The 115343-nt window shown below is 38.1% G+C and carries 88 protein-coding genes, 2 tRNA genes, 3 rRNA genes and 2 riboswitches (2 of these 95 only partly in view); of the genes, 32 read left to right on the forward strand and 61 right to left on the reverse strand.

Translation table 11 applies throughout. From position 1 onward, the window contains the following. The 3 genes from zwf to alaS form a co-directional block, all read right to left on the reverse strand. Positions 1–911 carry the 5' portion of a glucose-6-phosphate dehydrogenase gene (gene zwf / locus NYP54_RS04140; protein ID WP_283157287.1) on the reverse strand. Its footprint begins 601 nt before the window's first position, so only the first 911 of its 1512 coding nucleotides appear in the window; the start codon lies at positions 909–911; its stop codon lies beyond the left edge, outside the window. 91 nt (positions 912–1002) lie between these two features. Beyond that, positions 1003–2346: a TolC family outer membrane protein gene (locus NYP54_RS04145; protein ID WP_283157288.1), complete on the reverse strand. Its 1344-nt coding sequence runs from the start codon at positions 2344–2346 to the stop codon at positions 1003–1005. A gap of 42 nt (positions 2347–2388) precedes the next feature. Then, a complete protein-coding gene (gene alaS, locus NYP54_RS04150; RefSeq protein WP_283157289.1) occupies positions 2389–4977 on the reverse strand; it encodes an alanine--tRNA ligase in 2589 nt (862 codons plus the stop codon). A gap of 170 nt (positions 4978–5147) precedes the next feature. Between alaS and NYP54_RS04155 the strand changes: the two genes are divergently transcribed. The 5 genes from NYP54_RS04155 (at position 5148) to NYP54_RS04175 (ending at position 10060) form a co-directional block, all read left to right on the forward strand. After that, positions 5148–5822, forward strand: coding sequence for a hypothetical protein (locus NYP54_RS04155; protein ID WP_283157290.1), 675 nt, complete (start codon positions 5148–5150; stop codon positions 5820–5822). Further along, positions 5776–8286, forward strand: coding sequence for a TcfC E-set like domain-containing protein (locus NYP54_RS04160; RefSeq protein WP_283157291.1), 2511 nt, complete (start codon positions 5776–5778; stop codon positions 8284–8286). The genes NYP54_RS04155 and NYP54_RS04160 overlap by 47 nt, the downstream gene beginning before the upstream one ends. Positions 8287–8548: 262 nt before the next feature. Then, positions 8549–9115: a hypothetical protein gene (locus NYP54_RS04165; RefSeq protein WP_117001947.1), complete on the forward strand. Its 567-nt coding sequence runs from the start codon at positions 8549–8551 to the stop codon at positions 9113–9115. A 2-nt stretch (positions 9116–9117) separates the two neighbouring features. After that, entirely contained in the window at positions 9118–9594 is a 477-nt protein-coding gene (locus tag NYP54_RS04170) for a hypothetical protein (RefSeq protein WP_117001948.1), read from the forward strand. Between the two features lie 13 nt (positions 9595–9607). Continuing rightward, positions 9608–10060 carry a hypothetical protein gene (locus tag NYP54_RS04175; RefSeq protein WP_283157292.1) on the forward strand — a complete coding sequence of 151 codons (453 nt, stop codon included), beginning with the start codon at positions 9608–9610 and terminating at the stop codon, positions 10058–10060. Here NYP54_RS04175 and mutL read toward each other — a convergent pair whose 3' ends face one another. The 10 genes from mutL to NYP54_RS04225 all read right to left on the reverse strand — a co-directional run bounded on the left by mutL (position 10061) and on the right by NYP54_RS04225 (position 21964). Continuing rightward, positions 10061–12022: a DNA mismatch repair endonuclease MutL gene (gene mutL, locus NYP54_RS04180; protein ID WP_283157293.1), complete on the reverse strand. Its 1962-nt coding sequence runs from the start codon at positions 12020–12022 to the stop codon at positions 10061–10063. Next, positions 12015–13232 carry a bifunctional phosphopantothenoylcysteine decarboxylase/phosphopantothenate--cysteine ligase CoaBC gene (coaBC, locus tag NYP54_RS04185; protein ID WP_283157294.1) on the reverse strand — a complete coding sequence of 406 codons (1218 nt, stop codon included), beginning with the start codon at positions 13230–13232 and terminating at the stop codon, positions 12015–12017. Before coaBC ends, mutL begins: the two co-directional genes overlap by 8 nt. A gap of 70 nt (positions 13233–13302) precedes the next feature. Further along, positions 13303–14097, reverse strand: a complete 795-nt coding sequence (locus tag NYP54_RS04190) for a hypothetical protein (RefSeq protein ID WP_283157295.1) — start codon at positions 14095–14097, stop codon at positions 13303–13305. Between the two features lie 65 nt (positions 14098–14162). Then, the gene (locus tag NYP54_RS04195; RefSeq protein ID WP_283157296.1) at positions 14163–14462 is read right to left on the reverse strand and encodes a hypothetical protein; all 300 of its coding nucleotides are present in this window, start codon (positions 14460–14462) and stop codon (positions 14163–14165) included. Between the two features lie 135 nt (positions 14463–14597). Further along, positions 14598–15749, reverse strand: a complete 1152-nt coding sequence (locus tag NYP54_RS04200) for a hypothetical protein (RefSeq protein ID WP_283157297.1) — start codon at positions 15747–15749, stop codon at positions 14598–14600. A gap of 491 nt (positions 15750–16240) precedes the next feature. Beyond that, a 5S ribosomal RNA gene (gene rrf, locus NYP54_RS04205) occupies positions 16241–16355 on the reverse strand. Positions 16356–16396: 41 nt separating this feature from the next. Beyond that, a 23S ribosomal RNA gene (locus tag NYP54_RS04210) occupies positions 16397–19713 on the reverse strand. 224 nt (positions 19714–19937) lie between these two features. Then, a tRNA-Ala gene (locus NYP54_RS04215) sits at positions 19938–20013 on the reverse strand. A gap of 140 nt (positions 20014–20153) precedes the next feature. Then, positions 20154–20230 (reverse strand) — tRNA-Ile (locus NYP54_RS04220). A 79-nt stretch (positions 20231–20309) separates the two neighbouring features. Continuing rightward, positions 20310–21964 (reverse strand): 16S ribosomal RNA (locus NYP54_RS04225). The 16S, 23S and 5S rRNA genes sit together here with 2 tRNA genes alongside, the layout of an rRNA operon. 374 nt (positions 21965–22338) lie before the next feature. Between NYP54_RS04225 and NYP54_RS04230 the strand changes: the two genes are divergently transcribed. Further along, complete coding sequence (locus NYP54_RS04230; RefSeq protein ID WP_283157298.1) at positions 22339–22497, forward strand: DUF5993 family protein; 159 nt, start codon at positions 22339–22341, stop codon at positions 22495–22497. Positions 22498–22516: 19 nt separating this feature from the next. Continuing rightward, on the forward strand, positions 22517–23086 hold the full coding sequence (locus NYP54_RS04235; protein WP_283157299.1) for a disulfide bond formation protein B: 570 nt from the start codon (positions 22517–22519) through the stop codon (positions 23084–23086). An 18-nt stretch (positions 23087–23104) separates the two neighbouring features. Here NYP54_RS04235 and NYP54_RS04240 read toward each other — a convergent pair whose 3' ends face one another. Beyond that, entirely contained in the window at positions 23105–25195 is a 2091-nt protein-coding gene (locus tag NYP54_RS04240; protein ID WP_283157300.1) for an ATP-dependent helicase, read from the reverse strand. Between the two features lie 653 nt (positions 25196–25848). Here NYP54_RS04240 and NYP54_RS04245 point away from each other — a divergent pair. From NYP54_RS04245 to NYP54_RS04260, 4 genes are all read left to right on the forward strand, one after another. Continuing rightward, on the forward strand, positions 25849–27258 hold the full coding sequence (locus NYP54_RS04245) for an IS66 family transposase (RefSeq protein WP_283155714.1): 1410 nt from the start codon (positions 25849–25851) through the stop codon (positions 27256–27258). A 51-nt stretch (positions 27259–27309) separates the two neighbouring features. Next, positions 27310–28593: a transposase gene (locus NYP54_RS04250; RefSeq protein WP_283156274.1), complete on the forward strand. Its 1284-nt coding sequence runs from the start codon at positions 27310–27312 to the stop codon at positions 28591–28593. A gap of 167 nt (positions 28594–28760) precedes the next feature. Beyond that, positions 28761–31394, forward strand: a complete 2634-nt coding sequence (ppc, locus tag NYP54_RS04255) for a phosphoenolpyruvate carboxylase (protein WP_283157301.1) — start codon at positions 28761–28763, stop codon at positions 31392–31394. A gap of 99 nt (positions 31395–31493) precedes the next feature. After that, positions 31494–32579: a carbohydrate kinase family protein gene (locus tag NYP54_RS04260; protein ID WP_283157302.1), complete on the forward strand. Its 1086-nt coding sequence runs from the start codon at positions 31494–31496 to the stop codon at positions 32577–32579. Positions 32580–32589: 10 nt separating this feature from the next. On the opposite strand, the gene NYP54_RS04265 is transcribed toward NYP54_RS04260, so the two are convergent. From NYP54_RS04265 to hypA, 16 genes are all read right to left on the reverse strand, one after another. After that, positions 32590–33768 carry a type VI secretion system protein IglI family protein gene (locus NYP54_RS04265; RefSeq protein WP_283157303.1) on the reverse strand — a complete coding sequence of 393 codons (1179 nt, stop codon included), beginning with the start codon at positions 33766–33768 and terminating at the stop codon, positions 32590–32592. A 23-nt stretch (positions 33769–33791) separates the two neighbouring features. Next, positions 33792–34436 (reverse strand): DotU family type IV/VI secretion system protein, encoded by a 645-nt coding sequence (locus NYP54_RS04270; RefSeq protein WP_283157304.1) that lies wholly within the window; start codon positions 34434–34436, stop codon positions 33792–33794. Positions 34437–34656: 220 nt separating this feature from the next. Further along, a complete protein-coding gene (locus NYP54_RS04275) occupies positions 34657–35370 on the reverse strand; it encodes a TSUP family transporter (RefSeq protein ID WP_283157305.1) in 714 nt (237 codons plus the stop codon). A 105-nt stretch (positions 35371–35475) separates the two neighbouring features. Further along, the gene (locus NYP54_RS04280) at positions 35476–35964 is read right to left on the reverse strand and encodes a hypothetical protein (RefSeq protein WP_283157306.1); all 489 of its coding nucleotides are present in this window, start codon (positions 35962–35964) and stop codon (positions 35476–35478) included. A 201-nt stretch (positions 35965–36165) separates the two neighbouring features. After that, the gene (locus tag NYP54_RS04285) at positions 36166–37542 is read right to left on the reverse strand and encodes a leucyl aminopeptidase family protein (RefSeq protein ID WP_283157307.1); all 1377 of its coding nucleotides are present in this window, start codon (positions 37540–37542) and stop codon (positions 36166–36168) included. Positions 37543–37668: 126 nt separating this feature from the next. Continuing rightward, positions 37669–38592 (reverse strand): metal transporter, encoded by a 924-nt coding sequence (locus tag NYP54_RS04290; protein WP_283157308.1) that lies wholly within the window; start codon positions 38590–38592, stop codon positions 37669–37671. A 7-nt stretch (positions 38593–38599) separates the two neighbouring features. Next, positions 38600–39925 carry a nickel-dependent hydrogenase large subunit gene (locus NYP54_RS04295; protein ID WP_283157309.1) on the reverse strand — a complete coding sequence of 442 codons (1326 nt, stop codon included), beginning with the start codon at positions 39923–39925 and terminating at the stop codon, positions 38600–38602. After that, complete coding sequence (locus NYP54_RS04300; RefSeq protein ID WP_283157310.1) at positions 39922–40734, reverse strand: sulfhydrogenase subunit delta; 813 nt, start codon at positions 40732–40734, stop codon at positions 39922–39924. The genes NYP54_RS04295 and NYP54_RS04300 overlap by 4 nt, the downstream gene beginning before the upstream one ends. Before the next feature lies 1 nt (position 40735). Then, a complete protein-coding gene (locus tag NYP54_RS04305; RefSeq protein WP_283157311.1) occupies positions 40736–41587 on the reverse strand; it encodes an FAD/NAD(P)-binding protein in 852 nt (283 codons plus the stop codon). Then, on the reverse strand, positions 41584–42717 hold the full coding sequence (locus tag NYP54_RS04310) for a 4Fe-4S dicluster domain-containing protein (protein ID WP_283157312.1): 1134 nt from the start codon (positions 42715–42717) through the stop codon (positions 41584–41586). Before NYP54_RS04310 ends, NYP54_RS04305 begins: the two co-directional genes overlap by 4 nt. 15 nt (positions 42718–42732) lie before the next feature. Next, positions 42733–43758 (reverse strand): hydrogenase expression/formation protein HypE, encoded by a 1026-nt coding sequence (hypE, locus tag NYP54_RS04315; protein ID WP_283157313.1) that lies wholly within the window; start codon positions 43756–43758, stop codon positions 42733–42735. After that, positions 43755–44855 (reverse strand): hydrogenase formation protein HypD, encoded by a 1101-nt coding sequence (gene hypD, locus NYP54_RS04320; RefSeq protein WP_283157314.1) that lies wholly within the window; start codon positions 44853–44855, stop codon positions 43755–43757. The genes hypE and hypD overlap by 4 nt, the downstream gene beginning before the upstream one ends. After that, complete coding sequence (locus NYP54_RS04325) at positions 44852–45088, reverse strand: HypC/HybG/HupF family hydrogenase formation chaperone (RefSeq protein WP_283157315.1); 237 nt, start codon at positions 45086–45088, stop codon at positions 44852–44854. Before NYP54_RS04325 ends, hypD begins: the two co-directional genes overlap by 4 nt. Continuing rightward, on the reverse strand, positions 45051–47336 hold the full coding sequence (gene hypF, locus NYP54_RS04330; RefSeq protein ID WP_283157316.1) for a carbamoyltransferase HypF: 2286 nt from the start codon (positions 47334–47336) through the stop codon (positions 45051–45053). Before hypF ends, NYP54_RS04325 begins: the two co-directional genes overlap by 38 nt. Positions 47337–47543: 207 nt before the next feature. Continuing rightward, positions 47544–48299 carry a hydrogenase nickel incorporation protein HypB gene (gene hypB / locus NYP54_RS04335; RefSeq protein ID WP_283157317.1) on the reverse strand — a complete coding sequence of 252 codons (756 nt, stop codon included), beginning with the start codon at positions 48297–48299 and terminating at the stop codon, positions 47544–47546. Positions 48300–48375: 76 nt separating this feature from the next. Continuing rightward, complete coding sequence (hypA, locus tag NYP54_RS04340; protein WP_283157318.1) at positions 48376–48732, reverse strand: hydrogenase maturation nickel metallochaperone HypA; 357 nt, start codon at positions 48730–48732, stop codon at positions 48376–48378. A 213-nt stretch (positions 48733–48945) separates the two neighbouring features. On the opposite strand from hypA, the gene NYP54_RS04345 reads away from it, so the two are divergent. Together NYP54_RS04345 and pta are read left to right on the forward strand one after the other, a co-directional pair. Continuing rightward, positions 48946–50133 carry an acetate kinase gene (locus NYP54_RS04345; RefSeq protein WP_283157319.1) on the forward strand — a complete coding sequence of 396 codons (1188 nt, stop codon included), beginning with the start codon at positions 48946–48948 and terminating at the stop codon, positions 50131–50133. Between the two features lie 9 nt (positions 50134–50142). Then, positions 50143–52239: a phosphate acetyltransferase gene (gene pta, locus NYP54_RS04350; RefSeq protein WP_283157320.1), complete on the forward strand. Its 2097-nt coding sequence runs from the start codon at positions 50143–50145 to the stop codon at positions 52237–52239. A gap of 340 nt (positions 52240–52579) precedes the next feature. Here the strand turns inward: pta and NYP54_RS04355 are convergent, their stop codons facing one another. From NYP54_RS04355 to msbA, 5 genes are all read right to left on the reverse strand, one after another. Next, the gene (locus NYP54_RS04355; RefSeq protein WP_283157321.1) at positions 52580–53050 is read right to left on the reverse strand and encodes a hydrogenase maturation protease; all 471 of its coding nucleotides are present in this window, start codon (positions 53048–53050) and stop codon (positions 52580–52582) included. 21 nt (positions 53051–53071) lie between these two features. Then, a complete protein-coding gene (locus NYP54_RS04360) occupies positions 53072–53275 on the reverse strand; it encodes a DUF2281 domain-containing protein (RefSeq protein WP_117003475.1) in 204 nt (67 codons plus the stop codon). Between the two features lie 119 nt (positions 53276–53394). Then, a complete protein-coding gene (locus NYP54_RS04365) occupies positions 53395–54240 on the reverse strand; it encodes an amidohydrolase family protein (protein ID WP_283157322.1) in 846 nt (281 codons plus the stop codon). A 316-nt stretch (positions 54241–54556) separates the two neighbouring features. Then, on the reverse strand, positions 54557–55534 hold the full coding sequence (gene lpxK, locus NYP54_RS04370) for a tetraacyldisaccharide 4'-kinase (RefSeq protein WP_283157517.1): 978 nt from the start codon (positions 55532–55534) through the stop codon (positions 54557–54559). A gap of 54 nt (positions 55535–55588) precedes the next feature. After that, on the reverse strand, positions 55589–57349 hold the full coding sequence (msbA, locus tag NYP54_RS04375; protein ID WP_283157323.1) for a lipid A export permease/ATP-binding protein MsbA: 1761 nt from the start codon (positions 57347–57349) through the stop codon (positions 55589–55591). A 98-nt stretch (positions 57350–57447) separates the two neighbouring features. On the opposite strand from msbA, the gene NYP54_RS04380 reads away from it, so the two are divergent. The 7 genes from NYP54_RS04380 to NYP54_RS04410 all read left to right on the forward strand — a co-directional run bounded on the left by NYP54_RS04380 (position 57448) and on the right by NYP54_RS04410 (position 65885). Then, the gene (locus NYP54_RS04380) at positions 57448–58572 is read left to right on the forward strand and encodes a multifunctional CCA tRNA nucleotidyl transferase/2'3'-cyclic phosphodiesterase/2'nucleotidase/phosphatase (protein WP_283157324.1); all 1125 of its coding nucleotides are present in this window, start codon (positions 57448–57450) and stop codon (positions 58570–58572) included. Between the two features lie 287 nt (positions 58573–58859). Further along, positions 58860–59702 (forward strand): hypothetical protein, encoded by an 843-nt coding sequence (locus tag NYP54_RS04385; protein ID WP_283157325.1) that lies wholly within the window; start codon positions 58860–58862, stop codon positions 59700–59702. Positions 59703–59788: 86 nt separating this feature from the next. Continuing rightward, complete coding sequence (locus NYP54_RS04390) at positions 59789–62290, forward strand: TcfC E-set like domain-containing protein (RefSeq protein ID WP_283157326.1); 2502 nt, start codon at positions 59789–59791, stop codon at positions 62288–62290. A 28-nt stretch (positions 62291–62318) separates the two neighbouring features. Further along, positions 62319–63521, forward strand: a complete 1203-nt coding sequence (locus NYP54_RS04395) for a hypothetical protein (RefSeq protein WP_283157327.1) — start codon at positions 62319–62321, stop codon at positions 63519–63521. 20 nt (positions 63522–63541) lie between these two features. Next, positions 63542–64312, forward strand: a complete 771-nt coding sequence (locus NYP54_RS04400; protein ID WP_283157328.1) for a hypothetical protein — start codon at positions 63542–63544, stop codon at positions 64310–64312. A 45-nt stretch (positions 64313–64357) separates the two neighbouring features. Further along, complete coding sequence (locus NYP54_RS04405) at positions 64358–65062, forward strand: hypothetical protein (RefSeq protein ID WP_283157329.1); 705 nt, start codon at positions 64358–64360, stop codon at positions 65060–65062. Positions 65063–65117: 55 nt separating this feature from the next. Beyond that, entirely contained in the window at positions 65118–65885 is a 768-nt protein-coding gene (locus NYP54_RS04410) for a hypothetical protein (protein WP_283157330.1), read from the forward strand. Positions 65886–65926: 41 nt separating this feature from the next. On the opposite strand, the gene NYP54_RS04415 is transcribed toward NYP54_RS04410, so the two are convergent. Both NYP54_RS04415 and NYP54_RS04420 read right to left on the reverse strand, forming a co-directional pair. Then, complete coding sequence (locus NYP54_RS04415) at positions 65927–66400, reverse strand: IS1595 family transposase (protein WP_283156281.1); 474 nt, start codon at positions 66398–66400, stop codon at positions 65927–65929. Further along, positions 66397–66885 (reverse strand): transposase, encoded by a 489-nt coding sequence (locus NYP54_RS04420; RefSeq protein WP_224728298.1) that lies wholly within the window; start codon positions 66883–66885, stop codon positions 66397–66399. The genes NYP54_RS04415 and NYP54_RS04420 overlap by 4 nt, the downstream gene beginning before the upstream one ends. Positions 66886–67097: 212 nt before the next feature. After that, positions 67098–67323, forward strand: a riboswitch (cobalamin riboswitch). Between the two features lie 147 nt (positions 67324–67470). Here NYP54_RS04420 and nrdA point away from each other — a divergent pair. The 4 genes from nrdA (at position 67471) to NYP54_RS04440 (ending at position 71743) form a co-directional block, all read left to right on the forward strand. Further along, positions 67471–69759 (forward strand): class 1a ribonucleoside-diphosphate reductase subunit alpha, encoded by a 2289-nt coding sequence (nrdA, locus tag NYP54_RS04425; RefSeq protein ID WP_283157331.1) that lies wholly within the window; start codon positions 67471–67473, stop codon positions 69757–69759. After that, positions 69756–70907: a class Ia ribonucleoside-diphosphate reductase subunit beta gene (nrdB, locus tag NYP54_RS04430; RefSeq protein ID WP_283157332.1), complete on the forward strand. Its 1152-nt coding sequence runs from the start codon at positions 69756–69758 to the stop codon at positions 70905–70907. The genes nrdA and nrdB overlap by 4 nt, the downstream gene beginning before the upstream one ends. A gap of 2 nt (positions 70908–70909) precedes the next feature. Continuing rightward, a complete protein-coding gene (gene yfaE / locus NYP54_RS04435; RefSeq protein ID WP_283157333.1) occupies positions 70910–71140 on the forward strand; it encodes a class I ribonucleotide reductase maintenance protein YfaE in 231 nt (76 codons plus the stop codon). A 285-nt stretch (positions 71141–71425) separates the two neighbouring features. Continuing rightward, positions 71426–71743, forward strand: a complete 318-nt coding sequence (locus tag NYP54_RS04440) for a hypothetical protein (protein WP_283157334.1) — start codon at positions 71426–71428, stop codon at positions 71741–71743. Positions 71744–71872: 129 nt separating this feature from the next. Here NYP54_RS04440 and NYP54_RS04445 read toward each other — a convergent pair whose 3' ends face one another. From NYP54_RS04445 to NYP54_RS04470, 6 genes are all read right to left on the reverse strand, one after another. Continuing rightward, positions 71873–72604 (reverse strand): class I SAM-dependent methyltransferase, encoded by a 732-nt coding sequence (locus tag NYP54_RS04445; RefSeq protein WP_117003460.1) that lies wholly within the window; start codon positions 72602–72604, stop codon positions 71873–71875. Positions 72605–72696: 92 nt separating this feature from the next. Continuing rightward, positions 72697–73551 (reverse strand): serine protease, encoded by an 855-nt coding sequence (locus tag NYP54_RS04450; protein ID WP_283157335.1) that lies wholly within the window; start codon positions 73549–73551, stop codon positions 72697–72699. Between the two features lie 100 nt (positions 73552–73651). Then, positions 73652–76336, reverse strand: a complete 2685-nt coding sequence (locus tag NYP54_RS04455) for a hypothetical protein (RefSeq protein WP_283157336.1) — start codon at positions 76334–76336, stop codon at positions 73652–73654. A 17-nt stretch (positions 76337–76353) separates the two neighbouring features. After that, positions 76354–79326 (reverse strand): hypothetical protein, encoded by a 2973-nt coding sequence (locus NYP54_RS04460; RefSeq protein ID WP_283157337.1) that lies wholly within the window; start codon positions 79324–79326, stop codon positions 76354–76356. 125 nt (positions 79327–79451) lie between these two features. Further along, a complete protein-coding gene (locus NYP54_RS04465; protein ID WP_283157338.1) occupies positions 79452–80309 on the reverse strand; it encodes a hypothetical protein in 858 nt (285 codons plus the stop codon). Positions 80310–80471: 162 nt separating this feature from the next. Next, positions 80472–80765, reverse strand: a complete 294-nt coding sequence (locus NYP54_RS04470) for a hypothetical protein (RefSeq protein ID WP_283157339.1) — start codon at positions 80763–80765, stop codon at positions 80472–80474. A 171-nt stretch (positions 80766–80936) separates the two neighbouring features. Between NYP54_RS04470 and NYP54_RS04475 the strand changes: the two genes are divergently transcribed. Beyond that, a complete protein-coding gene (locus tag NYP54_RS04475; protein ID WP_283157340.1) occupies positions 80937–81698 on the forward strand; it encodes a glucosaminidase domain-containing protein in 762 nt (253 codons plus the stop codon). A gap of 25 nt (positions 81699–81723) precedes the next feature. Here the strand turns inward: NYP54_RS04475 and NYP54_RS04480 are convergent, their stop codons facing one another. From NYP54_RS04480 to NYP54_RS04500, 5 genes are all read right to left on the reverse strand, one after another. Then, positions 81724–82374, reverse strand: a complete 651-nt coding sequence (locus tag NYP54_RS04480) for an outer membrane beta-barrel protein (protein ID WP_283157341.1) — start codon at positions 82372–82374, stop codon at positions 81724–81726. 221 nt (positions 82375–82595) lie between these two features. Next, entirely contained in the window at positions 82596–83627 is a 1032-nt protein-coding gene (locus NYP54_RS04485; protein ID WP_283157342.1) for a YeiH family protein, read from the reverse strand. A 102-nt stretch (positions 83628–83729) separates the two neighbouring features. Continuing rightward, entirely contained in the window at positions 83730–89345 is a 5616-nt protein-coding gene (locus NYP54_RS04490) for an RHS repeat-associated core domain-containing protein (protein WP_283157343.1), read from the reverse strand. Between the two features lie 44 nt (positions 89346–89389). Next, entirely contained in the window at positions 89390–91480 is a 2091-nt protein-coding gene (locus tag NYP54_RS04495; RefSeq protein WP_283157344.1) for a hypothetical protein, read from the reverse strand. 227 nt (positions 91481–91707) lie between these two features. Then, complete coding sequence (locus NYP54_RS04500; protein WP_283157345.1) at positions 91708–92112, reverse strand: hypothetical protein; 405 nt, start codon at positions 92110–92112, stop codon at positions 91708–91710. Positions 92113–92432: 320 nt separating this feature from the next. On the opposite strand from NYP54_RS04500, the gene NYP54_RS04505 reads away from it, so the two are divergent. Then, complete coding sequence (locus NYP54_RS04505; protein ID WP_283157346.1) at positions 92433–93281, forward strand: alpha/beta hydrolase; 849 nt, start codon at positions 92433–92435, stop codon at positions 93279–93281. Positions 93282–93467: 186 nt separating this feature from the next. Beyond that, entirely contained in the window at positions 93468–94751 is a 1284-nt protein-coding gene (locus NYP54_RS04510; protein WP_283155944.1) for a transposase, read from the forward strand. Positions 94752–94765: 14 nt separating this feature from the next. Here NYP54_RS04510 and NYP54_RS04515 read toward each other — a convergent pair whose 3' ends face one another. Beyond that, a complete protein-coding gene (locus NYP54_RS04515) occupies positions 94766–95986 on the reverse strand; it encodes a HAMP domain-containing sensor histidine kinase (RefSeq protein ID WP_283157347.1) in 1221 nt (406 codons plus the stop codon). A 100-nt stretch (positions 95987–96086) separates the two neighbouring features. Continuing rightward, positions 96087–96788: a response regulator transcription factor gene (locus tag NYP54_RS04520; protein WP_283157348.1), complete on the reverse strand. Its 702-nt coding sequence runs from the start codon at positions 96786–96788 to the stop codon at positions 96087–96089. Positions 96789–97028: 240 nt separating this feature from the next. Here NYP54_RS04520 and ribF point away from each other — a divergent pair, with 240 nt between their 5' ends. From ribF to NYP54_RS04540, 4 genes are all read left to right on the forward strand, one after another. Further along, complete coding sequence (ribF, locus tag NYP54_RS04525; protein ID WP_283157349.1) at positions 97029–97967, forward strand: bifunctional riboflavin kinase/FAD synthetase; 939 nt, start codon at positions 97029–97031, stop codon at positions 97965–97967. A 202-nt stretch (positions 97968–98169) separates the two neighbouring features. Beyond that, entirely contained in the window at positions 98170–100977 is a 2808-nt protein-coding gene (gene ileS, locus NYP54_RS04530; protein WP_283157350.1) for an isoleucine--tRNA ligase, read from the forward strand. Further along, positions 100964–101443, forward strand: coding sequence for a signal peptidase II (gene lspA / locus NYP54_RS04535; RefSeq protein WP_283157351.1), 480 nt, complete (start codon positions 100964–100966; stop codon positions 101441–101443). Before ileS ends, lspA begins: the two co-directional genes overlap by 14 nt. Positions 101444–101745: 302 nt before the next feature. After that, entirely contained in the window at positions 101746–102897 is a 1152-nt protein-coding gene (locus tag NYP54_RS04540) for an ATP-binding protein (protein WP_283157352.1), read from the forward strand. A gap of 7 nt (positions 102898–102904) precedes the next feature. Here NYP54_RS04540 and NYP54_RS04545 read toward each other — a convergent pair whose 3' ends face one another. After that, on the reverse strand, positions 102905–104167 hold the full coding sequence (locus NYP54_RS04545) for a hypothetical protein (protein WP_283157353.1): 1263 nt from the start codon (positions 104165–104167) through the stop codon (positions 102905–102907). A gap of 275 nt (positions 104168–104442) precedes the next feature. Here NYP54_RS04545 and NYP54_RS04550 point away from each other — a divergent pair, with 275 nt between their 5' ends. Further along, complete coding sequence (locus NYP54_RS04550) at positions 104443–104628, forward strand: hypothetical protein (protein ID WP_283157354.1); 186 nt, start codon at positions 104443–104445, stop codon at positions 104626–104628. Positions 104629–104632: 4 nt separating this feature from the next. Here the strand turns inward: NYP54_RS04550 and ribH are convergent, their stop codons facing one another. The 10 genes from ribH to NYP54_RS04600 form a co-directional block, all read right to left on the reverse strand. Further along, positions 104633–105061, reverse strand: a complete 429-nt coding sequence (gene ribH / locus NYP54_RS04555) for a 6,7-dimethyl-8-ribityllumazine synthase (protein ID WP_117002169.1) — start codon at positions 105059–105061, stop codon at positions 104633–104635. A gap of 2 nt (positions 105062–105063) precedes the next feature. Beyond that, the gene (gene ribB, locus NYP54_RS04560) at positions 105064–106272 is read right to left on the reverse strand and encodes a 3,4-dihydroxy-2-butanone-4-phosphate synthase (protein ID WP_283157355.1); all 1209 of its coding nucleotides are present in this window, start codon (positions 106270–106272) and stop codon (positions 105064–105066) included. Next, positions 106256–106864 (reverse strand): riboflavin synthase, encoded by a 609-nt coding sequence (locus NYP54_RS04565; RefSeq protein ID WP_283157356.1) that lies wholly within the window; start codon positions 106862–106864, stop codon positions 106256–106258. The genes ribB and NYP54_RS04565 overlap by 17 nt, the downstream gene beginning before the upstream one ends. A 9-nt stretch (positions 106865–106873) precedes the next feature. Beyond that, complete coding sequence (gene ribD / locus NYP54_RS04570) at positions 106874–107935, reverse strand: bifunctional diaminohydroxyphosphoribosylaminopyrimidine deaminase/5-amino-6-(5-phosphoribosylamino)uracil reductase RibD (protein ID WP_283157357.1); 1062 nt, start codon at positions 107933–107935, stop codon at positions 106874–106876. A 207-nt stretch (positions 107936–108142) separates the two neighbouring features. Further along, positions 108143–108295: riboswitch (FMN riboswitch) on the reverse strand. Positions 108296–108366: 71 nt separating this feature from the next. Further along, a complete protein-coding gene (locus tag NYP54_RS04575) occupies positions 108367–110007 on the reverse strand; it encodes a CTP synthase (RefSeq protein WP_283157358.1) in 1641 nt (546 codons plus the stop codon). A gap of 260 nt (positions 110008–110267) precedes the next feature. Then, positions 110268–111689 carry an argininosuccinate lyase gene (gene argH / locus NYP54_RS04580; protein WP_283157359.1) on the reverse strand — a complete coding sequence of 474 codons (1422 nt, stop codon included), beginning with the start codon at positions 111687–111689 and terminating at the stop codon, positions 110268–110270. Further along, positions 111677–112795 carry a M20/M25/M40 family metallo-hydrolase gene (locus NYP54_RS04585; RefSeq protein ID WP_283157360.1) on the reverse strand — a complete coding sequence of 373 codons (1119 nt, stop codon included), beginning with the start codon at positions 112793–112795 and terminating at the stop codon, positions 111677–111679. The genes argH and NYP54_RS04585 overlap by 13 nt, the downstream gene beginning before the upstream one ends. 155 nt (positions 112796–112950) lie before the next feature. Continuing rightward, positions 112951–113823 carry an acetylglutamate kinase gene (gene argB / locus NYP54_RS04590; protein WP_283157361.1) on the reverse strand — a complete coding sequence of 291 codons (873 nt, stop codon included), beginning with the start codon at positions 113821–113823 and terminating at the stop codon, positions 112951–112953. After that, positions 113810–114823, reverse strand: coding sequence for an acetylornithine carbamoyltransferase (locus NYP54_RS04595; RefSeq protein WP_283157362.1), 1014 nt, complete (start codon positions 114821–114823; stop codon positions 113810–113812). The genes argB and NYP54_RS04595 overlap by 14 nt, the downstream gene beginning before the upstream one ends. A gap of 266 nt (positions 114824–115089) precedes the next feature. Continuing rightward, positions 115090–115343, reverse strand: partial view of a transposase gene (locus tag NYP54_RS04600; protein ID WP_283155944.1) — the end only. Its footprint extends 1030 nt past the window's final position; 254 of the gene's 1284 nt are visible here — the last part of the coding sequence; its start codon lies beyond the right edge, outside the window; its stop codon occupies positions 115090–115092.

Genomic DNA, 115343 nt, shown 5'->3' on the forward strand with positions numbered 1-115343 from the left:
TTACAAACACCTTGCACACAGCCTTCTTGATATTGCCCTGTGACGACATTCTCTTTAATATCTTCAGCTGACTTAAAGCGACGAATCGATTGAAATACCTTTAAGGTTTCATTGCGAATCGAATAGGCATCCATCTTTGCCGGTGGCTCCATAGCGACAATTCCTAAGAGCTGTAACAAGTGATTTTGAATCATGTCACGAATCGCACCATTTTGATCATAATAGCCGGCACGCGAGCCAAGACCAATTGCCTCATTGGCATAGATCTGAACATTTTCAATATGTGAAGCATTCCATAGTGGTTCAAAAATCGCATTAGCAAAGCGAAATACCAATAGGTTTTGAACGGTTTCTTTCCCTAGATAATGATCAATGCGAAATAACTGTGACTCTTGATAATGCTGCAATAAATGCGCATTCAAAGCTTGAGCACTTTGCTCATCTGTGCCAAAGGGCTTCTCAATAATAATGCGCTTATAGCCATCATGCTCATCATTAAGTCCAAGTTTGGCAATATGCTGTGGGATCTCATAGTATAAGCTCGGTGGCGTTGATAAATAAAACAAGAAATTATGTTCAAGCTTATGTGTTTTGCACAGTGCCTTTAAGCGCTTTTGTAAACAGACATAACCCTCATCTTTATAGACATCTATCTGCTGATAAAACACTTGCGCCAAGAACTTATCGATCGCTTTTTTTTCTTTTGGATGCTCCTCCAGCAATGCTTCTTGCATTTTTTGACGAAAACGCTCGTCATCAAACTCACTACGCGACACACCCAATACAATATTGCTTTTACTTAAGTCTTTTTGCTGATAAAGACTAAATATTGCCGGCATTAATTTGCGTGCGGTTAAATCCCCAGAGGCACCAAAAATGACGATAACTCCGTTTGCTAGCTTCTTTTGCATCAAGCTTCTCTAGTTAGTGATCAAACGCCGTTATTTATATCATTTTTTACTGATAAGTTCATCTGCTAATTGCTTTGAAGCTGAGAATAAATTAGGACTTAAGCCATGAATTAAAGATCTGAACATCGCGCTCTGATAACGTGCCTGCGTCAAGCTTAAGTTGCAAAACATCGGTCACATATTTGTATTTAGACGCTGCTAACAATGACATGCTTTCATATAATTTTTGCAACTGATCTAACACTTCAGTAATGGTTGAACTACCCACCTTATAACGTGCTTGATATTGTTTATACGCTGCATCACCTGCGATAACGGATTGTTTATAGGCTTCAATCTGCTTGACATCAGAGACCACATTATAGAAATCGACTTCGATATTCTGCGTAATCGTGCGTTGCTGATCGAGTGTGGTAAATTCCGCTGCCTGATAATTAAATGCTGCTTGCTTTCTAGCAGCATAATCACTACCACCATTTAGAATATTCCAGCTAAAGGTTACACCAACATAGCCATTGCTATAATTGCCTAAAGGCAAAAGTGCCTTATCTGTCGCAAAATTACTACCTGAATTATCATTGACACTATAATTCGCCATTAAGCTAACATTCGGCAGGAAATTACCTGTTGATGCAGACCAGGTTTTTGCTGCTGCATTTTGGGTATAAAGCTGCGCTTTGAGATTTGGATTACTGGCATGTGCACGCTTAACCCACTCACCAATACTATCTGGTGATGGATTGGTGAAATTCACATTATCCTTTAAATCAGCTAATGATTTGTTATCGACACCCGTGTATTGATACAAAGCATAATAAGCCGATGCAACATTATTCTCTGCTGCTTTCAAATCTGCTAACGCACTATAGTAGTTTGATTCAGCGACTTTAACATCGACACTGGTGGACATCCCAACCTTAAGCTTAAGCTTTGACTGATCAAGTGTACTTTGTACTGCTTTGAGTTTCGCCTTTAAAAAGACAACTTGCTCTTTAGCATTGAGCACATTAAAGTACGCCGTTGCCACATCCAAAATAAACTGCTGCTTTTGCGCATTATAGGTTTCTTCAGCACTTAAGGCACTTTGTTTTGACGCTTGATAAGTTTGATAGCTTCCGTAATTAAAAAGCGTTTGCGTGAGACTAATACCCGCTGTGTAGTTACGATAACTACCACTTTCTGGTGTTGTCTGAATCTGATTAAGTGTGGCTCCAGCGTTTAAACCGATATTTGGTAGCAAAGCGCCCAAAGCAATAGGCTCAGCCATCTTGCTTGATTGCATCGTATAAAAATCCGCTTTATATTGCGGAGAGTTCTCAAGTGCTTGTTGGTAAATTTGCACCAAATTTTCAACTGGCGTCTCCGTAGTTGCCATAGCAACACCTGCACTTATTGCAAGTGATAGCCCCAGAAGTGTTTTTATTTTAAAGGTCATACCTTTTCTTCCTAATTTTAATGTTCAATAAACACCTTGCTATTATAGTCGCTCTTTCACCCATTCGTGCACCGAAGTCATCGCTTTTGGCAAGTTTTGTGGATCATTACCACCTGCTTGCGCCATATCAGGACGCCCACCACCTTTACCACCAACTTGATTTGCAATGAAATTAATTAATTCACCGGCTTTAATCTTATCAGTGATTGCTTTACTCACACCTACGGCAATTTGTGCTTTACCTTCATTTTCAGTAGAAAGTGCAATAACCACTTTGGTTTTTTGTGCTTTGTATTGATCAATTTTTTCGCGTAGCACACCCATATCAACATTTGGTAATAGTGCTGAAATCAGTGTGACATCATCAATTTGCGCTTCGTCAATGGCAATGGCATCACCTGATGAAATTTGCTGCTTTAAACCTTTAATCACCTTATCTTGTGCTTTGATTTGCTGCTGCAATTTCAATAATTTATCCAAGACATTATCATCATTAGACTTTAATAGCTCATGAATCGTTGTTAATGTCTCTTCTTTTTCCTCTATATAGTTTTCAGCATAAAGACCTGTGACTGCTTCAATACGACGCACGCCAGAAGCAATACCACTTTCAGAGGTTATTTTAAATAAACCAATATCACCCGTTTGGGCGACATGCGTACCTCCGCAAAGCTCAATAGAGAAGTCTCCAACGCGCAAGACACGCACGATATCGCCATATTTTTCACCAAAAAGCGCCATCGCACCCATATCTTTAGCCACTTCAGGCGAGGTTTCTATCGTTTCTACAGAAAGGTTTTGACGAATAATCGCATTAACCAAACGCTCTACTTCTTTTATCTGCTTTGTCGTGACTGCTGATGGGTTTGAAAAATCAAAACGTAATTTATTACACTCAACCAATGAGCCTTTTTGCTCAACATGACAACCAACAATTTCGCGTAATGCTGCATGCAATAAATGTGTTGCGGTGTGATGCGCTGCCGTTGTTGCACGTTTATTAGAGATTTGTGCGGTCACTTCATCATCAATAGCAAAGCTTCCCTTTGTTACCTTACCAATGTGTAAAAATGCAGATCCTGATTTTTGCACATCTTCAACAGTAAACTCACTACCTAATGTCTCGATCACACCTTTATCGGCAACCTGTCCACCAGACTCTGCATAAAAAGGTGTTTGATTCAAAATAATAACACCTTCTTGCCCTATCATAAGTTTATCTGTTTTTTTACCTTCACTAAAAAGTGCTAACACATGCGCATCGGATACCGGCACTGAGTAACCAACAAAAGTTGTCTGTAAATCCGTCTTGATCATTTGATTATAATCAACACCGAATTTACTGGCGGACTTTGCCCGCGCTTTTTGCGCTTCCATAGCATTTGTGAAGCCTGCTTCATCAACCGTTAAATTGCGCTCTCTGGCAATATCCGCTGTTAAATCCAATGGAAAACCATAGGTATCATATAGCTTAAATGCCGTCCGCCCTGAAATCACATTACTATCAAGTGTGGCAATTTCCTCTTCAAGGATTTTCATGCCATGACTTAGCGTTTTTTCAAATTGCTCTTCTTCTTTTCTTAAGACATCCTCAATCAACGCTTGTTTTTCTTTCAAAACGGGATAGGCCTCAGCCATCACAGCAACCAATGTCGCCACTAGTCGATAAAAGAAAATTTCCATTGCACCTAGCTTATCACCATGGCGCACGGCTCTACGAATAATGCGACGCAATACATAACCTCGCCCTTCATTTGAAGGTAAAACACCATCGACAATTAAGAAACTGCATGCGCGAATATGATCTGCTAAAACTTTAAGCGATGGATTATCGATATCTTCTGTTGCCACAATCTTTGCTGCCGCATCAATAAGTTTCTGAAATATATCAATCTCATAATTGCTATGCACATGCTGCAATACTGCTGCAATGCGCTCAAGCCCCATCCCCGTGTCAACCGACGGATTAGGTAATTTCTCTAAAGTACCATCGATCAAGCGATTGTATTGCATAAACACCAGATTCCAGATCTCGATATAGCGATCTCCATCTTCCTCAGGCGTCCCTGGAGGACCTCCGGCAACTTCCTCCCCATGATCATAAAAGATCTCAGTGCATGGTCCACAAGGACCTGTGTCACCCATTGCCCAGAAATTATCTTTAGCACCTATGCGTGATAGACGCTTAGGATCAACACCGACTTCTTTGATCCAGATATCCTCAGCTTCTTTATCTTCTTCAAAGACAGTCACCCAAAGCTTCTCCTTAGGAAGCTTCAGTACTTCGATCAGATACTCCCAAGCATAGAAAATAGCATCACGTTTAAAATAATCACCAAAGCTAAAGTTTCCTAACATTTCAAAAAAAGTATGATGACGCGCCGTATAGCCAACATTCTCTAAATCATTATGTTTGCCACCTGCACGCACACATTTTTGTGAGCTGACAGCACGCGTATACGATCTTTTATCCGCACCCAAAAAAACATCTTTGAATTGCACCATCCCAGCATTTGTGAATAATAAGGTTTCATCATTCACTGGCACCAACGATGAGCTTGCTACCTCTTGGTGCCCTTTGGATTTAAAAAAGTCAATAAAAGACCGTCTAATTTCATTAGTTGTAATCATGCTTGCTCTACTGGTGTCAATTTAAAATTCAAAATCGATGCCTAGTTTACTATAGAATCGCAGCTTGGCAAAAGTAGTTAGCGCAAAATTTCTGTCATTGACTATACTTTTGTGTGCACGACAAAATAACTTTACAGGAGTTTACCATGAGCCAAAAATCTCATTTCTGGGTGTTTTTAATTTTCTTTATATCATGCATTGCATCACAATTTGCTCATGCAGCCATTTCCGTTTCACCGCTTAGACTGGAGTTTGGTGATGGCAGTAATATGAGTAAGCCACAAAATATTCTTATCAAAAACATTGGAACTAAAGTGGCATTTGTCAAACTTAAAATTTTAAGCATTCACAATTTAAACACCAAAGATCGTCAAGAAATCCAATTAGAAAATAAAAGTAGCAATGGCGTTTTTTTCTTACCTGATAAATTAATTTTAAAACCTCAACAATCAAAATTAGTACGTGTCATGATGACGGAACCCGCTACTGACAAAGATAAGATCTTTCTGATAGAGTCAACTGAAGTTGAAAGTTTAGACAGTGAGAAAAAAACAAAAGCCCAAATTATTTATGCAACTTCAGTGATTGTTCATGCAAAAAATGCAACTCCTGATGTGAAGGCATCGCGCAGTGATCGCAATATAACATTAAGTAATAGCGGCAATACCTCAGCTAAAATCACTTCTCATATGCAATGTGATGATAAAGATGAGAACTGTCAAGATCCGCGCATTGTTATGCAGCTACTTGCTGGTCAAACTGTTACAGTTACAGCCCCTTATGCAAGGCCTTTGACTTATGATGTTCGCTACCTTGATCAAAAACTTACACAAAGCTCTAATTAGGGCTATTTTCACTTATTTACTACTATGTCAAAATATTGGATTGGCAACCAATCAGAATGTGTTAAATACTCAACTTAGCACCACAAGCATTCCTTTAGAGTTTCAAGATATGGCACAAGATTTTTTAAATGAAGTGAGTGTTTACTACAATGGTGACCTGTTAGGTGACTTTAAAATTGAAATCATTGATGGCAAACTGCAATTTACAGAACCCCAAAAGCTTATTGACAAAATCAAAGGTTTAGCTAACCCATCAGAGATAATTACACGCCTTTCATTACCATTTGATACAAATACAACTTACGCCTGCCCAGATAAAAAATCTGGCATTCCAGTTTGCTCTAGCTTTAAAGCAAATAAACTTTCCATTGTTTTCAACCCCGATTGGTTTCGTGTGGATTTATTTATTCCTGCAAAGTATCTTAGAACCTTATCACACAACAATTATTTAATTAAAACACCAGGACTTACATCTCCTTCTTGGCTTAATAATTTTCTCCTCACTGCAGCAGGAAAATTTAAGGATATTCAAACAGGCTCTGGCACTCAAACACTCTTTAATACGGGCTCTATTTCAAGTGGTAATCTAGCGTTAAATTACCAACTAGCAACAACCAGGGTATCAAACAATGGCACATCAACGATTAATAATAACTTCAATGAACTTGCAGCAACCTACTACCTTGATCGTTATCAATATCAAACAGGCTATTTACAAACCCCAGGGAATTACTTTGTCAGCAATCAACGTATTTTGGGTGTCGGAATAAGTAGCAATAAAAATTTACTCAATCAAAGTTATTTGTATAAATATGCTCAAAACCTAAGCTTATACTTAGATAATCCAAGTCAAGTGAGCATTTATAAAGACGATAATCTTATGAGCTCCGCTGACTATCCTGCTGGCTTGCAACAAATAGACACATCAAACCTGCCTTATGGTTCCTATCAAATAAAAATTGTCATTACAGACTTCTTAGGTGCAACAAAGGAAATCACTCAATTTTTCTTTAAGAATACTTCTCTGCCACCAGCTCAGTTTCCAGACTTATTTATCTATACTGGATATTTATCTAATACAACCACGGATAACAACTATTTTCCCGATTATCAAAATGATAGCTATGTCGTTAATTTTGGTTCAAACCTAAAGATTGGTCGACACTGGGGTGCTAAAGCTGCATGGCTTCAAGTCAAAGATGATATATATCTTGATTTTGGGCTCTATGCAGTCTATGAAAAAACTTATTTTGAGCCATCTTTTCTGGTCAGTGCACAAAATGATTATGGTGCTGCCTTAAATATTACGTACCAACATAATGATTTTCTTAGCAGTAATTTTTTTATTCGTTCGCTTTGGGCAGAAGAAACCACAGATCAACAGACACAAATACCGGACCTATTTACAACAACAAATACACAGCTCAATTACTCCTTATCAATCAACTATAATCAACATAATGCCGTCTTAAGTAGTACACTGGATAAGACTCAAGGAACTCCTGTTGATTATACATTATCTACTTCTTATAACTATCCCATCTACTCAACAAAAGCACTAAAGGCTTCACTTGGTTTTAGTACCAATTACGCTAAAAACGACTTTAGTATTGCCACAAATATTACGATCACCTTTGGCTCAACTCACTGGGCAACGACCGCATCCAATCGCTATAATTCAGCCAACAGTACATTGAGCAATGAATTAGCTGTTGCTTATACTACACAAGAAAGCAACAACATTACCAATGCCTCCTTAAATTATATTAATGAAGACAGTAACAATGCTCTATCCACATACTTATATCAACAGTCTGAAAACATCTTATTACGTAGCAATTTAAATTACAGCAATACGAATGAGGCTATTTACAACTTAACCTTAAGCTCAGCTATTGCTTGGAGTTATCCATTTAGCTTTGGTTTGGGTTACATTGCAAATACGCAACCATTACCCGCAGGTGCACTTATTTCAGTTACTAGCACCAGTGGCGAAGATGGCGAATTTGAGGTGTATGACTATACTCGCAACATCGGCAAACTTAATCTCAATCAGACAAAATTATTTCCATTGGAAGCATTTCGCGAGCATCAAATATCTATTCGATCTATCTCAAATAACGCATATGAATTTGATGCTGATACCAAAAACAATACGGTAATGCCGGGTAATATCTTGAATAATCACTGGCAGGTCATTCAATATATTACTGCATCTGCTATCTTAGTTAACCCAGATAAAGAGCCAATTACAGATGCTTACTTAATAATAAATGACAATATTTACTCATCAGATAGTAATGGCTTAATCTACTTTGAATATCCTAACAGTAGTGATCAACTAATATTTACCTTATCATCTGGAGGTAAATGTTCTATTACGAACATTCCTAAAGCACCAAGTAAGACAAGCTACATTCTCAACATTGGCACCATCATTTGCTATTCATCTAACAGCAAATAACCATAGATCAATGTACAAAGTATTAATGTTAAATATTAAATGCATCTTTTTTAATCAAAAGTTTGATTTTATAACATATGCTGCTATATTCACAGTGAAGCAAACTTTAATTAAGTTTGTTCTAATGTAACTATGACAACCAATATAACAAGAACAAAACAACGTAAGTATTTGCGGCGCTACTGCCACCCCCATATGTGATATAGTCTATAGATTTTTTCGTTGCTTTGTTTTATCAACAGAAAAACAAAGGAGAAACACGATGAATATTCGCAAAATAACCTCACTAATCTGCTGTTTTGCCCTCACTGGTTTTACAGCCCAATCTTTTGCATTTTCTAATCAAGATGCGGCAATTACTGCTACTGAAACGATAGCTGAATCATGCTCTCTAAGCGCGGGAACGGAAGGCTTGACCCAAACCATCTTAGAAACTGGAGGTTCTGACCAAACGACTGTTTTTGGCACATTTACCACCTCATGTAATTCTGCTTCAGGCTTTACCTATGCAATCAAAAATGATGATGATACTTGTGCTTTTGTTAATGGATCTAGCACTGTGTACTGGAGCTTTAGTACAGGAACAGGCACCGTAGCCACTTTCTCAGGCACGCCTTCTGGCACAATATCAAATAGCTCAAACCTTGCAGTATCAGACCAGTGTCCTGATGATACAGGTGGATTTATTTCAATCCATAGTGTCTCTGCAGGAACCGTCTATAACGCTGTTTCAGTTGATTTAAAACCAGATGTATCTGGCGCTGGCGCCGCTAATCTATTAGAAGGGACTTACTCGGATGCTGTAACACTTAGACTAGCTGATGTTTAATTATGTCTATACATAAACAATTACTTTTTCAGTTCATCTTATTACTAGGGGGTAACTCTTTTCAGGTAGCATATGCCTCTTTTAGCAATCAAGATGCAACAGCAACTGCCTATGCCTACATAATGGAGCAATGCTCTATTTGGCATCAGGATCTTGAACAAAATAATCTAGCATCCTCTTGTAATTCTAACTCAGGATTCATCTATCAAATTAAAGACTTTGATGATATATGTCGGTTAATATTGAATGAAGCTAATACACAAAAAGCTAATGCTTCCTTTGATGAGAATAAAGATGAAGTTTATGCTAATGATGAAACCTTACTTGATTTACAATATTTGTGCTCACAAGATCATACTATATTTAGTGATTTACAAAAGGTCTCTGCAAGCCGAGTATATAATGAAGTTCCCATTAATCTAAATACCCCGAAAGACACATCATATAAACCACTTATTATTCGTTTAACTGATATTTAGAGCCTATTAACCTATGAAAAAAGCTTACTTCTTTTCCTTATTAGCAACATTTTATCTATCTGCTGTAAGCTGCAGCTTATCTCTTTATGGTGGTGGCATACTCACCGCTAATGATTTAAGCTTTGGCGTCACTGAAAATACTTCTATTTTTGGCTATGCACAGATCAACTGCCCTGAAGGAGAAGGATATTATCTTGAGGTTAAAACAATCAATGGTTATAAGTTTATCAATTCATTAAATGAAAATATTTATATTAATTACAGTGTTAAAGTCAATGGTGTATCCATCGCTGACTTAACGCCAAATCAATATTTTCTTGTACATACCGAACCTGCTGATCCGATGGGTGAGCCAACGCAAAAAAACTATACGGCTACAGTAAGCTTTACAGGTCTAGGCTTAAATAATATTCCAGAAGGTGGTTATAGCGATACATTGTACTTCAGAATTAGTCCTTTAAATTAATCACTTCCCTCGCATAAAAAGCTTATCCAAATCATTCACCGTCATTTTCACCCAGGTTGGGCGTCCATGATTGCACTGATCTGCTCTTGCCGTGTGCTCCATATCGCGTAGCAATTGATTCATTTCCTCAATGGTAATTTGATCATGCGCGCGCACCGCTTTGTGACATGATATAGTTGCTAGGATTGCATGTATATAATCATCCATTGGTTTGGCTTTACCACTGACCTTAAGGCTATTAGCGATTTCCATGACTAGACTTTCAATATGATTATTCTTTAAATAAACTGGGATTGCACGAATCACTAAGGTTTTCTCACCCAGTGCCGAGTATTCAAACCCCAGTTTATTAAGAAGCTCCTCATGCGCATCTAACACATCAAGCAATACCGGACTTATCTCAAAAGTTAAAGGCAATAACAGCACTTGCGATACAGACTCATGCCTTGCCCATAGTGCTTTTACCTTTTCATACAACACCCGCTCATGTGCAGCATGCATATCAACAATAATTAGACCATCTTCCGTTTGTGACAAAATAAAAATGCCATGCACTTGTGCCAAGGCAAAACCCAATGGATACTTTTTAGCCTCTTTTACAGGTGTTGCCTTTGGTGTTATTTCTGTCATTGTGACATTTTGATCTACCGTTGCTTCTAATACCTCATCTATTACTAAAGGCATCGCTAACTGTGTGGCATCCTGCCATTTATCTTGTGGCGTTTGTAACTCTATTTTATGAAGAGCTTCTATATCATTGGTATTTTCAAAAGATTGAATTTCCTCTTTTTGATTAATCAACTGCTCATATAACGCCATATTATTGCGATGATTAGACCTTAAGTGATCAGCATATTGCGTTTTATCACGCCAATTTTGATTTGGCGAGGCTGAAGGCTTATCTGCTATACTAAATGTCAATGAATCAACGTCATTTTCAGTTTCAGATAACTCAGGTAATTGTGGCTTAGTATCTGCCAAGGCATGATGAATTTTAGCAAAAAGAAAATCATGCACTAAACGTGATTCGCGAAAACGTACTTCATGTTTAGTTGGGTGCACATTGACATCCACCGCATGTGGATCGATATTAAAAAACAAGATAAACGCCGGATATCTTTGGTGATGCAATACATCTTTATAGGCTTGCTTTATCGCATGCGCGATAAGCTTATCTTTTATAATTCGCCCATTGACATAAAAATACTGTAAATCAGCACGTGACTTTGAAAACTGCGGTTTAGCAACCCAACCATATAATTGAAAATCCATTGCTTCAGCTTGAATCAATAAGGCATTATCAATAAACTCATCGCCACAGATATCGGCAATACGCTGTTGTTGTTTTTGTGGTGTATCTGCCATGGGATATGATTTTACCTCTTTACCATTATGCCAAACGGTCAACGCCACATTAAAATGACAAAGCATAAACTTTTTCAATAGCTCATCAATATGCACATACTCTGTGCGCTCGGCCTTTAGAAATTTGCGTCTAGCAGGGGTGTTATAAAAAACTTCTGCCACTTCAATCGTCGTTCCAATCGGATGAGATGCGGGAATCAGTTCATTATCTAGTTGATTATCCACACACCATGCATGCTCATCTTGCGCTGTCTTTGAGGTGATCTTCACTTTAGCAATCGAGCCAATACTTGCTAGCGCCTCACCTCTAAAGCCCATGCTGTTAATCGCTTCAAGCTCTGCAAGTGAATATATTTTGCTTGTTGCATGCGGCATTAAGGTTAATGGCAAGTCATCTTTTTCAATACCCGAGCCATTATCACGTATCAAAATTTTTTCTTTACCACCATGCTCAAGCTCAAGAATAATCTCTGTTGCGCCAGCATCTAGTGCATTTTCAAATAATTCTTTGACAATCGAAGAAGGTCTTTCAACCACTTCGCCTGCTGCAATCTGATTAGCTAGCTCAGTGGATAAGACTTTAATTCGCCTACTCATAATTTAATTCCGTTTGAATTTCTTTCTTTATGACGTTTTCATTTAGATAATTAGCAATCTGATCAGCAATATCACGCTTTGATGCTAACGGTAATGTTAATACTTGCTCATGCCGCTTATTAAAGAGTTGCACTTCATTGTGATCACTATAAAAAGGAAAACCATTATCCGTATTGACTTGATTTAATATTAAAAAATCAAGATTCTTGCGTTCAATTTTAGCTAGCGCATATTCTCGTGCATTATGCGTCTCTGCGGCAAAGCCAACACAACACGGTCTGTTTTTTGTTAAGCTTGCAACGCTTGCCAAAATATCTTTATTCTTAATCAACTTCAAAGTTAATGCATCACTTTCATCGGTCTTTTTAATTTTCTCAACAGCACAAACTTGTGGACGATAATCAGCAACTGCAGCTGCGGCGATAAATAGATCTGTTGTTTTCACCTTCTCAAGCACCGCATCATGCATCTCATTGGCACTTCTTACCTGTACAACATCACAATCTTGAGAGGCTATTAATTGCGTAGGACCTGATATTAAAGTCACATCCCAACCAATATTGATAAAAGCTTCAGCTAATGCATAACCCATTTTGCCTGAGCTGTGATTTGATAAATAACGCACAGGATCCAACGCCTCAACAGTGGGTCCGGCAGTTATTACCACATGTTTATCCGTTTTTGCTTTGGGCTTTACTATATGCTTTACAATCGCCTGAGGTTCCATTAAACGCCCATCACCAATATCACCACACGCTTGCTCACCAGCATCCGGTGGCAAAATGATAAATTCACGACTCTTCAATTGATTTACATTCGCTTGCACCGCAGTATTCTGCCACATAACAACATTCATTGCCGGTGCTATAAATATCGGTTTATCCGTTGCAAGAATCACATTGCCCAGTAAGTCATCCGCTAAACCTAATGCTAACTTGGCAATGGTGTTAGCCGATGCAGGAGCAATGACAATTTGATCTGCCCAACGCGCAAGTTCGATATGCTCAATCGGATGATCAGTGTATGCAAATAAATCATCATAGACTTTACGCTGTGATAATGCTTCAAAACTTAAACTTGTAACAAAGGCTTTGGCTGATTCAGTTAATAAAATCTTAACCTCACAATTTGCTTTGACTAAAAGCCTTGTTAATTCCAGCGCTTTATATGCAGCAATACTGCCTGTGACACACAATAAAATTTTTTTCATTATTTATAATTAAAAATCCCTAACATATTGCCATCCATACTATACCCATCACAAACCATTTTACAGAATTTTATTGTATTGATTGCATTCCAATTACACCATATGGCATAGGCGCATTTTGAACTTCAATCCCAATAGGGTCACTCGCGGTTTTCAAAAGCGTTTTTTGAGTGGTAGGATTATAGGTTAAATAGACACCATCTGTAGATGTTAAATTTATCGTTGCAAACTCCTTATTTAGTGCTAGCACAATAAAATGCGCATAACCATTAGGTGGGCTCGCATTATTCTCTGTAATAACGATGACAAACTTGTCACAAGGTAATACCTGCTTAATCGTTTCACCTGAAAAGTTAACCGTTCTATTTAAGGTTATGGAGGGTATTGCCGGAAAGGGAGGATTATATGTATAACTGTAAATATCCATTGAATTTTGATAGGGCAATATAAGGAAATAACTACTTTGATTTTTATATAAAACTTGAGGAGCAGAAACAAGCAATTTATTAGGACTTGGATTAGTATAAACGCTGGTTGTTGCCGTAATTATAGGAGCACTGCTTAAGCTGATATCGACAATACGCCCAAGCCCAGAGGCTGTCGACAAAAACAATAGCATCTTTGTCACATTCTGGTTAGCGCTTGCATCAATTGGTAGAACATATGCACTATTAATATTTGCAATCACCCCAAAATTATATTCATAAGTTGCCTGATTACCAGCATTATCAATGATCCATCCCTTGATTTGATCTGAGGTATTTTTAGTAATGATAAAACTATACAGATCATTATATACATTAATAAACCTTGAACTGACAATGATTGTGCCAACAGGTAGCGAGACTCCATAACAAAATGCCATACTCAATATGAAGAAAATATATATTAAGATAACTCTCCAAGACAATCGCATATTTATTAACTCCTTTAAGGTGGCAATAGATCCCATTCGGATCCAGGTGGTGGATTACCAGGCGCTACTGAGCTATTATAACTAACATTGGTAATATATTTATCTCCAGTCCCAGGGTCTGTAACCGCATCGCCTTTGTAGTAACGTACATTAGCATTATAGTCCGGAGCTTGAAATTCAGGGATAACAATTCTCCAGCGATTTTGCTGGTTTTGATAGGGGTCACTGCTAGTACTGACAATATTAACAAAAGTTTGATTATCATAGCTAATTTGCAACCCCTCCGTATAAACAATATTTGCATCATATATCAAAGGCAAGTTATCCTGAGGAACTACGCGCCAATTATTACTTTGATCATATGGATCCTTGTTATCGTTACTTTTTTTAACATTGACAAAAGTGAAACCATTAAACGTTACAAAATCACCAGGATTATATACTTGAGCCTACCATGGTACAGCATTAAACTGCGCCACATCCCATTTATTACTTGGTGGTGGTGATTGATTAGTATTATTATCGGCCGTGGCAACATACTGTACACTATTATAGGTAATAATATCTCCTGCATAATACTTAACGTTTGTGTTCCATTGTGGATATGTCCCAGCGGGAATAATTAAACGCCAATCATTAGGGTTATTGTAAGGATCTTCATTAATACCCACATTGATCGGCTTCAGTGATAGAAATACTTGATTATCATAAGTAATATAACTGCCCTTAGGATATTGTAATGCTGGATCATAGTCATCAGGAATCGGTGGCGAAGGACCAATAATCTCAGTCCATACTAGGGTTGAAAATGTATTCACTTGCGCTAGATTTTTTAAATCTGCTAACGTTATCTCCGTTTGATATGCTTTAGTATTGGTAATATCATAAATGTATAAATCAAGATACCATGCGCCATTACTAATGTCCCAACCCTGTATTAATTGGTAAGTATTAGTATCTGGGAATGCTAAATCATAATTATTAGCCTGAAGATCAGTATGTGTCAGCTTACTAGCCCCGTTATTGACTGTTATTTTCCCTAAATAACCTGTCGTTCCCTCATTAATTTGACTAGAACCATTAAGTTGTGCTGCAATTAAATTAGTTGAAATAAGCACAGGAACATTAACGTTTTGTGTCGTTTGTGGTGTTAAATCATCCTGTTGACGGTACTGGCTTGGCGCATTGACAATCGCCACGTAATCAGCTTGATGCTGTGTTTGAGCCGTTACCTCCATCTTGGATGTATACTGTAATACAGCTGATGCATTATTTAACGCCAGATTATCTAGAAAAATCGCTTTGTTTAAGTTTGATTCAACTGTGCTTGTCAATGTAATAGTCGTACTTCCTGAACTATAGCTATTCACAACGGGACTAATTGGCTTATTAGTATATAAATAGTTATTAGATTCCAAAGTATTTTTTAACGCTAAGAACGCACCATTACGTGAATTATTATAGTTTTCAATCGCTTTATTTTGTATAACACTCGTTTTTAGCATATATAAAATTGAGCCAGATAGGATTGAGACAACTGCAATAATAATTAACGCAATAAGTAATACACCACCGTGCTCCTTATATTTTGTTTTATACATAACCAACTTACCAAGGTAATCCATAGCACATAGAGTATAGATCAGTTATCATTGGTTTTCCTTGTCATTTTAGAAAAAACATCAGAAGTTTTTATGAAAAGTTCTATTCTAGAAACAAAAAAGGCTCCCTAAGGAGCCTTTTGAATTGGTATTGTATTGCGATGTCCCATCGTCTTTCAATGTCGAATAATTTGGCGGTGTCCTACTTAACTTCAGGCGTCCTGCCTTACGCCATTACATGGTCAATGTCATGCTTCCATTGATCAAATTTGTTCCCAACAAATTTGTCACATGGCGAATGGTGAGACGGAAAAATCAAATAGTGCCAACTATTTGCCGTCGAACGCCACTTGTAACGGATTAGCAAGTGGCCGATTTGAAAAAATACAGGATGTATTTTTGATAAATACACTATCATCGACGTTATTCGGTTTTACTTCGTCAGTTCGGAAAAGCAAAAAGGCACCGATAGGTGCCTTTCTAAATAAAAAACCTGATGATGTTCTACTTTCACATGGCGAATGCCACACTATCATCGACGCTAACTGTTTTCACTTCTGAGTTCGGAATGGAATCAGGTGGTTCACAGTCGCTATCTTCATCAGGTAACTGTCAAGCTGAAAGCTCTAACAATCTATCATAGAGTAATAACCAAGTCTCTCGGGCAATTAGTACTGGTTAGCTTCATACATTACTGCACTTCTACAGCCAGCCTATCAACGTCGTAGTCTTCAACAACCCTTCTAGGGGATTTAATCCCGGGAGATCTCATCTTGAGGCTGGCTTCCCGCTTAGATGCTTTCAGCGGTTATCCATTCCGAACGTAGCTACTGGGCAATGCCTCTGGCGAGACAACCCAAACACCAGCGGTTCGTTCATTCCGGTCCTCTCGTACTAGGAACAAACCCTCTCAAATCTCCTACGCCCACGGCAGATAGGGACCGAACTGTCTCACGACGTTCTAAACCCAGCTCGCGTACCACTTTAAATGGCGAACAGCCATACCCTTGGGACCTGCTTCAGCCCCAGGATGTGATGAGCCGACATCGAGGTGCCAAACTCCTCCGTCGATATGAACTCTTGGGAGGAATCAGCCTGTTATCCCCGGAGTACCTTTTATCCGTTGAGCGATGGCCCTTCCATTCAGAACCACCGGATCACTAAGACCTACTTTCGTACCTGATCGAGCCGTCACTCTCTCAGTCAAGCGCACTTTTGCCTTTATACTCTTGGTGCGATTTCCGACCGCACCGAGTGCACCTTCGTACTCCTCCGTTACTCTTTGGGAGGAGACCGCCCCAGTCAAACTACCCACCATACACTGTCCTCGGCTTAAGCCTGAGTTAGAACTCCAAAAATATCAGGGTGGTATTTCAACGGCGACTCCTTCAGAACTAGCGCCCTGATCTCACAGTCTCCCACCTATCCTACACAAATATTTTCAAAGTCCAGTGCAAAGCTATAGTAAAGGTTCACGGGGTCTTTCCGTCTAACCGCGGGTACGCAGCATCTTCACTGCGATTTCAATTTCACTGAGTCCCAGATGGAGACAGTGTGGCCATCGTTACGCCATTCGTGCAGGTCGGAACTTACCCGACAAGGAATTTCGCTACCTTAGGACCGTTATAGTTACGGCCGCCGTTTACCGGGGCTTCGATCCAGAGCTTCGCTTGCGCTAACCCCTTCAATTAACCTTCCGGCACCGGGCAGGCGTCACACCCTATACTTCCTCTTTCGAGTTCGCAGAGTGCTGTGTTTTTAGTAAACAGTCGCAGCCACCTGGTATCTGCAACCCCTTCAAGCTCCAGACGTGCGTCCTTCACCCTAATGGGGCACACCTTCTCCCGAAGTTACGGTGTCATTTTGCCTAGTTCCTTCACCTGGGTTCTCTCATCGCCTTGGTATTCTCTACCCACCCACCAGTGTCGGTTTACAGTACGGTCAATCATAATCTATGCTTAGAAGGTTTTCCTGGAAGCAGAGCATCAATCTCTTCGTCAAGCAAGCTCGACTTCGTCTCACGCCTCAGATCAACATATGTCCGGATTTACCTAAACATACTACCTACACGCTTTCACCCGGACAACCATCCGCCGGGCAGACCTAGCTTTCTCCGTCTCTCCATCGCAATTACAATCGGTACAGGAATATTAACCTGTTTCCCATCGACTACTCCCTTCGGATTCGCCTTAGGGGCCGACTTACCCTACGTTGATTAACATTGCGTAGGAAACCTTGGGTTTTCGGCCAATAAGAATCTCACTTATTTATCGTTACTCATGTCAGCATTCGCACTTCTGATATCTCCAGCAAACTTCTCAATTCACCTTCTTCAACTTACAGAACGCTCCCCTACCACTCAGAGGACAGATGACAGATGACTGAAAACAGATAAATCAAAACTACATCCACTTCTTATGAAGACCACTTAACATCTTTGCTATATCTCGATACTCATCGCTAAATCTTTCCCAATCAGACTTAGTAATATAATCCAGATCGTAACAATATCTTATCCATACTCGCATCTCTTCAGCCGATCCAATCGCTATTGCCAAATAGCGTTTAAAATCAACCTTGGATATACTTTGCTTACCAAATCCTTCCGCAATATTTGCGCAAATTGACTTGCTCGCTCGCCTTACTTGATCCGCCAGAGCATATTGCTCAACTTTCGGCATCTCCAAGCTTAACTTATGTATTTCCAATGAAACTTTATATGCTTTCTGAAAAACCATTAAGTCTTCAAACTTTTCTATAGATTTCATTATTCTGTCCTCTGTCTTCTGTTTTCTGTCCTCTGAATCCGCAGCTTCGGTGTATCGCTTAGCCCCGTTAAATCTTTCGCGCAAGCCGACTCGACCAGTGAGCTATTACGCTTTCTTTAAAGGGTGGCTGCTTCTAAGCCAACCTCCTGGCTGTCTATGCCTTCTCACATCGTTTACCACTTAGCGATAACTTGGGGACCTTAGCTGGCGGTCTGGGCTCTTTCCCTCTCCACGACGGACCTTAGCACCCGCCGTGTGTCTCCTGTGATTAAACTTCGTCGTATTCTAAGTTTGCATCGAGTCGGTAAGGTCGCAAAACCCCCCTAGTCGAAACAGTGCTTTACCCCAACGAGTTATTCACAAGGCACTACCTAAATAGTTTTCGGGGAGAACCAGCTATCTCCGCGCTTGATTAGCCTTTCACTCCGATCCACAACTCATCCCATAATTTTGCAACATTACCGGGTTCGGTCCTCCAGTTGGTGTTACCCAACCTTCAACCTGGTCATGGATAGATCGCGTCGGTTTCGGGTCTACTCCTAGCGACTAATCGCTCTATTAAAACTCGCTTTCGCTACGGATCCCTTATTCAGTTATCCTCGCCACTAAAAGTAACTCGCTGACCCATTATACAAAAGGTACGCAGTCACATGTCTATACATGCTCCCACTGCTTGTACGCAAACGGTTTCAGGTTCTATTTCACTCCCCTTATCGGGGTTCTTTTCGCCTTTCCCTCACGGTACTGGTTCACTATCGGTCAGTCAGTAGTATTTAGCCTTGGAGGATGGTCCCCCCATCTTCAAACAGGATTTCACGTGTCCCGCCCTACTTATTCGCATACCTAGTTCCACTCATAAATTTTCGTCTACAGGGCTATCACCTGCTATGGCCATCCTTCCCAGAATGTTCAACTAATCTATGTGCTAAAATATGCCAGGCTCTTCCCCGTTCGCTCGCCGCTACTGAGGGAATCTCGGTTGATTTCTTTTCCTGTGGGTACTTAGATGTTTCAGTTCCCCACGTTCGCCTCTTAACCTAAGTTAAGATAGTTATCAAAGATAACTGGGTTTCCCCATTCAGACATCTCCGGATCAATGTTTATTTGCCAACTCCCCGAAGCTTTTCGCAGGCTATCACGTCTTTCATCGCCTCTGACTGCCAAGGCATCCGCCGTTTGCGCTTATTCTCTTGGTCATTACTCTATAATAAATTGTTAAAGATCTCTTCTTGTGCTCAAGACATTCACCTGACCTGCGTTGCTTCAAATCATTCAAGCAATCATTTATTTTTATAAACTCTTGCTTTCATTCTTCTCGCGCCTTGATCAGATAAATCTCTTTAGCACAATATAATAATTAAAATTAAGTTAAATCAAATCAAAGCATTCTTTGAACCTTAATTAAATATCGATGCGTAGATGGTGGAGCCAAGGAGGATCGAACTCCTGACCTCCTGCGTGCAAAGCAGGCGCTCTCCCAGCTGAGCTATGGCCCCTTTTCTGAAAACTGAAGACTGATGACTGAGGACAGATAATCGTATCGCTTCGCGATGATCTATTTAAAATAAATCCATCAAGTTTGCTTGATCCAAATTCTGTCTTCTGTCTTCTGCCTTCTGTTCTCTGTCTTCTGAATTGGTGGGTCTGAGTAGACTTGAACTACCGACCTCACCCTTATCAGGGGTGCGCTCTAACCAGCTGAGCTACAGACCCAATCTACTGAAAAAACATCAATTGTAAACACTTAAACACTTCTTGCTATTCTCTTAATATCTTTGTACCTAAGTACCTTTAAGGAGGTGATCCAGCCGCAGGTTCCCCTACGGCTACCTTGTTACGACTTCACCCCAGTCATGAATCACAAAGTGGTAAACGTCCTCCTTACGGTTAGACTATCTACTTCTTTTGCAACCCACTCCCATGGTGTGACGGGCGGTGTGTACAAGACCCGGGAACGTATTCACCGCGGCATTCTGATCCGCGATTACTAGCGATTCCGACTTCATGCTCTCGAGTTGCAGAGAGCAATCCGGACTACGAACACCTTTCTGAGTTTCGCTCCACCTCGCAGCTTCGCTTCCCTCTGTAATGCCCATTGTAGCACGTGTGTAGCCCTGCCCGTAAGGGCCATGATGACTTGACGTCGTCCCCACCTTCCTCCGCCTTATCAGCGGCAGTCTCTCTAGAGTGCCCAACTTAATGATGGCAACTAAAAATAAGGGTTGCGCTCGTTGCGGGACTTAACCCAACATTTCACAACACGAGCTGACGACAGCCATGCAGCACCTGTCTCATAGTTCCCGAAGGCACAATCCAATCTCTCAGATCTTCTATGGATGTCAAGGGCAGGTAAGGTTCTTCGCGTTGCATCGAATTAAACCACATGCTCCACCGCTTGTGCGGGTCCCCGTCAATTCCTTTGAGTTTTAACCTTGCGGCCGTAGTCCCCAGGCGGAGTACTTATCGCGTTAGCTGCGCCACTAAGTCTTTTACACCAGACCCAACAGCTAGTACTCATCGTTTACAGCGTGGACTACCAGGGTATCTAATCCTGTTTGCTACCCACGCTTTCGTCCCTCAGTGTCAGTTTAACCCCAGATTGTTGCCTTCGCCATTGATGTTCCTTCCGATCTCTACGCATTTCACCGCTACACCGGAAATTCCCCAATCCTCTAGTAAACTCTAGTTAAACAGTATCAAATGCAGTTCCCAGGTTGAGCCCAGGGCTTTCACATCTGACTTATCTAACCACCTACGAACCCTTTACGCCCAGTAATTCCGATTAACGCTCGCACCCTCCGTATTACCGCGGCTGCTGGCACGGAGTTAGCCGGTGCTTATTCTTTAGGTAACGTCAAATTATCTAGCTCTTAACCTGATAACCTTCCTCCCTAACTAAAGTGCTTTACAACCCTAAGGCCTTCTTCACACACGTGGTATTGCTGGATCAGGGTTGCCCCCATTGTCCAATATTCCCCACTGCTGCCTCCCGTAGGAGTCTGGGCCGTGTCTCAGTCCCAGTGTGGCTGATCTTCCTCTCAGAACAGCTATGGATCATCGCCTTGGTGAGCCTTTACCTCACCAACTAGCTAATCCAACGCAGGCTCATCGTACAGCGACTGCCTAAGCAACCTTTGACCCGAAGGTATCATGCGGTATTAGCAGTCGTTTCCAACTGTTGTCCCCCACTGTACGGCAGATTCCTACGCGTTACTCACCCGTCCGCCACTAGCCAGAAGACAGATAACAGAAGACTGAAGACAGTAGTCGAATCTCACTCCGCGATAGATTATTTTAAATATCTAAATTTAAAATAATCTATGCAGCTTGCTGCATTCAACCATCTGTACTCTGTCATCTGTATTCTGCCTTCCGAACCCGTTCGACTTGCATGTGTTAAGCATACCACCAGCGTTCAATCTGAGCCAGGATCAAACTCTTCAGTTTAAATCCTTAGATCATCAATTCCTGCAAAAAAACAAGAACTAACAACCCGCAAAAATTTTTGCTCAAAGTATTTAAGTATCTACATTTTATATCTCTTTAAACATCTCTCAAACCTTGCTACCAAGGCGTTTCTCGTGAACATTCTCGCTGAGAACAGGAGTCAATTCTACAGATTTTTTTTTGGTTGGCAAGCTGTTTTTTACAGTTTTTTAAAGTTTATTTTGATTCGATACAAAGTTGATTTTTTTGTGATCAAAATAGCCGTTTCAATACATAAATTATGAATTCAAATTTGCACCCAGCCTTCATTCACACAATATATGATTTTGCACTATACTGGCTTTGGATATCACAAAAATGAATGGAGTAATCATATGCCTGGAATATTAATCGTTTTTTTCTTACTACTAATAAGTGTTATTAGCGCATGGATGCATCGCACAATGGGGTTTATATTCTTTTGCGTTTTCCTTATTGCGATGGGACTTGTATTTTTACATCACGCCACAGATCATCTTGGTTTATATTTTTAATGGGAACAGGAGCTTAAACATGCAACGATCAAAAATAAACAACTTCGTAAAGTGCCTCAATGCCATCGAAATACTTGCCATTGTCCTTGTTATCGTGATGGCTTTTTCTTTTCAATTTATATTAGGTGAACTTCCTTGCCCTTTATGTTTACTTCAACGCCTAGGACTACTGGGTATTGCTTTCGGTTTTTTACTTAATATAAGGTATCACGTGCGCCCTGCTCACTATAGCTTATCATTACTCTCAGCCGTACTAACTTCATTTGTTGCTATGCGCCAAATCGCACTTCACATCAATGACCCACATGGTTATGGCTCAGCCGTTCTAGGTCTACATATGTATACGTGGGTATTTGTGCTTTGCATTATAGCTATTATTTATATTGCTATTGCATTAGGGTTATCATCACAATATGAAATCAAAGCCAATAAAGATGAAATCGCAGAAGCGAAAGGTAAGAAAATAAAAATATTTACTCACATTGTCTTTGCGCTATTTGTATTTATTATAGCTGCCAATTTAATTTCTACTTTTGCCGAATGCGGATTAAGTGAATGTCCTGACAACCCAGTGGCTTATATGCTCTAACAAATACACATCAGCGCTTTATGCTGTTGTTAATTTCTTAAGGTAATTCGCCATTGGGGCACTGTGTTTTGATTTTTGTTTTAACATAATCTCATCTTGATCCAAGTGCGCTTTTAGCAACATCTCACATTGATGCAGATGACTCTCATATAAAAAGCGTACTGAATTGGTTTTACGCAAACCCTGTGGCGCGCCACTGATACCTTCAAAAAACCATTTATTAAGCTTCGCAACATCATTGCCCGCGACAATACTAAGCTTTGAAATCGCGCGCGTGATCGCTACATAAAACAAACGACGTTCACTTTCTATTTCATCATTGGTAGGCGGTTTGTCTTTGCTATTACTAAAAAAGCTTTGCTCTGTCATATCACATAGAATGACATGCTGCCACTGCAAACCTTTTGCTTTATGAATTGAGCTAATAAGCAACCCATTTTTATCATGCTTTGATAGATTTGCCTGCACCTGCAAAGCATTAAAATGATCTAAAAATTCAGTGATTGTCTGCTTTGTTTCCAAGCTAAAATTAAGCCACGCATCAGCGACATCACTATCAGTGTAGACAGGACTGACTGCCGCCTTTTTTGCCAAGTAGCTCGAGAGATCCAGTAGTGTATATAGCATCTTAACCACCGTTGACGCTGGTGTTTTTGGCTTAACATCAAGCATGCTTTGCCAAAGTTCAAGACGCTCTTTAATGCGTGATACTTGATAAAATGGCAGATCATATTGCTGCTTGAAGCTTTGCAAGGCAATCATTGGTTTTAATGCATTTACACTGAGTAACTCGCTTAAACACTCCAGTTGCGAGATATTTAGATATAAGCCAGGAAGCGATAGCATTTGCATGATTTTTTCTTTGCGTACCTGCTCTGGGAATTGCTGAAAATATTTCCCCTTATCCACTAAAGATAAATAACCAAAAATCGATTGTGTTAATGGCAGTTTAAATACGCTTTGACCACCGGCAATATGGTAATCTAGACCTTCTTGCAAACAAGATAGCTCTAGCAGCACGCCTGAGCTGTATTTTCTGACTAAAACCGTAATATCTTGAAGCTTATATTCGCCATCACGAATGCTTTTCGCAACCTCTTGAATCAATAGCTTCAATTTATTTTTACTGATGATATTCACATCGGTTTTTTTTGCCGCTTCAGGTGCTGAGAAGCATAATGTTTTTAACCGTTGCTTATTATGTTGAATCACTTCATTTGCCATCACTGATAGCAAATGCCCATAACGAAAGGTTAGTGATAAAGTGTAGGTTTTAGCATTTTTGAAATCTTGCGCAAAACCCTTAAGCATATAAAAGGGTCGTGAACCACGCCATTCATAAATTGTTTGATCGATATCGCCAACTGCCATTACCGACTGAGCATTACTTGAAATCAATTTAAGCAATGATTGCTGTACATCATTGATATCTTGATACTCGTCAACTATGACATAACGGTAGCGATTACCAAAGCGCGCTGCTAGCGTTTTGTTAGCACTCAATACTTTCATGGGCTCATACAACAAGTCATCAAATGTCCGCCAGCGATAATGTACTCTTAGCTGCTCATAGAAACGAAAAAAGCTTTCCACTTTACCTTGCTCAGACAGCTCTATCTGCTTAAGCATCTTTTTAAGATCCAAGCTTGATTTCAAAAGCCCGATATATTGTTGATAACGATCAATAATCTCCGGTGTTATTGGCTCCTTTTCATTAAGGAGCTGATTAGTTTTCTGCAGTGCTTCTCGCACTAACTTCTCAAGTGTACTTTTTTTATCGATTAATTGCGCAGCTGGCAATAGTCCTTCTTTCTCTAAAAAACCAACTGTTTTAAGTCCTAATGCATGAAAGGTCTTGATATCTATCACGGCATTCATGTTGAGCGCGTTTAATCTTCGCGTGAAGTCATTCGTTGCAGATTTATTAAACATAAGCACCAAAATCTCACTGGGATTCACCGCATTTTTTAGTAAAAACTCAATGCGAGCAATTAAGGTTTGTGTTTTACCACTACCAGCAACGGCAGAGACTAATGCATGCTGAGATAGGTTATGCTCAATAATCGCCTGTTGTTCAGGGGTATAGCAAATGGTTGTCATCTTATTCATTAGTTAATACTTTTTCGCTTCTTATCTTTCACGCTATTTTTGCTAACGCTAACAAGCTTACCAATTATTAAAAAAGTGAATGATTTGAATGATATTAACAAGAATGCAGCAATATGTTTTATTGCCATAGAGATGTCGCTAAATAAGCAATGCAAGTAACTTGCTAACGTTAAGGTTTTTTCCTCTTTCACAAAAGAGCGCATCGCATACAGCATGAGACAAAAAACAAAGATAGCTAAAACCCAACTAACAAAATAAGCAAACGCAATACGATACGCTCCCAAGTAGATATAACTTAAATAGGTGGTCAATAGCAATATCAGCAAAACAGCTGCACTCTTAGCAATAGTCACGAATAAGGCTCCTGTTAACAATAGACTCGCATTGTAACTAAGTTTTTGGTAATGAAACAGTAATTCCCATTACACTGAAAACTCCCCAAAAATTTAAACGCGTGTACAATACGTCCGAAGCAATGATATAAGAAGAGGAATCACAAGGATGTCGCACACTACTTTTGGTGATCACATGAGTAAATTATTAAACAAAATGAGTAACTACCCAGCAGGTTAGATTTTGATAAACAGTAATTTTTGGCAATTTTTCCAGATTTGATGTTTTCATTTGCAAATAAATATGGCGTAATTTGATCGATGGATATGAAACTAGAAAAAATGATTCAAGAGCTATTGGCTAGAATCGACACGCTTGAGCGTGAAAATGCTCGATTAAAAGAGGAGATTGAGCAACTTAAGAAGCGGCTTTCCAAGAATAGTCGTAACAGCTCAAAACCGCCTTCAAGCGATGGTTTGTCACGTCCTAACAAAAATAACAGTGTCAGCGAAAAAGGTAAACTTAAATCCAAGGCTACCAAGAAGAAATCAGGTGGTCAAAAAGATCATAATGGTAGCAATCTTTGGCAAGCTAAACCAGATGAAGTCGTGACTAAATCTGTAACGAGTTGCGATCATTGCCAGAGCGATTTAAGTGACACAAAAGCACAAGGCTATGTAAGACGCCAGTTACATGATCTACCTGAAATGCCAAAGCTTAAGGTGATTGAATATTGTCATGAGAAAAAGTGTTGTCCGAACTGTCAGAAATATACGACGGCAAGTTTTCCAGAAGGTATTAATGCGCCAGTGCAGTATGGCAATAACCTAAAAAGCTATACGACGTATTTGCAAAATCAACACTTTATTCCTGAGCAACGCGTTCAGCAGTTGTTAGAGGATTTATTTGGTGTCAGTGTAGCAAAAGCCAGTATTGCAGAGTTTAGTCAAACATGTGCTGATCAATTGATTGAGTTCGAGCAAATGGTGTTTGATAAGCTAAAAAGTGCTCCAGTTAAACATCTAGATGAAACTGGTTATCGCATATGCTCAAAAACCCAATGGTTACATGTTTGTTCAAATGCGGACTATACTTTTTATCACGTGAGTCCTAAGCGTAAATCTCTACTGACTGGTCTAACAGGTGTGGTGGTTCATGATCATTGGAGATCCTATTTTACACTTGAAGGTGTAAGTCATGCATTATGCAATGCTCATCACTTGCGTGAGTTACGATCTTTAGCTGAAGATGGCGAGATTTGGGCAAAACGTATGATGAGATTATTGAGGAAGAGCTGTCACTTGGTGAATATATCTGATCAATCAGTGTTATTGCCTGATAAACAGGCTTTAATCAGCAAAATTTATGATCGGATTGTAGCTGATGGTCTTAAATACCATGAGATTTTGATGCCTTTAGCAAGCACTGGTAAACGAGGTAAGAAAAAACGACGAACGGGGCACAACTTATTATTACGATTGCGTGATTACAAGAATGACGTGCTTAGATTTATCTATGATTCAGAAGTTCCTTTTACTAATAATCAGGCTGAAAATGACTTGCGCATGATGAAGGTAAAACAAAAGGTATCAGGCTGTTTTCGTAGTGAAACTGGCGCTCAAAAGTTTGTGCGTATTCGCACATTATTATCGACTGCTCGCAAACAGGGTTGGAAGATTATTGATACCATTGCGGATGTCTTTAATGGCAAAGTTCCACAGTTCAATTAACAAGCTGCTGGGTAGTTACCAAAATGACATCAAAGGTGTCTTTTAAAAAATGTGAAGACCATACTGGAAAAGGTTTTAGAGCATGGCAGTTTAAACCTTTATTCAATCAGTAGCAGCCAAAAGGAGTACGAAAAATTGAGACGGACAATTACAGGTGACAATAAGCTAAATGACTTTGATCCCGAGCAAATTAGTGAAGTACTATGTACTGAAGCAGCCAAGAAATATGAAGCTTCCGATAATGTTATTTTGATTCATGATCCCAGTGAGATACGCAAAAAATATACCAAGCAGGCAGAGCATATAGGAAAAGTAAAGGATCTGAATAAGAAAACCATCAATGGCTACAGCAGCTTCAATACAATTGCCGTTAATTTAGATAATAAACAGATTGATTTATTGGGTCATGAGCTATACAGCAACAAGCAGCCAGAGTTTTTATCAAAAGAAACGATTGAACAGTTGAATTCTGGTGCGGATATCGTGATTTCACAGGAGTCTAAAGAAGCCTATGATGACGATAGTTATTTGACTTCAAAGCGCGTAGCATTAAAGCATATTAAATCCTGCTCTAACGCCTTAAAAGAAAAGAATTCAACATTGAATATTACGCATGTATTAGATCGTGAGTTTGATGATAGCGAGTACTTTGATTTTATACAGGAAATGAAAGATGAGTTTGTCATACGATTGAAGAAAAGCAGGACGGTTTCAGGCTTAAGCGGTGATAAGGAGCAAAAAGGGAAATTGATAGATCACGCCTTTGAACATTCATATACTTTCTGTATTCAAAAGCTGTATATCAGTGGACGCTGTTTTCAGGATTGCGTGATCAAGGCCAAATGGCAGAAGATTGGGCAGTATCATGTTGTTTTAATGACGCTGCTTGATCGCAAGGGCAAAGAAGCTTTTGACGAACCGATGCTTTTAATCACAAATAAGGAGCTTATGAATCAATATGACGTTTACAACGTTTATGATTGCTATTTAAAGCGCTCTCGTATTGAGGGTGTGTTTAAATTTATCAAAGGTGAGTTAGGCTGGGAAGAGTTTAGGATAAAAGACTTTGAAGGGATTAAAGCCATTACTGCTATTGGTTTCTTTGTTGCATCTTATTTATATGAGATTGGTCAAGGTGAAGTTTATGATGACTTTGTTGTATTGATTGCACAGCTTGGCGGCTCTAAATCAGGTGAAGTAACAAGGCATTACATCTTGGAAGGAATGAAAACATATCTTGCAAAACTACGCGTAGATCAGTTTATTGAAGAGCATCAGATAAGCCAAGCAGACTTAAAAGCCATATTGAATTTTATTGGGCGAGGAGAAATTTAAAAAATGGGGAGTTTTCAGTATTTAGAGTTTTTATGTAAGTTATTGTAAATTAGCTACCCCCATGAAATATGCAAAATCGTTAACAAAAATTGCTAGAGTTTACGTTTTACTTCAATAATTTATTGAGGAATAATGAGGATGCAAATTTTGCAACACAAGGAGGATATATGCCAACAACAAGCGTAAAAGAAGCACCCTATGCAAAAACGGTCAAAGATGATATTGAGCTACTAGGCAATATTTTAGGAAAAGTCATCGAATGCCAAACTGGCGAAGCTGGCTTAGCTATTGTTGAGAAGATCCGCCAAAGTGCGATTCATATTCAAACTGGTCAAGATAGCTCTTTTAAGGATCTATATCACTATATCCAAAGTCTTGATGCCAAACAAAGTATTATTGTTGCACGTGCCTTTGGTCATTTTCTTAACCTGGTTAATATTGTTGAAAACGTCCATCGCATTGATATTGAAACACCGACAAATAGCTTAAATGAAATTATTGCTAATGCCTCTCATGCTGGTGTAAAGTCCGCTGAGATTGAAGACATTATCCAACAGTTATCAATCACCTTGGTATTAACAGCCCATCCAACGGAAGTCAAACGCCGCACCAATGTCCAAAAATACAACCAAATCAGTGAGTTGATCAAATGGCGTAAAGAAGCCAAAACAACGTATGACAAAGTAGATATTGATCGTAAATTACATGTTATTATCAGCAATTTATGGCTTACGGATGAGATTCGTCGCAAGCGCCCAACACCGATTGAGGAAGCCAAATGGGGTTGTGCGGTGGTGGAGGAGGCTTTTTGGCACAGTGTTCCTCAGTATTTTCGCCGGATTAATTGCGCACTGTTGGATAGTGGTCTCACACCTCTTACCCTTAATCAAACACCGCTTAAGTTTGGCAGCTGGATGGGTGGTGATCGCGATGGCAACCCGTATGTCACCGCCAATATCACCGAACAAGTGGTTATGCTCTATCGCTGGCGAGCAATGACCTTGATTTTAAATGACGTCACCGAACTGATTCAAGAGCTGTCGATTAATGCCTGTAATCACGAAATTAGCACATTGACAAGCAACGAGCATGAACCCTATCGTGTGCTATTAAGGCAATTACGAGATCGTCTTATCTACACCATTGACTGGTATCAACAACGTATTATCAAAAAGCGCTTTCGTTTAGAAAGTGCGTGTATCCAAAGTGTTGAAGAGGTGCTCGATCCACTTTATCTTATTTATAACAGCTTAATTCAAAACAATGCCACGGCAATTGCACAAGACACCCTTGAAGATTTAATACGCAAGATTCACACCTTTGGTTTACATCTTGTGAAACTGGATATCCGGCAGGAATCCTCACGCCATAGTGAGGTGATCGCACGCATTTATCAATATCTTGAGCTAGGCGATTACTGGCAATTAAATGAGTCACAAAAAATCACATGGTTAATCAAAGAGCTGCAAAGTAAGCGCCCATTGTTTGATGATGACTGCCCTTTTAATGACGATGAACAAGAATTAATTGACACCTTCCAAACTATTGCCAAATTGCCACGTGATCAATTTGGTTCCTATGTTATCTCGATGGCATCGCAACCTTCTGATGTTTTAAGCGTTCTTTTGTTGCAAAAATCCTGCCACATTAAAGGCTACTTACCAGTTGTGCCATTATTTGAGACATTAAATGACTTAAAAGGAAGTGCTGAAACCCTATCACAGTTATTTCAACTTAACTGGTACAAAGAACACACTAAAGGCAATCAAGAAGTGATGATTGGCTATTCAGATTCTGCCAAAGATGCCGGTAAGCTTGCCGCAAGCTGGCAGCTTTATAAAGCCCAACAACAAATGCTTGAGGTAGGTAAAGCGCATGATATCAAACTGTGTTTCTTCCATGGTCGCGGTGGCTCGGTTGGTCGCGGTGGCGGACCTATTCAATCAGCATTATTATCGTTACCACCCCATACGGTTAATGGCTGGATCAAAGTCACCGAGCAAGGTGAGGTCATTCATAAAAAATTTGGCTCCAAAGAAAATGCCTTAGAGAACTTCATTCTATATACCAACTCTGTTTTAGCAGCCACGTTGACACCTCCGATAGAAGCACATGACAATTGGCAGACATTAATGGATCAAATGAGCGACCAATCAGCCTCAGACTATCGCCATGTTGTGCATGATGAGGCATTTATGGCATATTTCACACAGGCAACACCTGCTAGCGCGCTTGGTAAACTATGTATTGGCAGCCGCCCTGCTAAGCGCAAACCCTCAGCGCGTTTAGAAAGCTTAAGAGCGATCCCTTATATCTTTGCTTGGACGCAAACTCGCTTGATTTTGCCTAGCTGGCTTGGGATGGAATCAGCCTTACAATCCGCATTAGCTACAGATAAATCTTTGATCAAAGAGATGTTAAAAAACTGGCCATTTTTCAAAAACTTGATTGATCTTTTAGATATGACACTATTAAAAACATCTCCCGAAATTGCTCAGTTTTATGATGATGGGCTCTCTTTAAATTTACAGAATTATGGTCAGGATCTGCGTTTGCGACTCAACAGCATGATCAAGGTTAATAGCTTGTTAAATACACTAACCGATGATGGTCATGCCGCATCCAAATACTCAGCCATCCACTATCGTACACCGTATATTGATCCCTTGAATTTGTTACAAGCATCGACTTTACACAAACTAGCAAAAGGTAATCTAAGCACTGAAGAAGAAACCATCTATGAAGATGTACTAATGCTATCGATTTCCGGCATTGCTGCTGGCATGAAAAACACCGGCTAATTTAAATCATAGCAACTTCTACATCATTACATTCATGACACCTGCTAAAAATTAAGGCACAATATCTATCATTAATGTTTTACTGGAGTAAGCCCACATATGAAAGCTTTGACCATCGGTGGTGCAACATTAGACACAATTATCGAATACGAACAAATGGAAACCATGGAAATCCAAAAGCCATTCGCCAAGCAATCCTATTTATTACTTGAGGAAGGCGCCAAAATCGAGGTTACTGATCAGAAATGCTTTAGTGGCGGTGGTGCGACTAATGCAGCTGTTTCCTTGCAAAAGCTTGGATTTAACGTGCGTTTTTTTGGCAAAGTCGGCAAAGACAATATTGGTAAGTCACTTCTGGAAGAGCTGAAATCGCAAGGGGTTGATACCTCAATTGTGCGCTACTCTAATCACTATGGCACGGCGACTTCTTATGTTGTACCATCACTTAAGGGTGATCGTACGATCTTTGCTTATCGCGGAGCTAATCGCGACTTATTAACCGAAGATCTACCAGTTGCGGCAATTGAAGAAGCTGATTTTGTCTATGTCACATCCCTTAGCAAAGCCTCTGCCGCACAGCTGCCACAAATTGTCAAATTCGCCAAAGTATGTAATACCAAAGTTGCCATTAATCCTGGTTATAGCCAACTTGAAGTTGGTAGTAGCTTTATTTTGGAGGCTTTAAGCGGTATTGATATCTTGATTATGAATTATCAAGAAGCGCAGAAGCTCATGAGCTCTTTATTAAGTTGCGAAGATAACCCAACGGATGAAACAGCAATGGATCATCACCAAAACCTACTGCAAGCTCAACCTGTTTATCAAGATAATTTTTTCTCATTAAAAGCTTTCTTTCAAAAAGCATTGAGCTTAGGACCTCGCATCGTTGTCGTTACCGATGGCAGCGAAGGAGTTTATGTCGCGACCGAGAAGAAAATGTACTTTCATCCGGCACTTAAGATTGATAACGTTGTCAACACACTAGGTGCAGGAGACGCTTTTGGTTCAAGCTTTTGTGGTGCGATATATGCTGGTGAGAATGTACGCACTGCGATTTGCTATGGTCTGATTAATAGCGCTTCGGTGATTCAATACCACGATGCTAAAACAGGACTTTTAGATAAAGAGACCATTGCAGCTAAAATTGCCGATGTCCCTAACACCTTAAGTATTGTTGAGTGGTAAGTTTTCTGCTTTATTCTTTCGATAAACCTGCTTGATCCCAAACACCTTCAATTTCCTCCAATAAATGATCGATTTCATTATCGTCAATGAGCGACTCTTCTTGATCATCGACAATGTCTTCTTTAAAACGAATATCTTCACTTTCTGATAACAGACTGACATCTTCCATCAACTTACGCCCTTCATTTTGCATAGGTTCGGCATAATCACCTTGATGAAATTGCTCATCATGATAATTATTCTCTGCCATATTGGGTAAATCACGTAAAAAACGCATTGGATCACTTTGATAGAGCTTCTTGGCAATATGCCATTCCAATGAATTAGAGTTCTGCTCAATATGCTTGTAAATCGTTCGTGCATTGGGTGCTAGATTTTTATATAGCGGGAAAAAGAGTCCTGGAAAATAATCTTTTGGGTCAAAATGTGTCAGCTCTTTTTGCATATCCTCATAAACGATTGCTGCCTCAAAAAAACGTTTTGCATTGATCATGCTTTGTAAAATCAGTACTTTTTTGACGAACTTATACCATTTGACTGAAGCAAACTCATCAATATAACGATTTTTAGTTTCCTTTTGTGGGACTTGTTTTGTCACAGATTCACTTGCCTCATCAACACCAGTCGTTGAAGTTTCATTTTGCTGCTCTTTATCAAGTAGCCGCTTAATCGCAAACTTAAGCTCTTTGATCGTTTTGTTCGTTGTTAATACCGACTTACGTGAGTCTAACTCCAGTTGTATTGAGGTTAGGCTTTGCACGGTATCTAATAATAATTCATAGGACTCAACCAACGCATCGACATCAAAGACCTTAACCTGCTTAATTTCAGCGGTTATTTTCATATCCAACATTTGCACAAAGATATCAATGCCACTGAGTAACGTGGTATCAAAACGCTCTAAAGGAGATAAACGTCCCGATAGTAAATTTAACTGCTGATCATAAGCCTTAATACTTGTGTTAATATCTTCCAAAGATTTTGCGCTCAAAAACAAATCCGCGGCATACCCCATAAAAAGAATATAGACATCTATGCTTTTGGTTTCCTCAACATATTGGCTAATTGCCTCGATAACTGCTTCATACTTTCCTTCTTGATATTGATGCACAATGCCACTCATCAACATCGGATTTAAGCGCTTAAGCTGCACAATATCTTCAATCTCGCTTAAGAATGCTAACTGCATATCTATCCTCCTTGTTTTCCTTGTTACGCAAAAAAGTAAATGCCAAGCGGCACCAAAATACATATTGCAATAACACCCCAGACGATATTCTGCGCTTTACGACTATTGGGCATCTGCTGACGTGACGTTGTTGTGGCAACAACCTCTTCGTTTATATTAGTATTTTGATTAAAGTCCTTTAATATCGATTTGACGCGTGAAATATACTGGTGGCGCTCGGCATGATTTGGGTTGTGGTAATATTTCCCTAAAAAGTCATCTTGCAATACCATAAGAAGCACTTCATAGCTGATTTTAGGATATATTTTATTTGATATCACTTCATCTAATACATCAAAAACAAACTCACCACCATCAGTGCGCCCATAAAACTCAGCTTGTAAGGTATCCCAATGACAGGGCAACTCACGCTCAGTAATCAATAACATAAACTTCTCATCGATATTAGCAATAATCGGAAAAAGGATAAACTCAGCAATTTTACTACTATAGTCGGTATTAAGCTGATTTTGCATCGCTAATAGTTGTGCCCGAATTTTCTCACGAAATTTGAGAACCTCTTGATCACTTGTTTTACCCGCATTATTAAGCATGAGCGTTTTTTTAAAATCACTTGCTGAATAGACTAAATCGCTTAACTGCGATAATAATTGAAGTTCACTTTGCATTGTTTCAACCTTCCTTTATCTTGTTATTAGCACGTTTATCTCACCGATTAAATCAGATGAAACGATTGTGCTGATTCCTTTTCACAGTTTAGCCTTCGCTGCTTTGTAACAAAATCATGCGATCAATTATCGCTATGTATACAGCAAGATACTACCACAGCAAACAAATATGTCTAGTCACTAAGAAGCAAAACATTTGGATTTATACTGATTAAAAAAATTAAAAAAATAACAACTTAATCATCAGTCCCAAAAGCACTAGCATAACAATCTTCTTAAGCCATTTAACATTCGCCTTAAGCACAAATTGCGCGCCCAACAAATAGCCCATCATCGCCGCAGGCAAAGCGATCATCACGATGTACCAATCAATATTGCCCGTCCATAAAAAGTAAATCAAAGCACCAAAGTTCGCCGATAAATTAACAATTTTGGCATTCGTCACGGACTCTTTGGCTGACATCGACAAAATATACATAAAGCCTAAGAACAAAAAGGTTCCAGTACCCGGACCAAAAAAGCCATCATAGGCGCCAACAATAAAACACACCAAACCCAAATGCAGATAAAATTTCGGTGTCAACGTGTAGTTACTTTCCGAACGGTAGTTTTTAAATGCACCAATAATTAAAATCGTCGGAATAATAATAAGCAACAAGATCGTCATCAGCTGATAACTCACCAGATGACTAATCAGCTTCGCACCCAATAAAGAGCCGATAAATGCTAATACAACACCTAAGATAATCGTACGCCAATAAACCTTTACCGAACACAGCAAACGGATGACGGCAGAAAGTGTACCCATCGACATGACCATTTTATTGGTACCCAATACCAAATGCGGTGGCACACCAACGCTTAAATACGTTGGGATAGTGATCATGCCACCACCACCGGCAATACAATCAACAAAACCCGCGAAAAAAATCATTACAAAAACAAAAGCACCAGATAAAAACGAGATGTGCTCCATACTAATCACTTCATACCAACCATTCGTTAGAAGCTATAATGTACTGGTTATTTGAAAGAGTTCCTAACTATTTTTGTGATTAACTGGGAAAAATCCTTGTGTATAAATTTTTTGAACTTCTTGCGCGCTTAAAAATGACTGCAACAACATCACAAGTTTGTCAAATTCCTCGGAGATTTTAGCATAGGTTTTCTGATAAGAAGATTTCAGTATTCGATAATAATAAGCAAGCTCTAGACTCGCTGTTTTACCAATATCACTAAAATAAGATGGTGATAAACCTAATTTTTGTGCGCGTTTTGGATACCATCCAGCGTAGATTAAAGAGCAATCCAGCACTTTTTCAAGCTCATCAGTATTTTTATGCGCGATGCCAGTTAATAGGCTTTGCGCAAAGGTCATATCTTTAAGCTCAGTATATTTGACATTTCTTAATAAAGCATAAACAACGAATGCCTCAATCTCGACATCAAGTTCAATGCCAACAACTTTTTGCGCCTCACCGATCAGATCATAAAAGGATTCAATCATTGTGTTTGCAATTACTACCATAAGCTTTCCTCATTGCATCATCCTGCAACAAGTATAGTTGACTTTTTAGGCTAAGATAGAACAAATGAAGAATAAGTCTAATTAACCCTCACCCACGCAGCTTATGCTGCGCGAGCAATCCCACAGGGGAAGAGGTAACAAATAGCATAATTTATTTCTTCCTTATTGCTATGGTATTTTGTCAATGTTATTTGGTGGTCGTCAGACACCTAGGTGTGTTTTAAGCATCTCATATGCTGCGCGAATGCCCATTGCCTCGCCGCCAATCATTCTTCCTGGCATATTTGAGATATTCCATGCCATTAAATCAAAATGAAGCCATGGGGTATTATGCTCAATAAAGCTTTGTAAAAATAATGCTGCACTAATACTGCCAGCGTATGGCACAGAAGCACAGTTTTTAATATCTGCTACCTGACTATCTAATAGTTTGCGATAAGAGGTATATAGCGGCATACGCCAAACTGGGTCTTGCACTTTCTCTGCTGCTAGGCTTAGCTTATGCGCCCACTCCTCATCATTGGCAAAAAATGCTGACATCTCAGTACCAACGGCAATGCGCGCTGCTCCCGTTAATGTCGCAAAATCCATCACAAGATTTGGTTTCTCACGGGTTGCTTCAGTTAAAATATCAGCTAATACAATCCGCCCTTCAGCATCGGTATTGGTCACCTCAACCGTTGTACCATTATACATTTTAATCACATCACTTGGGCGATAGGCATTGCCTGAAATCGCATTTTCAACCGCTGAAATAAGGACAGTTAAACGCACTGGCAATTGTGTATCCATAATCAAGCGCGCTAATCCTAAAACTTGTGCTGATCCACCCATATCTTTATGCATCAAGAGCATGCCACTGGCCGGTTTAATATCCAAACCACCGGTATCAAAAACCACACCCTTACCAACAAGCACAATATGCGGATGTGCTTCATTACCCCAATCTAGGCGAATGCGTCTTGGCGCTCTGACACTCGCACGTCCCACCGCATGAATACCGCGATAGCCTTTTGCTAGTAGATCATCACCCACGATTTCTGAAAAAGTAGCCGAGAAGGTTTGCGCTAATTTCTGAGTTTGTCGTGCAATCTCTTCAGGACCCATATCTTCAGCTGGGGTATTGATCATATCGCGCACTAAATAAATCGCGCGCAAAGTTTTTTCAACCTCTGCAAACTTCTTAGGTAAATATAATTTAATGGTATTAGTCTTTTTGTCTGACTTATACGTTAGAAACTGATAACAGCCTAAACCAAATGCCAAATAGAAAAGCTCGGAATCCACAACATCAAAAGGATCTACAATCTGATAATCACCATGCGGCAATGACTGGCATAAGCTTGCCATTGACCACATGTCTTTAACATCAACAACGACTAATGCTGCAGATAACTCGCCATCACTATTAAAAAATAAAGCACTCTTACCCGAGATTGCTTTAAAATTTTGCGCTTTAAGCGTATTTTGCTTTGATTGTGCTTGCTGTACCAACCAATCTTGATATTGCCCAACAGGGACAACAATTAATTCAACTGCTTCTTTTTTGATTGTTTTGTAAAAACATGAAAATGCCATAATAACCTCGCAACAACTTAATTGATGGAAGTATATTAAAGGATTACCAAGGATTTGAAAGCCTCACCTGCAAAATATACTGCTGACTAATCATTTTGGTGTTCTTGGTTTAAGTAACTCGGATAATCAACTTAATCGTAACACTGATCGTTTTTTTAATGCCACCACGAAAAACACACCCAGTAGCAACAACACTAAACCGCCACCAAACCACGGTGAGTGATCACTGACAAAAGCAATTGCGCCATAGACATCAAGGTCAAACAATCCAAATAACTGAATAAATCCGACAATAAACGACGCACTGATCACGATCAATAGTATCGCAATATTATAGCGACGAAAGACCTGCTCATTTATTTTTTGAGCATTGATGAGCTTTGTCATTAATAATGCATCTAATGAATCAACCCAAGTCATACCAAGCGCAAAGGCAATTGGTAATGCCAAAATAAGCCAGATCGATTCACCACTTAGTGATGCTGTTGCTGCTAATCCTAAAAGTGCAATTTCAGTGGCTGTATCAAAGCCAAGACCAAATAAAAAACCAACTGGATACATTTTATAAGGCTTATCAACCATTTTAAATAAAGGCTTAAACCAACGTGTTAAGGGCGAATGTGTATGTGTGTTTTGTTGATGTTTAATGAGCTTATACAGTGATAATACATTCATGCCTCCTGTAAGCCACAAAAAAGCAATTGATACAACCGATCCAATCACAGCGCCAATACCAATGATACCAAGACTCTCCGCCTTACTTAGGCTTACCCCTAAAATAACGAGCAATGTCAGCAAAAACACAACACTAGAATGCCCTAACGCAAAGAATAAGCCAGTTGTCACACTGGATTTGCCTTTTTGTGCTAATTGGCGTGTCACATTATCAATGGCGACGATATGATCGACATCAAAGCCATGCCTAAGTCCCAACATAAAAGCAACAAACACGATACCTAAAAGACTTAAATGCTGATAAAAGGCAACGCTAAAAATAAGCCATATCAGCAAGCTAATAAAAATAAATCCACGAAAGAACCTTCTATGCATAACAACCTCATGCGCGCTTAATATTCAATGTCAGAAAATGTGCCGAACATGAAATACATGGATCGTAATTACGAATCACCATTTCAGCATGCTGCCTTAATTCATCGTCTGATTTATCCAGCCCAAACTTGGTTAATGATTGCTTAAGATCCGCCTCCATACAAGCTAAGTTTTGCGCAGTTGGCGGTGTAATACGGATTTTTGTCGCATATCCTTTGTCATCAAACTCAAAGTAGTCAATCTGAATTCCACGAGGTGCCTCTGTCGCACCCCACGCCTTGCCTGCCTTAAAGCTCACATCAACATAAGGTTTATCAGGATATTCATACGCTTCAAATATACGCAGTATCTCACCAATCGCGTAATAGCATTCAATCGATCGCGCCAAAATACTATGAAAAATATTATTACTTGGAAACGAAATGCCCGTACTATTAGCAAGCGCTTGAACCTCTTTGGGTAGTTTATCAAAATTCAAATTCAAACGTGTTAATGGTGTTGTTAAATAGGGTTGTCCATCGCGTGTTGAATGAAGTGCTGTTGATTGTGGCGCATGAAATTCATAGAAATGCTCATCCCATTCTTCAATTGGAAAACACTCACCTCTGTTGGTTACGACATGTTCAGCAATTACTGGATACTGTCCACTGACATCGGTTAATGCCACTTGTAATACTTCATCAAAGCAGACATCAGGATAAGGTAATTGGGCAAACCACATCACAACATCTTTGGCATCTTTTAGCGCTTCTTGTAGTCGTGGGATGAGTGCTTTGATCTCTTTAGGCTTAGGCGCTCGATAGAATCCACCGACTTTAATCGCCCCTGGATGCACCGATCTGCCACCAAATAATGACAAAATATCATTGCCTAAATGCTGTAATCTCACTCCACGCTTGACTTCATTAGGAAAATCTTTTGCCATCTCAATCGCTGAGTGATACTTCAAAAAATCAGGAGCAGCTAAAATATGCGTATGCAAATAATGCGACTCCATCCATTCACCAAGATACATCACGCGTCGCATCTCATGCACCCAAGGGGTCACTTCTACCTCAAAGGCTTTCTCCATCAAGGTCACGACACTCATTTGGTACGCCATCGGGCAAATACCACAAATGCGTGCTACCGCATCAATGATTTCATTCGGCTGACGTCCTTCTAAGAACTTCTCAAAATAGCGTGGTGGCTCATAAATACGCACATGACATTTGGTGATTTCATTGTTATTAATCTCTAAATCAAGCGCACCTTCACCTTCGACACGTGCCAAAATAGGCACTTCTATTTTCGTTGTTTTGGTGTTATTTGTCGTATTCATTTGATTACTCATGTGTTATCTCCAGCCTGCTTGAAACCTTGTTGCTGATTATTGATAAAATGATATTTATGCGCAATCTGTTCATCGGTTAGCCCCATTGATTTTAGCTTTGCCGTCATCGCATCAAAATTGGCATATTTTGCCGCACCATAACAGCCATAACATCCGCGATTAATATGCGGACAAAGTGCATCACAACCATTAGCCGTCACAGGACCCAAGCACGGTTCATTACGTGCAACCATCACACAGGTGATTCCACGATGTTTACACGATGTGCAGACAGGCTCGACCACCTTTTCTGGCTCTACTTTAAATAACAATTGACGCACCGTGTGATACATCTGCTCTGAGCTTACCGGACATCCTCTGATTTCAAAATCAACGCTGACATAATCCTCAATCGGTTTTGCGGTATCTAATTCCATTTTGTCAATCACATCGGTGTGTTGCGGGTAAACATCTTTCATCCAACCTTCAAACTGTTGGCGATTAATATTATTTCTTAAGGCTTGAATGCCACCTGTTGTCGCACATGCGCCCATCGCAATAAGATATTTGCTGTTTTCACGAATCTTTTGAATGCGCTGTACATCATGCTTGGTATTAATACTGCCTTCAATAATCGCAATATCGACCTTGGCATTTTCGTCAACAGGACCTGCTTCAGCAAAGTGTTTAATCTCAACCAATTGTGATAATTTCAGCAGACGAATTCCATCATTAATAAATGCCAATTGACAACCATCACATGAGCTAAACTTATGCACAGCAAGTGTGGGTTTGTTACTTAGATCTTTTAATTTACTCTCATGCGACATCTTACACCCCCTTGATTGACAACAGTTTTTCAACTTGCGGATAGGCATAAACGGCACCATCTTTGCAGATGAATTCTTTGCCCATCTGGCAATGCCCACAATGCCCGATCGCACACTTCATACTGCGCTCTAATGAGACAAACACTTGATGCTCTGGCACCCCAATATCAATAAAGCTACGTGCAACATTTTTCATCATAATCTCAGGACCAACACTCATCACATAAGTGTTTTGATAATCTAGCTTAAGATCTTTAACCGCTTCGGTAACAAAACCTTTATACCATTGCCATGGACCAAATGGCTCACCCTCAGTTGCTGTTACAATCACTTGTGTATTTGGGATAGCATTCCAACGCGTGTATTTATCCTGATAAATGAGTCCTTCACTGTGACGCACACCTTGCACCACATAAATCCGTCCATATGCTTCGCGATTTTTTAGCATCATTTCAGTTGCCGCTACCAATGGCGCGTTACCCAACCCGCCGGTCATAATCACAACATCTTTGCCTTGCGCCTCATCCACTGGCCAGCTACTGCCAAAAGGTCCACGAATACCAACCTTTTGACCTTTCTTTAATTGATGCATGCCTTGTGTTATACGCCCAACGACTTGAATAGTATGTTCAAAAACATCATGGTTAAACTCACGATCATTAACAATCGAGATGGCCACTTCACCCACACCATAAAGATAAATCATATTAAACTGTCCAGGTTTAAAGCTATATTTCTGGCGTAAATCCGCATCGCATAAACGTAAACGCAGAGTGAAAATATCTGGTGCATCATCAATAAAGTCAATAATTTCAGCCTCATGTGGCAAATAAGCATCTTGTGGGTAAATCATGCTTTTTTCTCCTGCTTTTCCTGCTTATTCTGCTTCTCCTGACAGAGAATGTTTATTTCATCCGTAACATCAATGCTCACCGGACACCACGTAATACAGCGCCCGCAACCAACACAGCCCTTGGTTCTAAACTGCTCGCGCCAAGTGGAGAATTTATGTGTTAGCCACTGACGATATCGATGTTTAGGTTCTTCACGATATAACTCACCATGCGTGTAACTATGATCTAAACCAAAGCATGAATCCCATTCGCGCAAATGCGTACTTACTTGTCCTTCCAAATCAGGCGCTTCTTTCTCGGTATGACAAAAGCACGTCGGACAGGATTGTGTGCAGCTACCACACGATAAACAGCGTTTAGCAACATCATCCCATTGTGGATGATCTAAGTTAGCAAATAGCGCCTTTTCAACCTTTTCCAAGGGCGGGATACTTTTCTCTTGCATTGCATATACCGCTTTGACTCTTTGTTCCGCTTCATAGGTTTGCGCACCAGTAGCTGGGTTTAATTGCAACTGCTCAATAAGCGATCTACCTTTGTCGCTACCTGATTCAATAACAAAACCACCATTGATTTCCGTCATTGCCCATTCAAAGCCTTTATCAGCATATGGGCTATCACCTAAGCTCACGCAAAAACAATTACTATGACAACTGGTACAATTAGCCGCAATGATAAACATCGCTTCACGTCGCGCCTTATAACGCACATCTTGATAGGCATTTTCGATAAATACGCGATCTTGAATTTCAATCGCGCGCAAATCACAAGGTCTGACACCTAAAACAGCATATTTCTGTTTATTGAGCGCCTGCTCAAATATCAACTTGCCACTGTCATCACGCTTGACTTGCCATAATGCTTCTTTCTCTTTAAACAACATGGGCTTTACCGATTGCACCGGCAGACTCCACGCAAAAGCTTTGTTTTCATTGGTTTTTTTGACGTGATAATGCGCAGGTTTCTGCTCATCAACATAACCCCATGGTAACTCTGCTGCTTTTTCAATATCATCATACACAATCGCATGATCATCAACGATCGGTGCTTTTACCTTAAAGCCCTGTGTCTTTAAGGTAATAATTAAATCATCTAGACGCTTATGCGCTAAAAAATAAAACTGACTCATTATTCCTCCTTATACTTAGCAAATTCTTGGTAGTTGTTCGCCACTTAGCCAATCAACTCGTCTAAGCCCACCAAAGCTTGTTTGCATATTGACCGATGCATTGCCGACTTTATCAACCTTAGCAATCACACTGGCATTTTTACCCAACTCATCTTGCTGTAAACAGGCTAATACCTTCTGAACTTCGCTTTCATTACAAACAATTAAAAACTTGCCTTCATTTGCAATAAAAAGCGGATCCAAGCCCAATAACTCGCAAGCAGAGCGTACCTCTTCACTAACGACAAGTGCAGACTCATTAATGCTAATACTTACTTGATGTTGGTTCGCCCATTCATTTAAGGTTGCAGCAACACCACCTCGCGTTGGGTCACGCATTGTTTTGATTTGACAACCTGATTGATGTAGCTTTTCAAGCAAATGATTTAGATTAATAGCATCACTTTGGACATTGCAATCAAAGCTTAAGCCCTCGCGCTTTGACATCACAGCAACACCATGCTCGGCAATCGCCCCATTGATAATAATGCAATCACCTTTCACTAATGGCTCATGTGTCACAAAGTCATCCATAACAACGCCTATCCCTGTTGTGTTGATAAAAATACCATCGCCTTTGCCTTTCTCAACCACCTTGGTATCACCTGTTACTAATTGAACATGAGATGCTTTGGCTGCTTCTGCCATTGACTCAACAATCGCTTTTAAATCACTCAGTGGTAACCCTTCTTCTAAAATAAAGCCAACCGAAAGAAAAAGAGGCTTCACACCTCCAACAGCCAGATCATTCACCGTACCATAAACAGCTAAACTGCCAATATTGCCACCTGGGAAAAAATATGGCGTAATCACATAACTATCAGTTGTCATCGCAATTTTACCATTGAGATTTGGTAACGTTGCTTGATCCTCGCCTTGAGATAAATACTCATTATCAAAGGTTTTCTTCATCAGCTGATCAATCAAACGATTCATCGCTTTGCCACCGGCACCCATCGCAAGATCCACCACACCTGATTTGAAGTTTAGTTTAATGCTCATGCCGACACTCCTTGGTATTGATAATATGCCGCACATGCCCCTTCAGAGGAAACCATACATGCTCCCATCGGTTGCTCAGGTGTGCAGGCAATACCAAAGAGCTTACAGTCTTTAGGTTCTTTGACCCCTCGCAAGATATCAGGGCATGCACACGCCTTATGCTCTTGCCCTTTAATGATTGGTATATCAAAGACCACCTCAGCATCAAACTGTGCATATTTATCTTTAATCTTTAGCGCACTATTTGGGATAAATCCTAACCCACGCCATTCAAAGGTCTCTCGCAACGCTAAATACTCAGCGATTAATTGCTGTGCAAAGGTGTTGCCTTGAGGTGTTACCGCACGTGTGTATTGGTTTTTGACACCCACCTCATTACGATTAATCATCTGAATCAACATCACAATAGATTGCAATACATCCAAAGGTTCAAATCCCGCGATCACCACAGGTTTGGCAAAGCGCGTTGCCACATCATGATACGCATCACTGCCAATAACAATACTGACATGTGAAGGGCCGACAAAGCCATCAATTTTGACCTCATCGGATAAGATGGCTTCCATCGCAATCGGTGTTAGCACATGATTACAAAATACAAAGAAGTTATTCAAGCCTAACTTTAATGCTTTATCTAATGCAACGGCTGTCGGCGGTGTTGTTGTCTCAAAGCCAATGGCAAAAAAGATCACTTTCTTATCTGGATTCTCTTTAGCCAACCTTAGCGCATCTTCACTTGAGTAGATCATGCGCACATCCGCACCGCGCGCTTTGGCTTTGAGTAGACTATCTTGGTTTGTGCCGGGTACTCGCAACATATCAGCATAACTGCAAAAAATCACATTCGGCTGCAGAGAAAGAAAAATCGCCTGATCAACGCGTGCAACCGGTAGCACACATACAGGGCACCCTGGACCGTGAATCATCTTAATCTCAGCTGGCAACAGTCCGGTGATGCCATAACGATGAATCGCATGCGTGTGACCGCCGCAAAACTCCATCAGATGATATTTTCGCCCACTTTGCACGCTATTGTTAATCTCAGTAATAAGTCCTTTGGCAACTTTTGGATCGCGAAAAACCTCAATATAGTTCATAGATCACCTCGATCTTGTTGTAACATGTCAGCGAAATCTTTTAACGTTTGTTTGGCTTGTGATTCATCTAGTTTACTAAGCGCAAAGCCAACATGAACGATCACATAGTCATTGATATCAACCTGATCTTTTAGTAATGCCAAGGAAATCTCTTTGCGCACACCACCAATATTAACCAGCGCTTGGTCGTCGCCATTAAGCGCTATAATCTGTGCAGGAATTGCTAAGCACATGCTTTTTCTCCTTGTTTAATTTATTCGCAGCAAGCCATGCTTGCCCTAAACTGATTCCGCCATCATTGACTGGGATTTTTTGTGGCACAATCGCTTCTAAGCCAAATGTTTCTAAGTATTGCACAACTTGAGTTAACAGTACCTTGTTTTGAAAACAACCACCGGTTAATATCACTTGAGTAATACCTTTGTTGACTGCATACTCATGCGCCCATAAGGCTAAAGCATAAGCCAAAGTCCCATGAAATAGCTCACTGCCTTTATCTTTTGGCATACCCATTATTCTCGTGATTAATTGTGATATATCCAGCTGATTATTGTTTATATCAATCAAGCTTTTATCAACTCTAGACGCGTTAACCAATGCTTCAAGTTTCATTGCAGCTTCTGCTTCAAAGCTATTGTAATGACAGACATCTAACAAACTTGCCACACCATCAAATAAGCGTCCCATACTTGTCGTATATGCTAGGTTTTCTTTGTTTTTCTCAAGTAATTGTAAAAAACTTGGCGCTTTTTCATTTGCTAATAGATGCTTTGGCACTTTTAACCCCAAGTCAACACACAAACTAAGCGCCATACGCCATGGTTCTTTCTGTACACTATCACCACCTAAATAAGGCATCGATTGAAGTGCTGATATTCGTGTAAATTTAAGTGCTTCAATATCACAATGATAAAGCTCACCACCTCGCGCTATACCATCATCTCCCAAACCAAAACCATCAAGCACAATCGCTAATACTTGACCTTGTAACGCATACTCCGCTACGGCTGCAGCAATATGCGCCTCATGATGTTGCACACGAATAAGTGGTAAATTTAAGCGCTCAGCAAACTCAGTCGTATAGAAGTCCGGATGCAAGTCACACGCCAGCGCACTGAAACTCACACCAAATAAATGTTGATAGTGACGAAACGCTTTTTCAAAGTATTCAATACTATCGACACTATCCATATCACCAATATATTGTGAAAGATAGGCTTCATTGTGGTTGATAAAACAAAAGGTGTTTTTCAACAAAGCACCCGTTGCAAAGACACAAGGTAATTCACGATTGAGCTTAAGCGTTAATGGCACAAACCCACGCGCGCGACGGATCATCATTGATTTATCTAAAACCACGCGCATTACGCTATCGTCACTTTGCATCGCAATTTGTCTATCATCACTCACGATCATATCAGCAATGGGTGCAAGCAACTGATAAGCTTGATCATTGTCCGCAATAATACTGCCACCAGATAAGTTAGCACTTGTTACCACCAGTAATAGATCATTTGCTTGGTACAACCAATCACGATCTTTAGGTTGACCTAAGAGATAATAAAAAAGCAAATAATCAACGGCTGAACTCGGTAACATCACACCTAGCTCATTAAGATCAGGTGCAAGCATTTCAGGCAAATGAGTCGTTGTTTTCTTTTCTAACAATACAATTGGGCGAGCCGACGAGTTTAATAGCATACTTTCTTCTTGATTACACTGCACATATTGTTCAATACTGGCTTGATTTAATACCATTAATGCAAAAGGTTTAGATGGTCTTTTTTTACGTTGTCTTAAGTGCGTAATCGCTACTTCATCTTTAGCATCCACAACCAGTTTAAAACCGCTATGTGTTTTCAACGCTAAAATGTCACCTTGTTTCAATATTTGCACCATATCAGAAAAGGCATGAGATAATTTGGGACCACACGCACAACAAACCGTTGTTTGTGCGTGATAACGTCGATCTAAAGGATTGCGATAAACACTCAAGCAATCATCACATAATGGAAACTTAGAAAACGTCGTTGTTCCTCGATCATAAGGCAAAGACTTAGTAACACTAAAGCGCGGACCACAATAAGTACAACTCGTGAAAGGATAAAGATAATAGCGACTACTTGGATCAAATAGCTCACTCAGACAGTCATCACAAATAACGCTATCAGCTGGGATTTTAGTCTCAGACCTGCCTTCACTACTGGCTAGAATACTAAAGTAATCAAATGCTTTATCCATGATTACTTCAGTTATTTTGATATGATCAATTTGTGCAAGCTTAGGTAATTGCTGCCTCATCAATGTGCAAAAATTCTCAGCCTCTTGACATGTCGTTTGTAGAATAACTTCAACACCGTGAAGCGTATTTTGCACACTACCAAATAAGCCACTTTTCACAGCCAACGTATAAACAAATGGTCTAAAGCCCACACCTTGAACAATGCCATTAACTGTGATTTTGACTGCTGTTATACCCATTTTTCACCTAATGAATTGAATCAATTCAAAATTTGCCACACCTAGCTAAAGTTATTAACTCTAGTTGCGGACTTTTTCTATTTCAACACCCCGCCTCGCAAGCTCGGCACCCCTCTTGCAAAGAGGGGAACATAAAATCACAGCTGCCTAATTCCCCTCTCTTTTCAAGAGGGGTGGCAGCCGCAGGCTGACGGGGTGTTTATAAAATCATAGTTTTTTTCTAAAGTGCGTAACTTCAGTTATTAAAGAAGTTAGCCAGTTCAACCAGTTATCAAATCCTGCTTCCGTTTTAACCGAAAGCTCAAAAAACCGAATATCACGACGAATTTTACGAATATTTTCAATGCAACGCTCAACACTGAAATCGACATACGGCAATAGATCCGTTTTATTAATAATCACTGTATCCGCATGATAAAACATATCAGGATATTTCAGCGGCTTATCATCACCTTCTGTCACTGAAATCACAGCAATGCGATGCTTTTCACCTAAATCAAACATTGCCGGACAAATCAAATTACCGACATTCTCAATAAAGACAAAACTGTTTTCTTGAATGTCTAAATGCTCATACGCATGCCCAACCATATGTGCATCCAAATGACATGCTTTACCAGTATTGATCTGATAGGCTTTCGCACCTGCCTTACGGATTCGATTGGCATCGATCTCAGTTTGTTGATCACCTTCAACAACAACGATTGGGTGCTCAGCATGAAGCTTAGCAATCGTCTTCTCAAGTAACGAGGTTTTGCCCGAACCTGGACTGGATACAAAATTAAATGCTAGCGCATTTTTAGCATCTAAAACCTTACGATTGGCATGCGCATATTGATCATTTGCTGCCAAAATTGCCTGTTCTAGTTTGATACTATCAACCCCATGATCATGATGGTGATGATGGTCGTGTGCATGTTGGTGCGTATGCTCAGAACCGCTGCAGCCACAAGTTGTACACATAACTTACTCCTTAACTCTTAACTCTTAACTCTTAACTCTTAACTCTTAACTCTTAACTCTTAACTCTTAACTCTTATTATTCTGAAGTTACAAACTCAATTTTCTCCACCAACATATCTTGACCTGTTAGTATTTCTTTATCATGACTTTGGCACTTAGGGCATGAATCATAAAACCTTGATAATTGATAATCATGCCTACATGTTAAGCAATGTGCCCATGCTGATTTGACTGTAGTATTTAAGGTACTTTGCGCTAATGGCGTATCTTTAGCAGCAACAGGAAACCAAAAGCGCATGGACTCAGTATCAACGCCGGCTAATTGCCCAACACCTAGTTCAATTTGTCGCACGGCTTGCGCCTCATACCCCATGCTTTTTGCTTTATCAAGCACAATAGTAATCACACTTTGGCACAATGAAAATTCATGCATAACTTATCAACCGATATATCACTGCAAATTAGACTAGCACATGACAAACAAGCGAGAATAGTATAACTGTGCTATTTAATGCCTTAAATGCGCAAATAATGACATAGCGCAAGTTTTGTTTACTTTTGTACGCTTAGTGTATGTTTGGGTTTCCAATAAAGCACTGTCTTAGGCTATAGTGAGTAGCACTTAAGTCTTAATAGTTTTTAACCTATGCCACAGTACTTTCTTGTTTTTAATTGCGGTAGCTCCTCAATTAAATTCTCACTTTATGATCACAATACCTTGCTACAGAGGCTTATTGGGCTGGTTGATAAAATCAATACCAAAGAAACAACACTAAGCATTTCTGCTAATGGGCAAACTAAAGCAGAGACTTCACCACTTAATTATCATCAAGCATTTGCCAAAATTATTGGTTTTTTAAAACAGCAAGACTATTTCAATCAAATCATTGCTATTGGTCATCGCGTGGTGCATGGTGGACATCATTTCGATCGTGCCGTTATTGTAACGGCTGATGTTATTGCTAAAATTCGCGCCCTTACCCCTTTAGCACCCTTGCATAACCCTGCCAATCTTGAAGGCATTGAGTTTTGTCAGCAGCATTTTGTATCGACACCTCAGATTGCTGTCTTTGATACGGCTTTCCATCAGAGTATACCTGAGGAAATCTATCGCTATGGCATCCCCAATACGCTTTATGAAGATTTACATATTAGAAAATATGGCTTTCATGGAATAAGTCACCAGTATATTGCTCAAGCGGCAGCTCAACATCTATCTCTTACACAAGGCAATTTCATCTGCGCGCATCTAGGCAATGGCTGCAGTGTTACCGCAATCAAAAATGGTAAAAGCATCAATACCAGCATGGGATTTACACCACTGGATGGACTGGTAATGGGCACGCGCTCAGGCACTATTGACCCTGGTATTTTTAGCTATCTTCAACAGATGCTTAATATGGATATCAATGAGATTAATCAGCTATTAAATAAACAAAGTGGTTTGTTTGGCTTATGCGGCTTAAGTGATATGCGTGAAATTGAATATCTTATTGCCAATCCTGATATCGAATTAAAGGAAGTAAAAAAAGCGAAATTAGCACTGGATATATTTAGTCACCGCGCTGCAAGCTTCATTGCGAGCTATCTTATGTATTTTAAACAACTTGATGGACTTATTTTTACCGCAGGCATTGGTCAAAACAGTGCCTTAGTACGTCAAGAAATCATCAATCGACTTAAATTCAACGGCTTTGCCATTGATGCTGTGCGCAATGAAAATGCCGCACAAGCAATTGAAATTCACGCTAAAGGCAGCAAACGCATTATGGTACTCAAAACCGATGAAGAACGAATGATTGCGCAAAGTTGTCAAATGTTATTAGCTAATTAAGGATCAAACATGAGTCTACCAATCATACTACTACCTACCGGTCAAGGTGTTGGCTTGTTCTCGTTAAAGCAAGGCTTAAGATATGCCCTTGAACAGCGTGGCTATCGCGTTAAGCTGTTTAATCCATTATTTGATGCAGAAATCTCGTCTTCTGAAATTGAGCATTATTTTCAACAAAACAAAATGAAAGACTTCTTTGAATACTTGCTTAATATTTATGATAAAGTTAGCCAAAACAGTGATATTACCTTAATTGATGGCGTGTTTATCAAAGAACACAATCATAATCAGTTTGAATGGCTAAACGCTTACATCAATCTCTTTAATAAAACACTTATTCGCGCATTTAACGCTAATGTTATCCTCATTGCACGCCAAGGATATAAAACGCTAAAAGACCTTGAGATTCAACTAAAGCTATATCAACAGCAAATTCCCCAAGACGCACTTTTAGGCGCCATTGTTACTAAACTTAACGCGCCAGTTGATAGTGATGGCAAAAATCGTTTTAGTTTATTAGATGAAGATATTAACAGTAGCGTACCAAGCCTTACGAAATCAGACATTGAAGCATTAACTATCTTTAGCAGTAATCATCTGAATTTACTCGGGGTGACACATTGGCAAAATAATCTCACCTATCCTCGTGTTATTGATATCGCCAATCGTTTAAATTTAACTGCGCTCTTTGAGGGCTTTGATCTTGAGCGCCGTGTGCATATCGTCACCATGTGCTCGCGTACCGTCGATCACGCTTTAGATGAGATAAACCCAGGCACATTAATCATCACTGCTGCTGATCGCAGTGATATTATTCTCGCAGTGACAGTTGCCGCACAAAAAGGCATTAAAATCGCGGGATTAATATTAACTGCCTTCTCACTTGCCAATCGTGCCGTGCTGGATTTCTGTCTTGATGCGGCTAAAGGCATGTCTTTACCTATCTTTGTGACCGACAATAAGAGCATTAGCACCATTTTGAAATTAGCTGATATTGATTACAGCAGCATTCCTAAAGATGATATAACGCGTTTAAATCTCTTGCGATCATCCATTGCTGAATGCATTGATGTCGATATGATTACACGCAAGCTTACCGCAACACCCGTACCAACCAAACTATCGCCGCCAGCGTTTCGTCATTATCTAATCAAGCGCGCAACTGAAGTCACCAAACGTATCATTCTACCCGAGGGTTTAGAGCCGCGCACGATTGAAGCTGCTATTTTCTGTAGTGAACGCAAGATTGCTACTTGTATCTTATTAGCGAAACGTGATGATGTGATCGAAGTTGCCAAAAAGCAAGGCTTACACTTATCGGATAAACTCATCACAATTGACCCAGATAGCATTAAAGCTCAGTATCTCAAGCCACTTATCGATGCGCGAAAACACAAAGGCATGACCGAAATTATGGCGCGTGATGCACTTGAAAATAATGTAACCCTGGCAACCATGATGTTATATATGTCAGATGTTGATGGCTTAGTTGCAGGTGCTTTAAACACCACTGCACATACGATTTCCCCCGCACTTAAAATCATTAAAACAAAGCCTGACTGCTCGATTGTCTCGTCGGTATTTTTCATGTGTCTTGAAGATCAAGTACTTGTTTATGGTGATTGCGCGGTTAATCCTGATCCGACAACCGAGCAATTGGCTGAAATTGCTATTCAAAGCGCTGAGTCTGCCACAGCATTTGGCATTGATCCTAAAATTGCCATGATCAGTTATAGCACGGGAGATTCAGGTCATGGTGCCGATGTTGATAAAGTCAAATCTGCAACTGAATTGGTTAAGGCAAAACGTCCTGATCTGATCGTTGATGGCCCCTTACAATATGATGCTGCCACAACGCTCTCGGTTGCTCAAAAAAAGGCACCTAATAGTGCCGTTGCCGGATATGCCAATGTATTGATTTTTCCAGATTTAAATACAGGTAATACAACCTATAAAGCCGTGCAGCGAAGTGCTGACGTCTTAAGCATAGGTCCCGTATTGCAAGGCTTAAACAAGCCGGTTAATGATCTCTCGCGCGGCGCAACCGTCGATGATATTATTTACACCATTGCAATTACTGCGATTCAATCACACGCCACTGAGTAGATGTTGGCTGAGCGCAAGTCGAAGCCTCTATAAGGCTATCACTCTCAAGCGCACCCCTTCGACTGACGCTCAGGGTGCGATGGGCATTTCAACCATATTTCATTGAATAAACGTTGGCTGAGCGCAAGTCGAAGCCTTTATATACCGCTCGTAAATCATTTTGCGGTGTTCGATGTCAAAGAAGTTTGTGATGATTTTGAGTGATTGTATTGCAGGTAATAGCTAGGACTATTGGTAAAACACAATCACTCAAAAGTGCAGGAAATTCGACGGCAGAAATATTGTAACATGGCTTGTGAGCGGTATAAGCATACCATTCTCGGGCGTATGCAATACGCCCCTACGATTTAATCAACTGGAGAGTTATCATCTGCGCCATATTACCCACTGACTTTTTCACAGCAACTGACATTACATCATCCTTCACAAATAAATGCTCTCCTTGCACACCGTAAAACAGCACATGATCTATCGGCATATTAAGCGCATTTGCCAATGCCAAAGAGGGTGCAACACCAATATTATGTGAAGATAAAAATCCACTAAACTCAAGAATCTCATGCGACTGTAGAGTGAATGGCATACTGGGTTCAACGCCCGCATTAACTGCATCGATTAGAATGATTTGAGCATAGTCCTTTTCTAAGAAACGCAATAAATTCAAACCTGGTCGATCGGCAATTTCAATATCGATATGTGAACGTTGGCTACTCTTGAGCATCTCTTTGATTTCTCTTGCTACTAACCAACCGAATTGATCATCACCAAAAGGCGAGCCAATACCAAGAACAAGTGTTTTTTGTTTTCTCATCCTTACTTGTCATCACCAACATCATAAGTCATTATAGATTTCGTCCTCATCATTATCCCACACTGCTTGAAAGCTTGACTGTGACATCATTGTGAAATCTTGACGCACTTTTTGCAAACTATCTTTTTGATGCAAAAAATCAATAAAATCCTCCACCTCTGCAAAATACTTCGCGGGTAAATGGTTTAGCTTCTGAGTGATTAAATCAATATGTTTTGACTGCATAAAAACTCCATATACTCATTGATGTCTGAAATTATGGACTACATTTTGACAAACATCAAATAAAGAGTTTAATCGCAATGACCAGAGCAATATGCTAAGCATTAGTTTTCTGCAAGGAATTAAAATTGATAGAAAATTAATGCATTATCATAAAAAACCTCACCTTTACCTGCGCATGCTTGATCCAGTGTTTCAAACCACTCAAGTGGATTATCACGAAAACACACGGGATTATTTGAGGCATACATGAGTCTTTGGTAACTAAAGCAGTCAATAGCATAGTCAATAATCGCTTTACTATGCGCAAGCTGCCCTAACATTTGCAGTCCTGAAAGTTTCAGTGCAACCTGCTCAATCTCGGATAAGACTCGCATACTTTGTTGCCATAGCTGACGCTGCTCGTCATTCTCCCATAGTGGCAAACCACAATGTTCAATCGCTGTTTTAACACGTGATGCTTTAAGGTGTGGCGCAAGATTTAACAACTGTCGCGGGTAGGCTTGGCAGTCAAAAATAAGATTATAATCTGCTAATATTTGCAAATTAGCGATTACATTGGCATGCGTTGATAGTTCCTGAGACTCAGGGCAGTAATCAACACCTTGTTCATAGGCTAGAATATGACGGATACCAACGACTTGAGGATACTGCTTAAGCTTGTCGAGCTTGGCAATAAACCGTGCTTTTGGCAATGTCATATCGACATATGCAATATGTTTGATTTGAATCTCAGGGCATTTTTGCGCCGCTGCCATCAACCATTTGATTTCAACCTCTGTGTCAATACGACTATCATGCGCTTCAATATGCACCGCACCATAGAGTTTATCCTGCATTTTCTGCTGTAGTGTCTGAGGCAAGAAATCCTGCTTCAGCGCTTCATTTGATTGATTTAACACCCAACTATTTATCCTTTGATTTAAGTCCCAAAAGTGAATATGTGTATCGATAACCTGCAAAACCATACTCCATCAATTCAAGTTTTTTGTATTCTATACTCCCCATGATCCATTTTACAGCGTTTACTGCCTCAACGCTGTAACAGTTTTGATACACGACAATACTCCATTGAAACAGCAAATTGTTTTATTTCTGCTATTCTTATCTGCAGAAGCCCCCAGTAAAACCACAACCCAAGAGGTGAATATTATGAAATTATTTGACTTATATATCGACTACGTTCGTCAAAGCAAGATTAACAACGACACAGATCAACCACAAATCTTCATGATCAAATAGGCAAAAGAAAACCCAAAATAACTGATCAAACAAGTTTCTCTGTTAGAGTTTTCCTCCCTTCTTTCCCCTCTCTAGCAGAGAGAGTTTCTCATCTAATATCTCAAAGAACTCTTTTTCAATTTGAGGTGATATCGCTAGGTAATACCAATTATCTTTGGCAAAGCCTTGGCATTTTACCGCATCTTTGTACGTCATAATGACAGGTGTGTTTTCATCCATCGCTTTAAAATCATCAAGTGTAAAGCTGTGATGATCTTTAAAAGGATACTCCTCAACCATAAAGCCTAGATTATTTAAGGTATTAAAAAAGCGCTTAGGGTTACCAATGCCTGCCACAGCATAGCATGTACTCCCCTCGGACCTCATTAATTGATCAATAGCAAACTGTTGACCTGTCGCTAAACTCACTAAGCTTTGTGGCAATAATTGCATATTATACTGTGCTTGATTGCTTACGCTCGCCCTACCACCACCATTGATAATCATCATATCAACTTCTTTTAAGCGCGTAATAGGTTCACGCAAAGGACCTGCTGGCAAACACAGACCATTACCAAATTGGCGCTGACCATCAACCACCGCAATTTCTATGTCTCGATGCATTGCATAATGCTGCAAACCATCGTCACTAATAATGACATCAATTGTTTTAAGTTTCTCTTCGATATATTGAATCGCTTCAACACGCTTAGGCGAAATAACAATCGGAATATCTGGTAGTAATTGATGCAGCATAAAAGGCTCATCACCACAGATACTTGCTGGCGTCCTCTCATCTATCATAAAAGGATAGTGTGTTGCTTTACCACCATAACCACGAGTAATAATTGCTGGATGATAACCTTGCTCTTTTAAATGTTGGCAAATGGCCTGCACCACAGGGGTTTTGCCAGTGCCACCAACAGCAATATTGCCAACGACAATCAACGGCAATTTACTTTGATAAGCCTTTTTTTGTAGCTTAACTTTGCGTTTCTTAGCAATGTATGAAAAAAGCCATGACAAAGGTGTCAAGATCATTGCGCGCCAAGTCTTATGCACTGTGTACCAATCCTTTTGCATCACTTAGGACTCTTAATGCAGCGATTGATGATAAAGCTGATAATATAAGCCGTTTTCATTTTGCAATAGGTCTTTGTGCCTTCCCATTTCAACAATCTCACCGCCATCCATCACCACTATCTGATCAGCGTGTTCGACCGTTGATAGCCTATGGGCAACAACAAAGGTCGTGCGATCTTTCATTAAGCGCTCTAATGCCTGCTGCACAATGCGTTCAGACTCGTTATCCAGTGCACTGGTTGCTTCATCTAGGATTAATACCGGCGCATTTTTCAAAAGCGCTCGAGCAATCGCAACACGTTGGCGCTGACCGCCAGATAGACTTAGACCATTTTGTCCAACTTCGGTATATAAGCCTTTAGGCAACTTCTCAATAAAATCCCAAGCATTGGCTGCTTTTGCCGCTTCAATCACTTCTTCCTCACTAACCTCGCCATCACGACCGTAGGCGATATTATGAAAGAGTGTATCATCAAAGAGATTAACATGCTGCGACACTAGTGAAATGTGACTGCGCAAGTTTGCTAAAGTCAGTGATTGCATATCCTCATTATCTAGTAGGATCTGCCCCTTTGTCGGTTGATAGAAGCGCGCTAATAAATTCACCATCGTGGTTTTACCACCACCTGATCGCCCAACTAAAGCAATGGTTTGCCCAGGTTTTGCGATTAAATTAATATGTTTTAATACTACTTGCTGAGACTCCGGATAAGAGAAGCTTAAATCTTTAAATTCAACTTGCCCTTTGACATATGATAATTGCTTAGTACCCTTGTCTTCCTCAGATTTTGCATCCAAGATCTCAAAGATATCCTCGGTTGCCGCAATCGCTTTTTGAATAGTTGAGTTAACATTGGTTAAATTTTTAATCGGTTTTAAAATCGCCATCATTGATGCAAAAAAAGCAACGAAACCGCCGGCATCAAGCCAGCCACCTTCTTTTAAGCCATAGGTTGCCACGATAAACAAAATCACCGCGATAACAATCGCACCAATAAACTGAATAATCGGTGAAGATAAACCATCAAGCATCAAGGTTTTGATTTGCTGGCGATAAGTGTATGTTAGGTTGTGATCAAACTTTTGTAATTGATATTTTTGTCCACCAAAGACACGGATTTCTTTGTAATTAATCAAAGCTTCTTCGGCAAAGTGTGTGACTGAGCCCATTGCTGATTGGGTATTACGGCTATAATGACGAAACTTCTTACTGATCCAAGTAATAAAAATTGCAAGAAAAGGGGCAACAACAATCACCGTGATTGATAACTGCCAACTTGTCACTACCATTACAATAATAAGACCAATGACAAAGGTGCCATCTTGCACGACGGTAATAATCGCTGAACCTGTGGCACTGGTTACTTGATCGACGTTATACAAAAGTTTAGAGAGTAATTTACCTGATGAGGTTTTGTCATAGTAATGTGCTGGCAAATCTAAGAATTTTCCAAACATACGTTTGCGAAAGCGATAAACAACTTGCGCACCGAGCTTCCCCATAAAAAACGATGATAAGAAAGAACCAATACCGCGTAAAGTAAATAACAACAAAAACAACAAGGCAATACCTTTTAAAAATTCACCTCCTGTGGGGGTAAATCCTTTATTTAATAAAGGTTTAATCAAATACATCGCATAGGCATCACACGCCGAATAGATAATACTACCAATGACAGAGATTAATAAAAGTGGCCATAGCGATCTGACTTCCCATAGTAATCTTTTGTACAGACTATAGGTTTTCTTATTCGCATTTTCAGAAACGTGCATATTTTTATCTTTATTTTATTTAAGAAGCCAAATTGTCACAGAGTTTACCTAAATTTACTGATAACATAAAGAATAAGCTCGCTTAAGCTACAATAAACATGCAAACGTATTTAGTCGGCGGCGCTGTCCGCGATCAATTATTAGACCTGCCAGTTAAGGATCATGACTGGCTTGTAGTTAATGCCAAGCCATTAGACATGCTAAAGCATGGATTTATCCAAGTTGGCAAAAATTTTCCTGTATTTCTACATCCTGAAACGCATGAGGAATACGCACTAGCGCGCACGGAAATAAAAACAGGTCGTGGTTATCAAGCCTTTGTATTTAATACTGATGAAGTGTCATTGATTGAAGATTTGAAGCGACGTGATCTCACGATTAACGCCATGGCAATTGATGAAGATGGGCAATTACATGATCCTTTTAATGGTCAAGAAGATATCAAAAACAAAAAACTTCGCCATGTTAGTGACGCCTTTTGTGAAGATCCTTTGCGCGTACTGCGTGTTGCGCGCTTTGCTGCCAAGCTTCATTACCTTGGATTTACCATTGCTGATGAAACGTTGAAACTTATGCAAACCATTATTGCCAATAACGAGCTTGAAGCATTATCTCACGAGCGCATTTTGCAAGAGTTTATACGTGCATTAAACACGCCAAACTTCGAGGTTTTCTTATCGACATTGCAACAGTTAGGTGCCTTTGAACATATTCTTAAACCCTTACAAATATTAACTATCACTAGACTTAAACCATTATTAGGTGCAATTGAATTACAATGTAAAAATCATGACATTTTGTTTGCCCTATTGTTGGTGCATTTAGACAACGAACAGGCACTTATAGACGTATTAAATGAACTTAAACCGCCGAAAAGCACTCAAATACTTAGCCTTAGACTTTATCGTCATCATTGGTTTTTCAGCACATTACAACAGCACTCAGAAAAAGATATTTTAAAAGCATTCAAAGCAATTGATGCGCTGCGCAATAAAACCGCTTTTAACGATTTTCAGAGTGCACTAAGACATCTTTATCAAAATTCAGCGCATGCCATATCTAATATATGTTTAAGTGCCAAAATTCAAAAAGCGTTAAGCGAATATGACTATGGTTTAGCACTTAAAAATATTCGCAATAAGCAAACGATTGCCAAAACGGTGATGAAGCTACAGTTACAGCTGATCGAGGAAATGCTCGCCAAATTCACCGAACCAAAATAATCTCAAAATATAATAAAACATAAAAGCATCATGCCAGCGCTCAAGGTAGTGTCACAATTTTATAAACAAGCAACTACTACATATCCAAAATGCGCAAATACTTTATAGATGGTGCAATGTCCCATGAAATATGGAATTTACAAAGGAAATCAAGTGATCCTGTATCTAAAGATTTTGACAATCCTTGATTTCGCTTGGAAATATCATCTTGCAAACACAAAAAAACCGTCTATATTTTACCATTAACAGGTTGTAATAAGATCACAAAACAAATGAGGGGCATAATAATGATTTCAAAATTATCTATCCAAACTATATTATTTATACTTTTTAGTTACGCATTACAGGTGTATGCTGCTCCATACAAAGATTGCTCGGGTGGTATTTCCGTTGATGGGCTATTTGATTACTGGCACCAGACTCAAGATAATCAATCCGGTCAAATGATATTAACAAAAAAACTCACTAATAATAGTTGCAAGAGCGCATTATATTATATTGTCAAATTATACCGTGTTGAAAACCCATTTAACGAGAATGGACAAAAAGAAAAAAGTATAGAAATGACCCCTAAGGATATGTCTGAATCTATCTTCATAACACCCAGTAGACTAATTATTTTACCAAAACACTCAGCTCAAGTTCGACTTATCATGCCTAAGGGGCATAATAACAATGACTTAGCTTTTTATCGAGTTTCATTTCAACCAGTTATACCTGAGAAGAAATATGGTTTTGATATTGATGAAGATGAACTCGAAAAATTAAGGGCGCAAACCGTAGTTGGCATGGGCGTATCTACAGCTATTGTTATTGAACCTAAAATACCTAACTATACATCTGAATTAGTGCAGTCAGATAATATTATTACAATGAAAAATAAAGGTAATTCATTGCTAATGTATAGCCTAAGTGGTCAATGTATACCGAGCAAAGAAACAACTAATATGCCTGAAAATAACTTAGCCATAAGGGTTGCATGTAGTAAAGATGGATATACTACTTATAAAGTAAGGCTTTATCCTAATAATGAACGAATACTTGATTTGTCTAATTTTAAGAGTGAAGTAATTATTACTAAGCTTATGGGTGAAGAACAATCTAGAGAGTATATTAATATCACTAATTAGAATCTCCCCCTCCCCGCAAACATATAAACTTTAATAAATAAGCTATTTAGACATCATGATAAATAGCTTGCGGCGAGGGAAATATTATGTGCTACAAAGTAGTAAACAAAAAAAATTTAAGCCTAATTTTATTCCTTCTAATTAATACATTTACTTATGGTAACGATATATCTCCGACACTAGATTGGAATGCAGTTCCCGATGAGTTTCGTGCTCAATTAAAAGATCATGGAATCATGATTAATGTTAGATATCAAGATGAAGATCTAGGTAACTATTTTATTGAAATAATTGATGAAAAAACCATTAAATTTAAAGATTTAAAAACGCTTTCTAAAAAATTACAACTTAAACCCATAATTTATCATATTTTTGAAACACTCCCCATCAATCAAATCATATTATGTCCAGATGAATTAATATCAAAGGGTCTATGTCATAAGTCTGAACAAATTTTATATGCACAATTTAGTCTAGAATCTTTAACCATGAACTTAACTATTAATAAAAAGCTTTTTGAAACTCAAAAAACTAATCAATTACAATACCTACAATCACCATCAAATCAGTATCTGTCATCTATTTTTAAATATAATTTAAATGCTGCAACAACTATCAGCCCAAACACAAGTAACGTCGCATCATTAGCATTAAATAATATCACAAGTTATGGTAATACTAGATTACTTACTAACGGTTACTTTAGCACCTCAAATCAAGTAAATATAAAAGCCAACTTATCACAACTATTAGTACTCCATGATTTCAAAAAAAGCGCTTTGAGTTTTGGGTTTAGCCAAGGAAATAGCGTCTTTAGCTCAAGAAATACGGCAACGAATTATGGCTATAGTGGTAACAGCATTGCATTAAGCTTCTATTCCAGCAATAACTTATTATTAAACAAATCACAGGGCTCATTGATTCCAATCATTTTATTTATTCCAAGACAATCAAATGTAAGGGTTTATAAAGATAATAATTTATTAAGTATCCAAAATTTTGAACTTGGCACACATGAATTAAATACAGCAAACTTTCCAGGTGGGGTATATCCCGTGCGCATAGAAATCCGTGAAGGGGATATACTCGTGAATACATTAACAAAAATTATTAATAAACCCTTTGACTTATCTACCTTAGATCCTGATTTAGGCTTTTCTTATTCTTTATGGGGAGGAGTGGCATCTTCTCCAACATATAACGAGCCAGTCACAGTGGACTCCTTTAATCACCTTTATTTTGGAGGTAATATTAATTTTGTTCTTAATCGCTATATGTTAAGCGGAGCTTCAGCTTATATGATTGGTCGCTTATCTGTTTTTGAGTTCAGCAATCAACTTATGCTTCCTTACGGCATCACTGGCAATGCTAATATTGGTGTCGATACAGATGGTGGTATTGCTCTGAGCGCTAACTTAAATAAATCGTTTTATAATATTCTATCTATTGGCGCTAGCTATACTCAACAACAAGGTTCTAATGAAAAGTCTCCTTTTTATATAAGCAACAACAATTTAAGTATATCCTTGTCTTTAAACATGCAATCATTTGGCTCATTATCATCCAATATAAACTATAACTTTAAGAATCATCTTAAAAATTATAATTTTATTTATAGCAATACTCTCTTTAAGCGCCATGGATTCACATTGCGTACAAACGCATCATTATTACTCAATGAAAATCATAATAGCAGCCTCTCAAAATTTAACACCAATTACTATATTGGATTAGAGTTAACATATAATTTCGATGAAAATGGCAGTATAAACTTAGATACCTTATACAATCCTAAGGATAAGTTAATCTCATCAAATATTAATTACTCGCCTAATATTGATGATAACTTAATTATTTCAGATATGAATATTGGTGGCTCATATAATCAAAATAGTTCCATGATCAATGCTAGCACTTCGTTTAATAGTAATTATGCTTTAGGCAACATTAATACAAACATTACTCAAAACAATGAAAATTCGACTACACAAGTTATATCAGGAAATTTAAGTGGAAGCCTAGTCATAGATCAAGAACGCTCGTTATTGCCAAACCAACAAAAATCAAATGCTGGTGCTGTGATATATCTGGATAATGATATCGAAGATACCTTATCAATTAACATTAACGGCACTTCATATCCTATAACAACTGGCACTAATTTTATTCCATTACCTCCTTACAAAAAATATGAATCATATATCAGCATCAATAAAGAAACAAAAAACTCACTTCTGCTAGATACTAATATAAATGAATTTATTTTATATCCTGGGAACGTATTTTCAATAACACATACAGCAATTCACATAATAATTATTAGTGGGCAATTGATATGCAATGGTGAACCATTGAAGCATGTCAAAGTTAGTAATTCAATCAATAGTACTTATAGCGATGATAATGGCTATTTTACTTTAGGTGTTAATAGAAACAACCCAAACTTCAATTTCGTCAGTCAACATCAAAATAAACCACACGAATTTTCTCTTAGTCAAATACAAACGTCAAAATTATATGACGGTTATTGGTTAGGAGAGATTAACTGCAGTCACCAAAACGCGGGAGATTATGATGTCATACAGTAACAATATATTAGAGTCACTTAATTATCATATGATCAATAATATTAAGTATTTAAGCATTCTGCTTTGGATGCTATCTGAGCTCTCTTACGCAATAGATATTAACTATCAAGATACTATAGATAAGCAAAACCGTATAACGCTCCAACTCAATAGCAATGGTGATAGTTTACTAAACATACAAGGCTATGGGGCGGAAAAATTATCATCCATTGAAGAGCAATTAGTTGATAGCACATTAATAGGTTGGAAACAAGTGTATGAACAGGATAAAGTCTTACTTACGGTTAATGAAGGTATTAATTCTGTAAGTCATTTCCAAATGCTTCCATTAGATACATTATCTTCAGACCTAACGCTACAATATGGTAGTCAAAATAAACAAATAAATATCAAGCAAATTGCTCTTCTAGTTAAAATAAAAGCTCTAGACCCCAATAACAATATTAGCGTTACATTTAGTAATGAATGTATATTCTGGCAAAAAAATTATGCTTATTATACCGAAGCACTCATAAAACCCAATTGCATTAATACTTCTTTTACTATTAATGACTTTGGAAATCCATGGCAACAAGTTGCTACTGCAAGCTATTATGGTATTGAAACTAATAAGCTAGCTAGTTTACAAGGTGGTCACTGGTCGCTATCAACAACAACACATTCTAATAGCTCAACAATGGGCGTAAACTCTATAACTACCCCAAATAATGTCGATACACATATTACTAATGGAAGCTATCGATTCCAATTTGACTCAGGCGGAATAGTCGTTAGCATACCTTTTAGTTCTAACTTCTATTTTCAGAATAACCAATCTAAATCTCTTAATGTAACACTTATACCGGATCCATCAAATGTCAATAACTATGTGAGTGATAACAATGAAAAAATCATTTTAACTTATACGACTAACCAATCCATTACTGGCTTAAAGTACAGATTAATATGTGATGAACAAGTGCAGCATGATAACCAAAGTTATTGTGCGCTAAAAAATTTAAATTTAACCACAGTAACAATCCCGCTCAAGGTGTTTTTATCTGAATGTAACGATGGTTCCGCTGAGTTTTGCCATGCAGAAAATCAGTTCATGCCCATGAACACTATCGATATACAAACTGATAAAAACATTAATTACGCTCAACTACGTTTTCTTGCTTCCAATCTAGCAACAAAACCAGATGGGCATTATCAAGCATTGGTCAAAATCATGGCTGATGCTCAATTTTAACACAAACTAGGAGAATGCTTATGAAACATAAAAAACATGTCATACCAATTAAAAAGCATCTGTTTATATTTGTGCTCTTATTTACAGAAACGCAGATGGTATTAGCGATTAACACTGGTGAGTCGGTAAACAAAGATATTGACATTACGGCTCGCTACAACATGGATCCTGAAGTGGGGATGAGGTTATGGGTTAATGGTATTGTCAGCAATGATAATACCATTGATTGTGGCAAATGGGATAACACATTAGTTTCAGGTAGCCATAGATCATTTTGCTCTACAGTAGCAATCAGCGGCGACGGAACTGCCGCTGGCTATCAGACAACAAATGCTTATATTAATAAAACAGCACTAGAAATCTATGATACTCGCGGATTAGGGGGCATTAAAAACTTTGATCTTAATGTTACAATCACAACTTTTGATGGTATTGGTAGTAACTTAAGCAAAGTACATATTCCATCACATTTCATGACAGTTCAAGATGCTACAGGAGTTATTGTTAACACGTCCAACACATATGATACAACATTAGATAACACTAATCTTCCATATCGAATTCAGACGGGTTACTATACAGTATTTCAAGAGTCAAAGACTGCGACAAAAGCGTTTAATTTTCAAAACTTAGCAACTACGACAAATCAATCAGCATATATCCCTTTTGGAATGTATGGTTTTGCCTATGATGGAACACTATCTACAGCGGCTTTTGAGACAAAATATACTGGATACTACAGTGCAAAAATAACATTCACATTATCAAATGATAGTTGGAATGGATTATGATCAAAACCATAATCCAAAGAACAAAACTAAATTGAGGAGTACAACATGAAAAATTCAAACAAAATGATAACACTAGGAACCCTTTTTTGCTTAACCAATGTGGTTTTTGCAGTAGATCCCTTAGAAGTCACTGTAAAATTACAAATTGGTGATGTTTCTGAGCCTAATGTCGATATTGTCCTTTTCCATGATCAAAACCTTGGAAATACCACCAATTTACCAATCCAACTCGGTGGTGAATATCTTGTTATTGGCGACAATAGCATCTGGGGATTGAATGATGGAAGCACTAATGCAATACCCGCTAATTTTAGTGAGTTCACGACACGAGCCCGAGGCGCTGTAGAAATTTACGATAGTAATCATACAGGACTTATTAATTTTAGCTCAATCAAACTTCAAGCAACAGTGCAAAGCCTATCCGGCGATACGCATACTCAACAACAGCTCAATGTTAGCGCATATGGTGTTGCCACAACGACAGATAGCAGTTTATTAAAATTTGACTCTGATCAGTTTTCAGCACTTCCAGTTGGATATTATGATGCATTAAACAATGCCACTGTCGTCTCGCTTACTAATGAGCAAATCTATAACTTTGCAACTCAAGAGGTCGGTAAATCAGTAGTTTTACCATTTGCATTTATTGCACAAATTGATAATGCCACTTTAGCAAGCTGGAATCCTGATACTTTCTCTGGTACTAGCACATTAACCATCACACCAAGCTTCACTGATGTTTCACAATAACATTAAGTACATACCAGTGTGATAAAACAAACATAATAAAACGTTTGGAGTCATTATGAAAAATCTAAATATAAACTTAAAAAGGTATAGACTAATAACAATATTATTTGCTCTATTTACTAGTGTTCAACTAACATTAGCAATCAACTCCGATGAGGTGATCAATAAAGATATAGATATTACTGCACGTTATCAAATGGATCCGATTGTCGGTATGCGCCTTTGGGTTGACGGTGTTGTTAGTGCAGATAACACTATTAATTGTGGAAAGCATGATAATACAATAAAATCAGGACTCTATCGATCTTTCTGCACAAGTGCAGCACAAACAAGTACGAGTGATGCCATTTATAAAACAAGCCAAAATTATATAAGAAAGACCGCTTTAGAAATATACGATCAAAGATCTTTAGGAGGCATCAAATCAGTTGAATTACAAGTCAGCATTACTACTTTTGATGGTGTTGGTAATCTTTTATCTAACATTCACCTTCCTACTAATATGTATATAAGTGACAATTTGAATGAAGTTATATACAACGATAGCAATACGTACCACAATGATTTAAATACTGCTAGCATCACAAAACTAATTTCAACTACAGGTAGTTACGCAGAAGTTACACAAACAAAAACTAAAACAGAGATGTTAAATATACAGGGACTACAAACAACAAGTGGGCAATCTGCTTATATCCCGTTTGGTTTCTTTGGATGGCATTGGGCAAACCTTGCTGATGATGTCTATGAAGCACGATACAAAGGTCATTATCGTGCCAAAATTACCTTTGTCCTTTCCAACCCGAGTTGGAATGGCATTTAATTTTGGCTCTATTTGTGTTGTAAGGAGATTATAATTCATACTTATTGCATCGTTAGTTTTTTACAAAGGACGTTTTCTAACAACGAGAAAATTAATGCTTTTCCTCGCTTCTTTGCATTATGAACAAACTCAAAAAATGCCAAATACTTTGGTAGCTTTTCTTGAGAAATCCCTCGATGTGGTCTTAACCATGATCTTAATAGCGACCAACAACCCTCCTGAGTATTAACGTGGACTTCATAAAACCCATCACCATCCTCATCGCGTGCATATTCCCCAGAACCATGATTCACTGTTTTATGCTTATAGCCTAATTGCGTCAAATTGGCGTAAATGACATACTCATCCGTATAGACGGTACTGCCTGGCTGTATGCAAGATTCAATATAGGGTTTTATCGTCTTCTGTTTAACATCAGGTAGCATTTGCACCACAACATCTCCTCCACGTTGAATCATACCAAATACTGGCGGCTTTTCTTTTTCCAAAGTGCCTCGTCCTCGAGCTCCTTTCAATCGATTACGCCTTGCCTTACGCCCTTTTTTTTAACCGCTGTTGGATTACCCTTATGCCCTGCAACCACATACACTTCATCGCACTCGACCTCACCTGATAATACGGTAGGTTCTCGTCTTTGCTCGACACCTTCGCGTAATTGCATAGTCATGGTGTACACGTCAGTCTCATTCAGCTCCAACTCCTTTGCAATCTGCGCATTTGAGAGGTTTAGCCCCATGAAATAAAGGCATAGAATCCATGTCTTCAAAGGTTGGTGCCGATTGGTGAAAATCGTATGTGTTAAGTCGTCAAAATCTTTATCGCATTGTTTGCAATGGTAACGTTGGCAAAACTCTGCTTTACTTGAGGCTCCTCGCTTGATGATTTTGTCTGCCGACGCCATACAATGCGGACAAGTTACTCCATTTGACCAGCGCAATTTACGCACTGTTTCATAGCACTGCTGCTCATCTATTAAGTGTTGAATATTAATCATTGCCATATCTAATCACATAAAAACGTCATAAAACTACAGGATTTATCACTATTGCACAACACTTTATTTAACTCCCTGAAACACAAATAGAGCCTTAATTTTAACACTCACAGGGATGTGATCCTTCAAAAGATAAACTAAAATATCACTCACTTTTTATAAGCAAACTAAGAAACAAATAATCTTTAGCTTTTTCTTTATAAAAGCTATAGAATCTTATCTTAAACATCGCTAATGGTTTGCGCAAATTTGCGCAACGCAAGAGGGAATCTGGTGTAACTCCAGAGCTGGCCCGCAGCGGTAATTGGAAACGAACGATACACATTGATTCTTACTTTTAAGAGTCATTGAAACGCACTGATTAAAACAATTGGGAAGCAGTATCCAGTAGGTGTTTAAACGCGTCCATAAGCCCGAATATCTGCCATTGGTTAAATTGATTTTATGTTAAAAAGCTTTCGTGGAACAAAGCACACATATGGCATAGATATTTGGCATTGACTGATGAGTCAATATCAAAACACTGCCTGCTAACTTATGTCCTTATTCCCGATTGCTTAGTTTAAATTAATCGCGGATAGAGGATAAAAAATGAATGTAAATGTCACCAAACGCTCAGGACGTTTAGAGCCTGTTAATCTGGATAAAATCCATCGCGTCATCACTTGGGCTGCTGAAGGTTTAGAAAATGTCTCTGTTTCTCAAGTTGAGTTGCAATCACATATTCAACTGTATGAAGGCATGAAAACAGCGGATATTCAGGCGATTATTATCAAAACGGCTGCCGATTTAATCTCTGAAGAAACGCCTGATTATCAATATATGGCAGCGCGCTTAGCGATCTTTCACTTGCGTAAATTAGCTTATGGCGAATTTGAGCCTCCGCATTTACATGATCACGTTGAAGCACTGGTCAAAGCAAAAAAATATGATGCGCATTTACTTGATGACTACTCTCGTGCTGAGTTCGAGCAAATGAATACACATATTGATCATTGGCGTGATATGAACTTCACCTATGCTGCGGTGAATCAAATGCAAGGCAAATATCTCGTGCAAAATCGCGTTACCGGCAAGATCTACGAAACCCCACAAATGCTTTATATGTTAGTGAGCGCTTGTTTGTTTTCAAAGCATGACAAAGCAACACGTATGCAATACGTGCTTGATTTTTATGATGCGATTAGTCAATTTAAGCTGTCTCTACCAACACCAATTATGGCAGGGGTGCGCACGCCGACACGACAATTTAGTTCATGTGTACTTATTGATACTGATGATAGTTTAGACTCAATCAATGCTTCCGCATCGGCAATTGTCAAGTACGTCTCCCAGCGCGCGGGTATTGGTATTAATGCCGGCAAAATTCGTGCACTGGGTAGTGAGATCCGTCAGGGCGAAGCACTACACACTGGCTGCATTCCATTTTATAAATATTTCCAAACGGCAGTAAAATCATGTTCACAAGGGGGTGTGCGTGGTGGTGCGGCTACCTTGTTTTATCCACTGTGGCATTTAGAGGTTGAGTCTCTCTTGGTGCTTAAAAATAACCGTGGGGTCGAGGATAACCGCATCCGCCACTTAGATTATGGTGTGCAAATCAATCGCTTAATGTATCAGCGCCTAATCGAACAAAAAGATATTACATTGTTTAGCCCCAGTGATGTACCCGGGTTATATGATGCTTTTTTTGCTGATCAAAGTGAGTTTGAGAGGCTTTATATTGCTGCAGAAAACACGCCTGATATCCGCAAAAAAACACTCAAAGCCAGTGAGCTTTTTGCCCTATTAATGCAGGAGCGCGCACAAACTGGGCGTATTTACATTCAAAACGTTGATCATTGTAATACGCACTCAGCATTTAATGCACAACTTGCTCCGATTAAACAATCTAATCTATGTATGGAGATCACCTTACCCACTAAACCACTTGAGCATATTTTTGATGAAAATGGTGAGATTGCACTATGTACTTTATCCGCATTTAACTTAGGTGCGATTGATTCTCTTGATGAGCTCGCGTCTTTAGCCACGTTAATTGTCACGGCTTTAGATCATCTATTGGATTATCAAAACTATCCGTTAGCGTCAGCTGAAATTCCCGCAAAAGCGCGCCGCAGCTTAGGGGTTGGTGTTATTAACTTTGCTTATTACTTAGCTAAAAATCATGTTAAATACAGTGATGGCAGTGCCAATAAGCTAACACATCAAACTTTTGAGGCTATTCAATATTATCTACTTAAAGCATCGAATCAGTTAGCTCAAGAAAAAGGTTCTTGCGCATATTTCAACGACACAAGCTATGCCCAAGGATTACTGCCCATTGATCACTATAAGAAAAGTATTGATGAGTTTGCTGATTTTCCACTGCAATATGACTGGGAAGCCTTGCGCCAAGACATTCAACAACATGGCTTACGCAATTCCACCCTAAGTGCGATTATGCCATCAGAAACCTCATCGCAAATATCCAATGCCACCAATGGAATCGAGCCACCGCGTGGTTTGGTCTCGATCAAACAAAGTAAAGATGGCGTATTAAAACAGGTCGTCCCTGAAATTCAGCGCTTAAAGTCCCACTATGAGCTGTTATGGCAAATGCCTAATAATACCGGTTATTTGCAACTTTGTGCGATTATTCAGAAATTTATCGATCAATCAATTTCAGCCAACACCAACTATGATCCGCTTAAATTTAATGATCACAAAGTGCCAATGCAAACCTTGATGTCCGATCTATTGATCGCTTACAAATATGGCTTAAAAACGCTTTACTATCACAATACACGCGATCACGCCAAAGAAAGCAAAGAGCCAACTAATCATACGATAGAAATAGCAGATATCGACGAATGCGAATCAGGGGCATGTAAAATATGACACAAAGTTACCATTACTCGACCTTTCAAACGACATCAAATAACCAACTGCATGAACCAATGTTTTTTGGCACCTCAGTTAATGTTTCACGCTTTGATCAACAAAAGTACCCTATTTTTGAACGCCTGATTGAAAAGCAGCTATCTTTTTTCTGGCGTCCTGAGGAGATTGACTTAAGTCGCGATCGCGTTGACTTTCAGAAGTTCAATGCCATTGAAAAGCATATTTTTTTATCTAATTTGCAATACCAGACCTTATTAGATTCAGTGCAAGGACGCAGTCCAAATATTGCGTTTTTACCGCTTGTCTCTCTCCCTGAGCTTGAAACGTGGATTGAAACCTGGAGCTTTTTTGAGACAATTCATAGCCGTTCATACACACATATGGTGCGATCACTCATGGATGATCCAAGCCCTGTATTTAATGCGATTGTTGATAATCCTGAGATTAGAAAACGCGCTGAAAATATTACCTATTATTATGATCAGCTGATTATGCAAACACAGCTTTTACAAACACAAGGCACTGGAAGTTATAACATTGGTGATAAAATCATTGAGGTAAGTCAACACAGCATTAAAAAAGCACTTTACTTGGCTCTACATGCTGTTAATGCCCTTGAAGCCATCCGCTTTTATGTCAGCTTTGCCTGCACGTTTGCCTTTTCTGAGCAAAAGAAGCTTGAAGGCTGTGGAAAAATTATGAAGCTGATTGCACGCGATGAATCGGTGCATTTAACCAGTACCCAGCATATGATTAATATCATCCTCTCGGGTAAAGATGGAGATCCTGAGTTAACCAAGATTGCGCACAATGTACATGATGAAGCGCAAGCCATTTTCAAAGAAGCCATCGCACAAGAAAAGGCTTGGGCAAAGTATCTGTTTTCACAAGGTTCTATCTTGGGATTGAATGAGCAAATCCTTTGTCAATATATTGACTACTTAGCCAAAGAGCGGATGCAAGCTGTGGGACTCAATACCGATGATATTATCGCGCCCAAAGGCAACCCCATACCGTGGATTAATCATTATCTTAACTCAGATAACGTCCAAGTCGCACCACAAGAAACAGAAATCAGCTCTTATCTTGTCGGTCAAATAGATAGTAATGTTGCCGATAATGCCTTTAGTGGTTTTGAACTATAACAATGGTTCGTATTAAACTTAATGATCAAATTATAACGATTGATAATAATAAATTCACGATACTTGAATATCTTGAACAACAAGGCATTGCTGCCAACTTTCAGTGTCGCAATGGTGTATGTGGCACCTGCCGCTGCCAACTAATCTCAGGGGATATCCAATACATCAAAGAACCATTGGCTTTTATTAAAGAAGATGAAGTACTTATTTGCATCGCCAGAACACAACTGTAATTAATGCTCAATATATACTGTCATTTAGTGAAAGATCAAATGACATACGAGAAGCTTAACTATATCACTTTGATGCTTCAGTCATCTAACCTTTAACTCAATCATTTTAAAACTCGCTTATTGCAGTGACCTCTATAACTCCCGATCATCGCAAGACTTACTTATAAAACAACAATAAAAAATGATATATTAATCATAATTTAATATTTTATGATATTTTATTATTGACAAACAATGATTTATAAGCAAAACTACCCATGCCATTAACAACAAAAGGTAAAAAAAATGAAAAACATAATTACACTTGCATTATTAACTGCTTCAGCGCTAACTAGCTTTGCAAATACATCTCAAGATCCAAATCAGGAGCCTGTACTAGCCAAAGTATCTACAATTGAAGTATTTAAAGGCAATGTTGATAAAGAGACCCCAGATAGAACAATCAATACATACACAGCCCCAGGTTTTGAAAAATGTGCTGTATATTTAAAATCAGGAGAAGAATCTGCCAAAATGCTTATTACATTATCTAGAACTGGAAACGAAGAAGGAGCTAAATACCTACTTCAGTGTGAACCAGTACATAATAATACTAAGATGTAGGCAAACATAAGCGTAAATTAGATCCCTGCTATTTGAGTTCTTCATCAGTTCATCTAACTATGTCACTTAACTTAATAGCAGAGTTAATGTCAAAAGTGGCGTATGACACTTAAGCGCTGTCAATTCGGACTATTTATGCTTTTTAATTTTTAAAAAACGTGTTGGTTTACTTTCCAACATATAATTCCAATACTCACTACCCTTTTCTTTAATGCCTTTTGGGGAAATGCTAAGAGGTATCCATTCGACAAATTCAAAACCAGCACTGGAAAAAGCATCTGTTATTGTTTTTTCGGAATAATGAGTTACTTGAATATCGCAAGGATTAGTTGTTAAAAATCTTAATTTAAACGTTTCACCATCCTTTAATGGTCTATCATGAAAGGCTTGTTCACTATATTGCAAAAGCATATCACTTTTCGCTTTCTCACCAATAAAATCAATAGTAGTTAATATAGTGCCATTATTACTTAGCAGAGAATATAATTTCTTGCATACCTGCTTAAGATGTAAAACATCACTACAATAATTAATCAAGAAACCGGCTGTTATCAAGTCAAATTCTTGGTTAGATTCAAAATCATTAACGCATGAGTGAATGAAAGATATATCATTATGACTCTTAAATGATTTTTCTGCCAATGCTAACATTTCAGCTGAACTATCAACACCTAGGACAGGGCTGAAACCATTAGCAAAGAGAATGTTGGTATAAAATCCATTTCCACAAGCCAAATCCAATGATCGACATTTCTTCAGCTCTCTAAGTTCATTTTCAATTAGCCATTTCTCGAGATACTCTCTATACGGTAGTTCATCTGTTGTCTTATATTCAGTAGCAACTTGATCATATGTATGCATTTTACTTTTCCTTTAGTAATTGATAACACTCATAAATACTTCATAAGTCAATATTTATAACGCCCATAAACCATTTTGTGGTATAGCATTGTTTACTGAAATCGAGCCTTCTGCTCATTAATCCAATTAATATAACTAGGAATATAAGTGAATGCAGCATACGGGTAATGATAGTTAGGGAACACCACATCCTCACTATCAGTATGCCCAGATCTACTAGTAATACCTACTTGATAAGGCTGCCCATTTTTATCAAACATTAAGATAGGACCACCAGAATCACCATTACTGGTGTTGCTTATATGATCAACTGATTGTGAAATACTACGAGCACAAATATCTTTATTCTTATCAAAACCCCATGCATGACATCCCTGTGAAGAGTCATCTATTTGAACACGAGTTTTTTGCAAACGCTTTTTCCATAAACCAGTTTCTGTTCTGCCCATTCCAATTACTGTAAATTGTTCACCATCAGCAGGTTTGTCACTATTATATAAATTTATAATATCAGCATAAATTTCTGGTGGTACAGGTTTTTCAAGCTTATATAGACCAATGTCATCAGTACGATTATCGTAATCTAGTACGCCACTATCATTGTACATATAGCTTGGGTGCATTATTGCTTGAGTGATCTTATAGGTATTTTCATCAGTTTGCGATCCAAACTCCTCTCGTCCAATCTGTAAAAGCACCTTATTAACATCCGTATTGATACAGTGCGCCGCAGTGAGCACCCACTGTTTATCAATTAATGTCCCTCCACAAAATTGTTTGAGTCCATCCTCAGTGTTAATAAGAACCCCTACATAAAAAGGAAACTCCCCTTTAGCTGCATCACTACCCCAAGTAATTCTGCTATCAAGTGTGGGTTGGCTAATATTATTGCCAAATACAGTTGTAGAGGTTAACACAATAGATGCACACACTAACAATTTACGCATAAAAAATACCTTTTATTTATAGTTTAATAACGAAAATTAGCGGTGGATCCTATCACTTATGTTCTTGTGCATATTGGCACCGATCGTGAACAACTATTTGTTACGATAAAGTTCCTTTAATTGAAACAGCGTCAATCATTACTGCCCCATAATTATAACCTCCAGTAGTAATGTTGATTTTCTTAATAATAGAATTTTTACAACTATTTGGAATATTAAAAGTTTTCGACTTATAATCAGAGTCTGTTACATTATGCTCTGACAAAAATCCACATGAAGCCCCACAATTATCAATAAAATCTATTTTGTAAATTACACCAGTTTCCGAATATGCGTCATAATAAACAGTAATATTCTCTACATTTGCGATTGGCTCATAAGCCAATGATAATGTCTCGCGATAATTAGAATCTGAACCACTATTTGCTAACCAACAATCGGTATTATAATAGCATTCTGGTCTCAGTCCAACATCATTTTCACCTATTGCATAAATTGGTTTACTGCCAGTATATGCAGTGCCTTCAATAATTTCAGCACCGATAGCCCAGTAATCACCAATTAATTGTTCTACTGGACCCAAAAAATTGGAACTTACAGTTGTCTTAACTTTTTTATTATCACCGCTTTTAACAGTTTCAATATACTCAGCTTGTAGCTTAATATATTTACCAATATCTGCAAATTTGACATGATAAACTCGATCAGTTGCACCGCTAATTTCTGTGCAAGATGAGGTATCATATTGGTCTGTACAACTATACCATTGAAATTTAGCAGAATAATATTCATCTGAGTTCATGCCAGATATATTAGCATATAAATCATCTGATGAATAAATAACTCCACTGTCAGCTGTCGCTGATCTAATTTTAATCTCAACAGAGTCATCATCTTTAGCAAAATCAAGCGGATCTTGAATAAAGCCCAAGGTTTTAACTCCTAATATCTTATATTGAACAAAAGGATCCATTCGATAGGTACTCCCTGCTGGTAAAAATGGATATTCAAAGTCTTCATCCTCTTTAGTTGTCATATACGAATTAGCATATGAAATAGGGTTATATCTTAATGAGTCAATAAAAACATCACTTAAACCTACAGATCTTTGCAAAGCACCCATCGGCATCGCAATTACATTATTACGCTCAAGATAGATATTACCAGTATTACCTTGCCCAAAATCCGCATAATCTGGAATATAATGGGGAGGATACTTAGAATAAGCAGCTCTAGTTCTTCCTATTCCTAAAATACCTGTAGCAATTAATTCTTGCTTATTCTCAACAGAACTATGACCTTTATTAACACCTTTAACTATGGAATAATTATAAATATCTAACGATGATGTATAAGTATTCCGATCTATAAAAAAAACATCGAGAAACTGACCAAATTGTCTAATGTAAGAGACTGTATTGCTATCAACTGGTTTAATATCTAAAAATTTATTGTATGTTTGATGTATTTTATCGCTTTTATCTTCGTTAAATTTTGGAATAACATATTGGTTGCTCTTGTTAGCTTCTGGTGAAACATACATATAACTAGTATCATCAATATATATATCTGAACTTCCATCTTTTCCTGCTGTACAGAAATAGCCATTAAAGCCGGCATCTGGCAAATACGCTAAAAAATGTGCATTACAATTAGAACTATACTGATCTTTCATAGATATCATATTTAAATCACTAGCCTGTAAAATGTAATCATTATCCAAAGAATCTAACTTAACTGAAAACCCCAGTTGACTACCGTAATAGTTATCTTGAAAATATAAATACCCTGTTTTTGGATTATATAAAGCATTAGCTAAAACTCTTTTTATTCCCCAACTCGAAATAAAATCATCTTTATCCCCATCATTAAAAGTTTTTGGTAAAAAAATCTTTTTCCATGTATCTGTATCAATATTATAAATTCCAATATACCACTTATGATTATCATCAACACTAACATCGCGTTCATCATTAATAACCGCAACAAGCTCATTCTCATAAACGCCAATCAAATTATAAATATTATATCGTTTTGTTGTTGATCCTTGTGCTAGAGTAACGTGCTCTGTATTAAATATTATCTTTTTATAAACCCCTTCATCCTTATTATTACGTACAATATATAATGAGCTTATATTATCATACGCTCCACTACCATGTTGAACATTATATTTGTGAACTGGTTGAAAATAAGCAGCATACTGGTAAGAAAAATTTCCATGCACCGGCAGTAAAAATGGCACTCGATCTTCGCGCGCTACCTTGTCTTGTATGTCATGTGATTTTAATACTGGTTCAAATTTATGCTTTGATTTATCATAAATCATTAAATACATCCTTGAACCAACTAAGTTTTCATCAATAGATGAGTCTTCCATATTAACTGGACGATCAACATAATAAAGCATTCGGGCATTTTTATAGTGCTTATCTAAAAGTGAGTCCATATCGGTTGGATCATCTTGAATTACATTAATATTTACATTACCAAAAACAGCTTGTCCTGGATAGGAACTATCAGGATTAGCTATGGCAGCAACTTCCATTTGATATTGACCAACTCCAGGCTTAGTTGGGCTAAAATTACTACTTATAGATACTTCACCTGTTTGTGAAATATTAAAATATTTATCAATACTTTGGTCTTGATTTGGCGTAACTAACCATGAAACATCAGAATATTGTTTTGTATTAATTTTATCAGCAAAGCTGTTTGTATATACGAAACCAACAAAGGTTGCAATCATCGTTGAAACCAAAACTTTTTTATTTAAATAAAGCATAAACTAGAACCCCATTATTAATAATTTAAACTATAATTTTTTGCAACTACTGCAAGAGTTACTCCAACATAATCGCCAACTGTTGCATCAGGACTCACCACATTAACAGCTAGATCTTTATCAATGATATCATACATATTTTCAAAAGAGCTACCTCCTTTATGCACAACAATATAAAAATCACCCATAACTGATTGATTAACATCAGACCTACTAATTGCCTTTAATCTAAGTTTGTACAAACCAGCTTCATGGGCGACAGCTTTTAACTTTATAGTTGGTTCTCCAGTTGAAGATAGAACAGCATCATCAAAAGTAAAATAATTAACACCATCTAATACATTTTCTTCAATAGTATCAACAGGAATAATTCTCCACTCTAGATCTTGAGGCATCCATTCTCTTGAATCTTTTGTGACTTTATCAACTACTTTTAAAGTTATATAAACATATGAATCGACAGCATCAAACTCAGCATATCCATGATAAGTAAAATTTGGCAACGTAATATTAAACTTTTTATCACTATCAATAACTTTATAGTCAGATAAATCACTAGAATTTAATACAGTTATCGTATAATGCTGTTCAAATGTTTTTTGATGCAAACTATCAGATCTTGATTTAGCTGTTACCTTAAACTCGTAATCACCTATATTTACATTAGCTGGAACTTGATATTTTATTGTGCAGCTTGAAATTGGACTTAAACTAGTATTACCTTGATAGAAACAGTTATTTAAATCTTTATCTTGGTAAATTACTTGCGGATAATTTTCCTCAGATCCTAAATATTCAACTGTAATATTATCAGCAAAGCTGCCGCTTTCATTTTTCAGTACCTGATCAACATTTGCATCCATTTGTTTGATTGATAGATTAACTGGAGTAAGATCCATAGTTAAATTATTATTTGATAATAACCTAACACCTGCTTTTATACTTTGATTATGATCATAGTTTGCAAATATACTAAGCTCTTTATCTTCAACGATATTATTAGCGCTAACTCTAATCAAACACTTACCAAAAGCTGGAAAAGTTTTTTTACCATCGACAGAGTCATAAATAATATTATCGCAATCAGAACTGTCAATAATATAGCTGCTATCGGTTAATGGTGAAGCTAAATTAAAATTACGTGCTGGAGCTAAGCTGTTATTTGTTAATTCAATAATCTTAGTTTTATTAGAGTTTAATAAATTATAATCAAGCTTAAAAGTGATATTTGGCACATGAGTATAAACATGACCGTTAACAGGATTATTCCCATCATTTATATCATAAACTTGAAATTGATAATCCATTCCATCGACTAAATCTTGAGGACTTATATTGTCAACATCAAGTCTTATTCTACATCTATCACCTTGATACATTTGTTGAATACTAGAACATTCATTTATAATGTTTACTCCTGGAATTTCAGGAATAGAAAATTTATAGTTTGTTAGATCAGTCTCTGCCATTGCTACTAAAACCAAGCCAGTATTTTCACCAATAAAGTCAATCTCTTTTTCAAAGTACAAATCATTTATAGATCTTGTTTCTGAGACATTACTAACTTTAATCTGTGCAGATTGTTCATATAAGTTAACTTTCACTTTCAAGCTTAATTGAAAACTTCCAGGTAACACAGAAGGATCCATAGTGGTATCTCGATTAATCACGATCTCACAGCTTTCACCAGCTTTAATGAGTTCTTGATCTTGGCATTTATTTTCAATAATAATTCCATTTTCATGCCCAATCTCTAAAGGCAAATCAAATTCAATATCTTTAACTGGAATATCTATAGTTGTATCATTTTGTAAATATAACGAACCTGCTGAAGTGGATTTACCGATAAAAACCTCATCATCTAACAAAAATTTGGACTTTTTAAATAAATTAATTTGATTAAGTATTACACCATTGGCAGAAATACTTATAACATCTTGATCTATACTATCATCACTATAATATTTTATAAAACATTCTGAATCATTTTCTAAAGGATCACAATAATAGCTTGAAACACCAAAACCTGTAGATTGATCATCTGCATTTGATGCTATCTTCAATTTAGAACTTGGAGTATTAAACGCAGTAACATCAGATCTTAAAATAAATGATAAATAGTCCGAACCCATATCATCATAAAAATCATAATTTGCTGCATTTTTAATATTCAAATCAGGCTTTGCTAAAGTAAGCTCATCTTTAATATTAACAACCCCAGGCAATAATGGACCAAGCCTTGTACTATTGCGTGTACCATCAAACTCATGACCTATTGCATAAGTTTTCAAGGCTGTTGGCGGCATTAAGAACTCACCATACAAAGTACAAGTTTCATTTTTATTTAATGTTATACCTACACAAGGATATGGATTAAAAGGGTTCTCAATAATTTTAAAACTAGGAGCTGTAACCTCAATTACTTCTTTTGTTAAAGTTACTGGGACATCTGTAGGGTTACTGATAATCAATAAGTTGCTGCCCACAGTATGCAGTAGATCATAGCCACTTTCATTAACACGAGTTAATAAATCCAATGACTTAACTTGAAGCTCTACTTGGTTTGAAATAATTTCTTGACCATTAACTTGAGCTTTAACGGCAATTTTTGCAGTTTGAAGTTTATTTGCCAGATCAATATCTACAACTGAAAAACTAAAATTACAATATTTTGCAGTTGACAATCCATTACAATCTTCCTTGATTGAACTTACAATCTGCGTCGGTGTCAAACCAATTATCTCAATATTAGACACACTATATTGTTCAGCATTTGATGTACCGCTCGTGCCTGCTATCGCTAAACCATTATAAGAATTATTAAGCTGCAAATTAACACTCATCAATTGCCCAACAACCGAAGTTCCACTCTCTGTAGCCAAGTTCAGGGAATATTCAGCTGGAGAACCTGCTTCTGGTGACTCTTTCGATGAGCACCCTGTCAATATAGTAACTAAACATAATGACATAATAATTTTTGTCATTTTCATATCAACCCCAAAATAATATATTATTTAGTTTTTTAAAAAATTAAATCAGTTAATAAAAATAAATTTTGGTCTCAGTTTCAGATTTAACAATTGACCAAAATTTAATAGCTTTAATTGAAATTTTATTACGGATTTTTTAGCTCAACTGCAAGAGTACCCACAGCATCACCAGCTGCAGCCGTTGAATCTACTGAATCAATCTCGCCAGTTATTTTATATAAATTATCGAAAGTATGTGTACCAGAGCCATCAGTGTCTTGGATAAATATCCGCATTTTTTTAGTTAACGCACCATCTCCATCGCTATCTGTAACTTTAACTTGAATATCATAGAACTGATTACCTAAACTAGCTTTAGGTAAATCAGTTTTGACCGTTATCATCCCATTTGTATCAATTTTAAAATACTCTGCAGATGCACCAACAATACTCCAAGTAACATTAGTTGGTATTTCACCCCCTGAGCCATCTTTCTTCTTAAGAGCTGCATCTACATAAATAGTTGTATCTGTAGTTGCATCATCTTTTACAAAACCTGTGTAATAATCATTATTAAATTCCGGATCTTCATCGAACATTTCAGCGTTTTCCATTGACCCCGTACCAGTTCCATCCTCCAAAATAATAATGCTAAGAACTTTATTCAAAGATTGCCCTGCATAATCAGCTGAAGCCTCTGTAGCGACCGCTAACACATTCAAAGTATAAGTTTTATTTACTTGAAAACCGGTTTTCTCAACTGATAACACACCTGATAAAGGGTTTTCAAATTTGAAATATTCCATACCATCAATGCCGCTGTCAGCAGGGATATCATTCCACACAACTTCAACGGCATCTTCCCTTGTATCACCCAATGTTGCAACAGTTGCACCAACATCAGTCTCACCTGGCGCCAAATAAACATTCGTCTCAGCAACAGCCATCGCAGAGCACGCCATTAAGCTTAAGCCAACAATCTTACTTAAGATATTCTTTCTCATCGTTAAAATTTCCCCAATTTATTTATTGATATTTATTCACCAATTTAGTCGATCATCGATACTAAATTAGTTGCACACAGCCTTGGAAGCAAGGCTAATGTCAACTATCACAGCAAACGGTCAAAAACTGAACATACCAAGAGATACTCACAGATACTGTCGCTATTTAACCCATTGCTTATACAAATAGTTCACACAATTTATTGCACAATCACTACGCAATTTGTCAAGCATGCCAAAACAGCGATCCTCTTCACTATATTTCTCATATTGCAATCTAATATTGTTTTTAACACACCACTTTCTAACCGTTGATATTTTAAAACCTGTTATTTCAGCAACCTCTAAATAACTATTACCATTTTGCTTAAACTGATTCAAAACTTCTTTCAAAGGACGTTGATAGCGAGCCTCCAATGTCTTTGCAAAATTCATATTTGAGTATTGATTAACCATGACACCCCAACATAATGGCTATTACATAATGCGAATAATTGTTGCTAATTATTATGCTAAACTCGACATACCAAATGATACATAGTATCAATGTATCAATACGTATCTGACGACCTAGCAATTCATTCTGTAAGATAAAATCCAACTAATTAGTACCAATTGGAGATATTTATGCGTACCAACATTGTTAGCTTTACTGCAACCACACTAATTTTATATTTATATGCCACAATGGCTTATAGCACACCATCCGCGGTGTCTGACAAACCAAACTTTAAAAACATCAGCAATACACAAGAAAAAAAGCAAACATTTATCGATTACCTTAATCCATTTATCACTGAGGTTGCTCTTGAAGTGACAAAGAACAGACAATTTCTTCAAACATTAAATCAAAAGATTAGTGACGCAAAGCCACTATCTACGACCGATCAGCGATTATTACAACAGCTTGCTTTAGAATATAAAGTTACTATTGATAGCTCTAATTATAAAGCAAGCATTAATGAATTATTAACCAAGGTCAACATTGTTCCTGCAGGATTGGTACTTGCTCAAGCAGCGATTGAATCTGGTTGGGGAACCTCACGATTTGCAGAAGTGGGAAATAATTATTTTGGGCAACATTGCTTTACTAAAGGCTGCGGGATTGTACCAAAGCAACGTGGCAAAGGACAAATATTTGAAGTACAACGCTTTAACTCACCCAAAGAAAGTATTGCAGCGTATTATAAACTGCTTAACACGGGTAGTCAGTTTACTGAGTTTAGAGCATTACGCCATAAACTAAGCAAATCTAACAACTATTTTTCCGGCAAACCACTCGTGGATACGTTAGATAACTACTCAGAACTTACTGGCAACGATTACCAAAAGCGCGTCCTTGCGACGATAAATTACAACAATCTATGTCAATACAACCCTAAGGTCTAAGATTTCTTATTGTAGTTGGCAGTTACTAAAAAGGAAGTGTATAGCTTACTGTCACTCCCATACTATAGTAAGCTAGCGCATCATTATCTGTAACATCCCCGAATGTATCCGTACTTTTACCAAACACATAACGCAAGTTACCTGCTACAGATAACCCATTTTGCCACTGATAGCCAACTTCAGCACCAATGCGCGGAGCTAGATTCCATTTGCTGTCATGATCTGAGCCATGACTAATATCTATTGTCCAACGTTGTACTTCGGCACCAGCCTCAACGCCAACAACCAAACCAAAAGCAAAAAACTTTTTCGCTGTTAATAATATTGGAATATTAAGCATATTAAGCTTATAAGTTGCTGAACCCATAGAAATACTTGTAACATCTGCTTTATTAAGACTATCAAGATAGTTAACACCTGTTTTGACACCGAGTGTATAGCTTGGCAATATAGTGTAGTCGTAACCAATATAAGCACCAAAACCTAGACCTCCACCATTAGTCGTTGAACCACTCGATGTAGTTTGTGACAGACTGTTAAAGGTGTTTTTTGGTGTTGCATTTGCTGATATTTCACCAGACAATACAACATGATTTTGCTCGTTAGACAAATTAGCAAAGGCTATACTTGATAAAGCGACAGATCCAATAGTTGCAGACAATAGTAGTTTTTTCATGATTATTTATGACCCTCATTTGATTGTAAAAAATATATTACGAACATTAAACCTCAGGATTTTTATTGCACTAAAACAGGAGGGCATAAATCGAGATAAAACATTCGTAATTGGTTTAAGATCATAATGATTTCATAGCTTCATGCAAGTAACTAAACTTGTATCTTGAATACCACTCGTATGAAACGATACTCATCAATAGTTAACTCATCTATATGCGATTACAATAAGACTAAATGTGTTATTAATAATCCGCCTAATATAAGCCATATAAATAGAATTAATGATAATAACAATGGTTTAAGACCTGCTTGCTTAAATTTAGAAAAATGGGTTTCTATACCAAGCGCTGTCATTGCCATCGTTAACATAAATTGGTCAACCACTAGAATGCCATGCACCAATGATTCAGGTAATAGTTGTAAAGAATTAAACCCTGCAACAACAATAAACCCTACAGCAAACCATGGAATAACCACTTTTACCTGTGCTTTATTATCACTATTATTTGCATTTAACTTCTTCGCTTCGTGTGCAATCCATAACCCAACGAAAATAAGCAAAGGAGCTATCATCATAACCCTAATCATTTTTACCGTCACTGCGATCACTTCAGCATTATGGCTTACTGCATTACCTGCTGCTACTACTTGAGCTACTTCATGTATGGTTGCTCCGGTAAAAATACCATATCCTGTATCGTCTAAAAACAATAATCCACTTTTCATTAAAATTGGATAAATAAACATTGCCAATGTTCCGAAAATGACGACTGTTCCAACTGCCATAGCTGATTTATAAGCTTCTGACTTTATTGCTGACTCTGCTGCTAGCACTGCCGCTGCACCACAAACAGAGCTTCCTGCAGAAATCAAAATTGAACTATCTCGATCTAATTTGAAAACTTTTTCGCCCAAGACTATTCCCAAGATAAAAGTTGTTGCTAAGACGATCAATGACGCCAATAGACCTGGCAACCCTACTGAAGCAATTAACTGAAACGAAAGGTTAAACCCAAATAATATAATCGCTATCCTTAAGACCCGTTTGGCAGAAAAAATCACACCACTTGACCACCGCAAAGGAGTCTTATGTTTTAATGTATGCGCATATATAATCCCTAAAATTATACCTATAATGAGCGGGCTAATACCTAAATCCTTTATCACAGGAATCATGGCAATGATATAGGCTAATGCTGATATTAAAATAACTTTAGATAATCCTGCAAAAAAACCAAGTCTAGATTTCATTGTTTTATACCACTTATTGTTTTAATGACTCAAAGCTAGATTATAATAATCAGCAAGTCAATTCCAAAATATTATTATTGTTGTTGTGATCTACCATTGGACTTATGACCACTCATCAAGCCATATATTCATATAGTCAAAGACAAGCAAATTAGTCCAAGTATAATAACCTGTTTCTACAACAAACCCTACCCCATAAGCAGAAGTATTGCCTATAGATCGTCGAAAGGGCTTACCAATGCTAGTTCTTAGTGCTTTATTAGCATCAAGCGCCATTGCGGTAATACCATAAAGTACTGTTCCTGCGACAAACTCATTAACATTAAATTCATTTCCATCTGCCATATTTGCGACTTGCAGACCGAGATTAAACGCAACTGATCTTAACATCCCACCACCGGCTTGCACTATCGTCAAAGAGGATCTCTTTAGCTTGCTATTCATTTTTTTAACAGATTTAGTCATCATACCGAGAGAGACAGATGATTCAAAAAGACCTGCTGCAATAAAATTTATAATAGCCGTCATAACAAGGCTCTTAGCTTCATATTCTTCACCACTTACTAATGTTGGAACAATGCTTGCTACACCCCAAATAGCACCACCTCTAACAACTGACACAATAGGTGCACTATTACTTATTCCTTTGATTTTATTGCCAGAAGCACTTCCTTCACTAGCAGCATTTTCAGCATCTCTTAGATTATACGACCTTTTCCCACCTATTTTTGATGCAGATTTAGTAATTGGTACACTCATCAATGCATTTGCTGCACCAGAGAGAAAATTACGCCAGTCTGCTGGTGCACCAATCATTGGACCGGCTATGACCATTCTCTCAATTCCATCAATTATCATGTTACCAATAAGGGCTCCAACAAATGGCGCTGTTGCATTCAACGCTATTCCACCTGCTGACATAGCTATTGAGAGCATAATAGCTCCTACAATTTTACCGCTATCTCCAGTTGCTTTTGCAACTTGCATCGCATTAACTGTGGTAGTAACTGCCGTTATTAGGATACTTATAGCTAGTGCCGCAATACCAAAATGACCACTTGGATCTTTATACATAATCGGATTATTTAAAGCATAAGAATAACCATTGATACCACCCTTATCAAACGGCGACATGGAGTCATATTGCATAAAACGCTTTAAGACCGGATTATATGCTCTGTAACCATTACCTAAATATTGATACTTTGTTACATAATCTGTACGGATACCATTGTAACCAATATGCAGTTTAGTAATATCATTAAGTTGCCTAGTAAAAACATCTTGTAAATAAAACTCTTTGACCACGCCATAAGGAGAATAACTTCTTTGAGAGACTAATTCACTCTCATTTTTTGTATTAACTTTGAAGCTTAGAAGTATCGATCCCGCAATATCTTGTAGATGATAAATTCTTTCACCATTAGGCATTAGCTGCCCAATTGTACCTTCTAACGACTGAAGATAAGTAAGCCAACGATCACCTTGTGATTCATGGATTAATTGATCACCTAAATAATACATATAAACAGGATCTTGATTATTGACTTGTTGCATTATTTGCTTACCTTGAGCATCATAAGCGTATCTAACTGTTTCATTACCTTGATATTGAACAAGTTGTCCCAACTCATTATAAGTTAAATGATTACCCTGATCATCTTTAACAATACTGCCTGCTTCATTGTATTGAATATTTTGACTTCTTACCCCATACTTAGAATTACTGTTTTCATAGTAACTCAAACGTGTTGGATCACTTTCTTTATAATAATATGTTGTCGTATTGCTTTCACCATCTAATGTGTCTTGAGTCACTGTCGCAATATTATTAAATCTATCAAAAGTATATACTTGTGCCTTGATTATTTTGCCTAAAGTATCAGCAGGACAGAGTCCACCACTACAGTTATATGCTGATAAATTGCCAATGTCATCATACTGATAACTCTCATCTGATGATTGTGTTTGACCGTTAATGCTATCAATCCGTTCTTTTTTACTCACTGTTCCTGAGTAATAATTATCTTTATTTGTAAAGGTATACTTCAACAATTGAGTCTTGTCTGATCCGACTTTATTTGTGAGTGTCAGGCTTTGTGGCAATTTACGATAGTCGATGCTACGTGTAACAGAAATATTGCCATCATTTAACTTAACATCTGTCACACGATAAAATGGATCGTCATAATTAAATTGCATATACTCATTATTTTGAGAACCATTTGATAGCTCTAACTTAATTTTCTCAATTTTCTGATGCAAACTATTATAGTAATAGCTATAACGATTATTCTGATAATCCTTAAATGACAATAATTGACCATTGAGAGAATAATTATACTCTGCTGTCAACGTCTGCCCTGAAGATGTACCAAATTTTGGCGTAAACTCTACTTTTACTAATCTTTTATTACTCGAATAAAAATACTCATACTTTCCAGTCTTATCCTCAGTAGTTTTATTTATATTTGTTTTTTTATCTTTGGTATAAGCTGTGGCAAATTGTAGACTTAAGCAATCAGTTCCCTTCACCTTATCACCGATATAGCTACAGTTTACTTGATTTGTCTTTTCATCACGTTTGATCACAAAAGGTGTGTTAAATTCATTTAAAATACTATCGACATCACCATACTCTGTATACGTATTTTCTTTTTTATAGCCTTCTACATTTTCAATTGATAGTAGCTGCCCTAAAGCATTAAATGATCTTTTGCCTAAAAGATAAGCTTCATCATCTTTTTTATCAATTTCTGCTATTGAGATCATAGTCTCATTTCCCAGAAAATCGTGCTTGCTTATTAATTTTGTCTTATTTGGCATAAGTTTTTTAATGACTTGACCTTTTTGGTTGTAGTTATAAGTAACCACACCTCCTAATGCTGACGTTGTTTGATATATTCTACCCATTTGATCATAAGCACTTTCTACTTTAGTCCCTATACTTTTATCTGGATTTTCAACATATGATACAAGCACATTACCATCATCATCTGTTTTACTATAACTAATCTCTGTTTTTTCACCTTCTAAGTTTAAATCAGTGATATCAGGACAATCATCATTTGGCTTTTGTTGACGGTTAATATTAACAGCATACTGTTTGATTTCATTTTTCATAAGATCACGTTCTATGACCTTTATTAGTCCTGTGTTAAGGTCTAGCGTCATGCTTTCGTCATTGAACTCATCATAGTAAAAACATTGCTTATTCTCAAAAGTAAATAATGCGCCATCAGAATAACTTCCTTTGTCATACCCTCTAACATAATCAACAAGACCATCATTACTATAATGCGTATCATTTATTTTAAAAAACTCACTAGTTGGTTTCCCCTCTCCATCTAAATCATCCACATACTGCGCTATTTCTTGACCTATACCATTATAAACTGTCTTCACTCTATATGACTGTCCATCTGGGCTATCAGAAATTTCAATAATTGAAATCTCACCTTCTACGCAAGCATTATTAGTTTTTTTAACATCACAATAAATATATTTATTTACCATCCTTTTTGAATCATCTTGATCTCCTTTGGGATAAAAATAGTGGTCTGTTAGTCGCCCCAAATCATCATATTCTTTATATTCAATATTGCCAAAACTATCTTCAATTGCGATATCTTTATTATCATAAAGTGATATATACTTAGAACGCTTAAGTCTGCTATTTTCACCTTTTTTACTGACATTACCTGACATTTGAGATATCTTTTTAACAGGTATTACATTCTTCTGATCAAAAAGCACTGCATCAAAATCATATTCATATAACTCTTTGACTGTTTGAGGTCCATCTATTATTTGACTATCAAGATTTTCAGTCGTTTTTCCTTTTTTCAACCCGAATAAAGATGTGTTAGTATAGTTATCTGCGTCAAAATATGCCCAACTACTCTTAGCTGTGTATATAACTTTAGCTTCATTATCACCGACGATTTTTTCAATAATTTCAGTAGCATCTTGTATGTTTTTATTATAATCGATAGAGTCAATGTCATATTCGCTGATATGACCCTCTTTAAGTGTGTCTTGAACCACAAACCCAGCACCTTCATTCATAAGTATTTTATAAGTGAATTTCTTTACGAGAATTGTTTGATCAGTAGTTTTATTTCCATTTGTTTTTGATGGCAATATTAATTCATATTGTGGGTAGCGACTAAAATTAAACTCTAGCAGCTGATCATTAATCGTTAAGTAACCTAAAGAATTTCTTGCTTCTGTCGAATAATAACTTATCAAACGCATTCGTCCATAGCTATCAACTTCTTTGATTAAATTGCCATACTCATCATAACTTTGATAAGTAATTAACTTTTTGCTATCTTTAGTTTTGCCATGAATAATTGTTGTGGTCTTAGTAGGCATATCATAGTTTGCTGGCATATTTGAAATTGGTGCCTCTAAGTCTGCGATATTGCCATATTCATTTCGAACTTCTTTCAGTAACACTAACTCATCAGAATAAAGTTCTTCAGATAATGAAAGGTGAAATTTATTATATGTTTGTTTGTTTTTATTCAGTGGTGTTCTTTGACTTACTTCATAAGTAAAGTTACCCTTCAAGTCTGCAAGTTTATCACCATGAAAGCCAAATTCAGTAGCCTCAACTACAGGATAACCTGAAAAATTATTAGTATTTTTATCTGAATTGTAAGCGTAATATGTAGGCTTTATTATCTCTTCACCTTTTGCTGAGTAGATACCATGTTCGTCAATAACACAAATTGTATTGACCTGATCCTTAGTTGGTTTTGTCCCTGTTATCTCCAATGACTTATAGGTTAATCTCTCATAAACACCTGTTGGATAAATAATTTTACTCATCCCTGGCGAGGCAGAACTGCACGTACCGCCTTGTGGATTATACTCAAATTTATATTCCTGACTGATTTCGCTATCAGACGCATCTATAATACTAACTAAATGCTTATTATCATCCTCCCCATCTGCTAAATTTAGCTTAACATTTCGATATTTTGTTTCACTCTCGCGCGATTTAACATCTGCATAATAAATACTATCAATAATAACCGACTGATTCGAATAACTTACCTTAATAGCTGTATGACCATAGTCACCATTTGGTTTTAGACTATAGATAGATTTGACCTTAGCTGATTGTATACCATCCTCATAATGAAACTCTAATGCACTACCATCAGCATAATATCTTTTATCCATCAAACCATTGTGAGCGACATGCTCTATTATGCCATTCTTGTAGATTATAAAAAAATATTCTGGGTTATTATCGTCTTGTACTAGTTGAATATCGTGTTTTCGATAATATTGACTACCTTGGGCAACATTCTGTCTATCAATCTCCAAAAGTGCTCCACCATCGGATAAATATAGTTTTTTTGAATCTTTATCATAATGTGTTAGGTTGAATGACCATCCTTCACCATAACCATAATTCTTACGTGAACTACTGTTATAATTCAAATCTAGCTGAAATGACTCTTTATCTGCAACTAACATGCCAGCAACTGCCTTTTTATACTGATAACTTCCAGAGCGCTGATTAACTTGCCCTGATGCAAAATTATAGGCATTAGAATTTGGACTACTTTGATCAGATTTTAATTCTTCTTTTAGAGTTTTTTGTACATTTTCTTGCTCTAGGGATGTATTACTCTGTGCTTGCGCATAACTAAAAGCAACAAAACAATACAAAAATATATTCAATATTATAAAACGCTTCATTATAACTCCTAAAAAATACCTATGATGGATATATATCACTATCTTTATGACCAAGCGCAATATTTAGTATTATTACCAGTGAGATCATAATAAATGGGAGAAGGGTCTTTGCCTGGCGTTGTTTCACCTATAGCAATATAGCGTTGATATGACGTGCCATGTTGCGTTGTTATAACTATTCGTTGTGGGAACAAAAGCTCTGGCAGATTATGATTACCAAAAACCTTAAAGTAAGTCCCACCATAAATTACTCTTTTATTACGTTCAATCTTAGGGTCTTTATCAACCCATACAGTTGCTTGTTCATATATAGGAGTATATGACTGGTCAATTGTTGCTCTAATTCCAGCAAAAGTCCCACTATTGATACCAAACAATGTTTGTAACCCATTTTCAAACATATAGGTTGTATTATGCCCTTCCGGATTAAAATACCATTTACTATTATAGCTTTCTGTGAAGAGGTAAGGATTAACATCAAAAGTAGCTTCTGGCTTTAAATACTGATTAGGATCTAATGGGTAATAAGTGTTCACTAAAGATTTAAATGCTTTTAACTCAACTTTTGCATAACATAGTTTTTTATCCTCTGCAATTCTTGAACTGCTTGGTGTTAGAATGTTATACAGATAAGCGTAGAAATATTCAGAGTTAGATATACCTGGTAATGTATAATCATGAGAAAATTGGTCTTTTAAGACTAATGCATCACCACCAAGGATTGGTATATTTCCCTGATTATCAAGGGCTGTAGTACCATCCTTATTTAACTGCTCATCTTTTAGTAAGTCAAGTTTAACTATTCCTGACTTTTTATAGTTCTCTGGTGATAATGTTTGACTTCCAATTGTTACAGATTTTATTTCTATTGAAATAGGATAGTTGCTAACTAGCGATTCAAACTTCTTATCAGCAGTCACATATTTAATAATACCTAAAGCTTTATCACCCTTTGTACGGTGAAAATCAGGGATTATATATTCTAGGTTATCTGTACAACCAGAAGCAGAGCCTAAAGTATACATATTGCGCTCATCTCCAAACTTAAGTTTTTCAGCAATGTTAGGTAAATGATACTCAGGCTCATTGCTTGGACTATTATTCTTTATTTCAAAAGTAAACTTTATTCTTCGAGCTAATTGCTGAGGTAGTTCAACAATTTCATCGCGAACATGACCCCCATCTGGTGTCTTCTTCCACCTATAAGCATTCAACTCAATACGGAGAGGTAATTGATTGTTACTATTACGATAAATGGCACAAGGTTGAAAGTATCCATACAAGGGTGAATCAGATGAAATACTACAGCTACCATCGGTTGTTCCTGGAACACCATCAGGATCAGCAGCGTTTGGAACAGAAGCATTATATAAAGTTACTTGCAAATCACATCTTTCAACATCAAATCCGTTGATATCCCCCAAAGAATCTCGCAAAATACAATCTGTATAATCTGATAGCGGAGTTATTTTAATACGCATTTGAGGCATATAGAATAGAAAAACTGATGCATACCATGATGGTATATCAACTGGTATATAATCACCTTCTTTTAACTCCATATCTTCAGGAATTAAAATTTGCCTAATGTAAACATTATCTGCCTTAGGATCATAATTATACCTTTCGAGAAAACCTCTAATATTCAAATTGGTACTAACGTCAAATTGCTTATCGGGATCGTCAGCTGAGAATTTCTTTAAATCATCAAGACTTATTAACCACTCTTGGGTACCAATCCGACGCATAAATATTTCGCTTATTTTATCATTTTTGTGCATCGTTTCAGTAGAGTATATAATCTTAAATTTTTTATTTTTAGGAGCTCCATCCCTATTAAATAACTCTTCAATTTTTTGTTGCTGCTTCACATCATTAGGATAAAATATCTTGCTTTGTATACGAACGTTATTGGCATACAAGTCTATAGAAGACATTTCATCAGCCCAGTTATAATCGAATATACACACATATTCTTCTGGGTAACTCCCATCAATCTGGCACTGAGGCAAAATATTATTTTCCATAAACTGTGTATTATATTTTTTACTATCTTGTGACATATTGGCATAAGCTTGAGTTAAACATAAAGCCAACATTGATGTTGATTTTATAAGAAATCTACTATAAATCATTATTACCCCTTAGATATACTACATATTTACTTGCGTAATACACTACCCATAAACCATATTTCAGCATTTCTGTCATTGAACTTTAAGCTCTCAAAAGCATTAAAAAATTCTTCGGTATATGACAGCATAATATGATTTACGAGTGGTACATTTATAAAAACCCTATTAAAGTACCTCATGATTCTGCATCTCAAACCATGGCAACTAAAAACCTTAATCCAAATAGGTTATACTCTATAAAGTATTTCTATTTGCTCACGACTTTCATTCAAAAGATACAAGACACCATTATTTTGCTTAAAATAATGGGCCCGCTGTATTTTCTTCAAAAAAGAGCTCTGAGTTATTTGTATACTTTCATTCTCGGTAATATCTAACATATGTGATACATCATAGTATCTACCAACAATAGAACTTGAATCATCAAAAGCCGAGAATCTTCCATTCTCGAACTTCATATAGACTATAGGTTTCATTTGAGCACGATACGTCATCATTTCAGCTTTGGGCACCCATTTTGTTGAATCAATGCTCCTGTCTTGGTTTGTGTAATAATAGGCAATAATAAATAGAGTCAAAATTATAAAAAGACCAAACCATCCCAAACCAAAACGTATATATTTTCCTATCATAATCAGGTTACCTAAATCCTTTTTGAATCTTTATATTTTCAAAGCAGCAAACTGTGAGCTACCGGATGCTGCTTTACTCACTATAAGCTGGTTAAGTAAAAAATCCAGATACATGGCAATACACAGGGATACCAACGCACCTATTCCATGTCACTTCATTTCACACCCAAGCAACCGATACCATTAGATACAATTCATATGCGTAGCTTTACATATGACTTATTTATATAGGATTATCATGATAAACCGTCACAGCAAAAAGGATTTTTATTTATGCTTAAAAAAACTTTAAATATTGCAATAAATCATGGAGGTTAATGATGAAAACATTAGAAATAAAAGGAAAAGAACTTCGCTATCTAGATACTGGTCATGGGTTTCCTATTTTATTTGGTCATAGTTACTTATGGGATCATAAAATGTGGGCACCACAAATACATCACCTAAGTAAATCCTATCGATGTATTGTTCCTGATTTGTGGGGACATGGGCAATCTGATGCGCTCCCGCGTGAAAATAATGATTTATCTGATATCGCAGATGATATGATGACACTTATGAGACATCTAAAATTAGATGATCAGTTTGCAATTATTGGCTTATCCGTTGGTGGAATGTGGGCAGCAGAGCTTGCATACAAACATCCTTTGTCGATCAAGTCCATTGTTCTAATGAACACTTTTCTAGGCGAGGAGCCCCCTGCTAACAAAGCACAATTTTTAATGATGTTTAATGCAATTGAAAAATTGGGGTTTATTCCTGAGAATATTATTCAGCAAATCGTACCTGGTTTTTTTTCCATACATACTCAGGAAAACAATAAAACGCTGGTTGAAGAATTTACAACTCATCTAAAAAACAAAAGTTTAGATATATCTTCGTTAATTCGCTTAGGGAAAATGATTTTTGAACGGCAAAATCGTATGAACCTTTTAGATGCCTTTAGCGAAGTTGATATTCCAACTCTAATCATCACGGGATCAGAGGATTGTTATCGTCCAACGCAAGAAGGTGAGTTGATGGCTCAAAGATTACCAACAGCGCAGTTTGTAGAGGTAATATCAGCTGGACATATCTCATCACTTGATCAACCATTACAAATCAACAAACTGCTAGACGAATTCTTTCGATTACAACTTGTTAAAGAGCGCTTATGGTACTTTGAGTGATTTTATTTTATTTGATTTTTCTTATTTGCTTTATTTCTGAAAACTCCCCAAAAATTTAAAAGCGTGTACAATACGCCCGAAGCAATGATATGAGAAGAGGAATCACAAGGATGGCGCACACTACTTTTGGTGACCACATGAGCAAATTATTAAACAAAATGACATCAAAGGTGTCTTTTAAAAAATGTGAAGACGATACTGGAAAAGGTTTTAGAGCATGGCAGTTTAAACCTTTACTCAATCAGTAGCAGCCAAAAGGAGTACGAAAAATTGAGACGGACAATTACAGGTGACAATAAGCTAAATGACTTTGATCCCGAGCAAATTAGTGAAGTACTATGCGCTGAAACAGCCAAGAAATACGAGTCTTCGGATAATGTTATTTTGATTCATGATCCCAGCGAGATACGCAAAAAATATACCAAGCAAGCAGAGCATATAGGAAAAGTAAAAGATCTGAGTAAGAAAACCATCAATGGCTATAGTAGCTTCAATACAATTGCCGTTAATTTAGATAATAAACAGATTGATTTATTGGGTCATGAGCTATACAGCAACAAGCAGCCAGAGTTTTTATCAAAAGAAACGATTGAACAGTTAAGTGCCGGTGAGGATATCGTGATTTCACAGGCGTCTAAAGAAGCCTATGATGACGATAGTTATTTGACCTCAAAGCGCATAGCATTAAAGCATATTAAATCCTGCTCTAACGCCTTGAAAGAAAAGAATTCAGCATTAAATATTACGCATGTATTAGATCGTGAGTTTGATGATAGTGAGTACTTTGATTTTATACAGGAACTGAAAGATGAGTTTGTCATACGATTGAAGAAAAACAGGACAGTTTCAGGCTTAAGCGGTGATAAGGAGCAAAAAGGGAAATTGATAGATCACGCCTTTGAACATTCATATACTTTCTGTATTCAAAAGCTATACATCAGTGGACGCTGTTTTCAGGATTGCGTGATCAAGGCTAAATGGCAGAAGATTGGGCAGTATCATGTTGTTTTAATGACGCTGCTTGATCGCAAGGGCAAAGAAGCTTTTGACGAACCGATGCTTTTAATCACAAATAAGGAGCTTATGAATCAATATGACGTTTACAACGTTTATGATTGCTATTTAAAGCGCTCTCGTATTGAGGGTGTGTTTAAATTTATCAAAGGTGAGTTAGGCTGGGAAGAGTTTAGGATAAAAGACTTTGAAGGGATTAAAGCCATTACTGCTATTGGTTTCTTTGTTGCATCTTATTTATATGAGATTGGTCAAGGTGAAGTTTATGATGACTTTGTTGTATTGATTGCACAGCTTGGCGGCTCTAAATCAGGTGAAGTAACAAGGCATTACATCTTGGAAGGAATGAAAACATATCTTGCAAAACTACGCGTAGATCAGTTTATTGAGGAGCATCAGATAAGCCAAGCAGACTTAAAAGCCATATTGAATTTTATTGGGCGAGGAGAAATTTAAAAAATGAGGAGTTTTCAGTTTATTTTAAATTTCATAATCACTGTGAGACCTCCTAATGCGTTATTTTTAGCATATACTTCGCCACCATGCTCCTCAACAATTTCTTTAGTGACTGCCAAACCTAAGCCATTGCCTTTGGAATTCGAGATTTGTCCTTGATAAAATGCCAAAAATATATTACCAAGCATATCTTCTGGCACACCAATACCGTCATCCATCACCTCAATAAGAATGTTTTTTCTGAGATACTTCATGCTGATTACAACATTTTCGCCATACTTTAGTGCGTTATTAATGATATTAGTTAATGCGCTTGTAAGCTCTTCTGGAGCACCTAGCATCATATACTCTTGATTTACAGTCTCATCAATAAAAGAAACTCTTTCTATGCTATGTTCTTGATAGGATTTAACGGTCTCTCTAACCAATCCATATAAATCTACGATCACTTTTGGTGCATTTAAATGCCTTTGATTGGCATAATGAATTGTTTTACGCAAAATTCTATTAATATCATCAATTTGTGTAAAAACTTTTTCTTTAAGCACCTCATCTTTAACTTTGTATAACATCAACTCCATTCTAGTTAAAGGTGTTCTTATATCATGCGCGAGTGCTGCCATAGTACGCATTTTGGTATCACTTAAATTTTGAACCTTCAGAATCAATGCTTCAATATAACGTGCTGATTTACGTAACATATACAGGCTAGAATGCGATACAACACCTTTTTCAAGTGTGGGTAATTTCAGTCGATATCTGTCTTCTAAAGCAAACATCTTCTCCATTGCATGCAGCAAATAACGCCCATTAATAAGATACATTGCAACATAAAGCATCGCAAAAAGCTGTAAAAGAATGAATAAAGTGCCAACCCAAGGAAATCTTATTCTTGGTAACTCTAATACTATCCATGCACCTAAAGGCTTTGCATAAACAGATATCACATTATTTTGCCAGAAGCGTATACTTTTCAAGGCTTTCTCGATCTTTTGCGCACTTATATCACCTGATACATCAATATGAATATAATCTGAAGAATACTCTGGTAGCGGTAACACTTTGACATTCATACATTGATTGCTTGAGCTTGGCAGTATTTCCTTTAGGTAATTTCTCTCCCGCGCACTAAAATCCATATGATTAAGTTCACCAATAAAATTAATCATACTTGAGGCAATAAGTCGCTGATTTCTGTCATGATCAAGAAAGTTATTGATATAAAAATAGGACATTAAAATAATATTGAGAAAAAACGCACACAAGAGAGCAAGGTTAAACTTAAGTCTATATTTTGTGCGTTTTAAGTTTTGACCCACCATCTTTCTTCTTACTTCACTTAATCTGAATTGGATATTTTAAACTATAGCCGAGCCCTCTTGTAAAACCAATTAAGTACTCACAATTATTATCTTTGAGTTTTTGTCTAAAGCGTGAAATTAAAGTTGAAACAATTCGATCTTCTGGGTGTAAATCGCGCCCATAAACATATTTTGCAATATCATATTGTGATGATGAACTACCAATATGCTCATTTAGGTATGACAGTAGTTTGAGTTCATTTATATTAAGTGAAATTTTAAGTTTCTGTTCAAGATTAATTAACTGTAATTCCTTAATATCAAGTTGCCAAATTTTTTCATCTTCAGTTGATTTGACTTTACTCATTGATAGAATATTACGTATCTTAGCCAGAAGGACTCTCGTACTAAAGGGTTTTTGCATAAATTGCAAAGCACCTAGCTCATAGGAAATCAACTCATCAAGTTCATCTTCTGACGCGGTAATAATAATGACAGGAATGCGCAGTTTTTCAGAAATTCTACGACAATAATATTTCCCATTTTCATAGCCTGGCATATTTAAATCAACAATTAATAGATCTGCAAGGAAAGTCTCTAAAGTAACATCTGCTTCAACAGGATTAGCAGCAGAACATACCTCATAATTTTCGGCTTGCAATATTTCTTGCAATTCTTCACGAATTATTTCATCGTCATCAACAATTAAAATTTTAAACTTAACCCCATTCATCATTAATCCACTTTTTCCCTGAAAGATTACTATAAATAAAAACAAGTCTACCATACCCTTTTAAGACAGCAAAAATAAATATTTCAATGTTGAATCACGAATTGAATCAAAGTAAACGCTTGCCATCAAGCAAAGCAATAAATACTGTAAAATGGCTTGCAGCTGGTATACAATGCTTGACAGTTTTTAACACCACGCTTTGCAATATGTATAAGCGATTAATTAGGCATAAACAAACTTAACATGCAGCTGTTACGATTTGCAGATTTACATAACAATAAAAATCAAACACCAAGTATTGTCACTATTGGTAATTTTGATGGCATGCACTTGGGGCATCAGTATATTATTAACCATGTGCAGCAACTTGCTAAAACCAATAGTGCTAAAGCGACAGTGGTGACATTTGAGCCGCAACCGAAAGAGTTTTTTTTAAAAGAAGCTGCACCTTTGCGCATTACGCCTTTTCGTGACAAGATCCAAGCATTTAAAGCACTCAATATCGATCAGGTATTGTGCCTGCAGTTTAATCAAAAGCTTGCGATGTTATCAGCTGAAGCCTTTGTTAAAAAGGTTCTTGTTGATGGTCTTAATGCTCAGCATGTCATTATAGGTGATGACTTTCGTTTTGGTTATCAACGTCAAGGTGATTTTAAGCTACTTAAAGACTTAGGGCACAAATATGGCTTTAGCGTAGAAAGCCTTCCTTCTTATACTTTAGATGATACACGCATCAGCAGCAGCCACATCCGCCAACTACTAAATAGCGGTCAGTTCAATGATGCAGCGCATTTTTTGGGACACAGCTACTCGCTCAGTGGTCGCGTGCATCATGGTGATCAAAATGGGCGCAAGATTGGTTTTCCAACCATTAACATCCCAATGCCAACAGACGTTGTCGTTTCAGGGGTTTATGTTGTCAACGTGCATGTTCACGGTAAAACATATCACGCCATTGCCAATATCGGCATTCGCCCAACAGTCGGTGGCAAACTACGTTTATTAGAGACACATATTTTTGATTTCACACATGACTTATATGGGCAATATGTTACGATTGAGTTCTTGCATTTTGTGCGTAGCGAGAAAAAATTTGCAAACTTCGATGCACTCAAAGCGCAAATAAATGATGATAAACTAGCAGCCCTTACGTGGCTTGAAAAACATACAACAAAGATATAAAACAAATAGGAAATCGGAGTTACGTATAATTAAATAGGTAACTTTAAAGAACACCCCGTCAGCCTACGGCTGCCACCCCTCTTGCAAAGAGGGGAATTTAAAATTGGCTTCTGCTTGATTCCCCTCTTTGCAAGAGGGGTGCTAAAGCTTGCGAGGCGGGGTGTTGAAATACAATAAAAGGTAACGGGTTAAAGGGTAGAATATGGCAGATTATAAAAACACATTAAACTTGCCGAAAACATCATTTTCAATGAAGGCAAATCTCGCGCAAAAAGAACCGATGCGCTTAAAACAATGGTATAGCGATGAAGCTTATCAACAGATTCGCGAGCATTTCGCCGGTAGAGACAAGTTTATTTTGCACGATGGTCCTCCGTATGCCAATGGCGATATTCACGTCGGACACGCGGTCAATAAGATTTTAAAAGATATGGTAGTGCGCTCAAAAACACTTTCAGGTTTTGACGCACCTTATGTCCCAGGTTGGGATTGCCATGGTTTACCGATTGAGCTGCAAGTAGAGAAGAAACATGGCAAAGCGGGTGCCAAAATTAGTGCTAATGCTTTTCGTAAAGAATGCCGTAAATATGCTGCCAAACAAGTACAGCGCCAGATTATAGACTTTAAGCGTCTGGGTATTCTAGGCGATTGGGATAAGCCTTACTTAACCATGAACTTTGACTACGAAGCCAATATGGTGAGAACTTTAGGTAAGATCATTGCAAATGGTCACTTAACCAAAGGCTTCAAACCAGTCCACTGGTGCCCTGAGTGTGGCTCAGCACTTGCTGAAGCAGAAGTTGAATACAAAGATAAAATCTCACCTGCTATCGATGTTAAATTTGCCATCATTGAGCCAAACACTTGGGCGGAGCGCTTTGGTTTAGAAACTTTACCTGAAAACACTTCTGCAGTTATTTGGACAACAACACCATGGACGTTACCCGCCAATCAGGCGATCGCCGTGCATAATGAAATAAGCTATGCCGTAGTAAACTTCAATCATGATCAACATATTATTGTTGCAACAGAACTGGTGGAGTCGATTATGAAGCGCGCTGGTATTGAAGAATACCATATCCTTGCCAGTGTCTCAGGTGATCAGTTGGCTGATTTAAAAGCACATCATCCTTTTTATAACCGTATTGTGCCCGTGCTTCATGGTGATCATGTCACTGTTGACTCCGGAACTGGTCTTGTGCATACCGCACCGGCTCACGGGGTTGAGGATTTCGCGTTAGGTAAACTGCATGACCTACCTGTTGACAACCCCGTTAACAATAATGGCTGCTATCACAGTAACACCGAGCTTTTTGCTAATGAATTTGTCTTTAAAGCCAATGATCATGTCATTGATGTTCTAACACAAAACAACGCCCTTCTTAATTTAAATAAACTAGAGCACAGCTATCCACACTGCTGGCGCCACAAGACACCACTGATTTTCCGTGCTACACCACAATGGTTTATCAGCATGGAAAAAAATAAATTGCGTGCACGTGCTGAAGAAACCATCAAAGAAGTGAAATGGGTGCCAAGCTGGGGACAAAGCCGTATTGAAGCGATGATGCAAGATCGCCCTGATTGGTGTATCTCACGTCAACGCACTTGGGGTGTGCCTATTCCTTTATTTATTCACAAGGAAACCGAAAAGTTACATCCACAAACTCAAGACATTATTGAGAAAGTTGCTAACGCCATTGCCAAAGGTGGAGTGGAGGCTTGGTTTGATGCTGATGACAGTCAATTCATTACTGAAACAGAAGATTATCAACGCGTCACCGACACGCTCGATGTCTGGTTTGACTCTGGCTGCTCAAACGCTTGCGTGCTTGAGCATAATGAAGATTTGCAATTCCCTGCTGATTTATATCTTGAGGGTTCTGATCAGCATCGTGGTTGGTTTCAAACTTCACTCTTAACAAGCTTAGCGCGTCGTGATCAAACGCCCTTTAAGCAAGTATTAACCCACGGGTTTACCGTTGATGCCCATGGCAAGAAGATGTCTAAATCCCTAGGTAACGTTGTCTCACCACAAGATGTTGTTAACACATTAGGCGCTGATATCTTAAGACTCTGGGTTGCTGCAACAGATTATCGCACTGAGATGACCGTATCTGATGAGATTCTAAAGCGTAATGCCGATACCTATCGCCGTTTGCGTAATACCGCACGCTTTTTATTATCTAACCTTGAAGGCTTTAATCCACAAACTGATTTAATCGACTTTGACCAGCTAGTTGCATTAGATCAATGGGCGATTGCCAAAGCAGATGAAGTGCAACAGAAAATCATTAAAGCGTATGATGAATATAACTTCCATGTTGTGGCACAGCAGATTCATCATTTCTGCTCAATTGATATGGGTAGCTTTTATCTTGATGTCATTAAAGATCGTCAATACACCGCAAAAGCTGATGGTTTGGCACGCAAGTCTGCACAAACGGCAATGTATCATATCATTCATGCTTTAGTGCGTTGGATGTCACCGATTTTATGCTTCACAGCTGATGAAATTTACGATGCAATCCCAGGTGAAAAGACACCTTTTGTTAGCTGTGAATGGTATCAAGGCTTATCACAAATGCCGCAATCCGCTGAGCTTGATCTGCCGTTTTGGCAAACGATTCAAGAGGTGCGTACCGAATGCAACAAACTACTTGAAGCCAAACGTGCTGAGGGTGTATTAGGCGCCTCGCTTGAGGCCAATATCACGCTTTATGCTAATGATGTCTTACTAGCGCAATTAGCTAAGCTTAAAGATGAGCTGCGCTTTGCGTTAATCGTTTCTGATGCGCATATCAAACCATTGTCTGAAAAGCCTGAGTTTGCGCATGACTCAAGTATTAAAGGCTTAAGCATTGTTGTTGAAAAATCCACTGCACAAAAGTGTGAGCGTTGCTGGCACCGCCGCGAGGATGTTGGCAGTCATAGCGAATATGCTGATATTTGCGGCAGATGTATTGAAAACATCACCACTGAACAAGGAGAGCTACGTGAGTTTGCGTAACAATCAACTGCGTTGGGTTATTTTAAGTATTATTGTCATTATTATTGACCTTGGCACAAAGTACCTTGCCTCACAAAATCTAACTTATGGACAACCAGTTGAAATCCTGCCCTTTTTCAACTTAACCTTATTGCATAATTATGGTGCTGCATTTAGCTTTTTAAGTAATGCTAATACCACATGGCAAGTGATTGTCCTCTCCGCTATTGCCCTTATCGTCGCTATTGTGATCTTAATATGGTTAGCGCGTTTGCCTAAAAACAAAAACCTAACTGCCTGTGCTTTAGCGCTTATCTTGGGTGGCGCATTAGGTAATGTCTATGATCGCATGATTCACGGCTATGTCGTTGATTTCCTTGATTTTCATATCAATAACTATCACTGGCCAGCATTTAATATCGCAGACTCTGCTATTTGTATCGGTGCCGTGATTTTGATTTTGATGAGTTTTAAATCTAAAAAATAACATTTTCCTGCTGAATAAACGTTCGCTGAGCATCAGTCGAAGCCATTTATACTACTTGCTATACACCCTTCGACTCCGCTCAGGGGACGGTCTACGCTAAAGAGACGAAATCAGCAGGTAACTGTTGGCTGAGCGCCAGTCGAAGCCATTCGTTGTTTTTATTCTTCGACTTCGCTCAGGGTGCGATATCAAAAATTGCAAACTGAGTTTGCAATTTTATCTAAAAATTGCAAACTCAGTTTGCAATTTGCATTCTTCATCTGATACCATTCACCTATTCTCGTCAAATGTGATCCGTCATAATGTATAAAAGATTACTTAGCATTGATACCAAGATGAAAGCAAGTGTCTTCTTATTTGGACCTCGAGGCACAGGCAAAACGCACTGGTTAAAAGACACATTTCCTTCGGCTATTTATTTAGATTTACTAGATGATGCAACTTACACAGAGCTGCTTGGCGATCCAAAAGCATTATCGCGTAAAATTCCTAAAGCCTATAACGATTGGGTTATTATCGATGAAGTTCAGAAAATTCCAAACCTACTTAATGAAGTGCATCGCCTTATTGAGCATCAAGGTCAGCGCTTTATATTGACGGGCTCTAGTGCTCGCGCACTTCGCAAAAAAGGAGTTAATCTTCTAGCAGGACGCGCATTAACTTATCATATGCACCCACTAACTGCCCTTGAGCTTTCCAATGATTTTGATTTAGCTTTTGCGATACAGTACGGGACACTTCCCATGACTTATAGCGTTAATCAGCCAGAGCACTTTCTTAAAAGTTATGTACAGACTTATTTAAAAGAGGAAGTTCAGCAAGAAGCATTAACCAGAAACTTATCTCTCTTCACAAAATTTCTACAAACAGCGAGCTTTTCGCAAGGTGAAACAATTAACTATAGCAATATTGCACGCGAAATTGGCAGTAACCACCAAAGTGTGCGTAACTTCTTTGATATTCTCGAGGATTTGCTCATTGCTTATCGACTGCCAATCTTCACGCGACGTGCCAAACGTGATGTTATTACACAGCCAAAGTTTTATTATTTTGATACTGGTGTGTATCGCGCCATTCGCCCCAAAGGAGTGCTTGACTCTGAAGAAGAGCTCTCAGGTGCCGCCTTTGAAACATTATTTTTTCAACAAGCTAAAGCATTGAATGATTATTTTTTCTGGGGATATGAGTTTTACTATTGGCGAACGCGCACGCAACAAGAAGTTGATTTTGTTTTATATGGCGAAAGAGGTTTATATGCCATTGAAATTAAGCGCAAAGCCAAGCTCACAGCGCAAGATTTTAAAGGATTGGATCTTTTTCAAAAGGATTACCCGATGGCAAAATGCATTATGCTATATGGCGGAGATCAAACCTATTATGACAATGAAGTAAATGTTATCCCCTTTGCCATAGCAATTCGTTCATTAGATAAAATTCTAGCGGGAGATAGTTGAGAAACAGCTATTTTGCTGCTGGCTTTAATAAAGCAGGACCAAATGCATCGGGGTTGTCTTTCGGATTTTTACCTACAATCCTAGGGTCATCAGCTTTTAAATATATAAAATTCTTATACCCTGTTTTTATAACCTCACTGCCACTGCCCCACGTTCCTATATATGGAACAAAATCACCTTCCTGATTATATGCAGTATTAGTAAGTGGAACGGCATCAGTCGAATACCAGAATGAACCATCTGTTTTATAGGCATAAATCCACAAATTTTGATCTCTAATAAGCACTCCAAATGTTGAAAATTCTGTTGCAGGAGCTCCACCATTTTCCGCCCATGTGCCTAGCTGTAATCCTTGTATAGCATTTGGATTCCATCCAGAATTACCCCCTGTTGGTAGATTAATTTGCGGTCCAGTTGGTTTCCATTTCGTCTCTAGAACATCTATTTCTCGTCCTATACCGCCTTGAGCACCACCTGATCCGTCTAAATAGTTTTGCGGTCCAGGAATCATGTTTTTACGCTCTGCTAAATAAAAAGTTTCACAAAAATCACCTGCACCATTTGAACCTACTTTTACATCAATCTGCCAAAGACCATCTTTGGCGGAACCGATGCCGTTACCAATGGTGACACCATCTTGATTTATACCAATTGGATAGGCTCTACTACCTTGCGTCCCATATTGATTAACTTCTGTTGTTTGATATACGGCATCATTGCTCACTTGCCAACGCCCCAAATCATTAGTTCCATAGTCCTGTACCCAAAAACTATCTCCGGCGACTACTTTGTCTTCTTGATTACCCATACCATTTTGCCACCCCTTATTAGTAATAATCGGTGGAGTACTATTTATAGATATTTCAAAATAGCGACGATCTTGCCAACAATCCTGATCATAATGTGACTTACTAGCATCATATTTAAATGTTAAATATCCATTATTGTCAAATAAATATTGATTGCCAGAACCATCTGTTTTAACACTTATTGAAGCCGTACCTAGATAATCACCTTGCGCTGTTTTAATATCTAAAATTAGATAATTAAATAACATATAGTTATACACAAACTCTGGAGTGAATATTGTTCCAACAGGAGCACTGAGCTTTTGATCGCCCCATGCTCCACCTTTAGTTACAGTTAATGTAAATTGAGAATCATTCTCCCAGCTACTTATAAAGGGGCACTCTTCTCCTGAGGCATAAACCCAAGGTGAATAAACAACCACTAAGAAAATACAAATAAGTTTATATTTATTAATTTTCATAACAACTCCTTCGTCTTCTTGTTGTTTAAAAAAACATTAGCACTTTTAAATCCCTTGCAATTATATGCATTAGCAGATCAAATTAAATATAGTTCATATGACTAAAAATGACTGGTTTTTTAACTAAATTATCAGAAAATCTTTAAGCCTACCTCTTAAAGATAAAATTCATCGGTATCAAAATAAATATCAACTGTTACTTATTTGAAACAGACAAAAGAATAATAAATGCATATAATTCGCATCTATTTCAAACAAAACAAGATGCCACCACCATGAAAACAATACTTTTTGTTACTGCAAAAATGATAGCGATGATTACGCTAACAGAAAAGGCTTATGCCATATATAACAGTGGTTATCCTGCGTATAAAGTAGAAAACATTAAGCGTGAAGATACCAACATAGATCAGAAAACTACTTATCCAGCATATGCAAGTACAGAAGATATAAAAATCTAATGGATTAGGCGTTGATGTCTTTTTTAAGCTTAATCATATCCAATGCGGCTTTCAGCGCATATTTGCCTTTATGACCTTTTTCGCCACCGACACGCGCTAATGCCTGATCCTTGTTATGCGTTGTCAACACCCCAAAAATCACTGGTAAATCATAGCTCATCATCACATCTTGTGTACCTTGTGATACTTGCATACAGACGTAATCATAGTGATCAGTTTGCCCACGAATAACACAGCCTAACAAAACAATAGCATCATATTTCTTGGTTTTAGCTAGCTGCTTTGCCGCATAAGGCAGCTCGACAGCTCCTGGCACTTTGTAAACTTTCGGCGTTTTTATCGCCTGATTTTGCGCCTCTTCAAGTGCGCCTTCCAATAACTTATCGGTAATTAACGCATTAAATTCACTCACAACAATCGCAATCTTTGGCATCTTCATACTCCTTTTATGCTATGGTTTAGCCGTTGTTTTTTAGTTTGTAAATATCCTTTATTATGCTCATGTACATCTGACTCTGATACGAGCACCTGCACTGCAATATTCGCCTTTTGCAGAGCCTGCACTTTTTCAGGGTTATTTGATAATAGCTGGCATGACTTTATATCATAATATTTCAAGACTTGCAGCGCATGATCATAGCGACGATTATCTATTGGCAAATTAAGTGCTTCATTGGCTTCAATCGTATCCATGTGCTTTGTTCGCTGCAACTCATAGGCTTTAAGCTTATTCACCAAGCCAATATCGCGCCCTTCTTGCTCAAGATAAATCAAAATCCCGCCATGCCCAGCAATCTCATGTAATGCATGATGCAGTTGTGATTGGCAATCACACTTTAATGAACCAAATAAATCCCCCGTAATACACGATGAATGAATACGCACGAGTGGATTATCTTTAATGTCTTTGCTAATGACTTTGATTTCACTTTGGGTCACCGGATCGATAAAAACACTCATCTCAAGCTCGCCATAATCACGAAAAGGAATAAGGCTACTTGCCGCTTTTGTAATAAGTTTTTCAGTTGCCAAGCGATATAAACGCAGCTCCTCAATGCTCAGTATCGGCAAATCATGCGCCAAAGCAAAGCGCTCAATTTCTTCACCTTTCATCATGCTGCCATCTTTATTCATCAGCTCACACAAGACTGCTGCCGGATGAAAGCCTGCCATTTTTACTAAGTCAACACTTGCCTCTGTGTGTCCTTGACGTCCTAATACCCCATAATCATTTGCAACTAATGGGAAAATATGACCCGGGCGGCTAATATCACTAGGATCAACCTCAGGGTTTGATGCCACTTGAATCGTATGCGCGCGATCTTTCGCGGACACACCTGTTGTCACCCCCTCTTTCGCCTCAATGGTAATAGTAAAAGGCGTTGTAAATTGACTGGTATTTAAATCTGCCGGCACCATTGGGTTTAATTGCAAGCGTTTGGCATGCGCTTTTGACATTGCTAAACAAACAATACCACTGGCATGTTGTAGCATTAAGTTGATATTTTCAACATTTGCAAGCTGCCCTGGGAAGATTAAATCCCCCTCATTCTCACGATCTTCATCATCGGTTACGATAATACTTTTACCTTGTTTTAGAGCATTAACTGCCGCTTCAACGCGTGTTTTAATTCTTTGAAACATATTGTATTTTCTCCATATAATGATGAATGTGTTTACCAATAGGATCCGCCTCAAGATTGACCTTGGTACCCACTTGATAATTCTTAACAATAGTGGCATCAATTGTATGTGGAATAAAAGTGACCGTAAAATAGTCGTCTCTTACTTCAATCACAGTAATGCTCATACCATCAATGGTGATAAATCCTTTATTAACTAAATATCTTAATATCTCTGAAGGAGCAGAAATAGCCACAAGCCACGCTTCTGCCTCATGGGTAATCGATGCCACTTCACCGACACCATCAACATGACCTTGCACCATGTGCCCACCGATAAAATCATTTAAGCGTAACGACAGCTCAAGATTAACATGCGATCCAGCAACGAGCTGTCCCAAGGTTGTTTTACGCAACGTTTCAGGTACTGCTTCAAAGCTCACTACTCCCTTTACTTTATCCAAAGTAACGATGGTTAAACACACACCATTAATGGCGATACTATCTCCTATTTTACAACTGGCTAACTGCTCTGAGCGAATCACCAATGTGATTAAATCAGACCCTAAAACCGAATCAACCGTTGCCACTTCCTGTACAATACCACTAAACATAATTACCTCTTACGATCTTTTATTTCCCGTTTTTCCTGCTTTTTCTATGCGACCCATACAATAATAATCATTATTCAAAAAACCATTGTCTTTGATATTAATGCGCTTCTTGTGCTTAAAACCGGCAATGATCATCGGTGCTACATAACTTTGCACTTCATCGACTAACTGCGCCGCAAAAAAAGCATTAAGCAACGTTCTACCACCCTCAACTAAGACACTAGTAACACCTCTTTGCGCCAGCACTTTTAAGACCTCTTCAAGATCAATCTCGCCCTGATTTAATGATACATTGATACACTCAATACCTTTATGCGCTAATGCATCAAGCGTATCTTTATCCGCCAAATCACTGGTAATCACAACACTCTCGACACCATCATTAAAAAGCCTTGCATCACATGGCAACTGGCAGGTTTTTGATAACACAACACGTAATGGATGCTTAATAAACTCAGCACCTGAGACTCTCACGGTAAGACTTGGATTATCTTCAACTAGCGTCTCGCGCCCAATCATAATCGCATCAACGCTATTTCGTAGATTATGCACTTGCTGTTGCGATGCTTGATTCGTAATTTGTTTACTATCTTGGGGATGAGTAACCATCTGACCATCGAGTGACATACCCCATTTGGCAATGACATATGGGCGTTTATGGGTGTGATAATGAAAAAATATTTTATTCATGACAGTCGCTTCATGACACATAAGCCCTGTCTGAACAACAATACCTGCTTGTTGTAAACGCTTAATCCCTTTCCCTGCCACTTGCGGGTTAGGGTCAATACTGGCGACAACAACTTTAGCAACTTGTGCCTTGATCAAGCGCTCAGTACAAGCCCCTGTTCTGCCAACATGGCAACACGGCTCAAGGGTGACATAAACAGTCGCGCCTTGCATGCTATCCCCTGCTTGATCTAAGGCATGAATCTCAGCATGTTTATCTCCAGCAAAGCGATGCCAACCTTCACCAATAATTTGACCATTTTTAACAATCACGCAGCCAACCATTGGATTAGGGGAGACGCTCAAAACACCACGCCTTGCCAACATTAGCGCTTGAGACATATAAAAATAATCCGCTTGAAACACTTGTAATAATCACCCTTTCATTAATTTACTTAACTTCAGGGACAAGCAAAAGAAATAAACATAGGCAAAATAGATAAAAGCAAAATACATTGATAATGAGTTCAACATTCAACATTCAACATTCAACATTCAACATTCAACATTTTAAAATATAATGCACTTGCACTTTACATATATGTCACATTACTTCTTCTTTCATCCGGACTATAACCGTCGGCTCTGGAATCTCACCAGATCTGCTGACCTTTGACCTTTAAGCCAAAGCGCTCGTGGGCTTTTCTAAATATTTATAGAATTACCACCGGTGGGGAGTTTCACCCCGCCCTGAAGAACTAGGGTTGAATTCTACGTTGTTTTCAATGAAAAATCCAGAAGTGATAAGCACTTCAGATGATAACTGATATGAACTACAAACACGCCTTAACAAAGCCTTCAAATAAGCGATGCCCATCGCGTGGAGTTGAGGTAAACTCTGGATGGAATTGACAAGCCATAAACCATGGATGTGTTGGAATCTCAACCATCTCAACAAGCTTTTGATCTTGTGATTTACCACTAATAACAAGTCCTGCATTTTCCAATGCTTCAACATAATTATTATTAACTTCATAACGATGGCGATGACGCTCTTTAATGCTATCAGCCGCATATACCTTGTGCGCTAAGCTGTCTTTTTTCAAATGGCATAATTGCGCACCTAAGCGCATCGTACCACCCATATCAGATTGAGATGTGCGCATTTCTTTGTCACCTGCTGCCGTTTGCCACTCGGTGATTAAGCCAATTAAAATATCTTGGGCTCTTGGGTCAAACTCCGTACTATTGGCACCCTTTAATCCCAATACATTACGCGCATACTCAATTACGGCAACCTGCATTCCTAAACAAATACCTAAAAATGGAATTTTATGCTCACGCGCGTATTGCACTGCTTTGATCTTACCTTCAACCCCTCGTGATCCAAAACCACCAGGCACTAAAATACCATCGACTTTACCGATAACTTTTTTAACATCACCTTTCTCAATATCCTCTGAGTCAATAAATTTAATATTAACCTTGGCATGATTGTGAATTCCGGCATGAAACAATGCTTCATTTAATGACTTATAGGCTTCTGTTAAACTAACGTACTTACCAACCATGGCAATGGTGATTTCTTTTTGTGGATTGTTAATCTCATAGACCACCTTATCCCATTCGGATAAATCTGCTGAGCGTACATGAAGCCCAAGTTGACTCACCACACAAATATCTAAACCTTGATCATGATATTTGCGCGGAATCTCATAAATACTTGATACGTCTTCCGCACTAAAAACCGCAGATTCAGCAACATTAGTAAACAAGGCGATTTTACGCTTTTCATCATCACTAAAGCTTTTTTCACAACGACAAACCAAGATATCAGGTTGGATACCAATAGAACGCAGCTCCTTGACTGAGTGTTGCGTTGGTTTGGTTTTTAGCTCGCCTGCAGCTTTGATATAAGGCAATAATGTCAAGTGCAAAAACAAACTGCGTGATTTACCTAGCTCTTGCGCTAATTGGCGAATCGCCTCAAGAAAAGGCAATGATTCAATATCACCAACCGTGCCTCCGACTTCAACAATGGCAACATCAATCTTATCATCAACGCCTTGTAAGATTTTAAGCTTAATCTCATCGGTAATATGTGGAATCACCTGAATCGTACCACCAAGATAGTCACCACGACGCTCTTTTTTTATCACATCTTGATAAACGCGTCCTGTGGTAAAGTTATTACGCTTAGTCATCTTAGTACGTATAAAGCGCTCATAATGCCCCAAATCAAGATCAGTCTCAGCACCATCTTCAGTGACAAATACCTCACCATGCTGCAATGGGCTCATCGTACCAGGATCAATATTAATATATGGATCAAGCTTCATTAAGGTAACATTTAAACCGCGGCATTCTAATAAAGTTGCCAAGGAAGCTGCTGTGATCCCTTTGCCAAGAGATGACACAACACCTCCAGTAACAAAGACAAACTTAGTACGTTGATTTTCAATACGAGTTGACATAAAAGATAATACATTAAGCGCTGTTAATGTTGGCAAAGAATAGCAAAAAGCCCTTTGTGAAGCTAGTTAAATTTATGATGATGCATAAGAAAAAAATGGCTATGACCATATTCCTGCCCACTTTGATTGTGTAAGCGTTGGCTGAGCGTAAGTCGAAGCCTTTATGAAGTATGATTTTCCCAAGCTACCCTTCGACTTACGCTCAGGGTACGGTGAGCACTTGTGGATGAGCATTTAGTCTTAGCCAAAAAAATAAAGCTCTAGAGTTGCACTACTTTCTCAATCGCAGAAATCGCTTTTGCAACATTAGCAACTGCCGTACCACCCATTGCTGTCTTACTATTAACCGCTGACTCAATGCTCAACACTTGATAAACATCATCGTCAATCATCACTGAAAAATGCTGAAATTCAGAAAGTGTTAAATCAGTTAATGACTTATTTTTACTTAAAGCATACGCGGTAATTTCTCCGACAATATGATGTGCTTTTCTAAAGGCAATACCTTTTTTAGAAAGATAATCAGCAAGCTCCGTTGCCACACAAAAACTACCATCATAGTTTTTATCTTTATTTACCGCCAAGCTTTCAACAGTTATCGTTGTTACTTTCAGTAAGTCACTCACGGTATCAACGGCTGCAAAAAGTGCTTCTTTATCCTCTTGCAGATCTTTGTTATACCCCGATGGTAAGGCTTTAACGGTTGTTAGTAATGCAACTAAATAGCCATTTAAACGTCCTGCTTTGCCACGAACCAACTCCATCGCATCAGGGTTTTTCTTCTGCGGCATAAGTGATGAACCCGTCGTGACTAAATCACTCATTTGAACCAAACCAAACTCGGTCGTTGAATAGATAATCATATCCTCAGCAAAACGACTTAAATGTGTCCCAATAAGGCTAATCGCAGCTAATAGTTCAATAATATAATCGCGATCACTGACTGCATCTAGACTATTTTGGGCAATTTCATTAAACCCCAACGCATCTGCCATTTTCTGGCGATCCAAATGCCACGCATTGCCAGCAATCGCCCCCATGCCTAGTGGTGAGACATTGACGCGTTTTTTAATATCAATAAGTCTCTCATAATCGCGTTTCAACATTTCATAAAAGGATAAGAAATAATGCCCCCAAGTGATCGGTTGTGCTTGTTGCAAATGCGTATAACCCATGACAAACACGTCAACATTGGCTTTAGCTTGCGCGACAAAAGCCGCTTGCAAGGCTTTAATCAAATCACATAAATGCTCAATATGCTCAAGCACCCATAACCTTGTCGCACAAGAGACCTGTTCATTGCGCGATCTTCCAGTGTTGGCTTTATAGGCAAGATCACCTATTTTACCCACCAGCGATTGCTCAACAAAGGTATGAATATCTTCAACACCATCATTGATTGCCTGCTGAATAAGGTATGGATTATTATTAACCTCATGTTCGATCTCTGCTAAGGCTTGATGCAACGCCTGTAATTCGCTATCAGATAAAACGTTGATATCGCACAGTGCCTCCGTAAACGCTTTTGTTGCTTTGATATCATAGGGGAGCAGCCGATAATCAAAACTCAATGACTCATTAAAGCGCACAAACAAGGGATTATTATCCTCACTAAAACGCCCGCCCCAGAGTTTTTGTTTTTCTTGTTTTTCTTGCTTTTCGTTATTAATTACTTCTGCCATGGCTTGTCCTTTAATTCATTAAAAAATGTGATAAAAAATAGAACGCCCTCGTTGATTTGCTCTACATAAATAAATTCATCGGCACTGTGTGAACGCTTTGAATCTCCTGGTGAGAACTTAACACTCGGGCAATTCACAATCGCTTGATCTGACGTCGTTGGCGAGCCATAACTATTGATACCTTTTGCTAATAATGCGTGCATTAATGGGTGCTCAAGTGGCGTTTTACTCGCCTTAATGCGTAGTGATCTAGGTGTAATCTCTGATGCCATATATTGGCGCATAATATGCAGTACATCTTCATTACCATAAGCATCAGTCGATCTAACATCAACAACAAAATGACATTTTTCAGGGACAACATTATGCTTCACACCAGCGTTGATCATCGTCACACTCATTTTCACATCACCCAATGTCTCTGAGGTTTGTGCAAATTGATAACTGTTAATCCAATTAATATCATCAACAGCTTTTAATATTGCATTATCTCCCTCATTGCGTGCAGCGTGTCCTGTCTTGCCATGGGCGACACAATCACAAACCATTAAACCCTTTTCGCTAATTGCAAGCTCCATGTTCGTCGGCTCACCAACAATCGCGAAATCAATAGCATCAAAAAAGGTTAGTGCCAACTCGGCACCATTTTTGCCTGAAACCTCTTCTTCTGCAGCCGCGCATAACAACAAATTAAAGGGTAAATTGGCTTTATCATAAAAATAACTAAACGTGGTTATCATACTCACCAATGCGCCACCGGCATCATTGGATCCCAGTCCATATAATTTGCCATCAATGATTTCTGCGCAATAAGGATCACGGGTATAGCTCTTGCTCGGTGGCACCGTGTCATGATGTGAAATCAGTAAAACAGATGGTTTATTATCATCATAATATTTATTCTTAGCACACACATTATTGCCAACTAAGGTACTAGCAATACCACGTTCAAACAGCCATTGTTGAATAAATGTCGCACTTTGTGCCTCATCTTTTGAAATCGATGGGATTTCAATTAAACACTTGAGTAATGCCAAGGCTTCTGCTTGTTTATGTGTTATCTCTTCAATCAACACATCAGAATGCATACTTATACTATTTGTCATTAATTAATACCCTTAAATCAGATCGATTGTTACTATATTTCTTCAACACCCCGCCTCGCAAGCTTGGCACCCCTCTTGAAAAGAGGGGAATTAATATTCAACCTTTTCGATACATCCCTTCGTTTAAACAAGGGCTTTTCTACATTCCCCTCTTTTCAAGAGGGGTGGCAGTCGTAGACTGACGGGGTGTTTATAAAGTGATTACACTTCTCAGACACATTCTTTACCTCCTCTAACTGTATTGTCGTGACTTTAGCTTTCTCACCTTGCAAGGTATGAGCAATATTATCCGCATTACTAATTACCACTTGATAAACGTTAGAAGTTAACGCATCAAAGCAATTCTCAAGCTTAACCAACATGCCTTGCTGGATCTTGTCTTCTGCCTTTAAACGTTGATATACATTTAATTCTAAGGTTTCAATCAATGAGTCAGGATTGGCAACATCCTCATAAACCCCTGCCAAATCCATACAGTAATATAGATTGACCTGATATTGATGCGCCAAGGCTTTTGCAATTTCATATGCTACTGTGTCGGCATTGGTATTTAAAAGCTGCCCATTACCATCATGCGTAATCGGTGCAATGACAGATAAAAAGTCATTACTGATCAAATCAATTAAGACATTACGATTAACTGCTTTAACATCACCAACAAAACCAAAATCATGCATTTGAGCTTCGCGCTTGTTACTCAGTAGCAAATTAGCATCAGCACCACTTAGCCCCAATGCATTAACACCATAAGCTTGCAACTTAGCCACTATCTGTTTATTGATGATCCCGGCTAACACCATCGTCACAAGATCTAATGACGCTTGATCAGTTACACGCCGACCATTAATAAAGGTAGACTCAACACCTAGACGCTCGGCTAACTCGGTAACTTGATCGCCTCCGCCATGCACGATAACACATGGATCACTTTGCTGAGAAATAGCGTGTAATAGCATGTTGAGCTTGTTTTCATCATCAATTACACGCCCACCTAATTTGATGATATTAAGCGCTTTATTCAACTTCATTGGCATAGACCTTTTCATTTAAAAATGGTGCTTTTGACTTTTGTAACTTCAAAGTTTTGACAAGTTCGGATAGCACATATTGCGCGGCATAGAGTCGATTCTCAGCTTGCTCTATGACAATTGAGCATTCAGAATCAAGCACCTCATCAGCAATCACTAAATTACGTCTGACGGGCAAGCAATGCATCACCTTGGCATTGGGAGCATGTTTTAGTTTCTCTTGAGTAATCATCCATTTGTTATCGGTATTTATAACCTTGCCGTATTCTTTAGTGCTTGACCAATTTTTGACATAGATAAAATCGGCATCTTTAAACGCCTCATCTTGGTCATATATCACTTGAGCATCACCGATAAATTCTGAATCCAACTCATAACCTTCAGGGTGTGTTACTACAAACTCATAGTCCATCAACTGCATACTCTCAGCAAACGAATTTGCTACCGCATGTGGCAAGGGATTAACATGTGGCGCCCAACTTAACACAACTTTTGGTTTTTTTAGTTTTTTTAGTTTTTTATACTCTTCAATCGTTAGAATATCAGCAAGACTCTGCAAAGGATGACGCAAGGCTGATTCTAAATTCACTATTGGGCAAGCTGTATATTTTTTAAATGCGCTAAAGATTTGCTCTTGATAATCTTGCTCTTTGTCATTGAGCTTGGCAAAGGAGCGAATTGCGACAATGTCACAATAGCTTGCAACAACTTGGGCTGCCTCTTTGATATGTTCAGGTTTATCGGTATTCATCACCACACCTTCGTTAAACTCGAGTGCCCAGCCATTATTAACATCAATTGGTAATACATTTAAACCAATATTTTGTGCCGCTTTTATCGTTGAGATTTTAGTGCGTAGACTTGGGTTTAAAAAAATAATACCCAAGGTTTTATGTTCACCTAATTTATCATTCGCATGTGGATTTTGCTTAATCTCAATACATGATTGAATCGCTTCTTGGATATTATCGATATCGTTAATACTTAAATACTGCTGCATGTTTTTTACTCCTAGAAACTGTGTTTCTTTTATCTTATAAATTCTCTGTTGGCTGATCGTCAATCGAAGCCATTACATTTGCGTTGGCTGAGCGTCAGTCGAAGCCATTACAAATGTGACCCTTCACCCGCGCAGCCCAAGCTGCACGAGCAATCCCGCAAGGGGAGAGGTGATAGCTGGTGAACCTTATTTTTTACATTATTTCTACTCACCCTTCGACTTCGCTCAAAGTGCGATGTGTACTTATGCTGAAAACTCCTCATTTTTTAAATTTCTCCTCGCCCAATAAAATTCAATATGGCTTTTAAGTCTGCTTGGCTTATCTGATGCTCCTCAATAAACTGATCTACGCGTAGTTTTGCAAGATATGTTTTCATTCCTTCCAAGATGTAATGCCTTGTTACTTCACCTGATTTAGAGCCGCCAAGCTGTGCAATCAATACAACAAAGTCATCATAAACTTCACCTTGACCAATCTCATATAAATAAGATGCAACAAAGAAACCAATAGCAGTAATGG

The organism is Cysteiniphilum sp. QT6929 (assembly GCF_030035755.1).
In the GTDB taxonomy this organism is placed as follows: domain Bacteria; phylum Pseudomonadota; class Gammaproteobacteria; order Francisellales; family Francisellaceae; genus Caedibacter; species Caedibacter litoralis.

Excerpts from the sequence above, each read along its gene's own strand:
- NYP54_RS04145 (WP_283157288.1), bottom strand. The coding sequence starts at position 2,346 with ATGACCTTTAAAATAAAAACACTTCTGGGGCTATCACTTGCAATAAGT.
- alaS (WP_283157289.1), bottom strand. The coding sequence starts at position 4,977 with ATGATTACAACTAATGAAATTAGACGGTCTTTTATTGACTTTTTTAAA.
- NYP54_RS04160 (WP_283157291.1), top strand. The coding sequence starts at position 5,776 with ATGATGTTCGCTACCTTGATCAAAAACTTACACAAAGCTCTAATTAGG.
- NYP54_RS04165 (WP_117001947.1), top strand. The coding sequence starts at position 8,549 with ATGAATATTCGCAAAATAACCTCACTAATCTGCTGTTTTGCCCTCACT.
- NYP54_RS04170 (WP_117001948.1), top strand. The coding sequence starts at position 9,118 with ATGTCTATACATAAACAATTACTTTTTCAGTTCATCTTATTACTAGGG.
- NYP54_RS04175 (WP_283157292.1), top strand. The coding sequence starts at position 9,608 with ATGAAAAAAGCTTACTTCTTTTCCTTATTAGCAACATTTTATCTATCT.
- mutL (WP_283157293.1), bottom strand. The coding sequence starts at position 12,022 with ATGAGTAGGCGAATTAAAGTCTTATCCACTGAGCTAGCTAATCAGATT.
- coaBC (WP_283157294.1), bottom strand. The coding sequence starts at position 13,232 with ATGAAAAAAATTTTATTGTGTGTCACAGGCAGTATTGCTGCATATAAA.
- NYP54_RS04190 (WP_283157295.1), bottom strand. The coding sequence starts at position 14,097 with ATGGCATTTTGTTATGGAGTCTCGCTACCTGTTGGCACAATCATTGTC.
- NYP54_RS04200 (WP_283157297.1), bottom strand. The coding sequence starts at position 15,749 with ATGTATAAAACAAAATATAAGGAGCACGGTGGTGTATTACTTATTGCG.
- NYP54_RS04230 (WP_283157298.1), top strand. The coding sequence starts at position 22,339 with ATGCCTGGAATATTAATCGTTTTTTTCTTACTACTAATAAGTGTTATT.
- NYP54_RS04235 (WP_283157299.1), top strand. The coding sequence starts at position 22,517 with ATGCAACGATCAAAAATAAACAACTTCGTAAAGTGCCTCAATGCCATC.
- NYP54_RS04240 (WP_283157300.1), bottom strand. The coding sequence starts at position 25,195 with ATGAATAAGATGACAACCATTTGCTATACCCCTGAACAACAGGCGATT.
- NYP54_RS04245 (WP_283155714.1), top strand. The coding sequence starts at position 25,849 with ATGGATATGAAACTAGAAAAAATGATTCAAGAGCTATTGGCTAGAATC.
- ppc (WP_283157301.1), top strand. The coding sequence starts at position 28,761 with ATGCCAACAACAAGCGTAAAAGAAGCACCCTATGCAAAAACGGTCAAA.
- NYP54_RS04260 (WP_283157302.1), top strand. The coding sequence starts at position 31,494 with ATGAAAGCTTTGACCATCGGTGGTGCAACATTAGACACAATTATCGAA.
- NYP54_RS04265 (WP_283157303.1), bottom strand. The coding sequence starts at position 33,768 with ATGCAGTTAGCATTCTTAAGCGAGATTGAAGATATTGTGCAGCTTAAG.
- NYP54_RS04270 (WP_283157304.1), bottom strand. The coding sequence starts at position 34,436 with ATGCAAAGTGAACTTCAATTATTATCGCAGTTAAGCGATTTAGTCTAT.
- NYP54_RS04275 (WP_283157305.1), bottom strand. The coding sequence starts at position 35,370 with ATGATTTTTTTCGCGGGTTTTGTTGATTGTATTGCCGGTGGTGGTGGC.
- NYP54_RS04280 (WP_283157306.1), bottom strand. The coding sequence starts at position 35,964 with ATGGTAGTAATTGCAAACACAATGATTGAATCCTTTTATGATCTGATC.
- NYP54_RS04285 (WP_283157307.1), bottom strand. The coding sequence starts at position 37,542 with ATGGCATTTTCATGTTTTTACAAAACAATCAAAAAAGAAGCAGTTGAA.
- NYP54_RS04290 (WP_283157308.1), bottom strand. The coding sequence starts at position 38,592 with ATGCATAGAAGGTTCTTTCGTGGATTTATTTTTATTAGCTTGCTGATA.
- NYP54_RS04295 (WP_283157309.1), bottom strand. The coding sequence starts at position 39,925 with ATGAGTAATCAAATGAATACGACAAATAACACCAAAACAACGAAAATA.
- NYP54_RS04300 (WP_283157310.1), bottom strand. The coding sequence starts at position 40,734 with ATGTCGCATGAGAGTAAATTAAAAGATCTAAGTAACAAACCCACACTT.
- NYP54_RS04305 (WP_283157311.1), bottom strand. The coding sequence starts at position 41,587 with ATGATTTACCCACAAGATGCTTATTTGCCACATGAGGCTGAAATTATT.
- NYP54_RS04310 (WP_283157312.1), bottom strand. The coding sequence starts at position 42,717 with ATGAGTCAGTTTTATTTTTTAGCGCATAAGCGTCTAGATGATTTAATT.
- hypE (WP_283157313.1), bottom strand. The coding sequence starts at position 43,758 with ATGAGCATTAAACTAAACTTCAAATCAGGTGTGGTGGATCTTGCGATG.
- hypD (WP_283157314.1), bottom strand. The coding sequence starts at position 44,855 with ATGAACTATATTGAGGTTTTTCGCGATCCAAAAGTTGCCAAAGGACTT.
- NYP54_RS04325 (WP_283157315.1), bottom strand. The coding sequence starts at position 45,088 with ATGTGCTTAGCAATTCCTGCACAGATTATAGCGCTTAATGGCGACGAC.
- hypF (WP_283157316.1), bottom strand. The coding sequence starts at position 47,336 with ATGGGTATAACAGCAGTCAAAATCACAGTTAATGGCATTGTTCAAGGT.
- hypB (WP_283157317.1), bottom strand. The coding sequence starts at position 48,299 with ATGTGTACAACTTGTGGCTGCAGCGGTTCTGAGCATACGCACCAACAT.
- hypA (WP_283157318.1), bottom strand. The coding sequence starts at position 48,732 with ATGCATGAATTTTCATTGTGCCAAAGTGTGATTACTATTGTGCTTGAT.
- NYP54_RS04345 (WP_283157319.1), top strand. The coding sequence starts at position 48,946 with ATGCCACAGTACTTTCTTGTTTTTAATTGCGGTAGCTCCTCAATTAAA.
- pta (WP_283157320.1), top strand. The coding sequence starts at position 50,143 with ATGAGTCTACCAATCATACTACTACCTACCGGTCAAGGTGTTGGCTTG.
- NYP54_RS04355 (WP_283157321.1), bottom strand. The coding sequence starts at position 53,050 with ATGAGAAAACAAAAAACACTTGTTCTTGGTATTGGCTCGCCTTTTGGT.
- NYP54_RS04360 (WP_117003475.1), bottom strand. The coding sequence starts at position 53,275 with ATGCAGTCAAAACATATTGATTTAATCACTCAGAAGCTAAACCATTTA.
- NYP54_RS04365 (WP_283157322.1), bottom strand. The coding sequence starts at position 54,240 with ATGGTTTTGCAGGTTATCGATACACATATTCACTTTTGGGACTTAAAT.
- lpxK (WP_283157517.1), bottom strand. The coding sequence starts at position 55,534 with ATGATCTTGACACCTTTGTCATGGCTTTTTTCATACATTGCTAAGAAA.
- msbA (WP_283157323.1), bottom strand. The coding sequence starts at position 57,349 with ATGCACGTTTCTGAAAATGCGAATAAGAAAACCTATAGTCTGTACAAA.
- NYP54_RS04380 (WP_283157324.1), top strand. The coding sequence starts at position 57,448 with ATGCAAACGTATTTAGTCGGCGGCGCTGTCCGCGATCAATTATTAGAC.
- NYP54_RS04385 (WP_283157325.1), top strand. The coding sequence starts at position 58,860 with ATGATTTCAAAATTATCTATCCAAACTATATTATTTATACTTTTTAGT.
- NYP54_RS04390 (WP_283157326.1), top strand. The coding sequence starts at position 59,789 with ATGTGCTACAAAGTAGTAAACAAAAAAAATTTAAGCCTAATTTTATTC.
- NYP54_RS04395 (WP_283157327.1), top strand. The coding sequence starts at position 62,319 with ATGATCAATAATATTAAGTATTTAAGCATTCTGCTTTGGATGCTATCT.
- NYP54_RS04400 (WP_283157328.1), top strand. The coding sequence starts at position 63,542 with ATGAAACATAAAAAACATGTCATACCAATTAAAAAGCATCTGTTTATA.
- NYP54_RS04405 (WP_283157329.1), top strand. The coding sequence starts at position 64,358 with ATGAAAAATTCAAACAAAATGATAACACTAGGAACCCTTTTTTGCTTA.
- NYP54_RS04410 (WP_283157330.1), top strand. The coding sequence starts at position 65,118 with ATGAAAAATCTAAATATAAACTTAAAAAGGTATAGACTAATAACAATA.
- NYP54_RS04420 (WP_224728298.1), bottom strand. The coding sequence starts at position 66,885 with ATGGCAATGATTAATATTCAACACTTAATAGATGAGCAGCAGTGCTAT.
- nrdA (WP_283157331.1), top strand. The coding sequence starts at position 67,471 with ATGAATGTAAATGTCACCAAACGCTCAGGACGTTTAGAGCCTGTTAAT.
- nrdB (WP_283157332.1), top strand. The coding sequence starts at position 69,756 with ATGACACAAAGTTACCATTACTCGACCTTTCAAACGACATCAAATAAC.
- yfaE (WP_283157333.1), top strand. The coding sequence starts at position 70,910 with ATGGTTCGTATTAAACTTAATGATCAAATTATAACGATTGATAATAAT.
- NYP54_RS04440 (WP_283157334.1), top strand. The coding sequence starts at position 71,426 with ATGAAAAACATAATTACACTTGCATTATTAACTGCTTCAGCGCTAACT.
- NYP54_RS04445 (WP_117003460.1), bottom strand. The coding sequence starts at position 72,604 with ATGCATACATATGATCAAGTTGCTACTGAATATAAGACAACAGATGAA.
- NYP54_RS04450 (WP_283157335.1), bottom strand. The coding sequence starts at position 73,551 with ATGCGTAAATTGTTAGTGTGTGCATCTATTGTGTTAACCTCTACAACT.
- NYP54_RS04455 (WP_283157336.1), bottom strand. The coding sequence starts at position 76,336 with ATGCTTTATTTAAATAAAAAAGTTTTGGTTTCAACGATGATTGCAACC.
- NYP54_RS04460 (WP_283157337.1), bottom strand. The coding sequence starts at position 79,326 with ATGAAAATGACAAAAATTATTATGTCATTATGTTTAGTTACTATATTG.
- NYP54_RS04465 (WP_283157338.1), bottom strand. The coding sequence starts at position 80,309 with ATGAGAAAGAATATCTTAAGTAAGATTGTTGGCTTAAGCTTAATGGCG.
- NYP54_RS04470 (WP_283157339.1), bottom strand. The coding sequence starts at position 80,765 with ATGGTTAATCAATACTCAAATATGAATTTTGCAAAGACATTGGAGGCT.
- NYP54_RS04475 (WP_283157340.1), top strand. The coding sequence starts at position 80,937 with ATGCGTACCAACATTGTTAGCTTTACTGCAACCACACTAATTTTATAT.
- NYP54_RS04480 (WP_283157341.1), bottom strand. The coding sequence starts at position 82,374 with ATGAAAAAACTACTATTGTCTGCAACTATTGGATCTGTCGCTTTATCA.
- NYP54_RS04485 (WP_283157342.1), bottom strand. The coding sequence starts at position 83,627 with ATGAAATCTAGACTTGGTTTTTTTGCAGGATTATCTAAAGTTATTTTA.
- NYP54_RS04490 (WP_283157343.1), bottom strand. The coding sequence starts at position 89,345 with ATGAAGCGTTTTATAATATTGAATATATTTTTGTATTGTTTTGTTGCT.
- NYP54_RS04495 (WP_283157344.1), bottom strand. The coding sequence starts at position 91,480 with ATGATTTATAGTAGATTTCTTATAAAATCAACATCAATGTTGGCTTTA.
- NYP54_RS04500 (WP_283157345.1), bottom strand. The coding sequence starts at position 92,112 with ATGATAGGAAAATATATACGTTTTGGTTTGGGATGGTTTGGTCTTTTT.
- NYP54_RS04505 (WP_283157346.1), top strand. The coding sequence starts at position 92,433 with ATGAAAACATTAGAAATAAAAGGAAAAGAACTTCGCTATCTAGATACT.
- NYP54_RS04515 (WP_283157347.1), bottom strand. The coding sequence starts at position 95,986 with ATGTCCTATTTTTATATCAATAACTTTCTTGATCATGACAGAAATCAG.
- NYP54_RS04520 (WP_283157348.1), bottom strand. The coding sequence starts at position 96,788 with ATGATGAATGGGGTTAAGTTTAAAATTTTAATTGTTGATGACGATGAA.
- ribF (WP_283157349.1), top strand. The coding sequence starts at position 97,029 with ATGCAGCTGTTACGATTTGCAGATTTACATAACAATAAAAATCAAACA.
- ileS (WP_283157350.1), top strand. The coding sequence starts at position 98,170 with ATGGCAGATTATAAAAACACATTAAACTTGCCGAAAACATCATTTTCA.
- NYP54_RS04540 (WP_283157352.1), top strand. The coding sequence starts at position 101,746 with ATGTATAAAAGATTACTTAGCATTGATACCAAGATGAAAGCAAGTGTC.
- NYP54_RS04545 (WP_283157353.1), bottom strand. The coding sequence starts at position 104,167 with ATGAAAATTAATAAATATAAACTTATTTGTATTTTCTTAGTGGTTGTT.
- NYP54_RS04550 (WP_283157354.1), top strand. The coding sequence starts at position 104,443 with ATGAAAACAATACTTTTTGTTACTGCAAAAATGATAGCGATGATTACG.
- ribH (WP_117002169.1), bottom strand. The coding sequence starts at position 105,061 with ATGCCAAAGATTGCGATTGTTGTGAGTGAATTTAATGCGTTAATTACC.
- ribB (WP_283157355.1), bottom strand. The coding sequence starts at position 106,272 with ATGTTTCAAAGAATTAAAACACGCGTTGAAGCGGCAGTTAATGCTCTA.
- NYP54_RS04565 (WP_283157356.1), bottom strand. The coding sequence starts at position 106,864 with ATGTTTAGTGGTATTGTACAGGAAGTGGCAACGGTTGATTCGGTTTTA.
- ribD (WP_283157357.1), bottom strand. The coding sequence starts at position 107,935 with ATGTCTCAAGCGCTAATGTTGGCAAGGCGTGGTGTTTTGAGCGTCTCC.
- NYP54_RS04575 (WP_283157358.1), bottom strand. The coding sequence starts at position 110,007 with ATGTCAACTCGTATTGAAAATCAACGTACTAAGTTTGTCTTTGTTACT.
- argH (WP_283157359.1), bottom strand. The coding sequence starts at position 111,689 with ATGGCAGAAGTAATTAATAACGAAAAGCAAGAAAAACAAGAAAAACAA.
- NYP54_RS04585 (WP_283157360.1), bottom strand. The coding sequence starts at position 112,795 with ATGACAAATAGTATAAGTATGCATTCTGATGTGTTGATTGAAGAGATA.
- argB (WP_283157361.1), bottom strand. The coding sequence starts at position 113,823 with ATGAAGTTGAATAAAGCGCTTAATATCATCAAATTAGGTGGGCGTGTA.
- NYP54_RS04595 (WP_283157362.1), bottom strand. The coding sequence starts at position 114,823 with ATGCAGCAGTATTTAAGTATTAACGATATCGATAATATCCAAGAAGCG.